The 111,880-nt window shown below is 65.9% G+C and carries 99 protein-coding genes (1 of these 99 only partly in view); 54 read left to right on the top strand and 45 right to left on the bottom strand.

Annotated elements, in window-relative coordinates; genetic code table 11:
* Together ACYJSS_RS19960 and ACYJSS_RS19965 are read left to right on the top strand one after the other, a co-directional pair.
* Positions 1–292, top strand: the final stretch of a protein-coding gene (locus ACYJSS_RS19960; RefSeq protein WP_371921721.1) for a DUF1329 domain-containing protein. Its footprint begins 1,049 nt before the window's first position; only the last 292 of its 1,341 coding nucleotides appear in the window; the start codon falls outside the window, past its left edge; its stop codon occupies positions 290–292.
* Between the two features lie 73 nt (positions 293–365).
* Complete coding sequence (locus ACYJSS_RS19965) at positions 366–1,406, top strand: NADP-dependent oxidoreductase (RefSeq protein ID WP_236205569.1); 1,041 nt, start codon at positions 366–368, stop codon at positions 1,404–1,406.
* A 47-nt stretch (positions 1,407–1,453) separates the two neighbouring features.
* Here the strand turns inward: ACYJSS_RS19965 and ACYJSS_RS19970 are convergent, their stop codons facing one another.
* The gene (locus ACYJSS_RS19970; protein WP_236205568.1) at positions 1,454–1,999 is read right to left on the bottom strand and encodes a thioesterase family protein; all 546 of its coding nucleotides are present in this window, start codon (positions 1,997–1,999) and stop codon (positions 1,454–1,456) included.
* A gap of 108 nt (positions 2,000–2,107) precedes the next feature.
* On the opposite strand from ACYJSS_RS19970, the gene ACYJSS_RS19975 reads away from it, so the two are divergent.
* Together ACYJSS_RS19975 and ACYJSS_RS19980 are read left to right on the top strand one after the other, a co-directional pair.
* A complete protein-coding gene (locus ACYJSS_RS19975) occupies positions 2,108–3,070 on the top strand; it encodes a GlxA family transcriptional regulator (protein ID WP_236205567.1) in 963 nt (320 codons plus the stop codon).
* A gap of 153 nt (positions 3,071–3,223) precedes the next feature.
* Positions 3,224–5,422 carry an OsmC domain/YcaO domain-containing protein gene (locus ACYJSS_RS19980; protein WP_236205566.1) on the top strand — a complete coding sequence of 733 codons (2,199 nt, stop codon included), beginning with the start codon at positions 3,224–3,226 and terminating at the stop codon, positions 5,420–5,422.
* A 139-nt stretch (positions 5,423–5,561) separates the two neighbouring features.
* On the opposite strand, the gene ACYJSS_RS19985 is transcribed toward ACYJSS_RS19980, so the two are convergent.
* From ACYJSS_RS19985 to ACYJSS_RS20000, 4 genes are all read right to left on the bottom strand, one after another.
* A complete protein-coding gene (locus ACYJSS_RS19985) occupies positions 5,562–5,999 on the bottom strand; it encodes an EF-hand domain-containing protein (RefSeq protein ID WP_111263242.1) in 438 nt (145 codons plus the stop codon).
* A gap of 192 nt (positions 6,000–6,191) precedes the next feature.
* Positions 6,192–7,538 (bottom strand): glutamine synthetase family protein, encoded by a 1,347-nt coding sequence (locus ACYJSS_RS19990; RefSeq protein WP_236205605.1) that lies wholly within the window; start codon positions 7,536–7,538, stop codon positions 6,192–6,194.
* Between the two features lie 531 nt (positions 7,539–8,069).
* The gene (locus tag ACYJSS_RS19995; RefSeq protein WP_371921722.1) at positions 8,070–8,456 is read right to left on the bottom strand and encodes a helix-turn-helix domain-containing protein; all 387 of its coding nucleotides are present in this window, start codon (positions 8,454–8,456) and stop codon (positions 8,070–8,072) included.
* A complete protein-coding gene (locus ACYJSS_RS20000; RefSeq protein WP_111263244.1) occupies positions 8,353–8,802 on the bottom strand; it encodes a GNAT family N-acetyltransferase in 450 nt (149 codons plus the stop codon). The genes ACYJSS_RS19995 and ACYJSS_RS20000 overlap by 104 nt, the downstream gene beginning before the upstream one ends.
* A gap of 384 nt (positions 8,803–9,186) precedes the next feature.
* Between ACYJSS_RS20000 and ACYJSS_RS20005 the strand changes: the two genes are divergently transcribed.
* Positions 9,187–9,555, top strand: a complete 369-nt coding sequence (locus ACYJSS_RS20005) for a hypothetical protein (RefSeq protein WP_111263245.1) — start codon at positions 9,187–9,189, stop codon at positions 9,553–9,555.
* Positions 9,556–9,582: 27 nt separating this feature from the next.
* On the opposite strand, the gene ACYJSS_RS20010 is transcribed toward ACYJSS_RS20005, so the two are convergent.
* The 4 genes from ACYJSS_RS20010 to ACYJSS_RS20025 form a co-directional block, all read right to left on the bottom strand.
* Positions 9,583–10,689, bottom strand: coding sequence for a YheT family hydrolase (locus ACYJSS_RS20010; RefSeq protein ID WP_111263246.1), 1,107 nt, complete (start codon positions 10,687–10,689; stop codon positions 9,583–9,585).
* Positions 10,690–10,919: 230 nt separating this feature from the next.
* Positions 10,920–12,083, bottom strand: a complete 1,164-nt coding sequence (locus ACYJSS_RS20015) for an FAD-binding oxidoreductase (RefSeq protein WP_111263247.1) — start codon at positions 12,081–12,083, stop codon at positions 10,920–10,922.
* The gene (locus ACYJSS_RS20020; protein WP_236205565.1) at positions 12,076–13,599 is read right to left on the bottom strand and encodes a phytoene desaturase family protein; all 1,524 of its coding nucleotides are present in this window, start codon (positions 13,597–13,599) and stop codon (positions 12,076–12,078) included. The genes ACYJSS_RS20015 and ACYJSS_RS20020 overlap by 8 nt, the downstream gene beginning before the upstream one ends.
* A 48-nt stretch (positions 13,600–13,647) precedes the next feature.
* Positions 13,648–14,484 carry an enoyl-CoA hydratase-related protein gene (locus ACYJSS_RS20025; protein WP_111263249.1) on the bottom strand — a complete coding sequence of 279 codons (837 nt, stop codon included), beginning with the start codon at positions 14,482–14,484 and terminating at the stop codon, positions 13,648–13,650.
* Positions 14,485–14,605: 121 nt separating this feature from the next.
* Here ACYJSS_RS20025 and ACYJSS_RS20030 point away from each other — a divergent pair, with 121 nt between their 5' ends.
* Together ACYJSS_RS20030 and ACYJSS_RS20035 are read left to right on the top strand one after the other, a co-directional pair.
* Positions 14,606–15,223 (top strand): TetR/AcrR family transcriptional regulator, encoded by a 618-nt coding sequence (locus tag ACYJSS_RS20030; protein ID WP_111260318.1) that lies wholly within the window; start codon positions 14,606–14,608, stop codon positions 15,221–15,223.
* Between the two features lie 159 nt (positions 15,224–15,382).
* A complete protein-coding gene (locus tag ACYJSS_RS20035; RefSeq protein WP_111260317.1) occupies positions 15,383–15,919 on the top strand; it encodes a hypothetical protein in 537 nt (178 codons plus the stop codon).
* A 122-nt stretch (positions 15,920–16,041) separates the two neighbouring features.
* Here the strand turns inward: ACYJSS_RS20035 and ACYJSS_RS20040 are convergent, their stop codons facing one another.
* On the bottom strand, positions 16,042–17,055 hold the full coding sequence (locus ACYJSS_RS20040; protein WP_111260316.1) for an AraC family transcriptional regulator: 1,014 nt from the start codon (positions 17,053–17,055) through the stop codon (positions 16,042–16,044).
* A gap of 145 nt (positions 17,056–17,200) precedes the next feature.
* Here ACYJSS_RS20040 and ACYJSS_RS20045 point away from each other — a divergent pair, with 145 nt between their 5' ends.
* Together ACYJSS_RS20045 and ACYJSS_RS20050 are read left to right on the top strand one after the other, a co-directional pair.
* Positions 17,201–18,235 carry a 2Fe-2S iron-sulfur cluster-binding protein gene (locus ACYJSS_RS20045; protein ID WP_111260315.1) on the top strand — a complete coding sequence of 345 codons (1,035 nt, stop codon included), beginning with the start codon at positions 17,201–17,203 and terminating at the stop codon, positions 18,233–18,235.
* A gap of 23 nt (positions 18,236–18,258) precedes the next feature.
* The gene (locus ACYJSS_RS20050) at positions 18,259–19,431 is read left to right on the top strand and encodes an alkane 1-monooxygenase (protein ID WP_111260314.1); all 1,173 of its coding nucleotides are present in this window, start codon (positions 18,259–18,261) and stop codon (positions 19,429–19,431) included.
* Positions 19,432–19,495: 64 nt separating this feature from the next.
* On the opposite strand, the gene ACYJSS_RS20055 is transcribed toward ACYJSS_RS20050, so the two are convergent.
* Together ACYJSS_RS20055 and arcD are read right to left on the bottom strand one after the other, a co-directional pair.
* Positions 19,496–20,827, bottom strand: a complete 1,332-nt coding sequence (locus ACYJSS_RS20055; protein ID WP_111260313.1) for a BRCT domain-containing protein — start codon at positions 20,825–20,827, stop codon at positions 19,496–19,498.
* A gap of 156 nt (positions 20,828–20,983) precedes the next feature.
* On the bottom strand, positions 20,984–22,411 hold the full coding sequence (gene arcD, locus ACYJSS_RS20060) for an arginine-ornithine antiporter (protein ID WP_111260312.1): 1,428 nt from the start codon (positions 22,409–22,411) through the stop codon (positions 20,984–20,986).
* 240 nt (positions 22,412–22,651) lie between these two features.
* Between arcD and ACYJSS_RS20065 the strand changes: the two genes are divergently transcribed.
* Positions 22,652–23,014, top strand: coding sequence for a DUF5064 family protein (locus tag ACYJSS_RS20065; protein WP_111260311.1), 363 nt, complete (start codon positions 22,652–22,654; stop codon positions 23,012–23,014).
* A 132-nt stretch (positions 23,015–23,146) separates the two neighbouring features.
* The gene (locus tag ACYJSS_RS20070; protein ID WP_111260310.1) at positions 23,147–23,893 is read left to right on the top strand and encodes a substrate-binding periplasmic protein; all 747 of its coding nucleotides are present in this window, start codon (positions 23,147–23,149) and stop codon (positions 23,891–23,893) included.
* A gap of 12 nt (positions 23,894–23,905) precedes the next feature.
* Here the strand turns inward: ACYJSS_RS20070 and ACYJSS_RS20075 are convergent, their stop codons facing one another.
* Positions 23,906–24,346: an anti-virulence regulator CigR family protein gene (locus ACYJSS_RS20075; RefSeq protein ID WP_111260309.1), complete on the bottom strand. Its 441-nt coding sequence runs from the start codon at positions 24,344–24,346 to the stop codon at positions 23,906–23,908.
* Positions 24,347–24,573: 227 nt separating this feature from the next.
* Between ACYJSS_RS20075 and ACYJSS_RS20080 the strand changes: the two genes are divergently transcribed.
* The 4 genes from ACYJSS_RS20080 (at position 24,574) to ACYJSS_RS20095 (ending at position 27,664) form a co-directional block, all read left to right on the top strand.
* Positions 24,574–25,329, top strand: a complete 756-nt coding sequence (locus tag ACYJSS_RS20080) for a bestrophin-like domain (RefSeq protein ID WP_111260308.1) — start codon at positions 24,574–24,576, stop codon at positions 25,327–25,329.
* Positions 25,330–25,609: 280 nt separating this feature from the next.
* On the top strand, positions 25,610–26,299 hold the full coding sequence (locus tag ACYJSS_RS20085) for a GNAT family N-acetyltransferase (protein ID WP_111260307.1): 690 nt from the start codon (positions 25,610–25,612) through the stop codon (positions 26,297–26,299).
* A 97-nt stretch (positions 26,300–26,396) separates the two neighbouring features.
* Positions 26,397–26,876, top strand: a complete 480-nt coding sequence (locus ACYJSS_RS20090; protein ID WP_111260306.1) for a hypothetical protein — start codon at positions 26,397–26,399, stop codon at positions 26,874–26,876.
* A gap of 44 nt (positions 26,877–26,920) precedes the next feature.
* On the top strand, positions 26,921–27,664 hold the full coding sequence (locus tag ACYJSS_RS20095) for a class I SAM-dependent DNA methyltransferase (RefSeq protein ID WP_111260305.1): 744 nt from the start codon (positions 26,921–26,923) through the stop codon (positions 27,662–27,664).
* A 228-nt stretch (positions 27,665–27,892) separates the two neighbouring features.
* On the opposite strand, the gene ACYJSS_RS20100 is transcribed toward ACYJSS_RS20095, so the two are convergent.
* On the bottom strand, positions 27,893–28,645 hold the full coding sequence (locus ACYJSS_RS20100; RefSeq protein ID WP_111260304.1) for an SDR family oxidoreductase: 753 nt from the start codon (positions 28,643–28,645) through the stop codon (positions 27,893–27,895).
* A gap of 97 nt (positions 28,646–28,742) precedes the next feature.
* Here ACYJSS_RS20100 and ACYJSS_RS20105 point away from each other — a divergent pair, with 97 nt between their 5' ends.
* Positions 28,743–29,684 carry a LysR family transcriptional regulator gene (locus ACYJSS_RS20105; RefSeq protein ID WP_111260303.1) on the top strand — a complete coding sequence of 314 codons (942 nt, stop codon included), beginning with the start codon at positions 28,743–28,745 and terminating at the stop codon, positions 29,682–29,684.
* A gap of 70 nt (positions 29,685–29,754) precedes the next feature.
* Here ACYJSS_RS20105 and ACYJSS_RS20110 read toward each other — a convergent pair whose 3' ends face one another.
* Positions 29,755–30,180, bottom strand: a complete 426-nt coding sequence (locus tag ACYJSS_RS20110) for a GNAT family N-acetyltransferase (protein ID WP_111260302.1) — start codon at positions 30,178–30,180, stop codon at positions 29,755–29,757.
* A 409-nt stretch (positions 30,181–30,589) separates the two neighbouring features.
* Between ACYJSS_RS20110 and ACYJSS_RS20115 the strand changes: the two genes are divergently transcribed.
* The 12 genes from ACYJSS_RS20115 to ACYJSS_RS20170 all read left to right on the top strand — a co-directional run bounded on the left by ACYJSS_RS20115 (position 30,590) and on the right by ACYJSS_RS20170 (position 44,339).
* On the top strand, positions 30,590–31,558 hold the full coding sequence (locus ACYJSS_RS20115; RefSeq protein ID WP_111260301.1) for a GlxA family transcriptional regulator: 969 nt from the start codon (positions 30,590–30,592) through the stop codon (positions 31,556–31,558).
* Between the two features lie 103 nt (positions 31,559–31,661).
* Entirely contained in the window at positions 31,662–32,366 is a 705-nt protein-coding gene (locus ACYJSS_RS20120; protein WP_111260300.1) for an NAD(P)H-dependent oxidoreductase, read from the top strand.
* Between the two features lie 157 nt (positions 32,367–32,523).
* On the top strand, positions 32,524–33,120 hold the full coding sequence (locus ACYJSS_RS20125; protein ID WP_111260299.1) for a paraquat-inducible protein A: 597 nt from the start codon (positions 32,524–32,526) through the stop codon (positions 33,118–33,120).
* Entirely contained in the window at positions 33,117–33,761 is a 645-nt protein-coding gene (locus ACYJSS_RS20130) for a paraquat-inducible protein A (RefSeq protein ID WP_111260298.1), read from the top strand. Before ACYJSS_RS20125 ends, ACYJSS_RS20130 begins: the two co-directional genes overlap by 4 nt.
* Entirely contained in the window at positions 33,742–35,391 is a 1,650-nt protein-coding gene (locus tag ACYJSS_RS20135; RefSeq protein ID WP_111260297.1) for a PqiB family protein, read from the top strand. Before ACYJSS_RS20130 ends, ACYJSS_RS20135 begins: the two co-directional genes overlap by 20 nt.
* A 16-nt stretch (positions 35,392–35,407) precedes the next feature.
* Positions 35,408–35,956, top strand: coding sequence for a PqiC family protein (locus ACYJSS_RS20140; protein ID WP_111260296.1), 549 nt, complete (start codon positions 35,408–35,410; stop codon positions 35,954–35,956).
* A gap of 106 nt (positions 35,957–36,062) precedes the next feature.
* Positions 36,063–36,425: a DUF5064 family protein gene (locus tag ACYJSS_RS20145; protein WP_111260295.1), complete on the top strand. Its 363-nt coding sequence runs from the start codon at positions 36,063–36,065 to the stop codon at positions 36,423–36,425.
* A gap of 770 nt (positions 36,426–37,195) precedes the next feature.
* Positions 37,196–37,576, top strand: coding sequence for a DUF3302 domain-containing protein (locus ACYJSS_RS20150; RefSeq protein WP_111260294.1), 381 nt, complete (start codon positions 37,196–37,198; stop codon positions 37,574–37,576).
* Positions 37,577–37,579: 3 nt separating this feature from the next.
* A complete protein-coding gene (locus ACYJSS_RS20155; protein WP_111260293.1) occupies positions 37,580–38,539 on the top strand; it encodes an HlyD family secretion protein in 960 nt (319 codons plus the stop codon).
* 10 nt (positions 38,540–38,549) lie between these two features.
* Complete coding sequence (gene ppk2 / locus ACYJSS_RS20160) at positions 38,550–39,353, top strand: polyphosphate kinase 2 (protein ID WP_111260292.1); 804 nt, start codon at positions 38,550–38,552, stop codon at positions 39,351–39,353.
* Positions 39,354–40,076: 723 nt separating this feature from the next.
* Positions 40,077–41,459, top strand: a complete 1,383-nt coding sequence (gene chrA / locus ACYJSS_RS20165; RefSeq protein WP_111260291.1) for a chromate efflux transporter — start codon at positions 40,077–40,079, stop codon at positions 41,457–41,459.
* 309 nt (positions 41,460–41,768) lie between these two features.
* On the top strand, positions 41,769–44,339 hold the full coding sequence (locus tag ACYJSS_RS20170) for a bifunctional diguanylate cyclase/phosphodiesterase (protein ID WP_236205564.1): 2,571 nt from the start codon (positions 41,769–41,771) through the stop codon (positions 44,337–44,339).
* A 104-nt stretch (positions 44,340–44,443) separates the two neighbouring features.
* Here ACYJSS_RS20170 and ACYJSS_RS20175 read toward each other — a convergent pair whose 3' ends face one another.
* The gene (locus ACYJSS_RS20175) at positions 44,444–46,417 is read right to left on the bottom strand and encodes a BCCT family transporter (RefSeq protein WP_236205563.1); all 1,974 of its coding nucleotides are present in this window, start codon (positions 46,415–46,417) and stop codon (positions 44,444–44,446) included.
* Positions 46,418–46,615: 198 nt separating this feature from the next.
* On the opposite strand from ACYJSS_RS20175, the gene ACYJSS_RS20180 reads away from it, so the two are divergent.
* Complete coding sequence (locus ACYJSS_RS20180; RefSeq protein ID WP_236205562.1) at positions 46,616–47,023, top strand: DUF1330 domain-containing protein; 408 nt, start codon at positions 46,616–46,618, stop codon at positions 47,021–47,023.
* A gap of 25 nt (positions 47,024–47,048) precedes the next feature.
* Here ACYJSS_RS20180 and ACYJSS_RS20185 read toward each other — a convergent pair whose 3' ends face one another.
* Positions 47,049–48,188, bottom strand: a complete 1,140-nt coding sequence (locus ACYJSS_RS20185; protein ID WP_111260287.1) for a mechanosensitive ion channel family protein — start codon at positions 48,186–48,188, stop codon at positions 47,049–47,051.
* A gap of 432 nt (positions 48,189–48,620) precedes the next feature.
* Between ACYJSS_RS20185 and ACYJSS_RS20190 the strand changes: the two genes are divergently transcribed.
* Positions 48,621–49,874, top strand: a complete 1,254-nt coding sequence (locus ACYJSS_RS20190) for a cation:proton antiporter (protein WP_111260286.1) — start codon at positions 48,621–48,623, stop codon at positions 49,872–49,874.
* Between the two features lie 52 nt (positions 49,875–49,926).
* On the opposite strand, the gene ACYJSS_RS20195 is transcribed toward ACYJSS_RS20190, so the two are convergent.
* Positions 49,927–50,745: a LuxR C-terminal-related transcriptional regulator gene (locus ACYJSS_RS20195; RefSeq protein ID WP_236205561.1), complete on the bottom strand. Its 819-nt coding sequence runs from the start codon at positions 50,743–50,745 to the stop codon at positions 49,927–49,929.
* Between the two features lie 80 nt (positions 50,746–50,825).
* Between ACYJSS_RS20195 and ACYJSS_RS20200 the strand changes: the two genes are divergently transcribed.
* The 3 genes from ACYJSS_RS20200 to ACYJSS_RS20210 are packed head-to-tail and all read left to right on the top strand — an operon-like array spanning position 50,826 to position 51,904.
* A complete protein-coding gene (locus tag ACYJSS_RS20200; protein ID WP_111260284.1) occupies positions 50,826–51,071 on the top strand; it encodes a helix-turn-helix domain-containing protein in 246 nt (81 codons plus the stop codon).
* A gap of 19 nt (positions 51,072–51,090) precedes the next feature.
* Positions 51,091–51,360: a helix-turn-helix domain-containing protein gene (locus ACYJSS_RS20205; protein ID WP_236205560.1), complete on the top strand. Its 270-nt coding sequence runs from the start codon at positions 51,091–51,093 to the stop codon at positions 51,358–51,360.
* 40 nt (positions 51,361–51,400) lie between these two features.
* On the top strand, positions 51,401–51,904 hold the full coding sequence (locus ACYJSS_RS20210; RefSeq protein ID WP_236205559.1) for a hypothetical protein: 504 nt from the start codon (positions 51,401–51,403) through the stop codon (positions 51,902–51,904).
* A gap of 321 nt (positions 51,905–52,225) precedes the next feature.
* On the opposite strand, the gene ACYJSS_RS20215 is transcribed toward ACYJSS_RS20210, so the two are convergent.
* The 3 genes from ACYJSS_RS20215 to ACYJSS_RS20225 form a co-directional block, all read right to left on the bottom strand.
* Positions 52,226–53,284 (bottom strand): hypothetical protein, encoded by a 1,059-nt coding sequence (locus ACYJSS_RS20215; RefSeq protein WP_236204700.1) that lies wholly within the window; start codon positions 53,282–53,284, stop codon positions 52,226–52,228.
* A 267-nt stretch (positions 53,285–53,551) separates the two neighbouring features.
* Positions 53,552–54,070, bottom strand: coding sequence for a helix-turn-helix domain-containing protein (locus ACYJSS_RS20220; protein ID WP_236205552.1), 519 nt, complete (start codon positions 54,068–54,070; stop codon positions 53,552–53,554).
* Positions 54,071–54,180: 110 nt separating this feature from the next.
* Complete coding sequence (locus tag ACYJSS_RS20225; protein ID WP_236205551.1) at positions 54,181–54,867, bottom strand: hydrolase; 687 nt, start codon at positions 54,865–54,867, stop codon at positions 54,181–54,183.
* 273 nt (positions 54,868–55,140) lie between these two features.
* On the opposite strand from ACYJSS_RS20225, the gene ACYJSS_RS20230 reads away from it, so the two are divergent.
* A complete protein-coding gene (locus ACYJSS_RS20230; RefSeq protein WP_236205550.1) occupies positions 55,141–55,617 on the top strand; it encodes a Rid family hydrolase in 477 nt (158 codons plus the stop codon).
* Here the strand turns inward: ACYJSS_RS20230 and ACYJSS_RS20235 are convergent.
* Both ACYJSS_RS20235 and ACYJSS_RS20240 read right to left on the bottom strand, forming a co-directional pair.
* Positions 55,614–56,597, bottom strand: a complete 984-nt coding sequence (locus tag ACYJSS_RS20235; protein WP_236205549.1) for a LysR family transcriptional regulator — start codon at positions 56,595–56,597, stop codon at positions 55,614–55,616. The two genes, ACYJSS_RS20230 and ACYJSS_RS20235, sit on opposite strands and share 4 nt — an antisense overlap.
* A gap of 187 nt (positions 56,598–56,784) precedes the next feature.
* Positions 56,785–57,570 carry an MBL fold metallo-hydrolase gene (locus ACYJSS_RS20240; protein ID WP_111260277.1) on the bottom strand — a complete coding sequence of 262 codons (786 nt, stop codon included), beginning with the start codon at positions 57,568–57,570 and terminating at the stop codon, positions 56,785–56,787.
* 90 nt (positions 57,571–57,660) lie between these two features.
* Here ACYJSS_RS20240 and ACYJSS_RS20245 point away from each other — a divergent pair, with 90 nt between their 5' ends.
* On the top strand, positions 57,661–58,626 hold the full coding sequence (locus ACYJSS_RS20245) for a GlxA family transcriptional regulator (RefSeq protein WP_236233999.1): 966 nt from the start codon (positions 57,661–57,663) through the stop codon (positions 58,624–58,626).
* 140 nt (positions 58,627–58,766) lie between these two features.
* On the opposite strand, the gene ACYJSS_RS20250 is transcribed toward ACYJSS_RS20245, so the two are convergent.
* Positions 58,767–59,987 (bottom strand): HD-GYP domain-containing protein, encoded by a 1,221-nt coding sequence (locus ACYJSS_RS20250; RefSeq protein ID WP_236205547.1) that lies wholly within the window; start codon positions 59,985–59,987, stop codon positions 58,767–58,769.
* 439 nt (positions 59,988–60,426) lie between these two features.
* On the opposite strand from ACYJSS_RS20250, the gene ACYJSS_RS20255 reads away from it, so the two are divergent.
* On the top strand, positions 60,427–61,743 hold the full coding sequence (locus tag ACYJSS_RS20255) for a methyl-accepting chemotaxis protein (protein ID WP_111260275.1): 1,317 nt from the start codon (positions 60,427–60,429) through the stop codon (positions 61,741–61,743).
* Positions 61,744–61,832: 89 nt separating this feature from the next.
* Here ACYJSS_RS20255 and ACYJSS_RS20260 read toward each other — a convergent pair whose 3' ends face one another.
* Positions 61,833–62,723 (bottom strand): LysR family transcriptional regulator, encoded by an 891-nt coding sequence (locus ACYJSS_RS20260; RefSeq protein ID WP_111260274.1) that lies wholly within the window; start codon positions 62,721–62,723, stop codon positions 61,833–61,835.
* 102 nt (positions 62,724–62,825) lie between these two features.
* Here ACYJSS_RS20260 and ACYJSS_RS20265 point away from each other — a divergent pair, with 102 nt between their 5' ends.
* Together ACYJSS_RS20265 and ACYJSS_RS20270 are read left to right on the top strand one after the other, a co-directional pair.
* Complete coding sequence (locus tag ACYJSS_RS20265; protein ID WP_236205546.1) at positions 62,826–64,352, top strand: NADH-quinone oxidoreductase subunit L; 1,527 nt, start codon at positions 62,826–62,828, stop codon at positions 64,350–64,352.
* A complete protein-coding gene (locus ACYJSS_RS20270) occupies positions 64,349–66,796 on the top strand; it encodes a YbcC family protein (RefSeq protein WP_236207235.1) in 2,448 nt (815 codons plus the stop codon). Before ACYJSS_RS20265 ends, ACYJSS_RS20270 begins: the two co-directional genes overlap by 4 nt.
* Before the next feature lie 75 nt (positions 66,797–66,871).
* Here the strand turns inward: ACYJSS_RS20270 and ACYJSS_RS20275 are convergent, their stop codons facing one another.
* Positions 66,872–67,660 carry an EAL domain-containing protein gene (locus tag ACYJSS_RS20275; protein WP_111260271.1) on the bottom strand — a complete coding sequence of 263 codons (789 nt, stop codon included), beginning with the start codon at positions 67,658–67,660 and terminating at the stop codon, positions 66,872–66,874.
* Positions 67,661–67,983: 323 nt separating this feature from the next.
* Positions 67,984–69,423, bottom strand: a complete 1,440-nt coding sequence (locus tag ACYJSS_RS20280; protein ID WP_111260270.1) for an HD domain-containing phosphohydrolase — start codon at positions 69,421–69,423, stop codon at positions 67,984–67,986.
* 86 nt (positions 69,424–69,509) lie between these two features.
* On the opposite strand from ACYJSS_RS20280, the gene ACYJSS_RS20285 reads away from it, so the two are divergent.
* Entirely contained in the window at positions 69,510–70,283 is a 774-nt protein-coding gene (locus ACYJSS_RS20285) for an alpha/beta hydrolase (RefSeq protein WP_111260269.1), read from the top strand.
* A 105-nt stretch (positions 70,284–70,388) separates the two neighbouring features.
* Here the strand turns inward: ACYJSS_RS20285 and ACYJSS_RS20290 are convergent, their stop codons facing one another.
* From ACYJSS_RS20290 to ACYJSS_RS20310, 5 genes are all read right to left on the bottom strand, one after another.
* Positions 70,389–71,318 (bottom strand): hypothetical protein, encoded by a 930-nt coding sequence (locus tag ACYJSS_RS20290; protein ID WP_236205544.1) that lies wholly within the window; start codon positions 71,316–71,318, stop codon positions 70,389–70,391.
* A 305-nt stretch (positions 71,319–71,623) separates the two neighbouring features.
* On the bottom strand, positions 71,624–72,886 hold the full coding sequence (locus ACYJSS_RS20295) for a cyanophycinase (protein WP_111260267.1): 1,263 nt from the start codon (positions 72,884–72,886) through the stop codon (positions 71,624–71,626).
* A gap of 305 nt (positions 72,887–73,191) precedes the next feature.
* Positions 73,192–74,487: an OprD family porin gene (locus ACYJSS_RS20300; protein ID WP_111260266.1), complete on the bottom strand. Its 1,296-nt coding sequence runs from the start codon at positions 74,485–74,487 to the stop codon at positions 73,192–73,194.
* 65 nt (positions 74,488–74,552) lie between these two features.
* Complete coding sequence (locus tag ACYJSS_RS20305; RefSeq protein WP_111260265.1) at positions 74,553–74,879, bottom strand: hypothetical protein; 327 nt, start codon at positions 74,877–74,879, stop codon at positions 74,553–74,555.
* Between the two features lie 85 nt (positions 74,880–74,964).
* Complete coding sequence (locus tag ACYJSS_RS20310; protein ID WP_236205543.1) at positions 74,965–76,731, bottom strand: cyanophycinase; 1,767 nt, start codon at positions 76,729–76,731, stop codon at positions 74,965–74,967.
* A gap of 433 nt (positions 76,732–77,164) precedes the next feature.
* Here ACYJSS_RS20310 and ACYJSS_RS20315 point away from each other — a divergent pair, with 433 nt between their 5' ends.
* From ACYJSS_RS20315 to arsH, 7 genes are all read left to right on the top strand, one after another.
* Positions 77,165–77,938, top strand: coding sequence for an ABC transporter substrate-binding protein (locus tag ACYJSS_RS20315; RefSeq protein ID WP_111260263.1), 774 nt, complete (start codon positions 77,165–77,167; stop codon positions 77,936–77,938).
* 69 nt (positions 77,939–78,007) lie between these two features.
* Positions 78,008–79,120 (top strand): succinylglutamate desuccinylase/aspartoacylase family protein, encoded by a 1,113-nt coding sequence (locus tag ACYJSS_RS20320; RefSeq protein WP_111260262.1) that lies wholly within the window; start codon positions 78,008–78,010, stop codon positions 79,118–79,120.
* A 70-nt stretch (positions 79,121–79,190) separates the two neighbouring features.
* Entirely contained in the window at positions 79,191–80,120 is a 930-nt protein-coding gene (locus ACYJSS_RS20325) for a MurR/RpiR family transcriptional regulator (RefSeq protein ID WP_111260261.1), read from the top strand.
* Positions 80,121–80,243: 123 nt separating this feature from the next.
* Positions 80,244–80,585 (top strand): metalloregulator ArsR/SmtB family transcription factor, encoded by a 342-nt coding sequence (locus ACYJSS_RS20330; RefSeq protein WP_111260260.1) that lies wholly within the window; start codon positions 80,244–80,246, stop codon positions 80,583–80,585.
* A 20-nt stretch (positions 80,586–80,605) separates the two neighbouring features.
* The gene (locus ACYJSS_RS20335; protein WP_111260259.1) at positions 80,606–81,889 is read left to right on the top strand and encodes an arsenic transporter; all 1,284 of its coding nucleotides are present in this window, start codon (positions 80,606–80,608) and stop codon (positions 81,887–81,889) included.
* Positions 81,890–81,905: 16 nt separating this feature from the next.
* Positions 81,906–82,373 (top strand): arsenate reductase ArsC, encoded by a 468-nt coding sequence (locus tag ACYJSS_RS20340; protein ID WP_111260258.1) that lies wholly within the window; start codon positions 81,906–81,908, stop codon positions 82,371–82,373.
* A gap of 13 nt (positions 82,374–82,386) precedes the next feature.
* Complete coding sequence (arsH, locus tag ACYJSS_RS20345; protein WP_111260257.1) at positions 82,387–83,085, top strand: arsenical resistance protein ArsH; 699 nt, start codon at positions 82,387–82,389, stop codon at positions 83,083–83,085.
* Here arsH and ACYJSS_RS20350 read toward each other — a convergent pair.
* Both ACYJSS_RS20350 and ACYJSS_RS20355 read right to left on the bottom strand, forming a co-directional pair.
* On the bottom strand, positions 83,053–83,751 hold the full coding sequence (locus tag ACYJSS_RS20350) for a phytanoyl-CoA dioxygenase family protein (RefSeq protein ID WP_111260256.1): 699 nt from the start codon (positions 83,749–83,751) through the stop codon (positions 83,053–83,055). The genes arsH and ACYJSS_RS20350 overlap by 33 nt on opposite strands.
* A gap of 54 nt (positions 83,752–83,805) precedes the next feature.
* A complete protein-coding gene (locus ACYJSS_RS20355) occupies positions 83,806–84,261 on the bottom strand; it encodes a GNAT family N-acetyltransferase (protein WP_111260255.1) in 456 nt (151 codons plus the stop codon).
* A 351-nt stretch (positions 84,262–84,612) separates the two neighbouring features.
* On the opposite strand from ACYJSS_RS20355, the gene ACYJSS_RS20360 reads away from it, so the two are divergent.
* The gene (locus ACYJSS_RS20360) at positions 84,613–93,234 is read left to right on the top strand and encodes a glycoside hydrolase family 94 protein (protein ID WP_111260254.1); all 8,622 of its coding nucleotides are present in this window, start codon (positions 84,613–84,615) and stop codon (positions 93,232–93,234) included.
* A gap of 308 nt (positions 93,235–93,542) precedes the next feature.
* Here the strand turns inward: ACYJSS_RS20360 and ACYJSS_RS20365 are convergent, their stop codons facing one another.
* Positions 93,543–93,773, bottom strand: coding sequence for a hypothetical protein (locus tag ACYJSS_RS20365; protein WP_236205542.1), 231 nt, complete (start codon positions 93,771–93,773; stop codon positions 93,543–93,545).
* A gap of 369 nt (positions 93,774–94,142) precedes the next feature.
* Between ACYJSS_RS20365 and ACYJSS_RS20370 the strand changes: the two genes are divergently transcribed.
* Positions 94,143–94,475: a hypothetical protein gene (locus ACYJSS_RS20370; RefSeq protein WP_111260252.1), complete on the top strand. Its 333-nt coding sequence runs from the start codon at positions 94,143–94,145 to the stop codon at positions 94,473–94,475.
* 120 nt (positions 94,476–94,595) lie between these two features.
* Positions 94,596–94,754: a hypothetical protein gene (locus ACYJSS_RS20375; RefSeq protein WP_158545581.1), complete on the top strand. Its 159-nt coding sequence runs from the start codon at positions 94,596–94,598 to the stop codon at positions 94,752–94,754.
* Positions 94,755–94,766: 12 nt separating this feature from the next.
* Here ACYJSS_RS20375 and ACYJSS_RS20380 read toward each other — a convergent pair whose 3' ends face one another.
* Complete coding sequence (locus ACYJSS_RS20380; protein ID WP_111260250.1) at positions 94,767–95,084, bottom strand: DUF3509 domain-containing protein; 318 nt, start codon at positions 95,082–95,084, stop codon at positions 94,767–94,769.
* 170 nt (positions 95,085–95,254) lie between these two features.
* Here ACYJSS_RS20380 and ACYJSS_RS20385 point away from each other — a divergent pair, with 170 nt between their 5' ends.
* From ACYJSS_RS20385 to ACYJSS_RS20395, 3 genes are all read left to right on the top strand, one after another.
* Entirely contained in the window at positions 95,255–95,983 is a 729-nt protein-coding gene (locus ACYJSS_RS20385) for a Crp/Fnr family transcriptional regulator (RefSeq protein WP_021220183.1), read from the top strand.
* Positions 95,984–96,180: 197 nt separating this feature from the next.
* Positions 96,181–96,783 carry a hypothetical protein gene (locus ACYJSS_RS20390; protein ID WP_111260249.1) on the top strand — a complete coding sequence of 201 codons (603 nt, stop codon included), beginning with the start codon at positions 96,181–96,183 and terminating at the stop codon, positions 96,781–96,783.
* A 28-nt stretch (positions 96,784–96,811) separates the two neighbouring features.
* On the top strand, positions 96,812–97,354 hold the full coding sequence (locus ACYJSS_RS20395; RefSeq protein WP_236205541.1) for a hypothetical protein: 543 nt from the start codon (positions 96,812–96,814) through the stop codon (positions 97,352–97,354).
* A gap of 117 nt (positions 97,355–97,471) precedes the next feature.
* Here ACYJSS_RS20395 and ACYJSS_RS20400 read toward each other — a convergent pair whose 3' ends face one another.
* Together ACYJSS_RS20400 and metE are read right to left on the bottom strand one after the other, a co-directional pair.
* Positions 97,472–99,547: a phosphocholine-specific phospholipase C gene (locus ACYJSS_RS20400; protein WP_111260247.1), complete on the bottom strand. Its 2,076-nt coding sequence runs from the start codon at positions 99,545–99,547 to the stop codon at positions 97,472–97,474.
* Between the two features lie 566 nt (positions 99,548–100,113).
* Positions 100,114–102,417: a 5-methyltetrahydropteroyltriglutamate--homocysteine S-methyltransferase gene (metE, locus tag ACYJSS_RS20405; RefSeq protein WP_236205540.1), complete on the bottom strand. Its 2,304-nt coding sequence runs from the start codon at positions 102,415–102,417 to the stop codon at positions 100,114–100,116.
* Positions 102,418–102,786: 369 nt separating this feature from the next.
* Here metE and ACYJSS_RS20410 point away from each other — a divergent pair, with 369 nt between their 5' ends.
* Positions 102,787–103,959 (top strand): hydroxymethylglutaryl-CoA reductase, encoded by a 1,173-nt coding sequence (locus tag ACYJSS_RS20410; protein ID WP_111260245.1) that lies wholly within the window; start codon positions 102,787–102,789, stop codon positions 103,957–103,959.
* Positions 103,960–104,008: 49 nt separating this feature from the next.
* Here the strand turns inward: ACYJSS_RS20410 and ACYJSS_RS20415 are convergent, their stop codons facing one another.
* From ACYJSS_RS20415 to ACYJSS_RS20430, 4 genes are all read right to left on the bottom strand, one after another.
* On the bottom strand, positions 104,009–105,370 hold the full coding sequence (locus ACYJSS_RS20415) for a CSLREA domain-containing protein (RefSeq protein ID WP_236205539.1): 1,362 nt from the start codon (positions 105,368–105,370) through the stop codon (positions 104,009–104,011).
* Between the two features lie 156 nt (positions 105,371–105,526).
* Entirely contained in the window at positions 105,527–106,291 is a 765-nt protein-coding gene (locus ACYJSS_RS20420) for a CHAD domain-containing protein (protein WP_236205538.1), read from the bottom strand.
* A gap of 139 nt (positions 106,292–106,430) precedes the next feature.
* Positions 106,431–107,297: a DMT family transporter gene (locus ACYJSS_RS20425; protein ID WP_236205537.1), complete on the bottom strand. Its 867-nt coding sequence runs from the start codon at positions 107,295–107,297 to the stop codon at positions 106,431–106,433.
* Positions 107,298–107,438: 141 nt separating this feature from the next.
* Complete coding sequence (locus ACYJSS_RS20430) at positions 107,439–107,654, bottom strand: DUF3079 domain-containing protein (RefSeq protein ID WP_236205536.1); 216 nt, start codon at positions 107,652–107,654, stop codon at positions 107,439–107,441.
* A 566-nt stretch (positions 107,655–108,220) separates the two neighbouring features.
* Here ACYJSS_RS20430 and ACYJSS_RS20435 point away from each other — a divergent pair.
* The gene (locus ACYJSS_RS20435; RefSeq protein ID WP_236205535.1) at positions 108,221–108,667 is read left to right on the top strand and encodes an HIT family protein; all 447 of its coding nucleotides are present in this window, start codon (positions 108,221–108,223) and stop codon (positions 108,665–108,667) included.
* 14 nt (positions 108,668–108,681) lie between these two features.
* Here ACYJSS_RS20435 and ACYJSS_RS20440 read toward each other — a convergent pair whose 3' ends face one another.
* The 3 genes from ACYJSS_RS20440 to ACYJSS_RS20450 form a co-directional block, all read right to left on the bottom strand.
* Positions 108,682–108,999, bottom strand: coding sequence for a DUF7693 family protein (locus ACYJSS_RS20440; protein WP_236205534.1), 318 nt, complete (start codon positions 108,997–108,999; stop codon positions 108,682–108,684).
* Positions 109,000–109,340: 341 nt separating this feature from the next.
* A complete protein-coding gene (locus ACYJSS_RS20445) occupies positions 109,341–109,970 on the bottom strand; it encodes a LysE family translocator (RefSeq protein WP_236205533.1) in 630 nt (209 codons plus the stop codon).
* Between the two features lie 643 nt (positions 109,971–110,613).
* Positions 110,614–111,759 (bottom strand): hypothetical protein, encoded by a 1,146-nt coding sequence (locus tag ACYJSS_RS20450; RefSeq protein WP_236205532.1) that lies wholly within the window; start codon positions 111,757–111,759, stop codon positions 110,614–110,616.
* Positions 111,760–111,880 lie beyond the last annotated feature (121 nt).

Below are 111,880 nucleotides of genomic sequence, written 5' to 3' on the forward strand. Positions count from 1 at the left end.
CCACATCTATGCCAAGCGCGTGTTCTATATCGACGAGGACACCTGGCAGATCGCCCTGGCGGAGCACTACGACAGCCGTGGCGAACTGTGGCGCTTCTCCGAGGGCTTCCACGTGCAGTACGACTACGCCGACACGCCCTGGTACGCCGGTGAGGCGATCTATGATTTCAGCAACAACCGCTACCTGGTGTTCGGCCTGATCTACAACAGCGCGCAACCCATCACCTTCGGCTTCAAGGCGAGCAAATCGGAGTTCACTCCCGCCGCCCTGAGAGCACAGGGCATCCGCTGAACCCGCACCTCCACACTCAACCCTCGAGCCGCGCGCAGGCCGATAGCGCCCGCGCGGCTGAACAGGTGAAACCATGAAAGCCTTCGTCATCGAACGTTATGGAAAGCAGGAGCGCCTCAAGCCTGCGGATGTGCCGGAGCCGACGCTCGGCGAGCACGATGTATTGGTGCAGGTCCACGCCGCCAGCATCAATCCGCTGGACATCAAGCTCAAGAGTGGCGCTCTCAAGCGGGTTGTGCCCCTGCGCCTGCCGCTCGTGCTGGGCAACGACCTGGCCGGCGTGGTGAGCCAGGTCGGCGCCAGGGTCACGGGCTTCAAGCCGGGCGATGAAGTCTATGCACGCACCGACACCGCGCGCATCGGCGCCTTCGCCGACTGCATCGCCGTATCCGAGGCCAACGTCGCCCCGAAGCCGGCCGGCCTGAGCATGGAGCAGGCGGCCTCCCTCCCCCTGGTAGCCCTCACCGCCTGGCAGGCGCTGGTGGAGAAGGCCAACCTGCAGAAAGGCCAGAAGGTATTCGTGCATGCGGGATCAGGCGGGGTCGGGAGCATCGCGATCCAGTTGGCCAGGCACCTGGGCGCCAGCGTGGCGACCACCACCAGCACGGCCAATGTCGCGCTGGTGAAAAGCCTTGGCGCCGACATCGTCATCGACTACCGCAAGGACGACTTCGAGAAGATCCTGCGTGGCTACGATGTGGTCCTGCACAGCCTGGGCACGGATGAGCTGGAGAAATCCTTGAGCGTGCTCAAGCCGGGTGGCCTGCTGATCTCCATCTCGGGCCCGCCGGACCCCGACTTCGCCAGGAGCGCCGGCATGCCCAAGCTGGTGCAGCTGATCATCCGCCTGATCAGCCGGAAGATCCGCAAGCAGGCCAGCCGGCACCAGGTCCGCTACTCGTTCCTGTTCATGCAGCCCAGCGGCAGGCAGCTGCGCAGGCTCGGCGAGCTCATCGGCGAGGGCGCGATCCGGCCGGTGATCGACAAGGTCTTTGCGTTCGAGGATACGGACGAGGCCCTGGCCTACGTCGAGACGGGCCGCGCCAGGGGAAAGGTCGTGGTCAGGGTCCAGCAGCCCGTGCCCGCAGCCACACCGGTGCCCATCGCCCAGTGACGAGGCCGCCGCCCGTGCGATGGCACGGGCGGCGTGCCCAGGTGCAGCTATCGCAGCGGTGCCTCCGCCTCGCGCAGGTACTCGCTCAGGCCGTCGCAACTGGCCGACCAGTCCTGCAGCCACCCTGGCAACGCCGGCGATTCGTCCACGCCCAGTTCACGCGCGAACTCAGCGGGCGCCACGGTGCCCTTGGGGCCGCGGAACAGCCCCCGCATAACCACCACCGCGATCACCCGCTGGTCCTTGACGAAGCGGTGCTCCATGAAGCTCCACTTCTCATCCCAGCCCAGCATCCGCGAGTGGACCTCGAAACGCTCGAACAGCTTCAGCTCGCGGCGGAACTTGCCCCACACATCACCCACGATGGGCAGCGCGCGATGCCGCAACGCCACGCGAAAGGCACCGCTGCGCAATACGTAGTCCATCCGCCCGATGTCGGCCAGGGTGAAATAGCGGCCATTGGTGACATGCCGGTTGAGGTCCAGATCCAGCGGCCATACGCGTAGCCGCACCACGGTGGTGGCGAGCCCGTGTACGGGTTTGCGCCAGGGGCGGCGCAGCAGCATCAACAGAAGGCGAAACCATAGGTTCATCTAGCGAACACCTGTTTGAACGACGAGTGCCGCACTCTAGAGCGCGCGGTTGCGATAAGGTAGGTGCACAAATGACTAATACCATGCGACTTGCGCAAGAGAATCCCCATGCACGTCACGCTCCTGCTCGCCCAGTACAGTTCGCACGCCAGCGCCGCCCTGGCGCTGGAGATACTGGATGCGGCCAATCGCTTCGCCGCCCCCGCCCCCGCGCCATTCACCCTGAGCGTGGCTTCGCTGGACGGGCAGCCGGTGGCCAATGCCTCGGGTCGGACGATGGCGGTGGACGCCGCAATCGATGACGTGGCGCGAACCGACCTGGTGCTGATTCCCGGCTTCCTCTTCAGCCTGCGCGAGGCCCTGCCGGCTTTCGAACGGTATCGCCCCTGGCTGCGCCACCAGCACGGACAGGGCGCGGTCATCGCGTCGATGTGCACGGCCAGCTTCATGCTCGCCGACACCGGGCTGCTCGACGGCATCGAGGCCACCACCCACTGGGCCTTCGCCGACCTGTTGCGCCGTCGCTACCCGGAGGTCCGGCTGGACGAGCGGCGCATCCTCTGCGAGGACGGCCGCCTCATCAGCAGCGCCGGTGCCAGCGCGGCCATGGACCTGCTGCTGCACCTGATCCGCCGCTTCGCCTCGCGCGAGCTGGCCCAGCAGTGCAGCCGCTACCTGCTGATCGACGGCACGCGCAGCGAGCAATCGGTCTATGTCAGCTGGTCGATGCCGCGTGGCCATGGCGACGAGGCGGTGCTGCGCGTGCAGGACTGGATGGAGGCCAACTTCACCGCCCCCCTGGGCATCGACGAACTCGCCGCGCGCTTCGGTTTCGGCGTGCGCAACTTCAAGCGGCGCTTCAAGGAGGCCACCGGCTCCACGCCGCTGGCCTACCTCCAGGCCCTGCGCCTGGAGAGGGCCAAGCAGTTGCTGGAGACCACGCGCCTGGGCTTCGACGAGATCACCAGCCGGGTGGGCTACGAGGACAGCAACTCCTTCCGGCGCCTGTTCAGCCAGCGTGTCGGCATTTCCCCGGCAGCCTTCCGCAAGCGCTTTTTCCGGGCCTCATGACCGCGCCCCGGCCTCCGGGGGTTGACTTCCGTCGGGCGGACGGCTTCCATGCCGTCCCCCTGAAAGGCAGGCATCACGCGCCGCCCGGCGTAAACTGCCCGCCTGGCCACACCGCCCTCCTTCACCGCTCGACTCCTTACGCCGGTATCCCGCATGGAAATCAAGGTCAACTTTCTCGACAACCTCCGCCTCGAAGCCAAGTTCGACGACTTCACGGTGATCGCCGACCAGCCGATCCGCTACAAGGGCGACGGCTCGGCCCCGGGGCCGTTCGACTACTTCCTGGCCTCCTCGGCCCTGTGCGCGGCGTACTTCGTCAAGCTGTACTGCCAGACCCGCGACATCCCCACCGACAATATCCGCCTGTCGCAGAACAACATCGTCGACCCGGAGAACCGCTACGCGCAGATCTTCAAGATCCAGGTGGAGCTGCCGGCCGACATCTCCGAGAAGGACCGCCTGGGCATCCTCCGCTCCATCGACCGCTGCACGGTGAAGAAGGTGGTGCAGCAGGGCCCCGAGTTCATCATCGAAGAGGTGGAGAACCTCGACGCCGACGCCCAGGCCCTGCTGATCCCCACCCTCGACGGCCAGCGCACCTGCATCCCCGGCAAGGACCTGCCGCTGGAAGAGACCATCGCCAACCTCTCCGGCCTGCTCGCCGGGCTGGGCATGAAGATCGAGATCGCCTCCTGGCGCAACATCGTGCCCAACGTCTGGTCGCTGCACATCCGCGACGCCAGCTCGCCGATGTGCTTCACCAACGGCAAGGGATCGACCAAGGAAAGCGCCCTCGCCTCGGCCCTGGGCGAGTTCATCGAGCGGCTGAACTGCAACTTCTTCTACAACGACCAGTTCTGGGGTGAGGACATCGCCAACGCCGACTTCGTCCACTACCCGAACGAGCGCTGGTTCAAGCCCGGCCCGAAGGACGCCCTGCCGGCCGAGATCCTCGACGAACACTGCCTGGCGATCTACAACCCGGACGGCGAGCTGCGCGGCTCGCACCTGTACGACACCAACTCCGGCAACACCGCGCGCGGCATCTGCTCCCTGCCCTTCGTGCGCCAGTCCGACGGCGAGACGGTGTACTTCCCGTCCAACCTGATCGAGAACCTCTACCTCAGCAACGGCATGAGCGCCGGCAACACCCTGGCCGAAGCCCAGGTGCAGTGCCTGTCGGAGATCTTCGAGCGGGCGGTCAAGCGCGAGATCCTCGAAGGCGAGCTGGCCCTGCCGGACGTGCCCCAGGCCGTGCTGGCCAAGTACCCCGGCATCCTGGCCGGCATCCAGGGCCTGGAGGAACAGGGCTTCCCCGTGCTGGTGAAGGACGCCTCCCTGGGCGGTGAATTCCCGGTGATGTGCGTGACCCTGATGAACCCGCGCACCGGCGGCGTGTTCGCCTCCTTCGGCGCCCACCCGAGCTTCGAGGTGGCGCTGGAGCGCAGCCTCACCGAGCTGCTCCAGGGCCGCAGCTTCGAGGGCCTCAACGACCTGCCGCAACCGACCTTCGAAAGCCACGCGCTGACCGAGCCGAACAACTTCGTCGAGCACTTCATCGACTCCAGCGGCGTGGTGTCCTGGCGCTTCTTCAGCGCCAGGGCCGACTTCGAATTCGTCGAGTGGGATTTCTCCGGCCAGGGCGAGGACAGCAACGCCGAGGAGGCCGCCACCCTCTTCGGCATCCTCGAAGACATGGGCAAGGAGGTGTACATGGCGGTCTACGACGACCTCGGTGCCAACGCCTGCCGCATCCTCGTGCCCGGCTACTCGGAGATCTACCCGGTGGAGGACCTGATCTGGGACAACACCAACAAGGCCCTGCTGTTCCGCGCCGACATCCTCAACCTGCACCGCCTGAGCGACCGCGAACTGAAGTCGCTGCTGCGCAACCTGAACAACACCGAGGTCGACGACTACACCGACATCACCACGCTGATCGGCATCGAGTTCGACGACAACACCGTCTGGGGCCAGCTGACCATTCTGGAGCTGAAGCTGCTGATCCACCTGGCGCTGAAGAAATTCGAAGACGCCAAGGAACTGGTGGAAGCCTTCCTCCAGTACAACGACAACACCGTCGAGCGCGGCCTGTTCTACCAGGCCCTGAACGCGGCGCTGGAAGTGACCCTGGACGACGACCTGGACATGGCCGACTACGAGGCCAACTTCCGCCGCATGTTCGGCAACGAGCGCATGGACGCGGTGCTGGGCTCGCTGGACGGCAGCGTGCGCTTCCACGGCCTGACGCCGACCAGCCTGAAACTGGAAGGTCTGGACCGGCACCTGCGCCTGGTGGAGAGCTACAAGAAGCTGCATGCGGCGCGGGCCAGGGCAGCGGCAGCCAACTGACCGGGCAGCCGCAATACGCGAGCCTCGGCTTGCGAGGAGATGGGGTCGGTGGCCCCCGCGTTCGCGGGGGTGACGCGGCAGGAGCCGGCCATGGCCGAGGCGCTCGAAGCGCGTCGCCTGACCTCCCGACGACGCTCACTCAGGGCGTGGGGGCCTCCCCCCGGAAGCGCCGCAGCTCCTCGCGGGTCACCTTGCGGTCACCGTCCGAGTCCGCCAGCAGCATCAGTGCGACCGAGGCGTCCGCATACTCCTGCCCCGTCACCTTGCCGTCGTGGTTGGCATCCCAGTATTCCAGCGTCTTCTGCGCCACCGAGTTCAACACCGGTGCCGGCCAGGCCATGTCCGGACCGCTCTCGGCGACCATGTTCGCGGCGATCTCGTCCACGCCCACCACTCCGTCGCCGTCGCGATCGATGGCCGCGAAAGCCGCCGGCGCCGCGGCCTGCGCCTCCGCCACGGAGATCGCGCCATCACCGTCGGTGTCCTGCGAGCGGAAGATCGCCTCGACTTCGGCCGCCATCCCATGGGGGGTGAACAGCAGCAGGGCGAACAACAGGTACACGAGGGAAGAACGCATGGCGGGCCCATCCTTTGCCGAGGTGGCAGCCGGACGCCACAGGCACCCCGCTGGTGAGCGCTGGAATCTAGAGGCGCCATGGGCGGGGGGTCAATTAGCACACTCGCACTAGCCCAGGGCCGTGCGGGTCAGGAGCCGTTGTCGGGCGCCCGGCCCCTGTCCATCGCCTGGGTGACGCCCTGCCGCCTTCTCCTACAGGTACCAGCGGTATTCGTTCGCCCCGATTTCCTGCATGAAAGCCAGGTGGTCCTGCCGCTTGTTCTCGCAGTAGATATCGACGAACTCCGCCCCCAGTCCCTCGCGCAGTTCCGGCCGGTGCTGCATGGCGCGAGCCGCCTCGATCATGTCCTGCGGGAACGCGAGGCCGCCGACCTGGCTTTCCTCCGGCTCACGCTGGCGCTCCAGGCCGATCTCCATCCCGCAGAGGATGGTCGCCAGCACCAGATAGGGATTGGCGTCGGCACCGGCCAGCCGATGCTCGATGCGCAGGTTACCCGGGTCCGATTCTGGAATCCGCAGGCAGGCGTTACGGTCCTCGTAGCCCCAGCCAGCCCAAACCGCACCGCGGTAGCGGCGCAGGGCGTTGTGGTTCGGCGCGAAGACGGGCATGCAGTGGGGCAGCAGCTCCAGGCAACCGGCTACCGCATGCCGCAATGCCGACTGCCGTCCTGCCGCCAGCAGGTTGTCGCCCGCTTCGTCGTAGAGGCTGACATGTACGTGCATGCCGCTGCCCGCGTGCTGCAGGTAGGGCTTGGCCATGAAGCTGGCGCGGTAGCCATGCTTGAGCGCCACGCCTCGGGTGCTGCGACAGAACAGGGCCGCCCAGTCGGCAGCCCGCAGGCCGTCGGCGAGGTGGCTGAAATTGATCTCGAACTGGCCAGGTCCACGCTCGGCGGTGATGGCCGTGGCGTCGATACCCTGGGCCCGAGCCGTTTCGACCATCTCATCGAGCACGACTGAAAAGCGCGACAGGCGTTCGATGTGCATGTTCGGCTGGTCGTCCGCATCGCCCGTCAGCGGATCGCGAGGGAATTGCGGCAGGCCGTCGCTCAACTGGGCGGCGAACAGATAGAACTCCAGTTCAAAGGCCACCACCGGATGGATGCCCTTGCCCCGCAGGCGCGCCAGGACCCGCGCGAGCACCTCACGGGGCTCGAAGGCGATGGGAGCCTCGGTGCCCTCGGAAGTGATCAGCATCTGCCCCAGCGGCTGCGCTTCCCAGCCAACCCGCTTCAAGGTGCCGGGAACCAGGCGACGCCGGGCGTCGGGGTCGCCATCATTGAAGCAGTACCGGCCGATCTGGAACATCCCGCCCTGCGCCCCCAGCAACACACAGTTCTGCGGCAGCTTGAGGGCACTTCCGGCCGCCACCTTCTCGAGCAGCTCAACGGGATAGCGTTTGCCGTAGAAATGCCCCGGGATATCCAGGGAGATCAGATCGACATGGCGCACCTGCGGGTGCTGCGCACGAAAGGCGCGCACCTCGGCCAGCAGGTCGGGGCAGAGGGAGTCCACGCTTGTTTCTCCTTGGATCCGCATCAGGGGGTCCGGACAGGGTCCCGGGTCACCGGGTCCATCGAACGCCGCAATGCCGCCCAGGCTGAGGGAGCATTCGCCGCCCTCGGTGCCGACACGCTGCATCGGACGGACGCCACTCCAGCGCCCGTCGTCGGGCACGGACTGACGACATCGGCCCCAGCAAGGTTCATCGGCTCACCAGGGGCTGCGGCCTTGCCACGCGGTTCGTGCCAGGGACTCTGAGCGGCGGGGCTGGACGGCCCCTGCCCAGCGCTGCGCGGGTGTGGGTAGGCGTCGACGGGCGTAGCGATCGCCGCCGCCAGGAGGAAGGCAAGGCCCGTGAGCAGGCCTCGAGGCATGGAGTTCAACATGGATCACGTCTTCCCTGGGTAGCCGGGCAGGCCTGCGCAAGGTGCGAGGCTGGGCCCGATGGGTCGCACCGAGAATCCGCCGCTACTGCGTTACGAAGCTAGATGGCCAGGACGGCACGCCATAAAGAATGCGTAGAAACCGCCGCCAGCGGCCGACCCGTCAGGCGCCTGGGGCAACAGGTCAACTTGCATGGCGGGAGGCGGCTCTGAGCACCTCGCCCTGCACCCGCAGGTACTCCGACGGCGCCACGGCTTCCCATTGCCTGAACGCCCGCCTGAAGTTGGCCACGTCGCTGTAGCCGAGCAACTGGGCGATCTCCTCCACCGAGAGCCGCCCGGCCCTGATGCGCTCCAGGGCGAGCGCATCAGGGCCTCCTTGAGTACCTGCCTGAAGCTGCTGCCCTCGGCCAGCAGGCGGCGGTGCATCCGTCCCTGCCCCATCAGCCGGAAGGGAACCGTGCGGATCAGGAGCCGTTATCGGGCGCCCGGCGCCTTTCCGCCGCCTCCGACGGCCTGTACGCCATGCCCACCGAGCGCGGCGCGGTATGAACGAACCCGAACTGCGCATACAGGTCCTGCGCCTGGCCGTCTGCGATGAGGCTGACATAACCGCTCGCCGGAACATGGGCTTGGAGGTACGTCAGGATCTCGCCCATGATGCGTTTCCCCAGGCCCTTGCCCTGGTGCTCCTTGAGGACGGCGATGTCCACAACCTGGAAGAAACAGCCGCCATCACCGATGACCCGCCCCATCCCGACGGGCTGTTCCCCATGCAGGACCTGGACGGCGAAGAGCGTATTGGGCAGCCCCCGGGCCGCAGCTTCATCGGTCTTGCCGCTAAGGCCGGAACCCAGGCGCAGGGCCTGGTAGACCTGGACCGATGGGGTTTTCAGCAGGCAGGCATAGTCAGTCAATCGAGTCACCGTATTCGAGTTTGATAGGGCCGGTTCGGGCGCAGAGGCAAACAGAACCAGCAACTGGATGGCCCGCCGTCGACTTCAGCACGGAGCGTCGAAAAGGGTCCACGTTTCCTGATGACATATCGCCATCCATTCAGCTACTTTCCGTAAGTTAGGCACCGGAGCCAGCCAAAGGAATGCACGATATATGAATGCAGCTACCAGCAGGCCTCACGCCAAACCCAAAGCGCTCGCTGTAATTTCCATATCATGATGCCGCTCATAAGAATGGCATTGCTGGCAACCTACCATCGCCTGGCATTGGTGACATCGCCGGCAGATGAGTTTGCCTGAGACACCCTGACATCCCCCTTCAACCACAACGCCCCGGCGCTCGAAATGATCACGCATATTCCCGCTCTTGAGTTCATGCAACATCTGGCCGGTACGTACAGATCGCTCGATGATGCAGCTCTATTGCAGATAACGCGCTCGGGACACGGCCAGATGATTGAGCTCCGCATGAGGGACAAGGTGCAAATGGCTGGAGTTGTTGGTGCCGCTGGCCAATCTGTTGAGCTGTTTGCTCTGTTCGGTTTCCCTAACGTTATCCACTTGAGCGGGCAACTTAAGTCGAAATCGGATATTGCATTCGAAGCTTCGGATCTTCCGGTAAACCTGCTGCTTTCCCGTGATGGATACACCCTTACTCTCACCATATCTTTCGGCGGCACACCACGCACTCAGCATGTGCTGAAGCGTGTCTAGCTCAAGCTGAACCGGGCCGCGTAGCGGCTAGCGCCGGGCTTGCACGTCCACCGCCCGGAGAAACTCGGCCGCCAGGTGATGCGCCCACGAGCGCGCGGTGAAGCCGGCGAGGTAGGCGCAGTGGCTGCCCCGCCGGGTGACCGCCAGCACGGTCCTGGGCATGCGTGCCATGGCGTGCTGGTGGTCGCGCACGTTGCCCACCACGCACACCGGATCATCCTCGGCGTTGAGCACCAGCAGCGGGATGCTCACCGTCTCCATCACCGTGATCGGGTTGCAGCTCTCCAGGTAGGCCTGCTGGCTGGGGTAGCCCGCGCACTCGTACAGGTGGCGGTGGAACTCATCCAGGCTCTGCGCGCCCTCCAGGGCGGCCAGGCTGGGCAGGTGCGCCAGTGCCTCGCGGTTGGGGGTGACGAACTGGCGCACCAGCTTGCGCGCCATCAGGCGGGTGTAGGGCGCGCGCGAGCGGGCGAAGGCCACGCGGATGTCGTAGCCCGGGCAGTAGGCGAAGGCGCCGCGCAACGGTGTCGCCTCGCCCTCCTCGCCCAGGTAGCGGATCAGCAGCCCCGTGCCGGCGGAAATACCGGCGGCGTAGAGCGGCGAGCGGGGGTAGCGCTCGCCGATCAGGCGCAGCTGTTCGCGCAGGTCCGCCGTGTCGCCCAGGGTGTTGAAGCGCGGGCTGGTCAGCGGCAGCCGGCCGTGGCCACGGCGCTCGCAGAACACCACGCGCCAGCCGGTGAGCCGCTGCAGGTCCCGCACGAAGCCGCGCATGCTGTGGGGCGAGCCGGTGATGGTGTGCAGCACCACCAGGGTCGGCACCTCCGCCGGCAGCTCGGCGCCGAGCCAGTGCAGCGCCGTGGTGCCGCCATCGGCCATGCGCAGGGTGTCGACCCGGTCGTAGGCCAGGCGCGGGGCGAAGGCCTTCTTCAGGCCCAGGCCAAGCAGTTGCAGGTGGCCGTTGAACAGCCAGGGCGTCGCCCAGAAGCGCCGGGTGAGGCGCGGCACCTGGGCGATCAGCGCCTGGTTCTCCGGGTTGGCCTGATAGACCAGCTCCGGCTTGCGCGCCGCCGTACGCAGGTAGTGGGCGCCGAGCCCGACCGCCAGCACGGGCAAGGCGGTGATCCAGATCGACATCGGAACTCCTCAATCAGAAAGAAACCTGCCCGGCATGGGCCCATGCCCGCTCAGGTGCACAGCTGGGCCCGGAGTATCTTGCCGATGGACGGCTTGGGCAATTGCGCGCGGCACCCGATGCGCCTGGGCACCTTGTAGGCGGCCAGCCGCTCGACGCCCTGCGCGCGTCCGGGGCGAACGCCGCGAGGTTGCCGGCGAGCGGCCCGCGATGACGAGCCGCCCGCGCCGCGTTACAGCAGGATTTCGATGTCCCCGGTGGGGAACGCCACGCAGGCATAGATCCAGCCGAAGTCACGGTCGGACTGGCGCAGATGCGCCTCCTGCGGGTTGAACACGTTGCCTGCCACCAGCTTGACCCGGCACAGGCTGCACTCGCCCGAGCGGCAGGCGTTCTCCACGAAGTAGCCGTTGCGCTCCAGGGCATTGAGCAGGGGCTCGCCGACCTGGCTGCGGAAGCTGCCACGGCCGCGCACGGTGACCTGCACCTCATCCTCCAGCGCCACGCCCGCCGGCCAGCCGGCCTGCTCGTGCGGAGTCTTCGGCGCACCGTTGGCCTCGACCCGGATGCGCCGCCGGGCCACGCCCAGCTCGCCGAGCAGTGCCACGCAGCTGTCGTTGAACGGCGTCGGCCCGCAGATGTAGTACATCCGCTCGCCGACCTCGCCCAACAGCGCCTGGAGCGTCTCCAGGGTCAGGCGACCGCTGTGCCCGGCATAGTCTGCCGGCGGGCGCGAGATGACTTCGCTGAGGGTGAAGTTGGCATGGCGCGCGGCCAGTTCGCGCAGCTCCTCGGCGAAGATCACGTCGTCCACATGGCTGTTCACGTAGACCATGTGCAGGCGCTGCGGCGGCTGGCGGTCGAGGATGTTCAGCAGGATGCTGCGGGCCGGCGCCGCGCCCGAGCCACCGGCGAGGAACACCAGGTCGTCGCCATGGAACAGCGGGTTGTGGTGGAAGGTGCCCATCGGCCCGGAGCTGGTCAGGCGCTGCCCCACGCTCACGCCATCGAGCAGGTAGTGGGAGACGAAGCCGCCCTGGGCCCGCTTCACCGTCAGGTCGTAGTGCATGCGCTGCAGCGGCGAGGAGGACATGGCGTAGGGCCGGGCCGTGTGCACGCCGTCGATCTCGACGAACAGGTTGACGTACTGCCCCGCCTGGAATGGCGGCAGCGGCTGGCCGTCGGCCGCCACCAGGCGCAGGGTGCGGGTGCTCGGGGTCTCGTCGATGATCTCGGCCACCTCCAGCGCCAGGCGCTTGGGGTGCAGCTGCACCACGGTGCTGCCCACCTCGCCGCGCACTTCCTGGAAGTCGCTGCCCCCCTCCTCCAGCGCCAGCTTGGCGGCGAAGGCCTCGGCATAGCCGGCGATCGCGTTCAACGGGTTGTGCTCAGGCATGGGCCACCTCTTTCTTCGCCTTCAGGTGCTTGAGTACGGCGCGGGCGGTGGATTCGCCGGCCATGTAGGTGGGCTGGAAACCGCCCATGGAGGTCCAGGCGCCGGCCATGTACAGGCCCGGCGCCGCGTCCAGGCGCTCGCGCAGCAGCGCCGAGTCCTGCGCGCTCTGCTGGAAGCCGTAGATGGCGCCGCCGGGCGTGTTGAGGTAGCGCATCATGGTCAGCGGCGTGGCCACCTCGACCTCTTCGATGTACTGGCGCACCTTCGGGTAGACCTTCTCGATCACCGCGATGAGCTTCTCGGCGAAGGCGTACTTGGTCTGCGCGTAGTCTTCCGGCTTCACCGACTTCCACACATCGCCGTATTGCAGGCAGACCAGCACCACCTGGCTCTTGCCCTCGGGGGCGGCGCTCGGGTCCTCCAGGTTATAGCAGGTGAGCATGCCGCCCAGCGGCGGCTCCAGGCTGCCCATGCGCGCGTGGATCTGCTCCTCGTCGAGGGTCTCGTAGATGAAGCTGGAGGCGGTGGTCACCCCCAGCTCCTGCGGCGTGCAGTCCAGGCCGAGGTAGATGACGAAGGCCGAGGTGCCCATGCGCCGAGACTTGAAGTCCTGCCGCACCTTCGACGGCGGCTGCGGCAGGTCGAGCAGCTCGTTGAAGGTGATCAGCGGGCTGGCGTTGGACACCACCGCGTCGCACCCGACCCGCTCGCCGCCTTCCAGGGTGACACCGCAGACGCGCCCCTCCTCGGTGTGGATCCGCTCCACGGCGCAGTTGAAGCGCACCTCGCCACCCGCTTCGAGGAAGGACCCCACCAGCGCGTTGGACATGGCCTGGGAGCCGCCCTTGATGTGCCAGGGTTTGAACACCGCATAGGCGTAGAGCATGGTCGCCAGGTCGGCGAAGGGCAGCATGCTCGGCGGCACGCCGAGGTAGAGCCAGTAGGTGGCGAGGATGTTCTTCAGCTTGGCGTCTGCGAAGAACTCGTCCAGCACCTCCCGCGCCGGGCGGAAGCCGTACTGCACGTAGTACGGGCACAGCGACTTGAGCATCGCCTCGCTGTTGCTGCGGCTGGCCTGCGGCAGGGTCATGAAGCTTTCCAGGGTGACCTTCTCGCACACCAGCATGAAGCGCTCGATGGCCTCGCTTTCGGCGGGGTACATGCCCTGCAGCAGGCGGCGGATGCCCGACCAGCTGGCCGGCAGGGTGACGTCCAGCTCACCGGGCACCACCAGGCGGTACAAGGCGTGCTCCTGGATGAACTGGACCTTGTCCAGCACCCCGAGCTTGTCGAAGAACGTCCGCATCACGAACGGCTTGTCCTCGGTGCCCAGGCCGCTGAGCTGGTGCAGCGCCACCTCGAACTCGAAGTTGCCGCGCACGAAGGAGGTCGCGCAGCCCCCGGGAATGTTGTGGCGCTCCACCAGCAGGGTGCGGCTGCCGCCCCGCTGCAGCGCAGTGGCGGCGGTCAGCCCGGCGTTGCCGGCGCCGATCACCACGGCGTCGTAATGCGTCATCGATCACCTCGAACTTATCAACGATAAGATTGGGTTGGAAAAAAGGCCTCAGAAGGTTTCCTGCAATTCGAGCAGGTCGGGGAACTGCGCCGGCGTACCCGCCGCCCGCGCCCCCACCGAGCGCAGGATGTCCTGCCCGCTGAGGATGGCGCTCTGCAGCAGGACGGTGTGCTGCAGGGATTCGTAGACGCCGTGGTCACGGCTGTAGAGCATCGCGCGCTTGATCCCGTTGATCGCCACCGGCGGGCGCTCGGCGATCCTGCGGGCGGCGGCGAAGGCCCCCTCCAGCAGCGCCTCGGGCGTGGCGAAGAGCTTGGCCAGCAGGCCCAGGCGGTAGGCTTCGGCGGCGCCCAGGGTGTCCCCGGTCAACGCCAGGTAGCGCGCCACGCCGGCCGGGATCAGCCGTGGCAGGCGCTGCAGCACGCCCAGGTCGGCCATCATGCCGACGTTGGTTTCCTCGATGCGGAAGGTGGCCGCCTCGCTGGCGAAGCACAGGTCACAGGCGGCGATCAGGTCGAAGCCACCGCCGATGCAGGCGCCCTGCACCGCCGCGATCACCGGGAAGCGCGCCTGCTCCAGGGCATTCAGCGCCCCCTGCATGCGCTCCAGGTTGACCTGCAGCAGCTCCCGCTCCTGCGGGCTGCTGGCATGGAATTCCTTGGCCGTGGAAAACATCTGCATGTCCAGGCCGCCGCAGAACGTCTTGCCCTGCGCCGAAATGACCAGCGCCCGCACCTGGCCGGAACGGCTCAGGCGCCCTACCGCTTCCGGCAGCTCGCTCCAGAAGGCCCGCGTCAGGCTGTTGGCCTTGTCGGGGCGATTGAGTTGCAAGTGGGCGACACCGCTGTCGATGCTGAGCGCGAAGCACGCATATCTTGAATCCATGGGATGCACCTCGGGGCTGAATGTTAGCGATGCTAAGATTTAAATCTTAGCACCGTCAAGATATTTCCCGATGCTAAGATCGCCCCGCCCCGAAGCCCCCGGAACAAAGGCCCCGCCCCGCATGAGCAAGACACCCCAGCGCGCCCGCGACACCTACCACGTCGGCAACCTCGCCCCGCAGCTGCTGCAGGCCGCGCGGGAGATGCTCGAGGAAGTGGGGCCGACCAAGCTGTCGCTGCGCGCGGTCTCGGAGCGGGTCGGCGTCAGCTCCACGGCCGCCTACCACCACTACGCCAACCGCGCCGAACTGGTGGGCCAGCTGGCCGCCCAGGGCTTTCGCGAACTGGGCATCGCGCTGCGCCGGGAAGACAAGGGCAATGCCGGCCTGCAGAAGCTGCGCGACGCCAGCCTGGCCTACTTCAGCTTCGCCCGTGCCAACCCCGCGCTGTACCAACTGATGTTCGGCCCGGAGCTGGGCGGTGATGACCTGTCCGTGGATTACCGCGAGGCCCGCGATGACGCCTTCGGCGAGCTCAAGCGCATCATTGCCGAGATCCTCGGGCAGGCCATCGACAGCGCCGAAGTCCGCCGCGCCGCCCTGGCCGGCTGGTCCTACACCCACGGCCTGGCCTCGCTGGTCATCCACGGTGTGCTGCAACTCCCCGACTCCACCAGCGACGCCCGCTTCGTCGATAGCACCCTCAAGGGCTTCGAGCACCTGTTCCAGATCGGGGGATAGGTCGCTGCGGGGCCGAGTGGCACGCAACCGAACGGAGCACCGCATCACGCAAAACAAAGCCGCCGAGTTGGATGCGCTCGGCTGTTTTCCGGCCGTGCCTGTGCTAAAAAAGCCGCCCGGACCATCTGGCCGATCAGCGCTGACAAAGGAGCGACAAGCATGGGCAACTACTCACGGAGCGCAATCGCGTTGGCGCTGCTGCTGGCTGCGGGCACCGCGTTCGCCGAAGAGCCGGCGGAGAGCACCAGCACCCTCAAGGAGTCGGCCAAGGCCGCGGTCTCGACCGCTATCTCCGCCGGCAAGAACCTGCTGGGCGGCGCTTCGGAAGGCGTCACGGAAGGCCGTGAGTCCGCCCAGGGCGCGGACGGTGCCCTCGTCATCTCCCAGCTCGACCAGCTGGACGGCAAGGTCGACGTCAAGCTGCTGAAGGTCGAAGCCGTCGACGACAATCTGAGCGTCCTGTTCGGCTTCAAGAACCTCACCGACAAGCCGGTGCGCCTGATCAACCTCACCCACAACAGCGCCCTGCTGGCCATCGACAAGGACGACTACTCTACCAACCTGGTGCCGATGGAAAACGTCGATGAAGTCACCGTGCCGCCGAAGACCGGCGTACGCCAGAAGTTCCTGTTCCAGGGCCCGGTGGAAGGGCCGAAGTCGGTGCGCCTGTGGGGCCGCGACCACACCACTCAATAGGCCGCCGCCGGAAACACCCCGCCCTGCCCTGCGTGCCCCACTGTCTTGACACATGACGGGGCGCGCCGGCCTCGCTGGACAGAAGCCATCCTCGCGCTCTCGAAGCGCCCCCTGCGCAGCGGCTACGTCGCCTTCACCCGCAAATACTCCGACGGCGCCACGCCTTCCCACTGCCTGAACGCCCGCCGGAAGTTGGCCACGTCGCTGTAGCCGAGCACCTGGGCGATCTCCTCCACCGAGAGCCGCCCGGCCCTGATGTGCTCCAGGGCGAGCGCATGGCGGACCTCCTTGAGCACCTGCTTGAAGCTGGTGCCCTCGGCCAGCAGGCGGCGGTGCAGCGTGCGCGGTGTCATGCACAGAAGACGCGCGGTGACGACCAGGCTCGGGAAGGCGTTCTGCCGCTCCAGGATGAGCCGACGGACCCGGGCCCCGAGGGCGCTCGGTTCCCCCAGCTTCTGTAGTTCGCGCTGGCACATCAGCTCCGCCTCCCGGAAGGCCGCCGGGTCGGCCATGCGCAGCGGCGTATCCAGCAGCGCCGTGCCGAGGGTGAAGGCGGCCCGGGGTTGCGCGTAGCACACGGGGCAGCCGTACATCTGGCTGGCCAGCTCGGCGTAGGCCGGCTCGGGGAACGGGAGGCTGATCCGACTGATCGCCCCGCCGCCCGGGGTGATGGCATCGAAGATGTTCTTCACCGCCAGCATCACCGCCTCGATCACGGTCTGCTCGATCGCCCCGAGCGGATGGGTGGGCACGAAGCGCAGGTGCTCCTGCTGCGCAGCCTCATCCTGTTCGAGCTGCACCCGGACCAGCGTGATGCGCACGGCGAGGTAGCGCTCCAGCAGCTCGACGACCTGGCGCAGCGAGCCGCCCTGCAGGGCGGCGAAACCCAGCGCGCCATGGGTGCCGACGCCCAGCCGCTCGCCGATCAGCAGCCCCAGCGCCGGCTCCCCGCTCAAGCGCAACGCCTGCTGGATGAGTTCGCCGAACAGCTCGACCCGGGGCTGGTAGTGCGGGTCATCCAGTTGTTCGAGCCCGACGCCGCAATGGCCGAGCCACTCGGCGGGCGCCACGCCCATCACCCGCAGTTGCTCGGCGATCTGTCGCAGGTACTGCACGGGAAGCAGGAAGTCAGGCATCGGCGTCTGTGTTTCACGGGCGGATGGGCAGGGGAAAAAGTGTCAATTAATGACCCCCACAATGTCAATTGAGGCCCTCTCCGCCCCGCACGCAACGCCCCTAGGATGCAGCCGTCCCGACCTAACAAGCACAACAGGAGGACGCATGTTCGCATTCCTTTCCAGGCACCGCCCGAGCACGGTGCGGGTCAATGATGTCGAGATCAGGGCGAACCCCAGGGAAACCCTGCTGCACGCCGCGCTGCGCCACGGCATCGACTTCCCCCACAGCTGCCGGGTCGGCGGTTGCGCCACCTGCAAGTGCCGGCTGCTGGCGGGCCGGGTGCGTGAGCTGACCGAGGCCAGCTACATCCTCGACGACGAGGAGCTCGACCAGGGCTACATACTCGCCTGCCAGAGCGTGCCGCTGGGGGACCTGCGCATCGAGGTCGACCTCACACGCCACGCGGCCATGCGCCGGGTGCGCGGCAAGGTCGTCGGCCAGGCGAGGCTCACCCACGACATCACCCGGCTGGTGGTGCAGTTGCAGGACGCGTTGCCCTACAAGGCGGGCCAGTACGCGGCGCTGACGCTCGATGCCCTGCCCGGCCAGCCACGGCTGTTCTCCTTCGCCACGCCCCCGCGCCCGGATGGCCAGGTGGCCTTCTTCATCCGCAAGGTGCCCGGCGGGTCGTTCACCGGCCTGGTCGACGAGCGCTCGCTGCTCGGCCAGGGCCTGAGCCTGGAGGGGCCGCAGGGCGAGTTCCACCTGCACCCCTCGGCAGCGCCGTTGCTGATGGTCGCAGGCGGCAGCGGCCTCGCGCCCCTGCTGGCGATCCTGCAGGACGCCCTGGCCAACACCCCCGGGCGCCCCGCCACCCTGCTGTTCGGCGCGCGCCAGGAGCACGACCTCTACGCCCTGGACGAAATCGCCAGCCTCGCCGCGCAGTGGCCCGCCCCCTTCCGCTTCGTCCCGGTGCTGTCGCAGAGCGCCCCTGATACGCGCTGGAGCGGCGCACGCGGCCTGGTCACCGAGCACATCCCGGCGCTGTTGGAGACGGGCGCGCACGCCTACCTGTGCGGCCCGCCCGGGATGATCGACAGCGCCACCGCCCTGCTTCGCGAGCGGGGGCTGGCGCCCGGCAACATCCACGCCGACCGCTTCACCACGGCCCCGCACCCGGCGGCCGTTGGCGCCTGAACCCTACAACAAGAGAAACCGCCATGAATCCGTTGCACTACCTCAAATTCTTCCTGTTCCACGTCGTCGGGCTGGCCGCCGTGCTGTCGCTGCTCGCCGGCGGCCCCTGGACGACCGCTGGGCTGCTGGCCGTCCTGGCCTTCTACCTGATCGGCGATGCGTTCGCGGGGGATGACACCAGCACCCCGCGCTTCACGTACCCGGCCATCCTCACCGCCCAGCTCTGGCTGGCCCTGCCCCTGCTGGGGCTGATCGTCTTCACGGCGCTGTGGAGCGTCAGCGAGGGTGATCCGCTGGGCTTCGGCGCCGCCCTGGGGCGCCTGAGCGGTCAGGACCTGCTCGCCGCCCGCGACGCCACCGCCATCGGCCATCACCTCTCCGCCTGGCTGCTCACCGGGCTGATGATCGGCATGATCGGCACCATCACCGCCCATGAACTCACCCATCGCACCTGGGACCCGGTCTCCATGCTGATCGGGCGCTGGCTGCTGGCCTTCAGCTTCGACACGGTGTTTTCCATCGAGCACGTCTACGGCCATCACCGCTACGTCTCCACCACCGAAGACCCGGCCACCGCACCCCGTGGGCGCAACGTCTATGTCCATGTGCTCGCCTCGACGCTCAAGGGCAACCTGAGCGCCTGGCGCATCGAACGGCGCCGGCTCGCCCGCAAGGGGCAGAGCCTGTTCGGCTGGCACAACGCGGTGCTGCGGGGGCATGGCATGAGCCTGCTGCTGGTGGCGGCCGCCTTCGGCATCGGCGGCTGGCCGGCGGCGCTGTTCTTCGTGGCCTGCGCGCTATGGGGGAAGGCATTGCTGGAGATCGTCAACTACATGGAGCACTACGGCATGGTCCGCAACCCGGCCACCCCGGTGCAGCCTCGCCACTCCTGGAACACCAACCGGCGCATCAGCTCCTGGGCCATGTTCAACCTGACCCGCCACTCCCATCACCATGCCCAGGGCGAAGTGCCCTACCAGGACCTGCGCCCCTTCCCGGACGCACCGATGATGATCGGCGGCTACCTGACCACCATCCTGGTGGCGATGATCCCGCCGCTGTGGCACCGGCTGATGACGCCCAAGGTGCTGGCCTGGGACCGTGACTTCGCCAGCGAGGAAGAACGCCAGCTGGCGAAGGAGGCGAACCGGCGCAGCAGGATTCCCGCGATGCTGGCGCGGGCGGACGAGGCCTGATCGACGGGTTGTCGGATGCAACGAGCGGCGCCGCCTACCCCGGTGACCGCTCGAACACCCGCGCTCAGATGGCCCGCGTGTACAGGGGCTTGAGGAAACCGTGCCGCGCCAACCCTTGCGCCAGCGCACGGGGTATCACCGCGTACGAGGGCTCGCCAGGGCGCGTGTGGAAGATGAAGTCCCACGCCTCGCTCTCCGAGGCCATGTCGTGCAGCAGCCGCAGGAACGGCTTGGGAAAGGTGTCCTCGGAGAACTTGAACGACGCGCTGTAGGGCCTGCCCTCGAACCGGCAACTGAGCGTGAAGCTGCCCTGGGTGCCCGGCTTGCTCCGGTACTGGATATCCTCCAGCGGCAGCCCCGAGTAGGCGGCGATCCGCGCCAGCGCATGCCCATAGCCCTTCTCGTCGGCCTCGAAGAGGTAGGGCGCGTAGCGGGTGATCTTCGTGTGGTGGTCGCGGAACAGGTGGGAGATGCCCCATGCCGTCTTCGGGTCCAGCGGGCCACGCAGTTCGGCCGGGATGTCCCGCGCATGGCGATACGCCTTGAACTTCGCGGCCAGGCCCGGATGCCACTCCCGCGCGCTTTCGAGCTGCGCCTGGTAGTAGTGCTCGTTGAGGTAGCCGCACCCACGCAGCACGGCGAGCACGTCTTCGAGTACCTCGGCGGGCAGCGAGACGACCGGGGCGTCCTTGTCCGGAAAGCAGTACTGGTAGGCGATGACGGGGCCGTCTTGCTGCTCCTGCTGAGGCGCCTCGCTATCCACCGCAAGCGTCTCGCCACCTGCCAGCACATCCAGCAGCTCGTCCTCATCCATGGTCCTGATGCCAAGGGCTTCGGCCTTGCCGGTCTTGTCGGCCCCCGGCTTGCTGCCCATCACCAGCAGCGTGGTCTTGCCGTTGACGGACTTCTGGATGATGCCGCCCTTCTGGGCGATCAGCGCCTCCAGTTGCGGCCGGGTGTAGTCCCTGAAGGCGCCGGTGACCACCACGTGCCGGCCGACGAAGCCAGAGGTCGGCGAAGGCAGCCAGCGCCACGGGCGCGCGGCATGGTCGTCGAAGTACTCGCACGCGTCATCCATGTAGAAGGTTTCCGCGGTGCTCGAGTCGAAGGCGCTGATCTCGATCTCGGTCGCGCCAAGGAAATGGAAGAACGCCACCAGCACCTCGACCTCCAGGGAGCTGGCCGACTCGAACTCCAGGTGGAACAGCCCGTCGCTCTCGCGCAGGGTGATGGCCGCCGCGAAGATGTCGTCGACATCGTAGAGCGTCTCCTCGACGTCCATCGCCTCCACCGCCGCGTAGTCCTGCGCGTTCACATGGCGCACGAAGGTGCGGATGGCGTCCTGCGCGGCAGCGCCGTCCGCTTTCATGTACAGGTTCAGAGAGAGCGATGACATGGGATTCTTCCGTGAAAGGTCGGCCTGGTGGCGGACGGCGAGCGTGCGGCAAAGCACGGGATAAATCCGCGACGCAGACACGCAAATCACAACGAGCTCCACGTGCTTTCGCGGCGGGCGCCTATCGCCACCCCGCCCTGGAACCCGTCGCTCGCCTCACAACGTCAGCAACCCGCTGTACAGGCCATAGGCCGCCACCCCGGCGCCAAGGATCACGCAGGCGAAGATGCCCCTCTCGATCGAGGTGAACAGCGGTTCGCCCTGCTCGTGCTTGGCCTTGGCGAACAGCAGCACCCCGGGCGCGTAGAGCAGGGCCGAGAGCAGCAGGTACTTCACCCCGCCGGCGTACAGCAGCCAGACCGCGTAGCTCAGCGCGATGCCGCTGACGAACATGTCGCGCGCACGCTCCCCTGCGGCCCCCTCGTAGGTCTCGCCGCGCTGGCTCAGCAGCAGCGCATAGGCGGCGGACCACAGGTAGGGCACCAGGATCATCGACGACGCGAGGTAGATCAGGCTGGTGTAGGTGCCGGCGGAGAACAGCGTGATCAGCAGGAACAGCTGGATCATCCCATTGGTCAGCCACAGGGCGTTGACCGGCACATGCTGGGCGTTTTCCCGGCAGAGGAATGCCGGCATGGTCCGGTCCTTGGCCGTGGCGTAGAGGATTTCCGCGCAGAGCAGCGCCCACGACAGCAGGGCCCCGAGCAGGGAGATGGCCAGCCCGACACTGATCAGCAACGCCCCCCAGGGGCCGACTATGCGCTCCAGCACCGCCGCCAGCGACGGGTTCTGCAACTGCGCCAGTTCTGGCTGGCTCATGATGCCCAGCGACAGCAGGTTGACCAGCACCAGCAGCGCCAGCACGCCGAGGAAACCGATGACGGTGGCGCGCCCCACGTCGGCGCGCTTCTCCGCCCTCGCGGAATACACGCTGGCCCCCTCGATGCCGATGAAGACGAACACCGTCACCAGCATCATGTTGCGCACCTGCTCCATCACGCTGCCGAACTTCGGGTTGCTGCTGCCCCAGATGTCGCGGGTGAAGATTTCGGCCTTGAAGGCGACGGCGGCGATGACGATGAACATCACCAGCGGCACCACCTTGGCCACGGTGGTGAGCTGGTTGATGAACGCCGCTTCCTTGATCCCGCGCATCACCAGAACGTGCACGGACCACAGCAGCAGCGAGGCGCAGCCTATGGCGATCGGCGTATTGCCCTGGCCGAACACCGGGAAGAAATAGCCGAGGGTGCTGAACAGCAGGACGAAGTAGCCGACATTGCCCAGCCAGGCGCTGATCCAGTAGCCCCAGGCCGAAGAGAACCCCATGTAGTCGCCGAACCCGGCCTTGGCGTACGCGTAGACGCCGGAGTTCAATTCCGGCTTGCGGTTGGCCAGGGTCTGGAACACGAAGGCCAGCGTCAGCATGCCCACCGCTGTGATCGACCAGCCGATCAGTATCGCGCCGGCATCGGCCCGCTCGGCCATGTTCTGCGGCAACGAAAATATCCCGCCGCCGATCATCGAACCCACGACCAGGGCGATCAGTGCACTCAAGCGAAGCTTCTGTGCCGGTTGCGTCATTCCCGCGGCTCCCCTGCCAGAGAGGGCCTCACCACGAGGCCGCCACCCAGTGATTCAAACAAGCACAAAAAAGCCGGTTCCGCCTGCCGACGAACGTCCGTGGGCCGGCGATCGCGCGTGCGCACCCGCCGGGAAGCCCGCTTTACAAAGCCCGAAGACAAACTAGCGTTCAATGACCGACGCCCCGCCCGGCGAAACCCGCCCCCAGCCGGCAACCCGCATCTTAAGGAGGAGAACCCCATGGCCACGTTCGAACCCGGTCGCCTGCACATCGAGCGCCATGCACTGAACGAGCACGATGTGAGCTACGACCTGTGCATCGACTACCAAGTCTCCCAGGACCCGAAGGAAGGCAAGGGCATGCTCTTCACCCTGCACGGCAGCATCATGGGCAAGGAGCTCAAGGAAACCTTCTTCCTGCCCAAGGACCTGGCCTACAACTTCGCCAGCAACGTGACCAAGATCGCGGAGAAGTACGGCATTCCCAAGGCCCTGAGCAGCATCGGCTCGATGCACAAGCACTACGACGCGATGTTCGCGGATGTGCGGGAGCAACTGAACGCACAATACGGCGAACCGGTGAAGCCGGAGCATCTGGAATAACCACCCCGCCGGCTGCGCGCATCGTCCCAGCGGCGCGCAGCGTTCGGTCTTATGGTGTATCCGGCCTGATACCGCCGCTATGCTTGCCCCCGATTCCCTCCCCGAACGGCTCCAGTCCACCAGGCAGAACATGTGAAGTCGGTCTTTACTGCAGCGCTGCTCTGCCTGGTGCTCGGCACCACGGCCAGGGCGGAGCGATACCAGGTCGTCACCGAAGAGTGGGCGCCCTACAACTACCTTGAGAACGGCCAGCTGACCGGCATGGCCACGGAGGTCGTGCGGGCCATCATGGCGCGCACCGGGGACGGCTTCGAGATCGCGGTAATGCCCAGCATGCGCGCCGCCCACATGCTGCAGACCCGCCCCGGGACCATCATGTACTCGATGTTCCGCACGCCGGACCGGGAACCGCTGTACAAGTGGGTCGGGCCTATCGTCGAAGAATCGATCCATCCCTACCAGTTGTCCGACACCCCCGTCCCGGTGAGCTCACTGGAGCAACTGATGCATGCGCCACGCCTCACCACCCGCCACGCCGGCCTGGTGCCGAGGGTGCTGGAGTCGCTCGGCTTCACCAACCTCGACAAGAGCGCAGCAGAAAGCCAGCAGCTCTACCGCATGCTGCTGGCCAGGCGAACCGAGTTGATCATCGGCGATACCGATGCGGGCGTGAGCTACTACAGCCGCCAGCTGGGTATCGCGCCGGACACCCTGCGCCGGGTGCCCGTCGAGGTCTATCGCTCATCCCTGTACATCGCCTTCAGCCGCGATTGCGACGACGCGCTGATCGACGCCTGGGCCCGCGCGCTGGAGCAGCTGCGGCGCTCGGGCGAGCTGGAGCGCATACGGCGCCGCTATGAATCGCCCGCCGAGCCTTGAGCGAGGGCGGGGTCAGTCCAGTACCCCGTGCAGCACGTCCTGGATCACGCCCGTGGCGATGGCGATCAGCAACAGATCGGTACCGGCCTGCTGCCACTCGTAGCCCTCGTAATGGGGAAGCCTGCCGAGCAGCCGGCTGTCGAGCTTCCTGGCGATCCCGGGCGGAAGCGGCTTGCCCCGTGCCAGGTTCTTCTGGATGCCCGGCGGCAGCGGGGCGCCGGGGCTCCAGTAGCCACGGTTGTCATCGAGGATGATCCTCACGCCGCCGATATCGACGCTCGGGCCACCCTGCCAGTCATTCCCCCCGCCCTGGCCCTGGTGCCCCTGGCCGCCATGCTGGCCGCCCTTGTCGTGCTTGTTGCCCTTGCCGTTTCCCGGGTCGGCCATCGCGGGGGCCGCGATGATCAGGGCCCCTCCGAGAAGCGCCGCCAGCAATGTAGTGAGCCTGGACATACGAACCCCTCCTGCAGGGACATAACGATCTGCCGAGTCTAGCCCTTGCGCGGCATCCCGCCGACGCCGGCAGCCAGCAGCCGGTGTCGAGAACGGCGAACTCCCGCGGAACCGGGTCGCCAGAACCAAATGCACCGGTACCGTTCGAAAAGCACAGCGGCGTGTTGCTCGCGCAGCTAACGTGGTACTGCCCCAACCTGCCCGCGCGGATAACGAGAACGACGCCTATGGAACCCATCTGGATTGCGCTAGGGACATTCACCTGCCTGCTGGCGGCATCCCTGCTGATGATGCAGCTGTACCCCAAGCTCTCGGCCCGGCACCGCGACGAGGACACCAATACCGTGGTGCGGCTGGTCGCCAACATCTTCGTCGTCATGACCTCACTGGTGTTCGGCCTGATGATCAATTCGGCCAAGAACACCTTCGAGGGCATCGACGCCAGCATGCACGGCTACGCCACGAGCCTGATCATTTTCGACCGTACGCTGAAGAACTATGGCGAGGATGCGCAGAGCACACGCAACCACCTGGCCGCGTATGTCGAGCGCGCCATCGCCAACCCCTACCGGGGCGATGAAGCCCTGCAGCACCGCACGAGCCCCGCCACGCAATTTTTGGACGAGATCGGCGTGGCGCTCGCTGCCATCAAGCCCCACAACCGATACCAGGAAACCCAGCTGAGCGACCTTCGCCAGCAATATCACTCGCTGGTCGAACAGCGCTGGAGAATCGTCGAACAGTCCGAGGGCACGATGCCCCTGCCCCTGATCGGCATGCTGGTCGCCTGGATGACCCTGATCTACGCAAGCTTCGGCTACCGGGCTCCGCGCAACCCGATGGTGGTCAGCATGTTCACCACCTCGGCGATGCTGATCGCAGCCTCGGTCTATCTGGTGCTGGACATGGATATCCCCTTCCACGGCCCCATCCAGATTTCCGACGCACCGCTACGAAGAGCGTTGGCGGAAATCCAGATGTAGAGGCTGGCCCGAACTCGCTCGCCAAGTGGCAGCGGGAAGGCGTGCTCGATCCCGGCGGTCACGTTCTTGCCGCCGCAGTCCTTGCCCGTCGTGATCAGGCAGCGGCCGACCCGGGTGAGTTCGACCCCGCATGAGACGTGATCCTCCCCTCGAGCCCCCCACCGGCTCACATTCATGTGCTCGAAAAACGCTCGGGCGGGGGCGGCGAACACGCACTCCGGCGCTACAATGTCGCCCGCGCCGATTCCCCGGATCGGGCACGCCCGGAGCCCGCTTCACCATGTTCACCCTCGTACACCTGGACACACCGCCGCCCGAGTCCCTGAAGAATCAGGTTCTGCAGATGGTGGTGGACTACTTCAGCGACATCAGCCCGGTGTCGCTGACGCCCAGCAATCCGCTCTATCAGCTGTATCAGTACGTGATCGGCTACGAGGTGCACCTGTACCTGCAGGCCATGGACGCCACCCAGGCCAGCAGCGCACGCCTGGTCCTGGCCCTGGACGATGAAGACCCGTCGCAGGTTCGCGGCTTCGCCCTGTACCTGCCGAGCCAGGACGATGCCGAGGCCGCCACCCTGGCCTACCTCGCCGTCCAGGCCAGCCACCGTCGGAACGGCATCGCCCGGGCCATGCTGCAGCGCGTGATCGAGCAGCGCCCCCATGTCGAAGTGGCCTGCGCGGCCGGCAAGGCGCCGGTCTTCGAGGCGATGGGCTTCCGGGTGCTGGCCGCGCAAGGGCCGCATGTCCTGCTGAACACCCGCGCCCATCGCTCCAACGGCATGGTGGCGGTGCAGAACCTCGCGCCGATATTCGAGTCCAGAGAAGTGCGGCAGATCCACGCCTACCTGGTTCAGCAGCACGGCAAGAAGGCCCTGAGCGAGGCCGAGAGCAAACGCGACCGCCTGCTCGACCAGATGGCCTACCAGGCCGAGATGCTGGTGAAGGAGCGCTTCCCAACGATTCACTGAAGGCCCCAGCCAGCAGGCATGAAGCCAGGGCGCCCGACCCGGGCTGGATGAGCATTGCGCAACACGAACACAGCCACACCACATGAGGAGTCCACTCATGGCATCCGCCGACAAACAGCGAAAACGAGCCCAGCGAGCCAAAGCCAAGGCGAAACAGAACCGCTCGGGGAAACCCAGGACCACCGCCCTGCATCCTCTTCTGGCCGACCCGCTGATCAACGAGCCGTTTCACAGGGTGCTGATCGACCTGGACGCCTTCGATTTCAAGGACATCGAAGCGAATGGTTTCAACCCGGCAGACTACGACGACCTGTTCCGGATGATGAGGTACGGCGAGCGCATCAGCCTGCTGGCGATGTGCGTGGTATTCCTCCAGTACCCGGTGCTGGAACGGGTGCTCGCGGAGCAGACGCCGGATTCGGCGATCAATTTCACCATGGCGCTGCTGACGACCTACCGGGACATCTTCCACGGTGAAGACCCGGATACGGCCCTGGAATGGATGGGCAGCGACGCCTTCCAGAGCGCCTATAACCAGGCCTCGGCCATCCTGCAGGAGAGGAATTCGCGCCGCTGAAGTACCATGCCGCGCCGACACTCCATCGACCCCTCTGGCCGCCTATGTCCTCCAACGCGCTGTACACCGACCTGTCCCATTACTACGACCTGATGTGCGCCGACATCGACTACCGCGCACAGAGCGACAGCGTGCGACGACTGCAGCAGCTGTTCGGCAACCCGGGTCGCAGGCACCTGGACCTCGCCTGCGGCACCGGCCCGCACGTGCGCCACTTCCTCGACTTCGGCTACCGCAGCGCCGGCCTGGACATCAACCAGCCGATGCTGGATATCGCCCAGGCGCGCTGCCCCGAGGCCGCGTTCAGCCGGCAGGACATGGCCAGCTTCCGGGTGGACGAACCCCAGGACCTGATCACCTGCTTCCTCTACTCCATCCACTACAACCCGGATCTGCAGCAGTTGCGGGCGTGCCTGGCCAGCGTCCATGACGCGCTCGCGGAAGACGGCGTGTTCTGCTTCAACACGGTGGACAAGGCCCAGATCGACAACCGCTCCTTCGTGCGCCACACCGTGGAGCACGAGGGCAGCCTGTTCACCTTCGGTTCCGGCTGGTATTACGCGGGGGAAGGCGACCGCCAGGCACTGCGCCTCGGCATCGAGAAGACCACGGCCGGCGTGACCCAGGCCTGGCAGGACGAGCACCCCATGGTCGCCCTGAGCTTCGCCGAGCTGCAGCAGCTGTTGCAGCCGCAGTTCGAGGTGCACCTGTTCGAGCATGACTACGAACGCATCACCCCCTGGAATGGCACCTCCGGCAACGCCCTGTTCGTCTGCGTGAAGCGCTGAGCCGCGCCATGCTTGCGAATGCCTTCAAAACCACCAGCCGGCTTGCCATCGCGCTGTCACTCGCGGGCCTGGCCGGCTGTGCCTCCGATGGTGGGTCGGGCGAGGCCGCCGCCGTCGGCGCCCTGCTCCTGCCATGCCCGCCAATGTCGACCCCAGCCTGGTAAACGCCGCCGTCGGCTCAGTCCGGGAGTATCCGCAAGCTCCGCTCCTGGATTGATGCCGGGCCATTCAGACCAGCCTGGCACCGCCGTCGATGTTCAAGGTCGCGCCATTCATGAAGCCGTTGCTCATCAGAAAGACCGTAGCAGCGCCCGCCTCCACCGCGGTGCCGAGGCGGTGCAGCGGCAACGTCTGTTCCAGCGCCGCGACGAAGGCATCGCGCCCCTCGCCCAGCGCCTTGCCGAAGAGCGGGGTGTCGATCGGGCCGGGCGACAGGGTGTTGACCCGGATCGGCGCCAGTTCCAGCGCAAGACCACGCGCCAGCGCCTCCATGGCGGCGGAGGCGGCGGCCAGCACGGCTGTGCCGTGGGCGTTGGGGCGCTCCGACAGCATTCCGGAAATGAAGGTGATGGAGCCGTCTTTCGCCAGGCGCTCACCCAGGGCGCGAATGGCGTGCACCGACGCCCACATGCGCTCATCGAACGCCCGGCGCAGCTGGTCGAGCTCGGCATTCAGCACCTTGCCCACTGCATAGGAGCCCGCGAGCAAGACCAGGTGGTCGACTTTCGGGATATCCGCCAGCGCGGCCTGGACGGCATCGCCATCGGTCACGTCCGCTGCGCGCCAGGCGTCCAGGCCGTTGTCGCGGGCGGCCCGTTCGGCACGGGTGGCATCGGAGCCGATCACGGTGACGTGGGCACCCTGGGCCTTGGCCTGGATGGCGGCGGCCAGGCCGATGCCGGAGGTGCCGCCGAAGATCACCACGGTGCGGCCATTCAGATCGGTGGGCAAAGCGTGATCGAGAGCGAGAGGGAAAGTCATGGGTCATCTCCTGAAACGCCGAAGTGGCGTCGATGGGAGAAGGCTAATGGCGGGACCTCGCATTGATAATCAGGCCGCATGTCGCTTTACTTATGCCATGAAGGAATCAATTGGCCTGGACCGCCTGACCGGTCTCATCGCATTCGCCCGCGCGGCCTCCCTGGGCAGCTTCACCGCTGCGGCCCGGGACCTGGCCGTGTCCCCATCGGCCATCAGCAAGAGCGTGCAGCGCCTGGAGCAGCACTTCGAGCTGAAGCTGTTCAGCCGGACGACCCGCTCGCTCACCCTGACGCCGGAGGGGCAGGACCTGTACGAGCGGGCGCTGCGCCTGCTGCGCGAGGTGGAAGACATCGAGCAGGCCGCCGTCGCCACGCGCGCCGAACCCTCCGGCCTGTTGAAGATCACCGCCCCGCCGCCCATCGGCCTGAACATCCTCGCGCCAGCCATCCCACGGTTTCGCGAGCGCTACCCCAGGCTCACCATCGACCTGCGCCTGGGCGACCCCTACGCGGACATCATCGAGCAGGGCATCGACGTCGCGGTGCGCGTGGGCAACCTGGCGGATTCACGGCTGATCTCGAAGAGCCTGGGGCCTCACCGGATCGCCGCGTTCGCCTCACCGGCCTACCTGGCCAGGCACGGTACGCCGCGGCAACTCAGCGACCTGGCCCACCATGACTGCGTGAACTTCCGCTACCAGAGTTCCGGCCAGGCACTGCGCTGGCCGTTCAGCGTGGATGGGAAAGTGGTCGAGGTGGAGCCGGACCCGGCCATCGTCATCGATGCCAGCGACGCGGTGGCCGCCGTGCTCGCGGCCGGTGGCGGGATCGGCATCTCGCCGACCTATGTCGCGGCCCCCTACGTCGCTCGCGGTGAGCTGACGCCGCTCTTCCCCGAGTACGTGGTCGACCGTTCCGCCATCACCGCGCTGTGGCCGGAAAGCCGCCGGGGCAGCCCCAACGTCAAGGCGTTCGTGGGGTTCATCGCCGAGCTTTTCTCGGCCCCCACGGCCTGGGACGAGATCGTGCGAGGGGCTTGAGCGGCCGACACGGCAGCTGCCAGGACGGCGCCGTCGCCCTGCGTGCCGTCACACCGAGGGCACCCGCCCATCAATCCAGCCGCTTCTGGAAGTAGAAACGCCGGTGCCCCGGCGGGAAGTCCTCGACCTGCCCGAACGCGGTGTAGCCGTGGCGCTTGTAGAACTCCGGCGCCTGGAAATCGAAGGTGTCCAGCCAGATGCCGACACAGCCCTTCTCGCGCGCCGCGCGTTCGGCCATTTCCATCAATTGCGATCCCGTGCCCTGCCCCCGCGCCTGCTCGGGGATGGCCAGCAGCTCGATGTACAGCCAGCGGTAGAAGATCTCCCCGTAGAGCCCGCCGATCACCTCGTCGGTCCGCTCGTCACGCACCAGCAGTGCCAGCGTTTCGCGCTGCGGGTCGCCGGCCTTGGCCCGGTTGTGCGCCCGCAAGGGCTTGAGGATGGCGGCGCGGTCGTCCTCGCTCGGGGTCGCCGTCACGTCGATACGGGTGTTCATGCGCCAGTCCCTAGACATTGAGATGGGTGGAAACAGACCGGCCCTTCCTCGAACCGGCAGGCCACTATGTCGATGCCGGGCGCACGAGTAAATAAATCCACGCGCCGTACCAGCGCTCTTGTGGGAGCGAATTCATTCGCGATTACTCCCAGCCGACCACCGCAGGCCCCATCGCCCACCTTCGCGCATGCCGCCCATGTAGGGTGGACGACGCTTCACCCGTCCACCATGCGCGGTTCCACCGTGGCACGGCACAGCATGGGTTTCGCACAGCTCCACCCATCCTACGGAGAGCACACCCGCGCAGTGGCTCGGCGGGCCGCACTGGTGAGATGGGATGGGCCGAAGCTTTTGCGTGCGCCCCCACGCAGGTGTAAAAAGACGCCACTTCCATGCGGATAACGCCAACATGCCCGTTGCGGCCATCTACCTCTACGACCAGTGCTACGCCTCCAGCGTCAGCGGTTTCGCCGATGTCATGCAGGTGGCCAATGCGCACCTCGCCGCACAGGGCTCGGCGGAGCAGTACAGCTGGTCGTTCATCTCCGCTGCGCGGCAGGTCACGGCGAGCAACGGGTTGCCGCTGAAGTCACGGCGGGCCGAGGCGGACGAGCGTTTCGACATCGTCTACATCCCCGCCTGCCACTACCCGGGCTACCACGGCTTCCGCGCCCTGCTCGACCAGCAACGCCCGCAGTGGCTGGTGCACCAGTGGGAGATGGGTGCCGAGCTGATCGCCACCTGCACCGGCACCTTCCTGCTGGCCGACACGGGCCTGCTCGACGGTCGGGTCGCGACCACCACCTGGTGGCTGGAGGAGCAGTTCCGCTCCTGGTTCCCGGCGGTGGACCTGCAGATGGCGCCCATCCTCACCCAGGCCGACCGGCTGTTCTGCGCCGGGGCGCTGTCGTCCTACCACCTGCAGTCGATCCAGACCGTCGAGCGCCATTCCGGGGCGGCCCTGGCGGCGCGCTGCGCGAAGAGCCTGCTGATCGACGTCAGCCAGACACTGCAGACCCCCTTCCTGCCGCTTCTGGCGCACCGCTCCCACGAGGACGCGCTGGTGCGCCGGGCCCAGGACCACCTGGAACGGCACCTGGCCGAGCCCGTCCGCCTGGCGGACCTGGCGCAGCGCCTGGCGGTGAGCGAGCGCACGTTGATACGGCGCTTCCAGCAGGCCGTGGAGACGACGCCCCTGGCCTACCTGCAGAACCTGCGCATCGAGGCCGCCAGGGCGCTGCTGGAAACCGGCAACCAGCGCGTGGAAGACATCGCCCAGGCCGTGGGCTACCAGGACGGCAGCTCGTTCGTGCGCCTGTTCCGCGAGCGCATCGGCCTGACGCCAGCGGCCTATCGGCGCAAATTCCGCTTCGACTGACAGGAACCCGTTGTCGGCATCCGCATATCCGGCGTCATCTTTGCCTCTGTGACGGCGGCGCCCGGCCCCCTACCCTGGCGCCCAGTCCAACCGAGGTGCCTTTATGAACGTCCTGATCGTGCACGCCCATCCCGAACCCGCGTCCTTCTGCTCGGCGCTCTGCCGGGCGGCGGCCGAGCACTTCCGTGGCCTCGACGCCAGCGTGGAGGTCTCCGACCTCCATGCCATGGGCTTCGACCCGGTGGCGAGCGAGCGGGACTTCACCGAGCGGGCCGATGCCGACTACCTGGTCTATGCCCTGGAGCAGCGCAACGCGGTGAAGCACGGCCTTCTGCAACCGGACATCCAGGCGGAGATCGACAAGGTCCGGCGCTGCGACCTGCTGATCCTCAGCTTCCCGGTCTACTGGTATTCCATGCCCGCCCTCCTCAAGGGCTGGATCGACCGCGTGTTCGTCTCCGGCCTGTTCTACGGCGGGCGGCGGATCTTCGACCAGGGCGGCATGCGCGGCAAGCGCGCGCTGGTCTGCGCCACCCTGGGCGGGCGCGAACGGATGTTCTCCGCCGAAGGCATCCACGACGATTTGCGCGAGCTCTTCCGCCCGCTGCTCAAGGGCACCCTGGGCTATACCGGCTTCGATGTGCTGGAGCCCTTCTTCGCCTACCACGTGCCCTACCTGGACGATGCGGCGCGCGGCGCCATCCTCGGCGACTGGCGCCAACGGCTGGCCGGCATCGACGGGCAAGCGCCGCTGGAGATGCCCGTCACAGGCGACTACGACGCCCACTTCGAAGCGCGCATCCGCTGAGGCCCCGACTCGCGGCCCCACTGCGCTTTCTGCACCTTCGCACTCGCAATCGGGATTCTTTGATCCACACTTCTGTCGGTGTCGTTCCGCTTTGACGCTGCCCGTCTTCGCCCCGGAGAGGCGGGCGGCAAGGCTTCGGTACACGATAGAGAGGCGTATGGCGAATCACGACGAGTTGATCATCTGTGAGCACTGCGACTGCGTGTTCGAGAAGCTCACGCTGGCCCGGCACCAGACGGCGCACTGCTCGCGATGCGGCGGCGTGCTGCAGCGCTACAACGGCCTGACCATCGAGCAACGCCTGGCGCTGAGCCTCACCGCCCTGGTGCTCTGGGTGTTCGCCAACTTCTATCCGGTCATGAGCATCAGCCTGAAGGGCCTCAAGAGCAGCGCCACGCTGTGGGATTCGGTGCTGGCACTGAGCCAGGGGCCCATCACCTTCATCGCCCTGGTGGCGGCCATCTCCATCATCATCGCGCCGCTCTTCCAGTTGCTGTTGCTGTGCTGGGTGCTCGCCTTCGGCCTGCGCCAGCGCCGCGCGCCGGGCTTCCGCCTGTGCATGCGCTGGCTGGAGTCCCTGCGCCCCTGGAGCATGCTCGAGGTCTGCCTGCTGGGCGCGCTGGTGGCGGTGTTCAAGCTGGCCGGCATGCTCGAGGTCATCCCCCACGTCGGCCTGTTCGCCCTGGCCGTGCTCGCCCTGCTGCTGATCCGCATCGCCGGGCGCGACGTGCGCGAACTCTGGGGGCTGCCATGAGCACGCCGCCGCTGGCCAGCGAGCTCGCCCTGTGCCTCTGCCACAGCTGCGGCAAGGCCTGCGACATCACCCGCCACGCCCACCAGTGCGAGCGCTGCGGAGCGCCACTGCATGCGCGCAAGACCAATTCCCTTAGCCGCACCTGGGCCTTCCTGCTCGCCTCGCTGGTGTTCTACGTCCCCGCCAACCTGCTGCCGGTGATGAACACCAGCCTGTTCGGCAACGGCACCGACAGCACCATCATGAGCGGCGTGCTGGAGTTCTGGCAGCACGGCGCCTGGGACATCGCGCTGATCATCTTCATCGCCAGCATCGCGGTGCCGGGGCTCAAGTTCGTGGTGCTCACCCTGCTGCTGGTCACCGTCCAGCGCCGCTCCTCCTGGGCGCGCCGGGAGCGCTCCGGCCTGTACCGCCTGGTCGAGCTGATCGGCTACTGGTCGATGCTCGACGTGATCGTGGTCGCCCTGGTGGCGGCGCTGGTGAAGTTCCAGTCCCTGGGCGAGATCGAACCGCGCGCGGGGATTCTTTTCTTCGGCCTGGTGGTGGTATTCACGATGCTCGCCGCGATGAGCTTCGACCCCCGGCTGATCTGGGATACACCCGATGACGAGGAGGTCAGGGATGAGCGCGGAAACCCGTGAGACAGGCCCCGGCCGGCCCCTGGTGAAGACCCGCCGCTTCAGTGTTTCACTGGTCTGGATCGTGCCCATGGTCGCGGTGCTGGTGGGCCTGTCGCTGGTGGTGCACAGCTGGATGCAGCGCGGGCCGACCATCACCGTCACCTTCAAGACCGGCAGCGGCCTCACGGCCAACAAGACCGAGGTCAAGTACCGCAACGTGGTGATCGGCCATGTCTCCGAGGTGGCGCTGAGCAAGGACCAGAAAAGCGTCGACGCCACCCTCGAACTGGCCAAGGAGGCGGAAAGCTTCACCCGCGAGGACTCGCAGTTCTGGGTGGTGCGGCCACGCATCGGCGCGGGCGGCGTATCGGGCATCGACACCCTGCTCTCCGGCGACTACATCGGTGCCGACACCGGCCAGGCCACCCGCCGCGCCAAGGTGTTCGTCGGCCTGGAGAACCCGCCGCCGATCACCTATGGCGAGCCCGGCCGGCGCTTCACCCTGCATGCCCCGGACCTGGGCTCGCTGGACATCGGCTCGCCCCTGTACTTCCGCAAGATCCCCGTCGGCCAGGTGGTGGCCTACAACCTGGACGAAGACGGCAAGGGGGTGAGCATCGAAGTGTTCGTGCATGCGCCCAACGACAGGTTCGTCACCGAGAACACCCGCTTCTGGAACGCCAGCGGCATCGACGTGAACCTCGGCGCCAACGGCGTCGCGGTGAAGACCGAATCGCTGTCGTCGCTGCTGGTCGGCGGCATCGCCTTCCGCGCCCCCGACTACAGCCCCAACGACCGGCCCGCTGCCGAGAACAGGGCCTACGAGCTGTTCGACGACCAGCAGGCCGCCCTCGCCCCGCCCAGCGGCAAGGCGCAGTACCTGCGCCTGCGCTTCGACCAGTCGCTGCGCGGCCTGAAGGTGGGCGCCCCGGTGGAATTCCTCGGCGTCGAGATCGGCAAGGTGGTCACGGTCAACCTGGACTACGACGCGCAGAAGCACAGCTTCCCGGTGGACGTCGGCATCGTCATCTATCCGCAGCTGCTCGGCCAGGCGCACATCAAGCTGCTCCAGGCAGTGCAGCACGACCCCAGCGACGAGGCCGGCGGCGCCCGCCTCATGGGCACCTTCATCGACAAGGGGCTACGCGCCCAGGCCCGCACCGGCAACCTGCTGACCGGGCAGCTGTACATTTCCCTCGACTTCTATCCCAAGGCGCCGAAGGTGGCCTTCGACCCCAGCGCCCGTCCGGTGAGCATCCCCACCCTCCCCGGCAGCTTCGAGAAGGTGCAGGAACAGTTGCAGGCCGTGGTCGACAAGCTCAGCAAGCTGCCGGTGGAGCGGATCGCCAACAACCTCGACAACAACCTGGTGGAGCTGCGCAAGGTGCTCGCGCAGTTCAACGGCAAGACGCTGCCCGGCGTGCAGACCACCCTCGAAGACGTCAGCAAGACGCTGCGGTCGGCCAGCTCCACGCTCGCCGAGGACTCGCCGCAACGCGAGCAGCTGACGCAGACCCTCGACGAGCTGGAGCGCATGTCGCGCTCGCTGCGCGAACTCTCCGACTACCTGGGACGGCACCCCGAATCGCTGATCCGCGGGCGGCCCGAGAACGCCACCCCCGGCGGCCTGTCGGCACCGCCGAGCCAATGAACACAGGAGCGAACCCATGACCGACCCGATCAAGCTCGTGCTCAGCGCCGGCCTGCTGCTGCTCGCCGCCTGCCGCAGCGACCCGATCAACTTCCACACCCTGACCCCTCTTCGGGCCGGCGATGGCCGGCCGGCGGGGGCGGACATCCAGATCGAAGGCATCAGCGTGCCCCCACAGGTGGACCGCCCGCAGATCGTCATCCGCCAGGGCGACAGCGGCCTGGTGATCCTGGAGACCGAATGGTGGGGGGCGAGCCTCGTGGACGAGATGAGCAGCGCCCTGGAGAACCAGCTCGCCAACAGCAGCCTGCCGCGCCGGGCTTCGGTGCGCCTGGACGTGCAGCGCTTCGACTCCTTGCCCGGCCGCTACGCGCTGCTCGACGTGCGCTGGCGCCTGCGCCCCGCAGACGCCGGCGACAAGGCCCTGGTGAGCTGCCGCAGCACCCTGCAGACGCCTGCCGGCGCCAGCATCGACGCCCTCGTCATCGCCCACCAGAAGAACATCGAGCGCCTGGCCGAAGCCATCGTCCGGACGGCCGGCAGCGACAAGGGGCAATGCCCGTAGAAGGCCCTGGCCAGGGCAGGCAGAAGCCGGTTCCAGGCCCTGGCGAGTCTGTTCTATTCTTGGCGCTGGCTCAGCGATTCCACGCGATTGAGGAAGGAGAAACGTCATGGCGACATTCGAACCCGGCCACCTGCACATCGAGCGTCACGCGCTGAACGAGCACGACGTCAGCTACAACCTGTGCATCGACTACGAAGTCTCCCAGGACCCGAAGGAAGGCAAGGGCATGCTCTTCACCCTGCACGGCAGCATCATGGGCAAGGAGCTCAAGGAGACCTTCTTCCTGCCCAAGGACCTGGCCTACAACTTCGCCAGCAACGTGACCAAGATCGCGGAGAAGTACGGCATACCCAAGGCCCTGAGCGGCATCGGCTCGATGCACAAGCACTACGACGCCATGTTCGAGGACGTGCGCGCGCAACTGAACATGAAATCCGGCGACCCGGTGAACCCCGAGCATCTGGAATGACCCGTCGGTAGCCCGGGCTACGGTGCCAGGGGCTGGGCTCGTGCAGGGTGTGCCGCGCGCACCCGTGCTCGGTGCTCCAGGCAAGGCAGGGGAAGGCTGAAACGCCCACGGCATGGGTTTCGCTTCGCTCTACGCCATCCTACGAAGCCCGTCGGTAGCCCGGGCTACGGTGCCAGGGGCTGGGCTCGTGCAGGGTTGCCGCGCGCACCGCTGCTCGGTGTTTCCGGCAAGGCCGGGGACGGCTGAAACGCCCACGGCATGGGTTTCGCTTCGCTCTACGCCATCCTACGAAGCCCGTCGGTAGCCCGGGCTACGGTGCCAGGGGCTGGGCTCGTGCAGGGTGTGCCGCGCGCACCGCTGCTCGGTGCTTCAGGCAAGGCAGGGGACGGCTGAAACGCCCACGGCATGGGTTTCGCTTCGCTCTACGCCATCCTACGAAGCCCGTCGGTAGCCCGGGCTACGGTGCCAGGGGCTGGGCTCGTGCAGGGTGTGCCGCGCGCACCCGTGCTCGGTGCTCCAGGCAAGGCAGGGGACGGCTGAAACGCCCACGGCATGGGTTTCGCTTCGCTCTACGCCATCCTACGAAGCCCGTAGCCCGGACTTCAGTCCGGGCTGCGTAATTGCGCGCGCAAAGGGGGTGGAAATCGCCGCGCCGCAAGGCCGCGATCCACCGCCACGAACACCGCCGCCCGAGGCGACATACGGGCGAAGCGCCGCTCCGTTTTGCCTGCTAGCGTCCTTAGTTGCACACAGGTGCCAAGGAGGCCGGAATGCTCGACTACGTCGCGCTGGGAATACTCATTTTCGTGGGTATCGTGCTGTTCTACGGTGTCATCGCGATTCACGACATCCCCTATGAAATCGCCGTGCACCGCAAGCATCCGCAACAGGATGCCATTCACGTCGCAGGCTGGATCAGCCTGTTCACCCTCCACGCCATCTGGCCGTTCCTGTGGATCTGGGCAACGCTCTACCGCGAGGATCGCGGCTGGGGCTTCTCCGCCACGCCGAAGCCGACGCCCGTGGACGACGCCCGCCTGCAGGAGCTGGAACGTGAGCTGGGCGAGCTGAAGCTGCGCCTGGCCGCCCTGGAGGCTCCCCCCGCCGTACCAGCCGAAGCGCCCGTGGAACTGCCAAGGCAGGAGGGTTGAGCCATGGACCTGTTGCTCATCCTCACCTACACCGCGATCTGCGTGGCGATCTTCAAGCTGTTCCGCATCCCGCTGAACAAGTGGACCGTGCCGACGGCGGTGCTGGGCGGCATCGTCCTGATCGGCACGCTGATCTTCCTGATGAACTACAACCACCCCTACTCCGAGGTCTCGCGCAGCTACTTCGTCAGCACGCCGATCGTGCCCGCCGTGAGCGGCCAGGTGATCGAGGTGCCGGTGCAGGGCAACCGCATCCTGGAGAAGGGCGACGTGCTGTTCCGCATCGACCCGACGCCCTTCGAGAACCGGGTCAAGTCGCTCAAGGCCCAGCTCGTCTCGGCCAAGGCCGACCAGTTCCGCGCCAGCGAACTGGCGCGGCGCAACGTCGGCAACCTGCGTGACGTCGACACCACCCGGGCGCGCATGGACGACCTCCAGGCCCAGCTCAACATCGCCCAGTTCGAACTGGACAACACCACCGTCCGCGCGCCGAGCAAGGGCTACGTCACCCAGGTGTCGCTGCGCCCGGGCATCTACGCGGTGAAGATGCCGCTGCGCCCGGCCATGGTCTTCGTGCCCCTGGAAGACCACTCCTACGTGGCCTGGATGCGGCAGAACAGCCAGCTGCGCCTGTCCCTGGGCGACGAGGCGGAAATCGCCTTCGACGGCATCCCCGGCGAGGTCTTCGCGGCACGCGTGAAGATGGTCATGCCGGTGATCGCCGAAGGCCAGGTGCAGCCCAGCGGCAACCTGATCGGCTTCACCGGCTCACCCCCACCGGGCCGCGTGCCGGTGGTGCTGGAGGTGACCGACCCCGACTTCGAGCAGTACCGCAGCCTGATGCCGGGGGGCGCCTACGGGCAGGCGGCGCTGTACTCCGAGCATTTCCACCACGTCGCCATCATGCGCAAGATCCTCCTGCGCATGGCCGCGTGGATGAACTACATCTTCCCCTTCCACTGAGAGCACGGACATGGCCAAGAAGAACCGACAGGTCGCCGAGAGGCTGGAGCGCAAGGTCTACGAGAAGGAGCTGAAACGCCTGCACATCGAACTGGTCAAGCTGCAGCAGTGGGTGGTGGCCAAGGGGCTGAAGGTCTGCGTGATCTTCGAAGGCCGCGACGGTGCCGGCAAGGGCGGCACCATCAAGGCGATCACCGAGCGGGTCAGCCCTCGGGTGTTCCGGGTGGTGGCGCTGCCGGCCCCCACCGAGCGGGAGAAGACCCAGATGTACGGCCAGCGCTACCTGCACCACATGCCTGCGGCCGGTGAGGTGGTGATCTTCGACCGCAGCTGGTACAACCGCGCCGGCGTCGAGCGGGTCATGGGCTTCTGCACCGAGGAGCAGGCCACCAAGTTCCTGTCCGTGGTGCCGCTGTTCGAGAGGATGATCGTCGAGTCCGGCATCCTCCTCATCAAGTACTGGCTCGAAGTCAGCGCCGAGGAACAGCAAAGGCGCCTGGAAGCGCGCATCCACGACGGCCGCAAGGTGTGGAAGCTCTCGCCCATGGACATCAAGTCCTTCCGCCGCTGGGACGACTACACCCGCGCCCGCGACGAGATGTTCGCCGCCACCGACTCCTCCTGGGCGCCCTGGTACATGGCGCGCTCCGAAGACAAGCGGCGCGTGCGCCTGAACATCATCAGCCACCTGCTGGCGCAAGTGCCCTACCAGGACATCACCAGGGAGCAGAAGGTCGAGCTGCCCAAGCGCGGCAAGATCGGCCGCTACAAATCCGTGCCCTACCCCTTCCGCATGGTGGACGAGCGCTTCTGACCGGCTCCGGGGTGAGCCGTACCATCGCCACGAAAAGCGCGGCGCCGTTCCGTGGAAGAATTCACTTGCGAAATGCCGGCACGCAGGCGGACGGCGCTCCACCCGCCCCACCCTTCGCAGCACGCCGTGGCACCGCTGGTGGAGGTGAAAAGCGACCTCCACTCTACGCAGCGGTCATGCCCAGCGGTGGCACGGCGCTTTGCGTGGGAGCGAATTCACTCGCGAAATGCCCGGTACACAGGTGGACGGCCCTCCCCCGTCCACCCTTCGCAGCACGCCGTGGCACCGCTGGTGGAGGTGAGAAGCGACCTCCACCCTACGCAGCGGTCATGCCCAGCGGTGGCATGGACGGGTCGCCACATGCCTCACGTGGAACCTCGGCCGCCCTGCCGTAGCGGAGGGACACGGGTTCTCGCCGGGGCACCGTCGATCCCGACGCAACCAGGTTGAGGTGGGCAACGATCGAGGGATTGTCCGTTTCCCACGATTTCCTGAAACAGTATTAGCGTAGAGTTCATCACCCACTGCGCATTCAGCTCCGTATGGACAACTGGCTATCCGTGCTCATCGCCTTGCCTGAAGCCAACGCCACGCAACCGAAGCCCGGGCAGCGCGCATGCGTTGCCCGGGCGGCACGAACCCTTCCCAATGACGACCCCCTGCTGACAGCTGCCTGCCTCTTCGACCGGCTACTGGCGGCATTCGCAAAAGACGAGCCCCCCAATGGATGAGACGACCCTGCCGCCTGCTGAACAGCATCCAGCCCGCACCGAGCCCGTCAGCCTGTTCCAGGCCTTTCTGTTCTGGCTCAAGCTCGGTTTCATCAGCTTCGGCGGCCCGGCCGGGCAGATTTCGATCATGCACCAGGAGCTGGTGGAGCGCCGGCGGTGGATCTCCGAGCGCCGCTTCCTGCATGCCTTGAACTACTGCATGTTGCTGCCCGGCCCGGAGGCCCAGCAGTTGGCGACCTACATCGGCTGGCTGATGCACCGCACCTGGGGCGGTGTGATCGCGGGGGCGCTCTTCGTGCTGCCCTCGCTGTTCATCCTGATCGCGCTCTCGTGGGTCTACATCGCCTTCGGCGACGTTCCGGTGGTGGCCGGGTTGTTCTACGGGATCAAGCCGGCCGTCACTGCGATCGTGGTCCAGGCCGCCCACCGCATCGGCTCCCGCGCCTTGAAGAACAACTGGCTGTGGGCGATAGCCGCCGCCTCGTTCGTGGCCATATTCGCCCTCAACCTGCCGTTCCCGCTGATCGTGCTCGGAGCCGCCGTCATCGGTTACTTCGGCGGGCGCCTCGCCCCGGAGGTCTTCAGCGTCGGCGGTGGCCATGGCGCGGCCCGACAGTCCTACGGCCCGGCGCTGATCGATGACGACACCCCCACGCCGGACCATGCGCGTTTCCGCTGGCCACGCCTGGCCTCGCTGGCGGCGATAGGCGCGGCCCTCTGGGTGGTGCCCATGGGGCTGCTGACTGCGCTGTTCGGCTGGGACGGCACGCTGACGCAAATGGGCTGGTTCTTCACCAAGGCGGCGCTGCTGACCTTTGGCGGCGCCTATGCCGTGCTGCCCTATGTCTACCAGGGCGCGGTCGGCCATTACGGCTGGCTCACCCCCACGCAGATGATCGATGGCCTGGCCCTGGGTGAAACGACGCCGGGCCCCCTGATAATGGTCGTGGCGTTCGTCGGCTTCGTGGGGGGCTACGTGCAGCAGGTGTTCGGCGCCGAGCATGCCTTCCTCGCCGGCGCGGTCGCCGCCAGCCTGGTCACCTGGTTCACCTTCCTGCCCTCCTTCCTGTTCATTCTCGCGGGTGGGCCCCTGGTGGAATCGACTCACAACGAGCTGAAGTTCACGGCGCCCCTCACGGCCATCACGGCCGCGGTGGTCGGGGTGATCCTCAACCTGGCGCTGTTCTTCGGTTATCACGTGCTGTGGCCGCAGGGGTTCGCGGGGCCTTTCGACTGGCCCTCGGCGCTGATCGCGCTGGCCGCCGCCCTCGCCCTCTTCCATTTCAAGCGCGGCGTCATCCAGGTGCTGCTGGCCTGTGCGCTGGCCGGATTGACGGTGTACCTGCTGCAAGGATCGCCAGCACCAGCCGCCTGACCGGCCCCGGCGGAGGCGAGGCGTGAACACGCGCATCGCCTCTCTTCCGAGCCAGACCCGAACCTCGCCCTGTGCCGTGCAGGAAGGCGTGCCGCAGTGCACCTCATGCCGCCCGGGGTCGCACCGGTACGGCCTCGCCGCGCAAACCCCTGCAACTTTCCGCCCTGCGCAGGTCCGTTGTTCCAGGCCGCTGCCGCATGGCACCCCGGGCGGCCTTGCGCACACTCCCCGGCATTTTCCCCGCGCTCACATAAACTGAAATGGTTTGGGCCGCGCCGTGCCGCGCGGCTCTCCACCCGTGAGGACTTGATGACAGACGCAACCCCGAGCACGGACAGGCCATTACCCAACCGCTCCAGCGTGGCGTTGACGCGGGCTTCCCTTCTGAAGTTCTTCGGTCTGCTCACCAGCGCCTTCCTGCTCGCTGCCTATCTGCTCATCTACCTGGGGCATGACCTGGACAAGACCGAGGAGATAGAGAGCGCGTTCTACACCGAGAAGGCCCTTCAATCGCTGGAGAAGTCGCTGCGTTCGACACTCCGGGACTACGCGTTCTGGGGGGATGCCTATCGCAACCTGCACCAGCAGGTGAACACCGAATGGGCTTATGCCCGGCAGAACCTGGGGCCGACCCTGTACGACGACTTCGGGCTGCAAGGGGTGTTCGTCGTGGATGGCGCCGGTCACACCCTGTACGCCGTGATCAATGGCCGACAGCAACGCACGGACGCCTCGCTTTGGTTCAAGCGCTCCCTGGGGCCACTCCTCGAACAGGCCCGCCTTGGAGCGGAGTCGGAAACCCCCGTGACGGCATTCGTGGATATCGACGGGCAGCCCGCCGTGGTCGCGGCAGCGGCCATCACGCCGGGAGCGGACCCGTCCATACGGCCGGATACCGGGCCGTCTTCGGTATTGATCTTCGTCCGCATCCTGGACCCGGCCTCCCTGGAACAACTGGGCAAGGAGTACGGCGTCGAGGGGCTGCGCACTGCAAACCCGGCCGACCTGAACGACAAGACGATTCTCGCCCTGGGCGAGCGCGGGGCCGCCGGCAGCCTCCATTGGAACGCGGAAAGACCCGGCCGGCGCCTGCTGGCGCTGGGCTTGCCGCTGCTGGGCGTCATCGCGTTGCTGGTTTGCCTGATGGCCTGGGCGTTGTTGCGCCGAACCACGGTCGGCGCCATGGCGCTAGATGCGAGCTATGCCTCCCTGCAGCGCAGCCAGGACGCCCTGGCGATAAGCGAGGCGCGTTTTCGCGACATCGTGGAAACCAGCTCCGACTGGATATGGGAAATCGACAGCCAGGGGCGCTTCACCTTCCTTTCCGAGCGCTTCGAGGCGGTCACCGGGCTGGACCGGGATGCCTGGATCGGCCAACCGATCGACGCGCTGCTGTCGCCCGAGAACGGCACCCTGTCCCAGTGGCTGAGCCGCACCAGCCTCCCTGCCGACAACAGCATCCTCTGCCGCTTCCTCGGCTGCGGCGGCCAGGAGCGGGTCACCCGTATTTCGGCGCGCGCCATCGACGACCGGGGCTTTCGAGGCACCGCAACCGATGTGACCGGAGAGCTCGAAGCGCGGCGGAGAATCGAGTTCCTGTCGCGCCATGACGCCCTCACGGGGCTCGCCAACCGTGCGCGGCTCAGGGAGTTCCTCGACGGCAAGCTGAAAGCCAGGCCGACGCGCGAGCAGCCGCTGGTGATGCTTTTCGTCGGGCTGGACCGTTTCAAGTCGGTCAACGACCTGCTCGGCCACGCGGCGGGGGACCAGGTGCTCAATGAGATTTCGGATCGCCTGGCCGATTGCGTCCGGCACAAGGACCTGGTCGCCAGGATCGGGGGCGACGAGTTCGTCCTGCTGCTCTCGCATATCGGTTCGCAGGCCAACGTCGAAGCCCTGTGCCAGCGCGTGCTCGACTCCATCAAGCGGCCCATCAGCATCAACCAGCAGCCCACCTACGTAAGTGCCAGCATCGGCATCGCCATGGCGCCCAATGATGCGGCGGAAGCCAGCGAGCTGCTGCGCTATGCAGACATCGCCCTGTACGAAGCCAAGGCGGCGGGCCGTGGCACCTGGCGGTTCTACTCGGGCGAGATGAACGCCAGGATCATCGAGCGCCGGCGCCTGGAAACCGACCTGCGCAACGCCATCACGCAGGGGGAGCTGAGGCTGCACGTCCAGCCGCGCTACCGCCTCGCCGACGGGCAGATGACGGGGGCCGAGGCCCTGGTCCGCTGGCAGCACCCCCAGCTCGGGCTGGTGCCGCCGAGCACCTTCATCCCCATTGCGGAGCAGACCGGGCTGATCATCGCGCTGAGTGACTGGGTGATCGCCACCGCCTGCCACCAGGCCGCGCGATGGCCGGCCCAGCTGTTCCTGTCATTGAATCTTTCACCCCTCGAATTCAAGGGCGACGGCCTGGCCGAGCGGATCGGCAAGGCGCTCGCCGACTCGGCCATCAGCCCCTCCCGGCTCGAACTGGAAATCACCGAAAGCGTCATGCTCGACGATGCCGGAGGAGCGCTGGAGATGATGCACAGGCTCAAGGCACTGGGGGTGCGCCTGGCGATGGACGACTTCGGAACGGGGTATTCGTCCTTGAGCTACCTGCGCAGCTTCCCCTTCGACGGCCTGAAGATCGACCGGAGCTTCCTCAACCGCACCCACGTCAGCGAGGAGGACAAGGCGATCATCCGGGCGATCGTGGAGCTGGGGCACGCCTTGTCGCTGACCGTGACCGCAGAGGGGATCGAGACCGCCGAGCATCTCGACATGCTCAAGGCGATGTCATGCGAGGAAGGCCAGGGCTATTTCCTCGGCAAGCCCATGGATATCGATGGCTTCAATGCGTTGCTGGGGGAGAAGCCGTCGCGAGGGTGAGCGCTCAACTCACCGCGCCGAGCGAATGCGAGGCTGTCGCGCGGGCGGCCATTGCACCAGCCGCCTGCAGGCTTCCTCGCCTTCGCTCTCTTGCCGCAGCGTCCTCAACTCACCACGTGCAGGTAGTGCAGATGCCTTTCGTACTGGTCGAGGATGTCCCCGATCACATCGTCCCGGCTCCAGCCCATCACGTCATAGTCCTGGCCGCCCTGGCGAAGGTGCACCTCGGCACGGAAATACTTGCGCGCCTCGGTGCCATCTTCGGTATCGCGCATGACGAAACTCGGCGTGGTGAACGCACGCGGCCGGACCTCGTAGAGAAAGCGACCCTCGCCGGCAAGGGACAGCTCGAGTGAGACACGGCCGTCATCGCGTTCATTCACGGCGACCTCGTAGCCTTGCTTGCGCAACTCCGCCGCGACCTCCTCACAGGCGGGCTTGACCACCTCGGCGATGAAGCGGGACACATGGGCACGACGCGGCATCAGGGCGATGTTGCGCAGGCGTCGCTGCCAGCCGCCGTGAGGGTGACGCGCATGACGCGCGGCGGGCAGGGCCTGGTTGCGCAGCCCTCGGCGGGTGGCGTCCAGATGCAGCGCCTTGAACAGCCCCCAGATGGACAGCAGGAGGATCACCGCGAAGGGCAAGGCACTGGCGATGGTCGCCGTCTGCAAGGCCTTGAGCCCATTGGCCAGCAACAGGGTGATGGCGACCACGCCGATGCTGACCGACCAGAAGATGCGTTGCCAGAGCGGGGAATGCGAGTGCCCCGAGGAGGCGAGCATGTCCACGACCAGCGCCCCGGAGTCGGCAGAGGTCACGAAGAACACGATCACCATCAGCACCGCCACCATGGAGATCACCCCCGAGAACGGGAAGTGCTCGAGGAAGGCGAACAGCGCCAGCGAGCTGTCCTTGTCGACCACCCTGGCCAGCTCACCGAACCCCTCGTTGAGGATCATGTGTATGGCCGTATCGCCGAAGATGGTCATCCACAGCAGCGTGAAAGCGGCGGGCACGAAGAGCACGCCACAGACGAACTCACGGATCGTCCTGCCGCGTGAAATGCGTGCGATGAACAGGCCCACGAACGGCGACCAGGACAGCCACCATCCCCAATAGAGCAGTGTCCAGCCGCCGATCCAGTCGGTGGGCTCGTAGGCGTAGAGGTTGAAGGTCTTGTTGACGATGTCGGAGAGGTAGGAGCCGGTGTTCTGCACATAGGCCTGCAGCAGGAAGACCGTCGGCCCGAGCAGCAGGACGAACACCATCAGGATCACGGCGAGGCTCAGGTTGAGCTCGGACAGAATGCGGATGCCCTTGTTCAGGCCGCTGGCGACCGAGAGGGTGGCCAGGGAACAGGTGGCCGCGATCAGCATCACCTGGATGGTCGGGTTGATCGGCAGGCCGAAAAGGTGATGGAAGCCGCTATTGATCTGCAGCACCCCATACCCCAGGGATGTCGCCACGCCGAACACCGTACCCAGAATGGCGAAGACATCCACCGCATGACCGATTGGGCCATGGATGCGTTCGCCGATCAGCGGGTAGAGCGCTGAACGCAGGGTCAACGGCAGCCCGTGGCGGAAGCTGAAATAAGCCAGGATCAAGGCGACCATGGCGTAGATCGCCCACGCATGGAGCCCCCAGTGGAAGAAGGTGATCTTCATCGCCTCCCGCGCGGCGGCGACCGTTCCGGACTCCCCTACGGGCGGGGTGATGAAGTGCATGACCGGCTCGGCCACGCCGAAGAACATCAGGCCGATGCCCATGCCGGCGGAAAACAGCATGGCGAACCAACTGCTGCTTCTGTACTCCGGCTCACTGTGATCGGGCCCCAGCTTGATATCGCCGTAGCGGCTGATGGCAATGAACACGACGCTGATGAGCACCAGCGCCACCGCGAGTATGTAGAACCAACTGGCGTTGACGATGATCCAGCGCTGCACGTCGTCGAACACGGCTTGCGCATGCTCCTGGAACAGAGCGGCATAGATCACCAGCAGTGAAACGAGGACGGCGCTGCTGTAGAACACCGGGGGGTTGAGGGTGATCTTGGGCTTCGTGGGATCACTCATTGCACGTGCATCCTTGTGGGCAACATGGTTTTGGACTCGGGTGGATCGTTGCGGCATCAAGGTAGACCGCTCTCGTCGATGTTTTGCTTTAGCTTCCAGAATTCAGAAGGCGCACTGCCGACATTCACCCGTTGCATGAGCCTTGACCTGCAGCAGACGGGAGCGCCATCGTCCCCGCTCGCCCACAGGAGAGATGTCATGCCCAGCCTGAATCCAAGCAAAGCCCAGCTCGAGCACTTCGATGAGGCGGTGCCCTCGGGCACACCTGTACTGATGCTCAACCTCCTGCGTTTCAGGGTGCAGGCCGACTACCCGGCGAACGACCATCCCGCCTGCAGTGGCCGTGAATCCTATGCCCGGTACTCTCGCATCGCTTTGAAAAAAGTCGCCGCGGCCGGCGGCGCGGTCCAGGTTCTCGCGGCCGTCCACGCGGCGCTCATCGCTCCGGAAGAAGAGCAGTGGGATGAGATCATTCTCGTGCGGTACCCCTCGAAAGAGGCATTCTTGGGCATGCTCGCCGACCCCGAATACCGGGCCGCAACCGTGCATCGCACTGCTGCCCTGGTTGATTCACGACTCATCGCAAGCGTCGAGCGCCTCCCCTGAACGGTGAAGGCGCCAGTGGAGCCACTCAAACCGGTGGCGCCTCCGCTGCGTGTGAAGTGCTCCTCGGGGGGCGCAGGTGGAGCGACATGTCCTCCGGCAACGAAGCCACATAGAGCGTCTGGGATGGGAAAGCGAAGCTGACGCCCAGTTCGGCGAACTCTTCCATCAACCCCAGGTTGATGGCCTGCTGAACGTCCATGTAGGTGTTGTAGCCGGGGTCCTGCACGATGTAGACCGCCTCGAACTCCAGCGCACTGTCGCCGAAGCCTTTGAAGTGCGCCCGATCGAACCGGGTATTGGCCTGGGCGCGGATGACCTTTTCCATTCTCCTGGGCACTTCCCTCGCCTGCGCGGTGGAGCAGTCGTAGGTGAGCCCGATGGAGAAGACGATCCTCCGCTCCTGCAGCCGCTTGTAGTTCTGGATGGTGCTGCCGATCATCTCGGCGTTCGCCATCACGATCTGCTCACCGCCCAGGCTACGGATGCGAGTGGTCTTGAGGCCCACATGCTCGACCGTCCCCGAGAGCGAGCCGACCACGATGAAGTCACCGACTTCGAAGGGCTTGTCCACTGCAATGGACAGCGAGGCGAACACATCCGCCAGGATGTTCTGGACCGCCAGCGCAATCGCGATACCACCCACACCCAGGCTGGCGACGAAAGCGGTGATGTTGACGCCGATATTCGACAGCATCGCCAGGATGACGACCACCCAGAGCAGGACCTTGGCGCCCCACAGGCTGAGCGTTGCCAGTGCGCTGCCCTGAAACAGATCACTGGAGGTCGTGCGTTTGAAATAGCGTCGGACTGCCAGGGCAATGGCGCGATTGGCCCATAAGCCAATCTGCAGCGCAGCCACCGCGAACCAGAGGTTGCCGACCCGGCTCAGCCAGCGCTCCGGCAAGTCGAGAAACCCGACACCGATCAATAATGACGCGAGCAACAGCAAGGTATTACTGGTGCCGGAGAGTACTAGAACGGCGATATTGCTGAACGGCGCATGGGGTGTTTCGTCAGATCTGCGAATACTCTTGAGCGCATAGGCGATGACACTTCTCAACAGCACGAAACTGACAATCGAAGCACACGCAGCCACTATCCAATTTGTCAGCGAAATGCCGAGAAACTGATACTCGGCAATGAAGTCCAATAACTCTTGCTGCATCCGGTTCTCCCAGTTCGGGTAGGTGCTTAAACCGGGCACACCGTAACGCCATGTCGGATAAAAATGCAAAACCAATGGCTCTACCCTTCCAGCCGAATCGTTCAACTTGGACTTGATAAATCCTTACCATTCAATAGGTTATGGCAACTTTGCCGACAGACACGAATATCAACATTGGCGGCCACAAGACACTTGATCGGTGGATATCCAATCGTTCGATAACGTCCAGCCACCGGTCATCGGGCTGACTCGACGGCTCACCGGATTCATTGAACGAACCGCTTCACATGCACGAACTCGCCACATTGAAAATCTCGGCCGATGCTGTACGCTCCCCGGCGCCTTGAGTGTGACCAACAATGAAGCGGGCGGCGCCAATAACACGTGTCGGTCGACAAGTCACGTAATCGTCGTGGAGATATACGCCCCCCCATGCTTGACATATCCGCTGTATTTCTTTGCATCACCGCTTTGCTCGCCTATCTCAATCGCCGCTATGTGGGGCTCCCTCCCGCTATCGGAGTCATGGGGATCGCGCTGGGCCTGTCATTGTTGAACATGGCCGCCGATGCACTCGGCTTTCACGCGTTTCATGCACTGGAACAGTCATTCGTGGAGTCGATCGATTTCTCCGAGCTGCTCATGCAGGGCATGCTCTCGCTGCTGCTATTTGCCGGCGCCCTGCATGTCGACCTGTCCGAGCTGCGCTCGTACAGATGGCAAGTCGCTTCGCTGGCCGTCGTCGGCACGACGCTGTCCACGCTGTTCATCGGTTTCACGCTCTGGGGCCTGCTGTCACTGATCGACCTGCAACTGCCACTGTCCTACTGCCTCGTCTTCGGAGCCTTGATCTCGCCCACCGACCCGATCGCCGTGATGGGCATCCTGAAATCAGCGGGAGCGCCCAAGAGCGTGGAGTTGGTGATATCGGGGGAATCCCTGTTCAACGATGGCGTGAGCGTCGTGCTGTTCTCGCTGATCCTGGCCATGGTGCTCAGCGGGCAGGCGCCCACGGTCACTGGCGCAGCCCATCTGCTGGCGCTGGAGGCCGGCGGTGGAGCGCTATTGGGGGCAGTGGTCGGCTACGTCATCTATCGCATGCTCAAGAGCATCGACAGCTACCAGGAAGAAGTCCTCATCACCCTGGCAGCGGTGCTCGGAGGCTACGCCCTGGCCACCCACCTGCATGTATCCGGGCCACTGGCGATGGTGGTGATGGGCTTGATCATCGGCAACCATGGGCGCACCTACGCCATGTCCGAGCAGACCCAGAAGAACGTCGACATGTTCTGGGAGCTCATCGATGAAATCCTCAATGCGGTGCTGTTCGTCCTGATCGGGCTGGAAGTGATCCTGATCCAGTTTTCCCAATCGCTCTTCATCACCGGCCTGGCGGCCGTCGTTCTCACCCTGGCTGCGCGGCTGCTGACCGTCGGGCTGCCAATCGCCGTGCTGGGCAATCGCTTCCGCTTACCGCAGGGTTCCTGGAGCGTGCTGACATGGGGGGGCTTGAGGGGCGGCATATCCGTAGCACTGGCGCTATCGCTACCGGCCGGGGAAAGTCGGGATGTGATTGTCAGCCTTACCTACCTGGTGGTGATCTTCTCGATCCTCGTCCAGGGACTGACCATCGGCAAGCTGATCAAGCGGGTGATCCCGTGCAGCGCCCCCAGCGCATCGACATAGCCTGGCGAGACGTCCCTGATGCACGCCGGCGGCCTGGTTTACACCCCGGCAATCAACGGCGTGCACGCCTCGGCCGGCTGAACATCCGCGCGCCCATCAGCTCACGCACGAACAACCCGAACAGCTCCGCCTGGGTGCCGATCTCCAGCTTGTCGTAAAGGTTGCGCCGGTGGACCTTCACCGTGCCCCGGGTGATGCGCAGCTGCTGGGCGATCTCGCTGCTGGAATAGCCCTGCAACAGCAGCTGCACCACCTTGCACTCGCGCGGCGTCAGCAGCTCCTGCGCAAACAGGCTGAACACCTCGCGCACATGGTCGCTGGGCTGCAACGCATCCACCGGCGGCTGGCCCCGCGCCTCACAGGCCAGGCGCACCACCTCCTGTACCACCGGCGTCGCGATGCCCAGCAGCTCCAGCTCCTCCTCGCCGAACGCCGCCCCGCCCTGCCCGCGCATCAACGACAACACCGCGCGGCAACCCGGCGTCGGCGTGGTGAAGAAGCCCAGCTCCTCGCTCAGCTCAAGGCGGTGGTAGTAGAGCTGGAAGTAGTGGTTGTCCCGAAAGCTCCCCGGCGCCAGCGTGCGCATGCTGTAGAGGCCATCCGGCCGCTCGAAGGTGCAGGCGAGGAAGAACGGATCGAACAGGTACGAACCGCCACGGTAGTCGTCGATGAAGGTGGCCTGCAGCTCGGCAGGCAAGGTGTGGAACAGCGGCAAGGGCGCATCGCTGCCTTCGAAGAGGAACAGCGAGACGTGATCGACCGGAGCGGTGCGCTGCAGCCAGTCGGTCAAAGCCTGCAGCTGGGGTTCGCCTGGGGGCTGGGTGAGGACGGTGGTGATGTCTTGGGTCCATGTTTTCAGGTCGCTGTGCATTCCCGGCAGTCCTTTCTTCAAGACGTAATGGGTCATAAATACCGTGGCCCTATAGACATCCTAGCCAGCAGATTCTCGCCATGGCAAGAATCTCCGCAGATCACGATAAAGAAGGCAGTCTCCTACGACTGGGCGAAGCCGTGCGCACTCGCAGGAAGACCCTCAATCTCTCACAAGAAGCGCTCGCCGATGCCGCCGGAATCGACCGCTCGCACATGGGCAAGATCGAACGCGGCGAACGTAACGTTACATTCCTCAACATCGTCCGAATCGCCGGTGCAATGGCGTGCAATCCTTCCGACCTGCTTATCGAGGCGGGTCTCTGAGCAAGGCCACACAGCAGGCATGGAACTCAAGCTCGCACTCGGGCAAGCCATCAAGGACCTGAGGATCAGCAAGAAGCTCTCACAGGAAACGATAGGCGCTAGCCAGGCCTACATCAGCGATCTGGAGCGCGGTATCAAGAGCCCCTCGGTGATCAAGCTGGTTGAGTTTGCCGAGAACATGGGCGTGCATCCGCTAACGATCCTGGCCAAGAGCTATCTGCTGGCATATCCCGAGCTGAGCACTGAAGAACTGCTTGAGCGAGTGCGCAGGGAGCTTGAGGAAGGATGAAAGCCCGCCCTTGGTGAGCCTTGCAGCGATAAGGATCGTTATGCACCACAGCCCCGAATCCACCCCACCACGCCGTTCGCTCACGCATCGACGCGCCCATCGCCTGACGACCCCAACCGCAGCATTGCTGTTGCTCACTGCCCTCCCCGCCCTGTGCGGCCCAGAACCCTCCTTCTCCGGGCACTGGTACCTGGACCTGCGCACACCGCAACAGCGAGAGGCGAAGGCCGAATGCGGCGGCACAGGCTTCGACCTGGTCCAACAGGGCAACGGCATAACCGGCACCCACTACTTCGCCACGGCCGACTGCGGTCGGGTCAACGAAGGTGGGGAAGTCAAAGGAGTGGCTGCGGGATCAGAAGCCATTCTTCATGTCACCAGCGGCCGGAATGGAGCGGTCACAAGAGGCAGGGCCACCCTGCAAGGCGACCGCCTCGAATGGCAGGCAGAGAACGAGTTGGAAGCGGCCGTGCCAGAGGGTGACGCCAGCCTCATCCTGGGCAAAGGGGTTCTCGAAAGATTGCCTGGTTCGGATGCGAAGTAGTGGGAGTGTGGATCTGCCCGTGGGTGTGGCTGCTTTCGGCCAGAAGCAGCCTTAATGACGTAGAGCTTGTGCGGAGAGACGGCTGAATACGCTGGTTCACTGTGCAGTTCAATCTTCTCGACACTAACAACCGGCCAGGGGGCCGACTGGTTTGGCAGCACCTCCAGACTAGCCATGAGCGAGTCGAGTCTTGAGCAGACTGGCATTCAGTGGCGATGGCCCTGGCCATCAGCTGGTAGGCACTTCACGATACCGATGGCTGCATAACGACAAGCCCTTCTAAGTGGGGGCTTTAGTTCTACTGGTGATATGAACTAGCCTCTATGAACCAGAAGCTGGCTTTTGTTTGTTTGGTGGAGTTGGCGTTATCGGAGATGGCTTAGCTTCGGATTCAGGTGCTGTCAGCGGCTTCGCTTGCTCTTCGCCAACAGCCTCTTTAATCAAGTCATTGACTAAAGTATGGTCTAAAAGACGATCACTTTTCAGAGCATAAAATTTCGCGGAGGCAGACTCATCAGCAAAAATTTTCTTGCATCGAGTATCGATTTCCGTCGGCACGGCCACACCGTACTGTTTTGCTGTCTGATATGCATCCAAACACACGTAGAAATTATCATTCTGACCCAGTATCTGATCCGTAATACTCTTCACAGTGGCCGTCACTGCTGACACGGTATTTTGATCAGCCCCTCCGCCCTGGATAGTTTGCGCATCCGTCGCTGTTGCAGCAGCGACAATAGCCTTTTCTGCCTTAGCTATTGCAGCGTCATAGCTTTCAATCTCTTTCTTAAGAGCAATCGTTTCTGGTTTATCCTTGTCAGCAGCTGGGACAGCTTTTAGGTTTGCTTCGGCTGCATCCTTAAGTTTTTTATTGAGATCAATAAGCTCCTTATTTGGCCCGATGGATGCACTTCCTGAAAGCTTAACGGATGGTGTCTTCAGCACCCCGGTTAGCTGCTCAATTGCCATCAGCGCCACGGTGTTCCGCTGATTCCGAGTAAGCATCATCTGATATGCTGGCGCGGATATCCCCTCGTTCGCGAACCCCTGGCATATCGCAAACAATTGGTCTCGCAATAACTGAATTGTGTGAGTGCGAAGTCCTATATTTGCGCCGGCCTCTGAATACGCTGCAGCGATAGTAGCTACCTCTTGCTTCTCCACATTCATAGATGCTGCCAAGGTCTTTAAGGCATCCGGACTTGGCTCCGCACACATAACCTTTATCTTTCTAGCATTATCAGCGTTGTTGAGTGGCCTCTCCGAGTAGATCAATAGGCGCTCCTCTGCCTCAAGCGCTCTTGCGTTCTTGTGAGTTGCACAGCCGGCAGCTGTTACAGCGAGTAGAACAACGAGGGAAATACGCGTAGGCGTGTTCATGCGGGCTCTTCCTTAAGTTGATTTGGACTGTTCCAGGGAACGGCCGAGTCCCTTCGTGGTGAGCATAGAAGGCAAAAAGCCACCATGCAAAGCTGCGCGATCAGCAATGTCCTAACTCAGTCTTCCGGACGCTCGGGTATTCCCCGCAGCCGCCTCGTCGCGTGCTCATTCGCTCCTGAGCCGTCCCTTTGCCAACGGCTACTATTGGCCGCATGCTGCCCTTTGATACCGGCCAGGAGCGATCTATTGCTCGCTCGAAATCGAACGTCATGCAACCTGAAGCGATGACTGCTGGCCACGCTGCCAGCGCTTGGGGGAGATGCCGGTCAGCTTGCGAAATGTCCGGGTGAAATGGGACTGGTCGGAGAACCCGCACTCGAAGGCGACTTCGCACATGGACATCGAACCTTCGGCGATCAGGAGCTGGGCCCGCTCGATACGTGACTTGAGCGTCCATTCCTGTGGCGACATGCCGGTGGTTTTCTTGAAGGCGCGGGAGAAATGGCTCCTGGACATGGAGCATTGCGAGGCGACCTCGGCGATGGACAGCTTGCCCTGGCACGTGGACGCCAGGATCCGTTTGGCCTTGCGCTCCTGCCAGGGCGCCAGCGCAACCCTGTCCCGAATGACCGCCACGTGATCCTCGTAGCGGACGACCAGGTGCTGGCAAAGACGCATGCCCAACTGGTGCAGGAACTGGGGTTCAGGCCGCGCACTGTCTTGCAGCGCTGCCTGGAACGCCATTGCGAGTTGGTAGGTTTCCTGATCGAGCACGGCCATGTTCATCACTTTCTCCTGGTAACGCGCGCAGCCGTGCCCACCACCGAGAGGGTATCGGCTTGCGTCTTGATCATTCGGCTGGAAGGGCCGCCCCCGAGAACCGGGGGCGCCCAGGCTTAGAGGGGAGCGGCGACCGGGGCCAGGGTCGGACCGTGCGCCACGCGCTCAGGCGCCTTGTGAACCATGGTGTACGCGTAGTCGACGCCCATGCCGTAGGCGCCGGAGTGTTCCTTGACCAGGTTCATGACGGCGTCGTAGCTGTCGCGATTCTTCCAGTCGCGCTGCCATTCCAGCAGCACCTGCTGCCAGGTCATCGGCACCACGCCAGCCTGGATCATGCGCTGCATGGCGTAGTCGTGCGCTTCCTTGGTCGTGCCGCCGGAAGCGTCGGCGACCATGTAGATCTCGTAGTCGGCATCGTGCATGGCGGAGAGTGCGAAGGTGGTGTTGCACACCTCGGTCCACAGGCCGGCGACGATGATTTTCTTGCGCCCGTTCTTCTTCAAGGCATCACGGACCTTCTGGTCGTCCCAGGAATTCATCGAGGTGCGCTCGAGCAGCGGCGCATCGGGAAACACCGCGAGCAGCTCGGGGTAGGTATGGCCGGAGAAGCTCTCGGTCTCCACCGTGGTGATGGTGGTGGGGACGTCGAAGATCTTCGCGGCCTTGGCCAGGGCCACCGTGTTGTTCTTCAGGGTTTGCCGGTCGATGCTCTGGACACCGAAGGCCATCTGGGGCTGGTGGTCGATGAAGATCAGTTGGCTGTTCTGGGGCGTCAGGACTTCGGTTTTCGGGTTGTTCATCGTCGTTACCTGTCGATGGTGTGGAGGGTCTTGGTGGGGTTTCCGGCGGCTGCATTCGCGTCGTGATCACCTGGCAATCCAGGTGTCTTTCGGAGCGGCTGCGGCCTGAACACGAATCCAAGTTATCCGATCGACCGGCACTTCGTTTGTGCATTTTTGCGCTTACGATGGCGCAAAAATGCGCCGTCGAGCGCGCATCGGCGCTGCTAGCATCTGCCCTCCACCCACCGAACCGACGCGATCCAGGCGTCCGATCCGAGCAAGGAGAATGCAATGGCAGCTTCACGTCCCGATGGCCAGAAAACCGCGTACTGGGGTGTTCCCTGGGAAGAGGGATATGGCTACCCACAAGCGCGACAGGTGGGGAACGAGATCTATGTATCCGGCCAGTTCAACCACGATGAAGACGGCAACCTGGTTGCCCCCGCTCCGCTGGACAGCAAGGGCAAGCCACGTGATTTCTCCGCGATGGGAGAGCAGATGCGCACCGCCTACGACAACATCGCCAAGTTGCTCGCCCTCTATGGGGCCACGCTTGAGGACGTGGTCGAAGAGACGCTGTACGTGCTGGACATGGATGCGGCATTCGCCGTGGTGGGCAGTGTTCGCAAGGCTGCCTATGGCACCGAACGCCCGCAGTGCGCGAGCAATATCATTGGCGTGTCCCGGTTGGCGCAGCGTCCGCAACTCATCGAAATCGCCTGCAAGGCCGTCATCGGTGCGCGAGCCGAGCAAGCGGCCCGGAACTAATCGGCCGGGTGGACGAGTTGCCCCTCGATGAGGGGCTTCTGGTTCGCCACTGCCGCGGCGCAGAACGTCATGAACGCCTTGACTCGCCAGGACTTCCGGATGTCCTGGTGAGTGAGCAGCCAGAGTTCATCATTGAGTTCGGACACCACGGGGCCGACGCGCCTCAACCCCGGGGTGATATCGCCCAGCATGCAGGGCAAGAACCCCAAGCCGAGCCCCGCCGCGATGGCAGCGCTCGCTGCAGCGACAGAGTCGGTGCGGTAGGAGATGCAGTGCGCATCCACTCGGTTATCGACGTAGCTGGTGGCTTTCAGGCCGCTAAGGCCACCGGAATACGACACCCACGACTGGCCTTCAGTGAAAAGCGCAGGAGCAGGCGCGCTTCTCAGGTTGCCGTACGGGGCCCAGGCGATCGTCGCGAGTTTGCGCCCCACCAGGCTTTCCGAGGGTTTCTTGGTCGCTCTAACCGCGATATCCGACTCGTCCCGGGCAAGGCTCAGCGTTTGGTTACCCACCAGGACCTCGATCGTTATCCCTTCGTTGACCGCCCTGAAGTCCGCGATGATCGGGGTGAGGAAGTACAGGAGCAACGAGTCGCTGGTGGTGATCCGCAGCTTGCCCAGCAGTCCGTGCTCCGCACGTGATATGCGCCGGGCGACGCTGACGATATCGAGCTCGACGCGTTCGGCCAGGGCTCGCAACTCGGCACCTTCGGTGGTGAGCATGTAACCCGAGCGGCGGTGATCGAACAGAGCGATCCCCAGTGCTTTCTCGAGCTGGGCCACTCGGCGTGAGACGGTGGATACGTTGATCCCGAGCTTCTTGGCAGTGAGGGCGCGGTTACCGCAGTCGCTGAGGGTTTTGATGATCCGAAGATCGTCCCATGAAAGCTGGTTTACAGCTTCGCTCAGGTCCCACTTGGCACTGCCTTGCGTACCCTGCCCCGATGAAACGCCTCTAGGTGATTTCACGCCAAACATTCCAGATCTCGTGTGCGCGCATCATACGAAAAGGCCTTTGGGAGAACCATGGCGAGGCTGCGGCGGTGCCGTTGGCGGTCTAAGCACCCTCCTCCGCCCCTTAACCGTTGTATCGAGGTCGCCCTGTTCGGTTCACACCTTCGCGCTGAATTGCAGGCCTGCAAGAACCGCTTCCAGAGCCGGACACTTAACCAGGTGCTCCGGGATGCAGGACCTGGCCATCCACAGGTATCAACAGCCGATGGGCGACACCGGCATCGATCGCCGCACGCGTCAGCTCCCGGCGCGTAACGGGGCAATGGTTGATCGCTTCCAGATGGTTCGCGATGACAGTCCCCCTGCCTAGCCGCGTGAAGTCGAGTACATCGTCCAGCCCCATGATGATGTCGCCCCCCACGTCGAAGCGCGCCCCGCCGGCAGGCACCACGCTCACCTGCGGCTGATGCCGCTGCACGAAGTCACGCACGCCGGGGGTCAGAATCGTATCGCCTGCCAGGTACAGGCTGGGCTCGCCGGGCAGCTCAATCAGATAGCCGACGCCGTGCTCCATCAACCGTCCAACCAGGCCCTCGCCATGGGTGCAGCGCACCGTGCGGATCACGCCACCCAGGAAGGGCTTCGGCTCCTCATGGCCATCCGGCAGGGGCTGCACGTTCAAGCCCAGCCTCGCCAGGTAGGCCGCATCATGCGGTGTGCATATGACCGGGATCTGTCGCTCTCTCAACCAACGCGAGCCGGCCCTGTCCAGGTGATCGAAATGGCCCTTCTGGCAATGGGTGATCAGGCAATGAGTCACCGATTCCAGAACCTCCGAAGTCCCCTCTGGCAAATCGACAATCGGGTTCCTCTGCCGCCCCGCGAACACGCGCAGGGAAGGCAGCGCGCCCTTAGGTGCCAGCATGGGATCGACCAGGACACGGTGGTCGCCCAGTTCGAGAATGATCGTAGCGTTGCGGATCTGTCTGATGTTCATCACGAGCCCTCCTCAGGTGTGGGCTCATGGTGCCGGGCTCGTGCATCGCCCATAATGGCGGAACCTGACATAAAGGATTCATTATCCGCCATGACCACGTTGCGAATCGGCCTCCTGCTCTTCCCCGGCTGTATGCCCGCAGGGCTTCTGGCCTTCGCCGACATGCTGCACGCCGCCAACCGGAGGACCGGACACGCGCTGTTCGAAACGCACTTGGTTGCCGAGCAAAGCGGACCGATCGATTGCGCCCACGGCCTGCAGTTGACGGCCAGCTACGGCGTGGCAGAACTGGCACTGGACGCGGTCCTGATTCCGGGTTTCTGGGCGGAGTCGCCACAGCAGGTCGAGTCCAGCCTGGAGGGCAACGCCTCGCTGCTGGCTGGCCTGGCGAGACTTGGCAAGCGGTGCCGTGTATGGAGCTACTGCACCGGAGTCTGCCTGGCGGCCGCCAGTGGACGCCTGGACGGGCAACCCGCCACGGCGACTTGGTGGCTGGCGGATGCGTTGCTGCAGCGCTACCCCAGGGTGCGGTGGCAGTACGAGCAGAACTGCGTCTTCACCGAACGCACGGGTACCGCCAGTGGCGTCAACGGCTACTTGCCCCTGGCCCAGGCGCTGATCGAGCGACATGTCAATGCAACGGCCTTCGAGGACCTCAATCGGCTGATGGTGCTGCCGCGTCCAACCCGATCTCACGATGCCTTCAAGGCCTTGAGCCTCATCGAACAACCCAGCCAGCTGCTGCGCAGGCTGCATGCCCTGGTGCAGGAGATGCCTGCCGAACGGATCACCGTCCAGGCCCTGGCGCATGAGTTGGGAATGAGCGAGCGGACCCTGGCACGCAAGGTCAGGGATGAAACAGGCAGCGCAGTGGCCAGCTACGCCCGCCGCATCAAGTTGAGCCAGGTAAGCGAGCGCCTGACACTGACCTCTGCCCCACTCAAGACCCTCAGTGGCGAACTCGGCTTCAGCAGCGATTCGAATCTTCGACGAATGTTCAAGGAGCTGACTGGCTTGACCCCGGCGCAATACCGGCAACGATTCGGCCGCGTCTAGCGCAGCCGGCGCCCAGGAGGCGCCCCCCTGTCCTCGGGGTGCTCGTGAGGGTTGCTGGTGCTCCGCATGGGTGACTCAATGGCTGCGGCCCCAAGACCTGGGGCACGCTCCATGACCCGCCCCTGTGGCAGCTCAGGGCCTCAGAGATTCCCCGGAACCAGTAGCCCCTTGCGTCGATACGCCCCGATATCGATGCCGAAGGCCCCGCTGCTATGCACTTCCCGCACTCGACAGGCCCTGCCGACCGCGACATCGGCGAGGTCCAGTATTCTTTCCTTGCAGGGCTCTTTCTCAGCGTTGCGGACGATCAGAACCCTTGGCTTGAGCTTGTTGCCTGCGGCGCAGCCGATGATGATGCCAACCTCCCCGGTGCTTAGCTCGGCAATCTCCCCGGGGGGGTAGATGCCGACCATGCGTATGAAACACCCGACAATCGCTTCATCGAAATGGCTGTTGGCCGCCTCGAGCAGGATGCGCAGTGTTTCCAGGCTGGATTTGCCCTTGCTGTAGACACGATCACTGTTGATGGCGTCGTAGCTGTCGGCCACCGCGACGATCTTGGCGAAGTAGGGAATCCTGGCGGCATCCAGTCCACGCGGGTAGCCTTTTCCGTCCATCCGCTCATGGTGCGAGTAGGCGACATCGACGGTCGCAGGGGTGATCTGCTGATTGCTCATCAGGAGCTTCCGTCCTTCGGACGCATGGCTCTGCATGATCCGCAGCTCTTCGGCGGTCAGCGCCCCAGGCTTGTTGAGTATTTCGTTCGGCACCTTCAACTTGCCCACGTCATGGAGCATGCCGCAAACACCGATCTGCTCGAGCTGGTAGGCCGGCATACCAAGTTCACGCCCCAATGCGATCGACAGGATGGAAACTCTCAGCGAATGCTCGGCCGTGTAATCGTCGCTGTTCTTGATACGCGCCAGCCACAGCATCGCTGCAGGATTTCGCAGAATACTTTCTACGCATTCCTTGATCACAGCCTTGACTGCGACGACATCCAGCTCCGCCCCCAGTTTCACTGCATTGAGGATACGTAACGACTCCTCGCGCGCCGCATCCCAAACGGGCGAGGCGCGCTCCAGTTCCTGGGAAAAGTCGACCTTGCCGATGGTGGGCGAGAGGGGAGCTGCAAGGTTCTCCGCGAGCTGGCCATGCACACCCAGCGAACGCCGGGCGTCGACCCAGACGTAATCGCAAACCTCCTGCAACAAGCGGATTTCCTGTTGCTGACGGATTCGAAACCCTTGAAATAGAAAATTGGTATCCGTCCAGGGGCGATCCAGCTCCGCCACATACATGCCGATAGTCAGCTGTGCGACTTCGACTTTTATGCGGTCGTTCGTCGCGCTATCAGCCATGAGGGGCACTCCAAAGACTGCAATGAGCAATATCAATTAGCCATCAAACAAGCCGCTCAGAGCCAATTATTTTTGGCTATGGCGCGACTTCACCAGATAAGTGTCAGCGAGGGGCACGGGACTTCATCGAGCCCAAAAAAAGCCCGAGATCCGCGCAGAGGCACCGCAAAGAGTGGATGCAGGCGGCCAGCCAGGGCGGGCCATCCAACACCGGACGCGAACCAGCAGCGGACCATGGCCAACCTGGACGAGGTGAAACGACGGGTCGCTTCTGGGCCCCCTGCAGCCACTCACAGGTTCCCCCGGCACTCATCGGCCCCCGACTGCCCGGGCTGCCTCCACGGCGCGATTTTCATCACGGGCCTCACCCTTGATGGCCCTCGGACGATATCCTGCGAAGAATAGTCCTTCGCCCCTCAACCGTTGCATCGAGGTCACCATGTTCGGTTCACACCTTCGCGCTGAATTGCAGGCCTACAAGAATCGCTTCCAGAACATCGACCAGAAACTGGCGGCGATACGCAGCAGCATGGCGATGATCGACTTCACACCGGCCGGCGAGATCCTGGACGCGAACCAGGCGTTCCTGAACGTCGTGGGTTATCGCCTCGAAGAAGTGGTAGGCCAGCACCACCGGCTGTTTTGCCCTGCGAGCCTGGTGAACAGCCCGGAGTACCGCCAGTTCTGGAGCCGACTCGCGAAAGGCGAGAGCTTCAGCGACCGTTTCATGCGGCTGACCAAGGACGGCCGCGAGATCTGGCTCGAAGCCACCTACATGCCCGTCCACAACGGCGAGGGCCAGGTGGTGAGCGTCATCAAGGTCGCAGCCGACATCACCCGGCAGATCCAGGCGGAGAACAAGCAGATCAGCATGCTCACCGCCCTCGACCGCTCGATGGCCGTGATCGAGTTCAACCTGAACGGGGAAGTGCTGGAAGCAAACGAAAACTTCCTGGCCACCATGGGGTATCGGGCAGAAGAAATCCGTGGCAAGCACCACCGCATGTTTTGCGAGCCTGCCGAGGTCAACAGCGACGGCTATCGCCGTTTCTGGCAACGCTTGAATCAGGGCGAATACATCCACGAAGTCTTCAAGCGCGTGGCCAAAAATGGCCGCGTCGTATGGCTCAGAGCCACCTATAACCCGCTTTATGATGCGGCCGGCAAACTCTATGGAATCGTCAAGTTCGCCAGCGACATCACCGCGCAGGTCGAGCGCCGGAACGCCGAGTCGGCCGCAGCGCAACTGGCCTATGAGATCGCCCAGGAAACGGACGAGGGCTCGGTAAGGGGGGCTGCGACGGTGGATGAGACCATGCAGGTGGTTCGCGGGATATCCGAGGAACTGGACCAGGTCTCCGAGCAGATCAGCGCACTCAGCACCCAGTCGGAACGCATCGGCAGCATCGTCCAGGTCATCAGGGGCATCGCCGACCAGACCAACCTGCTCGCCCTCAATGCCGCGATCGAGGCGGCGAGAGCCGGTGAACTCGGCCGAGGTTTCGCGGTGGTGGCGGATGAGGTTCGCAACCTGGCGTCGCGGACCAGCCAGGCGACCCTGGAAATCAACGAGGTGGTGCAGCTGAACCAGAACCTGACCCAGAGCGTCGTGACGAGCATGCAGGGCAGCCAGGAAAAAGTGAGGAAGGGTGTCGCCCTGGCAGGAGAGGCCGGAGAGGTCATGCTGGAGATCCGCGCAGAGGCGCAGCGGGTGGTGAGCGCGGTCGGCCAGCTACGGGAGACGGTTCAGAACTAGGCCTGGGACCCTGGCCCCCGCGCGGCAACGGCCCGCCTCCGGCCAGATGCGCCCCACCCCGCCCCTGCCCGTGCGCGCCGCCCGCGCCCTCATTTCACGTCGCGTGCCCTCGGCTCGCCGAACATCTCGTCGAGGATATTGAGGTTGAACTGGCGCTGCAGGGTGACGGCGTAGAAGCGTTCGGCGATGTCGGGGACTTCGGCGTACAGCTCCAGTGCGCCGCTGCGCAGTTCGTCCTGCACCACCACGGCAGGCAGCAACGCAATGTCGCCGGAATCCCGCGCCAGCAGGCGCAGCATGGCCATGTCGTCGACCTCCGCGCAGATGTCCGGCTGCACGCCGTGGCTGTTGCAGTAGACCTCGAACTGGCTGCGCACATCGCTGCTGCGGCCGGGCACGATCAGGCGGGCCTGCTGCAGGTCGCGGCGCAGGTCGAAGGGGTGGACATCCCCGCGCGGCGGGCCGATCAGGCACACGGCCTGGCGATCGAGCAGGCGGCACTGCCAGGTGCGCTGGCTATCGGCACTGACCGCCTTGTTGGTCAGCACCACATCCAGCTTGTGCAGGGCCAGGCGCTCCAGCAGCTCGTCCACGCTGCCCGACTCCAGCGTGATGCGCAGGCCTTCGCGGCCGAGGAAGGGGCGCAGCAGGTTTTCCTGGAAGTTCCGCGACAAGGTGGCGACAGCACCGATGCGCAACGTCTGGCTGGCCTGCCGGGTGTTCTGCAGGGTGGTCTGCAGCTCGCTGCCGAGGGCGAAGATGGTATCGGCGTAATCCAGCACCAACTGGCCCGCCTCGGTAAGCCGCAGGCTGCGGCCGGAGCGGATGAACAGCACATGGCCGAGCTGGTCTTCCAGCACACGGATCTGCGTGGAGAGGGCCGATTGCGATACGTGCAGCGCGTCGGCGGCCCGGGTCAGGTTGCCTTCCTTGGCCACGGCCCAGAAGTAATGCAGGTGATGGAAATTCAGTCGGCGCATTTTCGTTCTTCTAAAGTGAACGATCAGTTCTTATCAATCTATTTTTAATAGTTCAAGCACTCTCCGACACTGGCGCCATCCAGTGTTTGCGGAGCGTGCACCATGCCCACCCTGTCTCTTTCCCTGGCCCAGCTGTTGCCCTGGGTCTACGCCCTGGCCCTGCTGCCGGCCGCCTGCATCGGCTCGCCACGCAGGGTCTGGTGGCCGGCCCGCGCAGCGGGCTACCTGGGGCTCACCCTGGTCGCTGGCGCCTGGCTGCAGGCCGCCCTGGACGGGCGAGACAACGACAGGCTGGGTCTTGCGATGGCCGGCCTGGTCGGCCTGCTGGCCATGGTGATCACCGACTATTCGCACCGCTACCTGGACGGCGAGCCGGGGCAACGCCGTTATGTGCTGGCCCTGCTTGGCACCCTGGCTGCCGTGGCGACGGTGGTGACCAGCACCGACCTGTTCCTGCTGGTCGGGGCCTGGATCCTGTCCAGCCTGTGCCTGCACCAGCTGCTCACCTTCTACCGCGACCGCCCGCAGGCCGTCGTGGTGGCTCACAAGAAGTTCCTGGCCAGCCGACTGGCCGATGCCTGCATGCTGCTGGCCACGGTGCTGCTGGTGCGCGCCAGTGGTGACAGCCAGATCGCCGCCATCCTGCAGATGGTCGACGCACGCCTGCAGGCCAGCGGCCAGCCCGGCTGGGATCTGCAACTTGCAGCCCTGCTGCTGGCCCTGGCGGTGATCCTCAAGTCCGCCCAGTTGCCGGTCCACGGCTGGCTGATCCAGGTGATGGAGGCGCCGACACCGGTCTCGGCGCTGCTGCATGCCGGGCTGGTCAACCTGGGCGGGTTCCTGTTGCTGCGCTTCGCCCCGCTGCTGTCCGCAGCCACTCCGGCGCAAAGCCTCCTGGTGCTGGTCGGCGGCCTCACCGCGGTGATCGCCGCCCTGGTGATGATGACCCGCATCAGCATCAAGGTCCGCCTGGCCTGGTCGACCTGTGCGCAGATGGGGCTGATGCTCCTGGAGTGCGGCCTTGGCCTGTACGAGCTGGCCCTGGTGCACCTGCTGGCCCACTCGCTGTACAAGGCCCACGCCTTCCTGGCGGCCGGCGAGACCGTCGCCCAGGCCCGCCACCATGCCCTGCATCCGCAGACGCCCGCGCCCGGGTTGGCCCGGCTGGTGCTCGCCCTGTTGCTGGCGGGCGCGGCGCTGGCCCTGCTGCACGTGCTCTGGACGTGGGCGCTGCCTGGCCATGCGCTGCCACTGGTGGCCCTCGCGCTCCTGGCAATCGGCCTGGCGCCCTGGTGCCTGCGCCGAGGCCAGCTGCCCTATGGACTGGCCATGTTCACCCTGCTGCTGGGCGCCTACCTGCTCTGGCACCAGGCAGCCGGATGGATCCTCCAGCAGCCCCTCGCCGAAGCGCCGCTGCCGCTGAGCTGGCTGGCCGTGCTGCTGTTCCTCGGCCTCTATCTGCTGCAGGCCGTGATTCTCGCCCACCCCCAGGGCGCCGTGGCGCAACGCCTCTACTCCCTGGCCTTCGCCGGCTTCTACCTGGACGAGCATTTCACCCGCCTGACCTTCCGCCTGTGGCCCGTACGCCCGCCGCAGCACCTTCCCTCACCTTATGGAGAACGCCCATGACCGCGCTCGAACCCATCGCCGGCCTCGAACCGGACGCCCTGCACGAGGTCGCTCGCCAGGCCTGCGCCCGGATCGCACCCACCTGGCCGCTGGATCGGATGATCGCGGTCAGCCCGCTGTGGGAGCGTCGGGACCAGGACTGGCCGACCGTCGCCAGGCAGCTCTGGCAGCGCGCCGGCATCCGCTTGACCCTCAGCGCCGCCGACTATCGCCAGGCGTGGCGGGACGGTGGTATCGCCGCGCGCCATCTGCACCTGGCACTGGCCGAGCACGGTGCGGCGGGAACGGCCGCACAGCTGCTGCAGGCACTGGACGCCGCCGAGGAGACCGATCGGGGATTGCCGCTTCTGGAAGACCTGACCGAGCCGGGCATCCCCCTGCCGGGCTGGCCTGTGCTGATCACCCAGCAGATCGGTCAATGCTGCGCCGCCTGGTTCGACCACGAGCAGGCGGACTGGCGCCCGGGCGAGGGAACCGGGCTCTACCAGGCCTGGCGCACCAGCATGCTGGCAGACAGGGGTTTGAGCGTGCTCAGCGCGTGCCGCGACCTGCACCAGCGCATCGTCGAGCTGCCGGAACACCCCCGGGCGGCCCTGGAGGCGGCAGTGCGGCGGCTCGGCTTGACGCCGGGCGACTGGGCACCCTGGTTCGACTGCCTGCTGCTGCGCTCCCTGGGATGGGCGTCCTGGTGCGCCTACCGGCGCTGGCAGGCCCATCTGCAAGGCGAAGACGACCAGACGATGCTCGAGCTGCTCGCCATCCGGGCGGCCTGGGAGTCGCTGGTGGATGACCGTCGGCGTGACGGCGACAGTCGCTGGCAGCGCTGGCGTTCGGCCTGGCAGGAGCGCCTGCTGCAGCCGCCTTCGGCCACCTGGCAGGCTCTGCAGGTGTGGCAGCGGGCCGACGAACTGGCGTGGCAGGAGCGACTGCAGCAGGCGCTGTGCCGGGACACGCCCGCCGAACGGCCGCAGCTGCCGGTGGCCAAGCTGTTCTTCTGCATCGACGTGCGCTCCGAACCGCTGCGGCGCGCGCTCGAACACGCCTGTCCGGAGCTGGAAACCGGCGGCTTCGCCGGTTTCTTCGGCCTGCCGATCGCCTACACCCCGCTGGGCACCCATGCCACGCGCCCGCAGCTGCCGGGCCTGCTCGCCCCACAACTGCAGGCCAGCGACGGCAGTGGCGACGCCATCCGCGATCGGCAACTGGCGCAGGAGCGCCGGGGCCGCCTGGCGCGCCAGGGGAGCTGGCGCCTGTTCGAGCGGCTGCCGGCGTCTACCTTCACCCTGGTCGAGAGCCTGGGCCTGGGCTACGCCGGAGCGCTGCTGGGGCGGACCTACGGCCTGGCCGGCGGCGCAGCCCAGCCGGAGCGCAGCGCCTGGCGCCGCGTCGAATGGCAATGCCTGGAGCCCCGCCTGCTGGACGTGACGCTGCAACAGAAGGTGGAGCTGGCCGAGCGCATCCTCAAAGCCCTGGGCCTCGCGGGGCCGGTGCCGCCGCTACTGGTGCTGCTCGGCCACGGCAGCCAGAGTGCCAACAACCCCCAGGCCGCCGGGCTCGACTGCGGCGCATGCTGTGGCCAGAGCGGCGAGATCAACGCGCGCCTGCTGGCCACGCTGCTCAACGACACCGAGGTCCGGACGGGCCTGCGCGAGCGCGGGCTCGACCTGCCGGGGCACTGCCATGTCCTGGCCGGCCTGCACAACACCACGACCGATGAGGTGCAGGTCTTCGGCCTCGAGACGCTTGCGCCGGCGCTGCAGCCCAGCTGGCTGCGCCTGCGCGCGGCGCTGGACAGCGCCACCACGGAAGTACGCCGGCAACGGGCCATGAAACTGGGGCTGGCCCCGTTGCGCGAGCAGCCTGGCAAGCTGCTCGGACGGCTGCGCCGGCGCGCCCGTGACTGGGCGCAGACCCGCCCCGAGTGGGGCCTGGCCGGCAATGCCGCGTTCATCGCCGCGCCCCGTTCGCGCACCCGTGGCGTGGACCTGCAGGGCCGCGCCTTCCTCCATGACTATGACTGGCGGCAGGACGGGGACGGCAGGATGCTGGAGCTGATCATGACCGCGCCCATGGTGGTGGCGCACTGGATCAACCTGCAGTACTTCACCTCGACCACCGACAACCTGCGCTTCGGCAGCGGCAACAAGCTGCTGCACAACGTGGTCGGCGGGCATATCGGCGTGTTCGAGGGCAACGGCGGCGACCTGCGCATCGGCCTGGCCCGGCAGTCGCTGCACGACGGCCGGCAATGGATGCATCGTCCGCTGCGCCTGCACGTGGTGATCGAGGCGCCGCAGGGCATGATCGACCGGGTCATCGCCACGCAGGCGGTGGTGCGCGACCTGGTGCAGCACGGCTGGCTGCACCTGCTGCGCATCGACGGCGAGCCCGCGTGCCTGGAGCGGCGCACGTCCGAAGGCTGGCAGGCGCTACCGACGGCCTGAGCGACCCGCCAACCCCGGCGCAGCGCCCGACGCAGGAGCCGCCCGCATCGTCAGGCGGCTGCTGTGGCGATCGATCTAGTTCCCGGCCTGCAGCGGAAGGACAGCCTCGGGCAGTCGTGCGATTTCGGGCCGGGCGAAGAGGTAGCCCTGCATGAGCTCTATGCCCAGAGCGAGCAGCGCATCGCTCTCCTCGCGCGTTTCGATGCCCTCGGCCACGACCACTATGTCCAGGCGTTTGGCGACCAGCACGATGCCTTCGACTATCGCGGCCCTCACCGGGTCCCGATCGATATTCCGGGTGAGCGCCATATCGATCTTCAGCACCTGCGGCTGGAACATCGCCAGCAGGTTCAACCCCGAGTAACCCGAGCCGAAATCGTCGATGGATGTGGTGAAGCCGCGGCGCTCGTATTCCTCGAAAATCGCCTTCAGATGCAGGGGGTCGTCGACACGCTCACCCTCGGTCACTTCGAACATCAGCCTCTCTGGCGGGAACTCGAACAGCCTGGCGGCCTCCAGGGTGGCTCGGATGCAGGTCTCGGCCCTGTACACGGCATTTGGCAGGAAATTGATGCTGAGCTTGCAGTCCGCAATGCCCAGCAGCCCCAGCGCCGTGGCCTTCTCGATGGCCTTGACCCGGCAGGCCTGGTCGAAGCGGTAGCGGTTGGCATCATCGACGCGACTCAGGATGCTTGCCGCGGACTCGCCGTTCACGCCGCGAACCAGGGCTTCATAAGCGAAGGCCTTGCGGGTTCTGACGTTGACTATCGGCTGGAAGGCCATCGTGAAATCGAACCCCAGCCCTTCCAGGTTGCGGCACTCCGCACAGCCGACCGATTCGAATCGCGCGAAATCCTGCGGCATGGTGGAACCTCCATTCTTAGCGAGCGCCAGGTGCAAACGTGATGCCTGGGCAGATTGACAAGGCCGCATAGACGTTAGCAGCACGCCCGCTACGTATTGTGAAAACTCGACAGCGTCCTGCCTCGGGGCACGGATCGCAGCCCGCTTCGGTATATCGGCACTCAGGAACGAGGGCCCATTATTTCACCCTCTCCAGGCGCCCGCATCTGGGATTGCACGAGCTTGCGCTGAGCCATTCCCGCCCCGGCCAACCGGCGCAGGCCGCAGGCGCGCCTAGTGCCTTCATCGCCCTGCCCGCGCGGGCGTCCGGCTCACGGCGGCCTTCAGGCGATCAACCCCAGCGTCAGCCCTTTCAGCGTCGCCGCCGCCCGGGTGGAGCATCCCAGCTTGCGGAAGATGCTTTCCATGTGCGTGCGCACGGTACTCGGGCTGATCGCCAGGTTGCGCGCCACCTCCTTGTTGCTGGCGCCCTGGCTGATCTCGAGAAGAATCCGGCATTCACGCGGAGTCAGCAGTGCGCCTCTAGGCTGGGTGAAGGTGCGTTCGCCACGGGCGGCGGCGATCACGGCATCGCAGACTTCCTCATCGAACAGGCCACGGCGGGCATCCTGCTTGAGCAGCCTGGCGGCATCGGCCTCGCCGTGCGCGGCGCGCCAGGGCCTGGTACCGCGCAATGCCACCCACGCGACGGCAGTGGCCAGCAGGCGGTTCTCGACGCACAGCGCTTCCGCCCGTGCCCCCCGGTAGTAGCCGCTGCCGTCGAGACGTTCGTAGGCATGGGCAGCGATCTCGCCCGGCGTGTTCAGTTCGCGGATGGACCGGGTCGCCTTTTGCGTCCAGTACGGCACCAGGTGCACACGCTCGGCAGCGCCGTAAGGCAACGGCCCGGTGGTATTCCAGATGTGGTTGGAAACGGCCGCCCGGCCCAGGCCATGGATAAGCGCGGCCCTGCCGATTTCCGCCCGCGCGGGCTCGGCCACCCCCCACAAGCGGGCGGCCTCCGTGGCGACATGCGCCACCTGCCGCGAATGCCCTGCCAGCCACGGCAGCTTGAGATCGATCACGTCGCCCACCAGGCTCAGGCACACGGGGCGTTCGCTGTCGGCATCACCCGGCTCATCGGTCGCGCCGTCCAGCCCGGCCAACCACTGCCCGGCATCTTTCACCAGCAGGCTTGCGAGGTCGGCCGGGTAACGTCGGTCCGCCTGCTCGCCGATCCACGTCAGCGCCGCCTCCACGCCGTGGGCGCGGCTGAGAATATCCAGGTCCCCGGCAAGCACCACCAGGTAGGCCGCCTCCGGGATGTGTTCATGGGTCAGCCCCATCGGCCTGCCGCTGCCATCGAAGGTTTCGAAGACCCGGCTCAGCGCGGTCTGCACGGCGGCGCCCAGCTCCAGCGTTCTGGCGATTTCGCTGGCCACTTCGCAATGCACCACGGCGAGCGGTGCCGCCTTGTGCACGGCGTTCATGTCGTCGGCGTTGAGCGTGCCGTCCAGCATCGCGCGGCGGCCGTCCACATCGTCACCCAGAAGGTGGGCAAACCCGTCGGCGTTGGCCGTGCAGCCCGACCAGCGCAGCAAGGCCACCTGCTCGACCACCTTCACCTGCCCGGGGTCGGCCCGCCTCGCCTGCGCCAGCTGCCCGGCCAGTCGCGCCACGCGCAGGGAGTGCCCCAGCGGCTGGCCCATGCTGAGGTCACCGACCTGGGCGATGGCCGCCAGTGCTGCGTTCAGGGAAACCTCGTATCGCGGCGCGCTATCCATGAAAACTCCCCGGCTCGGATAAATGACCGATATCGGCCTTGCAGGCCCATCAGCAAACTGAAGCTCCCTACACAGGAGCCACCCCAATGAAAACAATCAACACTCGCATCGCCACCCTCGCCCTCGCCCTGGCCACCACCCTGGGTGCGAGCATCAGCCACGCCGAGAGTACCCCGCCTTCGGTGGTGATCGTACACGGCGCCTTCGCCGACGGTTCGGACTGGGCCAAGGTGGTTCCGCTGCTACAGGCCAAGGGCATCGCGGTGACCGTCGTGCAGAACCCCCTCACCTCCCTGGCCGATGACGTCGCCGCCACTCGACGCGCACTGCGCAACCAGCCGGGCAAGGTGGTGCTGGTCGGCCACTCGTGGGGCGGTACCGTGATCAGCGAAGCGGGTGACCAGAACAATGTCGGCGCACTGGTATACGTGGCCGCGTTCGCACCCGAGGCCGGGCAGATCAGCGGTGAACAGGGCAAGGGCGCGCCGACACCGCCCGGCATCAGCCAGATCAAGCCCGATGCCAACGGCTTTCTCTACCTGACGCCGGAGGGCATGGCCAAGGACTTCGCCCAGGACCTGCCGGCTGAGCAGACGGCCGTGATGACCGCGACACAAGGGCCGATTCGCGCTTCCGCATTCGAGGAAAAGACCACGGTCGCGGCCTGGAAGACCAAGCCCTCCTGGTACGTACTGGCCAGCGAAGACCGCATGATCCACCCCGATGTACAGCGCTCGTCCGCCAAGCGCATCGGCGCCCGGCTGACCGAGCTGCACAGCAGCCATGTGCCGCAACAGTCGCAACCGGCCGATGTCGCCGCGGTCATTCTCAAGGCGGTGGACAGCGTCGCCGGCCAGTGATCGGCGCAGCTAGAACCTGGGCGCCCATACGGGCGAAGGGGGCTATCGGGCTGCGGGAACGCAGCCCGGTTGCCCGACCCGTATGCCTGGACACGGGGCCACCCACTAGAATTCGGCGATGTAGAACGGCGCCTCCCCCATGTACGCGTTCAGGTCGATGCGCCCCCGCTCATTCCTGGCTTGGCGCCACATCGTGCCGAGCGGCTCGAGCAATGGCCCGGCGTCCAGCAGCTGCCGAATCTCGGCACAGTAGGCAGCACGCTCGGCGTCGACGCCTGACTCCGGGTACCGCGCCACCAGAACCAGGAAGCAGTTCAAGTAGAACTGAATCGACTCCTGCTCCCGGATTTCGCCCATATGGGCTTCGTCCATGCTCATGAACCAGCGCGAACCCATGTAGTTGTAAAGGCTGTAGGTGTTGCTAGGCAGGGTGCCATCCAGCCATTTGCAACGGTCGTAGTAATAGATATGGCCGAAGTGGAAGCGAGGATCGAATAGTTTCTTGCCATCGTATTGCAGGTGTTCAGTGCCGGGTGTTTGCCCACTGAGGAAGTGATAGAGCTTCTTCTCAAGGCCGCCCATGAACCCCAGCGGCGGAACGACATCGGAACCGGCAAAGGGCTCGCTACCGTCGAAGTGGCTGGCCCCGGCCTTCTGGACCAGGATCTGATACGAGTCGGCAAGACTCCTCGCGATGACATGCCCGCCCAGATTGCCCCTGCTGGCTTCAGCCCAGGACTCGCCATCACCGGTCGGCTCGATGCTCACGTCGGTTCTCCAGGCTCTGGGGCCCGCGAGAAAGCGCTCGGTAATCCTCAACCATCCTTCAAGGCTTTGATCCTGAGCCAGCCAAAGACGGTAGACCAGGGGCATCGGATCCTCTTCATAGGGGCGCATGACCGGCTCTTTGCCCTTCATGAAATAGGCTTCGAAGGTTTTCAGAGGAACTCGGCACTGGGCGTACTGCAGGCGAAATTTTATGTCGGCCCAGGCGGCCTTGCGCTCTTCGAGTTGTTGGCGTTTCAGATCGTCCATGAAGGGTCCTTCGGGATTCGGTGGGATGAGCGGCGCGACGTAGTGTGGTGGGGCGCTTGATGCAAAGCAACCGGCGCCAGCGTCTACGCGAAATGGAATTTCCGAAGGGCAGTCGCTGCGAAGCTTTTCAGGGGCACCTCCTTGCCAAACCCATGCCCTTCACAACACTCGAAGCGTCCTCGGCTCTTTCTGCAACGCATCCCTGAACGGCGTTCCCGAGGCAGTGGAACCTCTTCGCGCTGTCGTAATCGAGCAGCCGAACAGGCATTGCACGAGAGCCCCTGGGCGGCTCTCGTGCCGGAGGATCAGTTGGGAAGCATGTCCACCAGGAGGCGCAGGTAGGACGTCATGGTCTGGCCACCCAGGGTGCCCTTGTAGCCCTGGCTGTCGAACTGGGTGCTCTTGACCAGGTTGACGCGGTAGCGTGGGTTGGTTTCATAGGTGCGCCCCAGCGTGCTGGTCGAACGGCTGTTGAAGAGATCGGCACTGACGGTGACGAACTCGCGCGGCTTGCGCCGGCCGTTGGCGCCACTGTTGTTGGGGCTGCTGAAGATGTCGCCGGTGGCCGTCATCGCGCTGCTGTACTGCTCGCGGCCGCGCAGGCTGGTCTTGCCGCTGGCGATCACGTACTGGCCGGTCTGCGGGCGGTACTTGTCGCCGCTGGTCAGGTAGCTGGCCAGCACATCGTACAGGGCCCAGCTGCTGCCACCGCCGAGTTCGGCATTGCGCAGGTCGAAGACGAATACGCCCCCGGTGCCGATGACCTCCATCTCCACCTGGCCGAGGCTGGCGTTGTTCTGCACCAGCAGGCCGGTGTTCTCGTCGACGCCGAAGGCGAAGGGGACGCCGGTGTAGTCGGCCAGGCGCACGATGCGGCCCTGGCGGCCGCGCTCGCTGAAGTGGGTATCGAGCAGGCCGTAGTCGAAGAAGCCGAAGCCGCCGTCCGGGTCATAGGAGAGGTCATCGCCGGACGGGGTCGTGTAGGGGCCGTAGCGCAGCGCTTCATAGCTCTCCCCGCCCGTGACCATCGGGCCGTCGACCATGATCGCCGTGCCGGCACTGGTGCCGGCCAGCACGGCACCGGCGGCATACCGGCTGCGGATGGCCGCCAGCGCCGGCGAATCGCCGCGACTGGCCGTCTGCAGGGTCTGGACCAGGCGCGACTGGTCGCCACCGCCGAAGAAGAAGCCGGTCATGCCGTTGATCTGGCTGATCACGGTCGGGTTGGCATTGTTGGCGATAGTGTCCAGGTCGATGGGTATCCACTCCGCCTTCACGGCGCCATAGCTCTTCAGCAGATTGGCGTAGTAGAGGCCGTTCGCCTTGGCGTTGGCGGCATTCGCCGTCCCGGCATCCGGGTCCTGGCTTTCCGGGATGGAGGCGGCGGTGATGACGCCGATCCTGGCCTGGCCGCTGCCGCCGGCCAGCTGGATGAAGCGTTGGTAGATGGCGCTGTTGTCGTCCTTGAGGCCCCCGCCGACCAGCAGCAGCGCGCCGGCCGCATGACCCAGCCCTGGAACCAGCGCGACCAGCAGGACGACGTGGCGACACAATTTACTCAGTCTCATCTTCAGTTCTCCGTGGCTGCAGTCAGCTGCAGCGTCGTTGTGGATGTTGTGCAACGGGTACTGCGAAAACGGCGGATCGATGGGCGCAGAAGCCTGGGAAGCGCGGGTGCCCGGAGCCGCATGCGGGCCCGACCGCAGGCAGGGCATTCCCATGAGCGACGCCCGTGGAAAAAAAGGCGCCGGGCAGGCGCCCCAAGGCCAAAGGAGCAATCGAGCGGACCTTGCAATCGAAGCGGCCGGCATCCGTGCCCGAGGGACGGCGGCCGGCGCCCTGGAAACGGCCCGCGAGCGCGCGGGCCACAGCGTCAGAGGATGCTCAGCGGGTAGTCGACGATCACGCGGAACTCATGCAGATCCCCCTCGCCCTGGTCCTCGTTGGCGTAGTGGAAGGCCTGGCGCAGGCGCACCGAGAGATCCTTGGCCGGCCCGTCCTGGACGACGTACTTGATGTCGATGTCGGTCTCGCTGTGTTCGCCGTCCTCGCCGTAGAAGCCGGCGTAGCCGCCGTTCGCATCCGCATCGGTGCCGTCGATGTCGGTGCCCTTGACGTAGGTGACCTTGGTGGTCAGGCCCGGCACGCCGAGGCCGGCCCAGTCGTAGCCGTAGCCGATGCGCCAGGACCGCTCGTTGGGCGCGTTGAAATCGGAGAACTGCATGGAGTTGGAGAGGAAGATCGAATCGCCTCCCACATAGTCGAACGGGGTGTCGCCGTCGACGCGCTGGTAGGCCAGCAGGATGGAGTGCGAACCCAGCGCGTAGGTGGCCGCCAGGCTGTACGTGGTGTTGCTGATGTCGCCCTGCAGGGCATCGCCCGTATCGCCGGTGCGGTACAGGTTGAAATCGACGTTCAGGCTCTGCCCTTCGCTGATGCCCAGGGTGTAGTTGAGGTTGCCGTAGTACTGGTTCCAGGTGTCTTCGAAGCGCGAGGCATACAACGCCACGGACAGGTCATCGCTGACGGCGTAGGAGCCGCCGGCGAAGTCGATGGTCTTGCCGACCTCACCACTGCCGTAGTTGAGGTACAGCTCTTCGTCGCTGTTGGTCGAGTTGCGGTTGTTGTAGGCGGTGAAGTGACCGGCCTCCAGGGCCAGGCCCTCGATCTCGCCGCTGGCGATATGGAAACCCGTCGCGGTTTCCGGCAGCAGGCGGCTGTGCGCCGTGGCGAACACCGGCGCCTCGGTGCGCATCTCGCCGTACTTGAGGGTCGTCTTCGAGATCCGCAGCTTCGCCGCCCCGCCGGCCTCGCCGTACTCATCCTGCGCGCGCCCCTCGTCGCTGATCGGCAGCAGGCCCGTGCCGGCCCGACCACGGCCGCTGTCGAGCTTGATCCCCAGGTAGCCATAGGCATCGACCCCGAAGCCGACGGGCCCCTGGGTGAAGCCCGAGGCGAACTCGGCCATCACGCCATGGGCCCACTCCTCGCGGTAGCTCTGGCTACCGGGCTGGTTCTTGAAATCGCGGTTGAAGTAGTAGTTGCGATTGAGCAGCTTCAGCGCGCTGTCGTCGACGAAGCCCTTGGACTCGGCCTGGCCGGCAACGGCCAGCTGACTCCCGGCCGCAGCGACCGCCAGTGCGAGACAACTCAGTTTCACGAGGTTCATGCCTTACTCCGTTCTTGGTGTTGTTGTGGTGGCTGGGCCCTCGGGCCCTTTCTGGTTTTGCCCGGTCAGGCGAAGAGCTCCGCCGTCAGCACGTCCGGGCGCCGGCCCTGGCTGATCACCGCCTCCAGGCACAGGGTCGACTCGCCATCGGGCCAGCAGACGAAGTAACCCGCGGCCTTCCTCGGGCTCTTCAGCCTGAATTTCCACTCGCGTTCGGAGAGCTCGCCGACATCCCGCAGGCGTTGCTGCAGCTCGATCACCGCGAAGAAACCGTCACGGGTCTCGACACGCTCCAGCACGCGGGCCCCGGCGTCGTGGAGGACCTGGCCGGCGATCTCGTGGTCGTGCAGCAGCTTGTCCAGGGCGAACAGCTCCAGGTTGTTCAATTGCATCGGTGCCTCTCGTTTGGGATTTCACGGGCAAAGGCTGTCCGTCCGCCCCGTCACGACGGGGCGAAGCAGGTTTGGGAACAGGGGGTCAGGAAGGTTTGGCGAGCCCTATCAGGCGGGCCAGGGTGCGGGCAGCCTCTTCGCGGCTGACCGTCGCCTGCGGGCGGAACCGACCGGACTCGGCAGCCATCCAGCCCTCGCCCACCAGCAGTTCGGCAGCCTCGGCGACGGCAGGATCGACTCCGCCCAGGTCCGTCAGCGGCGAGCGGCTTTGCAGGCGCGTCCCGGCGAAGCCCTCGACCAGCGCCTTGCAGGCCAGGGCCCATTCCGCGCGGGTCACCTCGCGTTCGCCATCGAAGCGTTCCCCGGCCGGCAACCAGCCGTTGGACACCACGACCTCGATCTGCTCGCGAAGCGGATGGTTGCGCTTGACGTCACTGAGCGTCGGCAACCGGTCCGGGACGGGTTCGGCGGCCAGCGTCATCTGCAAGGCGTTGGCCAGCTCGAAGCGGGTCAGTGCACGCTTGGGTTCGAAGTGGTTCGTCGCATCGCTGGTCATCAGGCCACGGAAGCTCACCGCGCGAACCGCATCCGGCCAACGGCTGCTGACGGCGTCCTGCGGGCCGCTGCGCGCCGGGTCGCCGAGGAAGGCATCCACCGGGGCGATGTCCAGGCGCACGTTCTGCACCGTGTAGCGGGTCAGCGAATCCTGGAAGCCGCTGTGGGCCAGGAAGCCCGGAGCCTCGCTGAACTCGAAGCGATAGCCGTAGTGGTAGCCGTTGGCCGGGTTGTAGCGGGTCATCAACCCCACCTGGCGGGTGGCGGTGTTGTCGGCCAGGCCGTAGAGCACCGCTCGCGACATGGCGGAAACCGCGGAAAGGTCCGTGATCAGTTGGTTGCCCACCAGGTATTCGTTGCCCGCCACTATGGCTTCCTGGCCCTCGGCCGGTTGCACCTTGCCGGTCGCCAGGTCGTAGCGGTCGCCGTTGCCGAGCATGGCCAGCCGTACGTTCTGCAAGCGCGTGCCGTACAGGCCGAACTCCTTGCGCGCCTGGCTGGCGTCCATCACCGTGAGGTAGCCCTCGCCCAGCACCTGCAACTCGCCGCCGGGCTGCACCCAGATGGCGGTATTGGTATCCAGGCCGAATCCCCTGGCCGGCTGCTGGCCGACCAGGTAGCTGGCCATGCGCGCGGCGCGCCCGGTGCTGGTCTCTTCGATGCGGTCGAAGTGCTGGTCGATGATGCCGGCCTTGAACAGCCCTGCCCCCTTGAGCAGCGCGGTGCCGCGCTGGTCGGCCCTGGCTGCCACGCCGAAATCCAGCGTGTCCATGACCACGCCGTAGGCGGTCGGCATGGTGCTGCCGAGAATGCTCGCCCCGGCACTGGTGCCGGCCACCACGCCGCCCTTGTCGAACACGCCACGCACCGCCTTGAGCGTCAGCGACTCGCTGCCATCGGCGTTGTACAGCGCACGGGCGATACGCGCCTGATCACCACCGACGAACCAGACGGCGCTGGCTTCGCCCAGGGGCTCGAGCACCGCCGGGTCGTTCATGGTCCTCTGGTAGTTCTGCTTGTCGATACCCACGATGGTGATGCGTTCGGCCGGTACCCCGAGCGCCTGCAGCTCGGCCTGGAAGCGTTTGCTGGAGCCCAGGCTGCCGCTGGCCGTGGGCATGATCGCTATGCGTGCCCGCTCGACACCGCCGGCCAGCTCGATGAGCTTCTGGTAAACCGCGGTGTTGCTGGCACGCAACATGCCGCCTACCGCCAGCAGGTGGCCTTCGGCTCGGCTCGGCGCGCAATGGCCGGCGAGGATCAGGGCGGCAAGCAGCACGCCCGGCTTGGTCAGCATTCTCATTTCTTGTTGCTCTTCTGAGGATAGGTGCGGACCTTTCGAATGAATCAAAGAAATTCACCGAAAGCAATTTGTGAAATGTTTTATATCAACAAAAAGTCAACCACAACCCCTCTCATCGCCCTCGAATCCGTCCAGACGGCCAGCTTTTAAAACAGAAATCCCATTGGAAAGCGCCTTCCAGGGAAGATGCGCGGGATGAAATTATTTTTTCAGCAAAAACACGCATTGACACGAATAATTCTTCTAATTAGCTTTGCTGACACAAAACGCGTCACTCATCGCAAGCACCACGCAACGAGCCAGGCCACCTCGCCGAGGGGCGCCGGGGCCCGCCCCAGCCAGGGCCGGGCTCCGGCGTTCGTCGCACCGCGAAGCCTCAATCCCGCCGCACCGGCGGGACCCAACCATCCGCAACTGGAGTCATAAGATGAACAAGATCGCTCTGCTCGGCGCCCTGGCGCTCTCCGCCTGCGCATCCCTGGCACACGCCCAGGACACCCTGCGCATCGGTATCGAGGCTGCCTACCCGCCCTTCGCCTTCAAGACACCGGACGGCCAGATCAGCGGATTCGACTACGACATCGGCAATGCCCTGTGTGCCGAAATGCAGGTCAAGTGCGAGTGGGTCGAGCAGGCCTTCGACGGCCTCATCCCTTCGCTCAAGGTGCGCAAGGTCGACGCCGTGCTGTCCTCCATGTCGATCACCCCGGATCGCCTGAAGGCCGTGGACTTCACCAAGAAGTACTACCACACCCCCGGCAAGCTGGTGATGAAGGCCGGCACCGAGGTCAAGGACCCGCTGGTGGACCTCAAGGGCAAGCGGGTCGGCGTGCAGCGCGCGTCGACCTACGATCGCTACGCGAGCGACAAATTCGCGGACGCGGGCATCGAAGTGGTGCGCTACGGCTCGCAGAACGAAGCCTTCCTCGACCTGGCCTCCGGCCGCATCGATGCCTCCCTGGCCGACGTGGTGAACATCGGCGAGGGCTTCCTCAAGACGCCGGAAGGCAAGGATTTCGCCCTGGTCGGCCCCGACTTCAACGACCCCAAGTACTTCGGCAACGGAGCCGGCATCGCCGTGCGCAAGGGCGATAAGGCCACGGCCGAGAAGTTCAGCAACGCCATCGCCGCCCTCCGCGAGAACGGCAAGTACAAGGAGGTTCAGGACAAGTACTTCGCCTACGACATCTACGGCCAGTAAGAGCCTGCTCCGCAGGGGTGTCCGGCACGACCGGGTGCCCCTTTTTTCTGCCCAGACATCAGGTTTCCCATGCATCGGATCGAGCATTCACTTCCCTGGAGCACACCCGGAACGGAGCGCCGCCTGACCCTCTTCGCGTTCGGCCAGGGCCCGCGCAAGGCTTACATCCAGGCGGCGCTGCACGCCGACGAACTGCCCGGCATGCGGGTCGCGGCGGAGCTGCGCGGGCGCCTTGCCGAGCTCGAGGAGGCCGGGCGACTGCTGGGCCGCGTGGAACTGGTCCCCGTGGCCAACCCCATCGGGCTGGCCCAGGTCATACAGGGCACCCACCAGGGGCGCTTCGACTTCGCCAGCGGGCGCAACTTCAACCGCGACTTCCCCGACCTGGCTTCGCTCGTCATCCCCACCCTCGAGCGGCACCTCGGCCAGGACGCCGACCACAACGCCCGGCTGCTGCGTGAAGCCATGGCCGATGCGCTCGGGCAGCTCCCGCCGCCCGCGTCCCCCCTGGAGGGCTTGCAACGCCTGCTGCTGCGCCACGCCTGCACGGCCGACCTGGTGCTCGACCTGCACTGCGACTTCGAGTCGGTGCTGTTGCTGTACGCCCTGCCTCAGGTGTGGCCTGCGCTGCGCGGCCTGGCGGCGCACCTGCGCGCCCGGGTCGCCCTGCTGGCAGAAGACTCCGGCGGCTTCTCGTTCGACGAAGCCTGCGCCGGCCCCTGGCTGAAACTGGCGGCCGCCTTTCCCGGACACCCGATTCCCCAGGCGTGCGTGGCCGCGACACTGGAGCTGGGCGGCATGGCCGATACCGAGCCTGATCGCGCCAGGCACAGCGCCGAGGCCATCCTGGCCTTCCTGGCCCGGGAGGGCTTCATCGACGGCGAATGGCCCGAGGAGCCCGAGCAGGACTGCCTCGCCCTGCCCTTCGCCGGCGCCGAATATGCCTATGCCCCGCACACCGGCGTCGTCAGCTACCTGCAGCCGCTGGGAGCACGGGTTTGCCCGGGTGACCCGCTGTTCGAAGTCATCGACCCCCTTTCCGGCCAGCGAAGCGTGGTACGGGCGAGCACCACCGGCATCCTCTATGCGCGGGAACGCCTGCGCTTCGCCCAGCCCGGGCTCTGGCTGGCCAAGGTGGCCGGCGCCTCCCCCATCCGCAGCGGCCGCCTGCTGAGCGACTAGGGCTGCCTGGGATCCGCCGCCATCGGATACACTCGCCCACCCGCCCTCCAGACCGAACTCAGCGACCGCCATGACTCCAGCTCCGAACGATCTGACTGTCTACACCTCGCCGATGATGCGAAAGCTGGCATCGGCCTCGCCGGACCTGCAACCGTCGCTGCGCAAGGTGGCGGACTTCATCCTTCGCCACCCGCTCAAGGCGGCGACGCTGACCATCGAGGAGCTGGCGCAGGAAACCTCGACCTCGGCGGCGGCAGTCAATCGCCTGGCCCGCGCACTCAAGCTGCCCGGCTTCACCGCCCTGAAGGCCGCCCTGGTGAGCACGCTGCAGGACCTGGTCTCCCCCGTGGACAAGTTGCGCAACGAGCTGGCACAGCGCCCGGACGGCGCCTTCGGCCTGCATGAACAGATCCAGGTCGCCAGTGGCAACCTGGGGTCGGCGGCGAGCAGCAACAGCCCCAGCACCTTCGAGGCCTTCGTCGACTGCCTGACCCAGGCCCGCCGCATCTACATCCTCGGGTTCGGCAACAGCGCCTACATGGCCGGCCTGGCCGCGGCGAACCTGATGCCCTATTGCGCCGACGCGGTGGCCATCAGCATGGAAGGCGGCAACGAGAATGCGGCCTACCGCCTCGCGGCGATCACCGAGCACGACGTGCTGCTGGCCATCTCGCTGCCACGCTATTCGCTGGACACCATCCACCTCGCGCGTTTCGCCAACGAGCGAGGGGCGCGGGTACTGGCCATCACCGACTCGCCGGCATCCCCCCTGGTACGGCTGGCCGAGCAGGTGCTCTTCGCGCCCGCCGACCACCCGGTATTGATCAGCTCCAACACCGTGGTGCTGGCCCTGATCGAAAGCCTCGTCGCCGCCGTCATGACCCGCAACAAGGAAGCGGTGAAACTCGCCGCCGAGCTCACCGAGAGCGTGCTGTCCTACCTGCACGTGCAGGCCGAACAACCCCGCCCGCGCCGAGCGATCCGCAAGCGCAAGGAGTGATCGCGGCGCGCCGCGACCGGTCGCCCCTCGCACGGCCGGGCGGGCGATGCCCATGAAACCTGGGGTTTCCAGCACATATGGATTTCCGTATATTCGAAAATCCATATGCAATAGGAAGCTGCCGTGCTGACCCCGCCCGAGCTGTTCAAGTGCCTGGCCGACGAGACCCGCGCACGCGCCACATTGCTGATCACCGCCCACGGAGAGCTGTGCGTCTGCGAGCTGATGTGCGCGCTGGACGAAAGCCAGCCCAAGGTATCCCGTCACCTGGCCCTGCTGCGTAGCAGCGGCCTGTTGCTCGACCGCCGCCAGGGGCAATGGGTCTATTACCGGCTCAACCCGGCGCTGCCGGCCTGGGCCGCTGAGGTACTCGAGGCCACCCTGCAAGCCAATGCCGACTGGCTGGCGAGCAACACCGCCCGCCTTTGCGACATGGATGGACGCCCTGTCCGCACCTGCTGCTGACCCCGCCTGGAAGAGCCCCCATGCTGATTGCCGCTGCCGTTTTCCTGCTCACCCTGGTCCTGGTCATCTGGCAACCCAGGGGGCTTGGCGTTGGCTGGAGTGCTGCGCTGGGCGCCCTCCTCGCCCTCGTCGCCGGGGCGGTATCGCTGCAGGACATCCCCACCGTCTGGGCCATCGTGTGGAACGCCACCGCGACCTTCATCGCGGTCATCATCATCAGCCTGTTGCTCGACGAGGCCGGCTTCTTCGAGTGGGCCGCGCTGCACGTGGCCCGCTGGGCGGGTGGCAGCGGCCATCGCCTGTTCGCTTTCTGCGTATTGCTGGGCGCCGCCGTATCCGCACTGTTCGCCAACGACGGGGCTGCGCTGATCCTCACCCCCATCGTCATCTCGATGCTGCTGGCGCTGCGCTTCAGCGCCGCGACGACGCTGGCCTTCGTCATGGCGGCCGGGTTCATCGCCGATACCGCCAGCCTCCCCCTGGTGGTGTCGAACCTGGTGAACATCGTCTCGGCGGACTACTTCGGCCTGGGCTTCGCCGAGTACGCCTCGGTGATGGTGCCGGTCAACCTGGTCAGCGTCGCGGCGACACTGCTGGTCCTCTACCTGTTCTACCGCCGAGACATCCCGGGACGCTTCGCCCCCGAGGGCCTGAAGGCACCCGTCGAGGCGATCCGCGACCGTCCGACCTTCGTCGTCGGCTGGTGGGTGCTGCTGTTGCTGCTGGTGGGCCTGTTCGCCCTCGAGCCGCTGGGCATCCCCATCAGCGTGGTAGCGGCCATCTGCGCGGCCATCCTCTTCGCCGTGGCGGCCAGGGGACACGTCATTTCCACGCGCCGGGTGCTGCGGGAAGCCCCCTGGCAGGTCGTGGTCTTCTCGCTGGGCATGTACCTGGTGGTCTACGGCCTGAAGAACGCCGGCCTGACCGACGCCCTCACCCAGGTTCTGAACCGCCTCGCCGAGCAGGGCCCATGGGCCGCGGCCCTGGGCACCGGGCTGCTGTCGGCGGCCCTGTCATCGGTCATGAACAACATGCCCAGCGTGCTGATCGGCGCCCTCTCCATCCAGGCCAGCGAAGCCAGCGGCATCGTGCGCGAGGCGATGATCTACGCGAACGTCATCGGCTGCGACCTGGGCCCGAAGATCACCCCCATCGGCAGCCTGGCCACCCTGCTCTGGCTGCACGTACTGGAGCGCAAGGGCATCCGCATCACCTGGGGGTACTACTTCAGGGTCGGCATCCTGCTGACCTTGCCGGTCCTGTTGATCACTCTCTCGGCCCTGGCCCTGCGCCTGGCCATCTGAACGAATGGAGCACCGCATGCGAGTCCTCTTCATGTGCACGGCCAACAGCTGCCGCAGCATCCTTTCCGAAGCCCTGTTCAACCACCTGGCGCCCGAGGGTTTCGAGGCCGTCAGCGCCGGGAGCTTCCCCAAGGGCCAGGTGCTGCCACGCAGCCTCACGACCCTCCAGCAGGCCGGCATCGCCATCGACGGGCTGAGCAGCAAGGGCAACGATGCCTTCGAGAACGATCCGCCGGACATCGTCATCACCGTCTGCGACAAGGCGGCGGGTGAAGCCTGCCCGGTGTACTTCGGCCCGGCGCTGAAAACCCATTGGGGCCTGGAAGACCCCTCCGAGGTGCACGGTGACGAAGAGCAGGTGGCGGCCTTCCGGGCCACGCTGGCACGCATCGACGCGCGCTGCCGCGCCTTCTTCGCCTTGCCCTTCGGGCAACTGGGGCGCGAGGCGCTCAAGCGTGAGCTGGACAGGATCGGCACCCTTTGAGCGAGCGCGAGCGATGAAAGACCCCCTACCGAATCTCGATCCGACCCTGTTCGACGCACCACCACCGGCCCATGAGGCCAGCCTGCACAAGCCGCGCATCCTGCTGCTCTACGGCTCGACGAGGGAGCGTTCCTTCAGCCGCCTGCTGACCGAAGAAGCGGCGCGACTGCTGGAGCACTTCGGCGCGGAAACACGCCTGTTCAATCCCTCCGGCCTGCCGCTACCGGACGATGCGCCGGTGGAGCATCCCAAGGTCCAGGAGCTGCGTGACCTGATCCTCTGGTCGGAGGGCCAGGTGTGGTGTTCGCCCGAGCGTCACGGTGCGGTATCGGCCGTGTTCAAGGCCCAGATCGACTGGGTTCCCCTGGCCCTGGGTGCCATTCGGCCCACACAGGGCAAGACGCTGGCAGTGATGCAGGTCTGCGGCGGCTCGCAGTCGTTCAATGCCGTCAACCAGCTGCGCATCCTGGGTCGCTGGATGCGCATGTTCACCATCCCCAACCAGTCCTCGGTGCCGAAGGCCTACATGGAGTTCGACGACGCCGGCCGCATGAAGCCGTCCGCCTACTACGATCGCGTCGTCGATGTGATGGAGGAGCTGGTGCGGTTCACGCGGCTACTGAGGGATCATCCCGAGCTGGTGGATCGCTATTCGGAGCGCAAGGAGGCCGCGCAAGCGCTATCCGAACGGGTCGACCTGGGTTCGATCTGATCCTGCCGCCGGCGGCTCGAACCACTCCACCGCCTCCATCCGGACACCCCGCAGGCCCGCCGTCTGCAGGTGCGACGCATGCAGCGCCCCGGCGTAGTAGGCGATGAGGACGGAGCGGCGGCGCGTGCCGAGCAGGTTCAGGCTGCCCGCATGCACCAGGTCGACGTCGAACACGAGGATGTCCCCCGCTGTGCCGGAAAGCGGCACGGAGCGGGACTCGTCGCTGAAGTCGAACGGCATCTCGCCCGGCGCCGGTCGGTGGCTGGCGGGCACGATGCGGGTGGCGCCGTTGCCGGGGCCGTAGTCGTCGAGGAAGACCAGGGCGTTGGCGATGTCGCCCGGGCGGTACGTGGAGAGGTCACGGTGCAACGGCTGGTGGCCGCCGCCCGCCAGCGGCTCGCGGCCTTCCGCCTGGGCGAGGAAGAAGCGCTCGCCGATCAACTCGCCCACCACCGCCAGCAGCGACGGCAGGCGGCACACCGCCCGCACCCTCGGATCATGGTCCAGCAGCGAGTGGCGCCAGTCCCTGCCGCGCGGTACGGGCCATTGGTCCGAGGGCTTCACGCCGGCATCGAAGGTGGCGCGCAGCGCATCCAGCCACTCGGCGGGGACCGCCTGGCGCAGCAGTGCATAGCCGTCGCGATGGAGTTGTTCCGGATTGCTCATGGTGCTGTCGATGTCCTTATCGTGGGTATGTCCCGCAAGCCGCTGACCCTGCGATCAGGCGCCCTGGGCGCGCGGGCGGAACTTGACGAAGACCAGCTCGGGGTCGCCCTCGTCCAGGTTGTCGATATGGCCGCTGGGAACGAAGCCCAGCTTGGCGAGCAGGCCGCGCATCGGCGCGTTGGAGGCGTTGGTGGAGGTGAACATCTTGGCGCCGGTGCCCTGCCCCTCCAGCGCGCCGATCAGGGCGGAGGCGATGCCGCGACGCCGCGCCGACTCCCTCACCACCAGCCGCGGGATGAAGTCCTGCTCGAAGAAGGCGTCGTTGATCACCCCGTAGCCGAGCAGCGCCGATGCAGCGTCCGCCTCGGTGGCGACCCAGCACTGGCCGGCGGCCACGGCGGTGGCGATGAAGTGCCTACGGCCCTGTTCCGGGCAGGCGATGGGGTCCAGCGCGCAGAGGGCGGCGATGTCCCCATCCAGGGCGGGTCGTATGTGCGGTCGGTTGGCCATGTGTCGAGCGGAAGCCGTGGTTGCGGAGCCGCCAGTGTAAGCGCCGGCTCACTCTGTTCGCAGCAGTTGAATTCGTTTCGCCAGCTGTGCCAGCCGTCATCACTTCGGCGCCACCTTCTTCGGACGATGCCGCACCGCACAGGAGACCGGCGCGCAGCCAGCCTCTCTGCCCACAACGCCGCACACGGCTATGTTCGCTAACGAACAGACGACACGGACGCCGCCCGATAGGCTCGTCAACCTTCAAAATTGCCCTCGGGCAACACGCCGCTTCATCGAGCCATCTACCCCGGCTCACCGCCACCACGCCTGCTGCGCTCGATAGGCAGGCGCGTCGTGCAAGGGACCCATATGGATAGCATTCGTACCCGCGCCTGGCTGGCGCGCCTGCATTTTCGCTACGCACAGTGGCGTACCTCACGACGCAAATTCGAGTATGAGCCCATCCTCCGCGCGGAACTGTTCAGCAGCGAGCAGATGGCCGCATACGGCGCCTGGCTGGCCCAGCACCACCATGTAGGCCGGCATCCGGTCCGCGATACGTTGCTGGCACGCCTGGCGCAGAACGAGATCACCCTGACCAGCAGTTGCCTGGCCCTCAACAGCGCTCCCGGGCCGAACCAGAACGTCACACCGGCAGCGGAATGGCTGCTGGACAACTTCTACCTGGTCGAAGAGCACATCCGCACCGCCAAGAGCCATCTGCCAAGAGGCTACAGTCGTGAGCTGCCACGCCTGGCAAGCGGCCCGTCGGCGGGCCTGCCCAGGGTCTACGACATCGCGCTGGAAACCATCTCCCATGGGGATGGCCGGGTCGACGGCGAGAGCCTGAGCCGCTTCGTCGCGGCCTATCAGAGCGTCACGCCCCTGACCCTGGGCGAGCTATGGGCGATCCCCATAATGCTGCGCCTGGCGCTGATCGAGAACCTGCGGCGCGTCGCCTCGCGGGTGATGGTCAACTGGGACGAGCACATCCTGGCCAACGACTGGGCCGACCGCCTTATCGAAACCGCCGAACGGGACGCCAAGAGCGTGGTGCTGACAGTGGCGGACATGGCGCGCTCCGCCCCTCCGCTCACCGCGTCCTTCGTCGCTGAGCTGACAAGACGCCTGCAGGGGCAGAGCGCCGCACTGGTCCTGCCCATGACGTGGATCGAGCAGGCACTTGCCGAAGGAGGCCTCAGCATCGAGCGCCTGGTGCGCCTGGACGCCCAGCAGCAGGCTGCCGAGCAGGTCTCGATCGGCAACAGCATCGGCAGCCTGCGCCTGCTCTCGGCTACCGACTGGCGTGAATTCGTCGAAAACCTGAGCCAGGTCGAACAGGTGCTACGCACAGATCCGGCGGGCATCTACCCGCTCATGGACTTCGCCAGCCGCGACCGCTATCGACACGAGGTCGAACGCCTGGCCAGGACCTGTGCCCGCAGCGAAGAGGACGTCGCCGAAGCCGCTGTCCTGCTCAGCGTCGCCAACCCGGAGACGGCCCCGACCGGGCACGTGGGTTACTACCTGATCGACCATGGCCTCGCCGAACTGGAACGGAGCATCGCGGCGCGCATCCCAATGGCCCAGCGCTGGCAGCGCCTGCTGCGAAGCGCACCCCTGGCGTTCTTCCTGACGCCCGCCCTGCTCCTCACGCTGGCGTTTGCCTGGCCATTCATCGACGCCTCGCGGCGCGATGGCGTCCCGACCTACCTGCTGGTACCGCTCGCCATCGGCGCGCTGCTGATGACCAGCCGACTGGCCATCGGCCTGGTGAACTGGCTGGTGACCCTGACCGTCGTACCCAACCCCTTGCCACGCCTGGACTACAGCAAGGGCATCCCGAGGGATGCCTGCACCCTGGTCGTGATACCCACCTTGATCGCCCATGCCGGAGACGTCGAGGAACTGGCCGAAGGCCTGGAAGTCCGCTATCTCGCGAACCGGGACGGCAACCTGTACTTCGCGCTGCTCACTGATTTCCTGGACGCCCCCACCGAGGTGATCGACGCGGACGCTGGCCTGCTGGGCATGGCGCAGCTGCAGATCAAAGCGCTCAACGCGAAGTACCCGAACAGCGAGGGAGATCGTTTCTTCCTGCTCCACCGGCCACGGCAATGGAACCCGTCCGATCGGACCTGGATGGGGTATGAGCGAAAGCGCGGTAAGCTCGCGGAACTCAATGCGCTGCTCCGAGGACGAGGTCGGGAGCGCTTCGCGCTGATAGTCGGTGACATCGACGCGCTGCCGGCGGTCCGCTACGTAATCACCCTGGATACCGACACCCAGCTGCCACGCGATGTCGCCCGCCAGCTCGTCGGCGCCATGGAGCACCCGCTCAACCGTGCGACCTTCGACCCGCGCCTGGGACATATCAGCAGCGGCTACGCCATTCTCCAGCCACGCATCGGCATCAGCCTGCCGAGCACGGCAAGGTCGGCCTATGCCCGCCTTTTCGGCAGCGATGCCGGTGTGGACCCTTACACGCGTGTCGTGTCGGATGTCTACCAGGACCTGTTCCAGCACGGCTCCTTCATTGGCAAAGGCATCTATTGCATCGATGCGTTCGAGCAAGCCCTTGAAGGTTGCTTCCCGGAAAACTGCATCCTCAGCCACGACCTGATCGAAGGATGCTACGCGCGCTCAGGCCTGCTCAGTGACGTGCAACTCTACGAAGAGCACCCCGCCCGCTACAGCGCCGACGTCAAGCGCCGTCACCGCTGGATTCGCGGTGACTGGCAACTGCTGCCCTGGGCGCTGCCCTGGACGCCCTGCCCCGAAGGCGGCACCGAACGCAACCGCCTGAGCGTCCTCGCACGCTGGAAGATCCTCGACAACCTGCGGCGCAGCCTGGAGCAGGTGGCGCTCCTGGGCATGCTCGCCTGGGGCTGGCTGGTGTCCTCCCAGCCCTACATCTGGACCTCTGCACTGGTACTGCTGGTGCTCGCCCAACCGCTGCTGAACACATTGCTGGAGCTACTGCGCAAAACCCCCGAGATTCCGCTTCGCGAACACCTGTCGGCGGCCTTTCGAACCTCCGGCATGCACTTCACCCGTGCACTGCTGAACCTAGCATGGCTGCCTCACGAAGCGCTCTATAGCCTCGATGCGATCATCCGGACCCTGTGGCGCATGGTGGTCAGCAGGAGGCACCTGCTGGAGTGGAACGCCTCCCGGGAGGTGGAGCGAAGCACCGGCAACGCGTTCCTCGGCCTTTATCGCAGCCTGTGGATCGCCCCACTGCTGGCGCTGTCGTTGCTGGCTCTGCTGCTGCCCAACCCCGACGTGCTGGTACTGGCCAGCCCCTTCCTGACCATCTGGCTGGTCAGCCCGGCCCTGGCCTGGTGGCTCAGTCGCCCCGCGGCGATCGCACATTTCTCCTGCTCCACCGACGACCTGCGTTTCCTGCATGTGCTGGCGCGCAAGACCTGGGCCTTCTTCGAGCAATATGTCGGCCCGGAGGACAACTGGTTGCCACCGGACAATATCCAGGAGCAGCCACGTGCCGCCATCGCTCATCGGACCTCACCCACCAACATGGGCATGGCGCTGCTATCCCATCTGGCCGCCCATGACTTCGGCTACCTGAGCGGTGGCTGCCTCCTGGATCGCCTGGAGCGGATGCTGGCCAGCATGGCCGGGCTGGAGCGCCATCGCGGCCACTTCTACAACTGGTACGACACCCGCACCCTCCAGCCCTTGCCGCCGCGCTACGTTTCCACCGTCGACAGCGGCAACCTTGCCGGACTGCTGCTGACCCTGCGTCCCGGTCTCATGGCACTGGCTGATGAACGACTGCTGGATCGGCGCGTGGCCGGTGGCCTGATGGACGGCATCGACACCGTTCTCGACGCGCTCCTCGCAACCGACCTTGATACCCGTGCGCTGATCGATCTGCGCGGCGAGGCCGAGGCGATGAGCGTGCAGAGCGGACTCGCGGACATTCCCCGGATGATCGGGCTGCTGCAGAGAACGGCAGATACCACCCGCCTCCTGTCACCAGGGGACACGACGGACGCAGCATTCTGGATCGACCAGTTGCATGGGCAGTGCATGGACCAGCAGCAGGAGCTGCAGCGTTTCCAGCTGCCGGAGCCCCTCCAGGCGAGCGATGCGGAACACAGCACCTGGCGCCGGATGGCCCAACTGGACGCCCGCCTCTGGAGCCCCGAACACCAGGACAGGGTGCAGGCGGTGCGCACGCTCGCCGCCGGGCGTGTGCAGGCCCTGGAGCGGCTTGCGGAAATGGCGGCCGCACTGGCGGACATGGATTTCACCTTCCTCTACGACACACGCCGAGACCTTTTCGTGATCGGCTACAACGTCGATGAACGTCGGCTCGACACCGCCTTCTATGACCTGCTCGCTTCCGAGATGCGCCTGACCAACTTCGTCGTCATCGCCCAGGGCCAGTTGCCGCAAGAGGGTTGGTTCACCCTTGGCCGGCTGCTCACCAGCAATGGTGGAGTACCGGTGCTTCTGTCCTGGTCCGGCTCGATGTTCGAGTACCTGATGCCCCTGCTGGTGATGCCCGGCTACGAAGGCACGCTGCTCGACCAGAGCTGCCGCGCGGCGGTGGCCAGGCAGATCGAACATGGCAATCAGAACGGCATTCCCTGGGGGGTTTCCGAATCGGGCTACAACACCCTCGACGCACAGTTCAACTACCAGTACCGCGCCTTCGGGGTACCGGGGCTGGGCCTCAAGCGCGGCCTCGGCGAAGACAGGGTGGTAGCCCCCTACGCCAGTGTCCTGGCCCTGATGGTGGCGCCCGAAGCCGCCTGCCGTAACCTCCAGCGCCTGGCATCGCTGGGCCTCGCGGGCCGCTTCGGACTCTATGAGGCGGTGGACTTCACAGAGGCGCGCCTGCCCCGTGGGCAGTCCTCGGCCATCGTCCGCTCCTTCATGGCCCACCACCAGGGCATGAGCCTGCTGGCACTCACCTGCCTGCTACTCGACCGCCCGATGCAGCGCCGCTTCGAGTCCGTGCCGCAGTTCCAGGCCACCCTGCTTCTGCTGCAGGAGCGTGTCCCCAAGAGCGCGGTCCAGTACATCCACGCCACCAACGCGCCGGCTGACGAAGCCACGCGCCAAAACGAAACCAAGCTGCGCGTCTACGCTGATCCAGGCCGCAAACGCCCCGCCGTGCAGCTGCTCTCCAACGGTCGCTACCACGTGATGCTGAGCAACGCCGGTGGCGGTTACAGCAAACGGCGCGACCTGGCGATCACCCGCTGGCAGGAAGACTTCACCCGGGATGGCTACGGCATGTTCTGCTACCTGCGGGATGTCGCCAGCGGCGCCTACTGGTCGGCTGCGCACCAGCCGACCCTGCGCCACCCGGAATTCCATGAAGCCATCTTCACCGACGCACGAGCTGAATTCCGTGTTCGCGAATGCGACTTCGACAGCCACATGGAGATCGTCGTATCCCCGGAGGACGACATCGAGCTCAGGCGCCTGCACCTCACCAACCGCAGCCGCACGAGACGGAGCCTGGAGCTGACCAGCTATAGCGAGGTGGTGCTGGCACCTGCACTCAGTGACGCGATGCACCCGGCCTTCAGCAACCTCTTCGTGCAGACCGAGCTGCTGCGTCCGCTACAGGCCATCGTCTGCACCCGCCGCCCCCGCGCCAGCGACGAGGCGGTGCCCTGGATGTGCCACCTCCTGGCAGCGCACGGCGTGGACATCGACAGCATTTCCTACGAGACGGACCGCGCCCGTTTCATCGGCAGGGGACGCACGGTGGTAGCTCCGGCGGCCCTGGCCGAAGGCACGGAACAGCTCTCCGGCACCGCCGGCCCGGTACTGGACCCCATCGTGGCCATCCGCTGCCGCATCACCCTGGACCCCAACCAGACAGCCACCATCGACCTGGTGACCGGCATCGCGGACAGTCGCGAAGACTGCCTGCACCTGATCGAGAAATACCGCGACCGCCATCTGGCCGATCGCGTCTTCGACCTCGCCTGGACCCACAGCCAGGTGCTGTTGCGCCAGCTCAACGCGACAATGGCGGATGCCCGCCTGTTCGAGCAGATGGCGGCTGGCATCCTCTATGCGAATGCCGCACTGCGCACCGACCAGGCGACGCTGGTTGCCAACCGGCGCAACCAGTCAGGGCTATGGGGTCAAGGCATATCCGGCGACCTACCTATCGTTCTGCTGCAGATCGCCGCTCCTGCCAGCATCGAACTGGCCAGGCAGATGGTGCAGGCCCACACCTACTGGCGGCAGAAAGGCCTGGCGGTGGATCTCGTGATCTGGAACGAGGACCAGGCCGGCTACCGCCAGCACCTTCAGGACCTGATCATGGGGCTGGTCACCTCCGGCAGCGAGGCCAACCTGGTGGACCGCCCCGGCGGTATCTTCGTGCGCCCTGCACAACAGCTCTCAGGCGAGGACCGAACCCTGATCCTCGCCGTGGCACGCCTGGTGATCAACGACAGCAAGGGCAGCCTCGCCGAGCAGGTCCAAAGGCGCCGGGCCGAACCATCGCTGGGCCGCTTCGAGCCATCCGCCGCAGCCCCGCAACCACGTGCACTGCCGCAAGACCTGCCGCGCCCACCGCAACGGGTGCTGACCAACGCTTACGGCGGCTTCAGTGCCGACGGATGCGAATACATCATCGACGTGCAACGCGACCGCCCCACCCCGGCGCCCTGGGTCAACGTACTGGCGAACCCGAAGCTCGGTAGCGTCGTCTCCGAAAGCGGCAGCGCATACACCTGGGGTGAGAACGCCCACGAATACCGGCTCACGCCCTGGCACAACGACCCGGTCAGCGACCCCAGCGGCGAAGCCCTCTACCTGCGCGACGAAGACAGCGGTCACTACTGGTCGCCAACCCCCCTGCCCTGCCCGGGCCGCGGCGCATATCGAATTCGCCACGGCTTCGGCTACAGCGTCTTCGAGCACGAGGAGAACGGCATCAACACCGAGCTGTGGGTCTACGTCGCCCTGGAGGCACCGATCAAGTTCTCCCGGCTCAAGGTACGCAACAGCTCCGGCCGGCCCCGCCGGCTTACGGTGACCAGCTACGTGGAATGGGTGCTCGGCGACCTGCGCAGCAGATCGGCCATGCACCTGGTCACCGAAGCTGACCCCTTCAGCGGTGCGCTGCTAGCGCGCAACGCCTACTCCATCGACTTCTCCAGCCGAGTGGCCTTCCTCGACACCGATGCCGAGAACCCGGGATTCACCGGCGACCGCACCGAGTTCATCGGACGCAACGGCAACCTGGCATCGCCGGCCGCGTTGGAACGTGGACGCCTGTCCGGCCGCACCGGCGCAGGCATGGACCCTTGTGGCGCATTCCAGGTGCCCTTGGTACTGGACGAGGGTGAAAGCCGCGAGATCGTCTTTCGGCTGGGCTTCGAGAACGATGCCAAGGCGGCCAACCTTCTGCTGCTCAAGCATCGGGGCACCCTGGCCGCCATCAGTGAACTGGACAAGGTGCGCAGGTACTGGCGGGACACCCTGGGCGCCGTCCGTATCGAGACGCCCGATCCATCCATCGACTTCATGGCCAACGGCTGGCTGATGTACCAGGTCATCGCCAGCCGCTTCATGGCACGCAGCGGCTACTACCAGTCTGGCGGTGCCATCGGCTTCCGCGACCAGCTGCAGGACTGCATGGCGATGGTCCATGCCGACCCGGGCTCCGCGCGCCGTCACCTGCTGCTCTGCGCCGCGCACCAGTTTCCCGAAGGCGACGTGCAGCACTGGTGGCATCCACCGCAGAACAGGGGCGTGCGCACGGGCTGCTCGGACGATTTCCTCTGGCTGCCGCTGGCCACAAGCCGCTATGTCCAGGTCACCGGGGACGTCACTGTGCTGCACGAAAAGGTCGGCTATATCGAAGGTCGTCGGCTGAACGCGGGCGAAGAGTCCTACTACGATCTGCCGGGCCACTCGCCTCTGGAGGAAAGCCTGTACCAGCACTGCGTGCGAGCCATAGAGAACAGCCTGCCGCGCGGTGAACGCGGACTGCCCCTGATGGGTTGCGGTGACTGGAACGACGGCATGAACCGGGTGGGCGAGCAGGGACAGGGGGAAAGCGTTTGGCTGGGCTTCTTCGGCCATGAAGTCCTGCTGCGATTTGCCGAGATGGCCCACCTGCAAGATGACACCTCGTTCGCCCAACGCTGTACCGAACAGGCGCAACTGCTGAGTGCCAGCCTGGAAGAACATGGCTGGGACGGAGGCTGGTATCGACGTGCCTATTTCGACAACGGACAAGCGCTGGGATCGTTCCGCAACGAGGAGTGCCGGATCGACTCCATCGCCCAGAGCTGGGCGGTGCTTTCCGGCGTCGCGCCGGACGACCGTGCCCGCCGCGCCATGGCCGCACTGGACGAGCATCTGGTTCGCCGAGATATCGGCATCGTGCTACTGCTGGACCCACCGTTCGATCACAGCTCGCTGGACCCCGGCTACATCAAGGGCTATGTGCCAGGCGTCAGGGAAAACGGCGGCCAGTACTCGCATGCCGCCGTCTGGGCAAGCATGGCCTTCGCCCGGCTCGGCGACAGCAAGCGGGCCTGGGAGCTGCTGCACATGATCAACCCGGCCGGCCAGCACGGCACCGCGCGGATCGAAACCTACAAGGTGGAGCCCTACGTAATGGCGGCGGACGTCTACGGCGCTGCGCCCCATGCAGGCCGTGGTGGCTGGAGCTGGTACACGGGTTCGGCCGGGTGGATGTACCGCTTGATCGTCGAGTCCCTGCTGGGCCTGCAGCGCAACGGCACCACACTGCGCATCCAGCCGCTGCTGCCCGCGCATTGGCCGGGCTATACCCTGCACTACCGATTCGGAGCAACGCGTTATCGGATCGAGGTCCGTCCGGCCGGCAGCGGCAGCGGTTCACTGAGCCTGGATGGGCAGGTGCAGGCCGATGCGACCCTGGTGCTACGGGACGACGGCGGCGAGCACCAGGTCGTGGCGCTGTACCGAGCAGCCTCGGCAAGCCTTGAGCAGGCCTGACCGGGGCGGAGCTCAGGGGGCCGGCGGCCCCACGAAAGGCACGATGCAGGGCTCGGGAGGGTGCTTCCGGGCGACTGCGGGGGGATCGGATGGGTCCGGGAAGGAATAGCGCTCGGCGCGTGAATAGATAGGCCGTTGCGGAGCCCGCTCTGCCGCGATCTCAGGATGGGAAAAGAGGATATCGAGCAGGGGATCGTTGTGGCATGGAATCTTCATGGGGCCCTCGAAGGCAACCCGGCTCTGCAGGATCTTGTTCCGGGGCCTTGAGCTTAGCCAGGCTCGCATGCGACTTCGGTGCGTTGGCGCGCTTAACGGGCAACCCGGCGTCGCAGGCAGGCGCTGTCGAAATCATCCAGCACATGGGACGCGTGGATCAGGTCCCTGCCGGAGGCGTACAACGACGCATGGCGCCGCTGCCCCGAGCAGGGGGCCAACAGGTGGATGATGGTCGGGGTGTCGTCCGGGACGCTCTCGCGCCGTATCAACCGGATCACATTGCCGCTTTCCCGGTCGATGACGAAGTAGAAAGGAAGCCGCATGCCCTGTAGCCCACGGCCGCTCATGGCTGCGGCCCCTGGTGTAACGGCTCGCCCGCAGGCCCATGGATATCCCTCTCGTCGGTTTCCAGACAACGCCTGAGCAGCAACTGTCCTGCGGTGACCTGAAGCGGGAAGCGCCTTGCCACAGGCTTGCCGGGCCGACGGACCAGATTGGGATCGGAATGTCTTTTCATCTCTACCTCACAAGGCTTCGCAGGTGCGCTCGCTCCTGGCGAGCATCGCAGATGCTCCCGTCGGCCTCGGTGCGTTAGGGCGCTTAGGGCCGATATAAGTGCTCCAACGCACCGACACCCATGGGCGAAGTCTGCAATTGTACGGACTACCCTCAACCCAGACCCGGGAAGCACCATGACCGTTTCGATTGCAAGTGCCACGCCCCCACCGGGCCACATACCCGAAACCGCTCAGGAACGGGCGATACGTGCACGACGGACCCAAGAACTGCAGCAGTTCCTGATCGCCATCGACGCCATCATCAGAAAACGCTGCGAGCTTTCCCCGGAAGAACGCAGCAGCGCTGCGAGTGAACTGCAGGCCCGTTACGAAGCGGCACGCAACGCCATGGATGCGTTGCAGGCATCACTCGCCCGCCGCGCCATCCGCACCCTGCAGCCGAGAGCCTGTCAGACGACCGGTGCGGAGCTCCTGAAGGCCTGCAGGCCGGAGCGACGCTACGAGTAGAGTCCCCACGCCCACGGTACCGACCTGTCTCGCCCCATCCGGATCGTTTCCCACGTTCAAATGAACGCTCCGCCACCACGGCGGACGGAGGGATTCATGCACACGCCAGAGGAAGACCGCATGGACGCGCTCGAATCGAACCCCGTCGATCCGCCGGAACGGCGCAAATCGACACAGGACAAACGCCAGTTCCTTGAAGCACTGCGCGCCGAAATCGCCCTGTACGACAGGCAGCTGTCCTTGCCCCTGGATACTCCCGGCAAGCCTGACAGGCGCTAGCCTGTCGCCCCCTCACTGAGGCCTTGCCATGAACGGTTTCTTGCCAAGGCGCAGCGGCATGCCGCTGTAGGTGGGCAACTCAATGCCGGCCCGGTGGCCATCCGTAGCCAGCCAGAGCTCCCCCCCTTTCCTCAACTTGAGATCCAGCTGAATCTGCTTGACCAGGGCGTCAAGCTGGTCAGCATCGGCCAATGCACCGGCGGCAACTACTCTCAGGTAGCGATTGCCCGCCCGCTCGAGGCACACCACCAGGCTACCGCCCGGTCGCGCGCTCATCGTCACACTGTGTTCGGGAAAGGAGTTGGCGAGATAGGTGGTAATAGGTTTCATGGGCCCCCCTGGGAGCGACGGATCTGTCCGCAGCCCCGTAGGTTGCACGAGCCATCCCCTGGCGTCTGTACGCCAGCGCACCCATGGAGACCAGGAAGGCACCGTACGTGGACGCGTAAGTGGAGTAGTGTGGGCCACCTGGGGCCTCCACTTCCCCCTAGGCGACCACTATGACCCGCATACCCAAGCCCCAGCAGAACCACCTGCTGTCCGCATTGCCGGACGACGCGCGCAAGCGTCTGCAGCCCCACCTTGAGCTCGTCGAGTTCCCGCTTGGCAAGGTGCTCTACGAATCAGGCGACGCCATGCGCCATGTGTTCTTCCCCATCGACGCCATCGTTTCCCTGCTCTACGTCATGGAGAACGGCGCATCGGCAGAGATCTCGGTGGCAGGCAACGAAGGGATGATCGGTATCGCAGTGTTCATGGGCGGCGAAAGCACGCCCAGCCGCGCCATCGTGCAGAGCGCCGGCTACGCCTACCGGTTGCCGGGGCAACGTCTGAAGGACGAATGCAACCGCCATGGCGAGATGCTGCAACTGATGCTGCGCTACACCCAGGCGCTGATCACCCAGATGGCCCAGACCGCCGTCTGCAACCGCCATCATTCCATCGACCAGCAGCTGTGCCGCTGGCTGCTGCTGTCGCTGGACCGGCTGTCCGGAAACTCGCTGAACATGACCCAGGAACTGATCGCCAATATGCTCGGGGTGCGTCGCGAAGGCGTTACCGAGGCTGCTGGAAATCTGCAACGCCAGGGCGTGATCGAATACAGCCGTGGCCACATCAGGGTGCTGGACAGGGCCAGGCTCGAAGCGTTGAGCTGCGAGTGCTACGCGGTGGTGCGCAAAGAGACCGAGCGTCTCCTGCCCTACCTGCCTTCCCAGGACACTGCCTGAACGGTAGTGATCAAGCCTCGCCCCCCCACCGCCACCAGAATCCCGACTCGATTAGCAACGTGAGCCCCGTAACGCCAGCCGAGGAGCGCGCAGGGTAATCTGCGCCGATATCCACCCCGCCATCCACCACAGGGCAGACCAGGGACGAAATGAGATTCTCCGATGAGGTTGCGGCCGCCTTTCCGGCCGCCAATCCGATGCCCAGCCTGTTGCGCCAGGCCATCGAACGGATGGAAGCGCACGGCTGCGTCCGTACGCTCCGCAGCGGTACCCGCTACATGACCCTGCACCCGGAGCCCGAATTCAGCGACATCTCCACCACCTCCATCCACGTACCGGACCCGACCGACACCCGCGCCTGGACCAACAGCGACGCCCCGGCGGTGAACGAGCGGCTGGTGATCTTCCTCAGGACGGGCGGAGACGGCTCCTGGGCAGGCCTCTGGCTGGACGATGCCGGCGAGCAGCGCATCGTCCACCTGGGCTCGGGCTCCGGCTCGGTGATGCTCTGCGTGCTGACACAGACCATCGAAGACCTGCTGCGCCTGCTCGCCATCGGCTACGACGAACTCTGCTGGCCGGAGCAGTTCGGTGTGACGCCCCAGCAGATCAAGGACGCCGACTACGAAGACGCCGACTACCCGCCGCCCCCACGCCTGTTCCGCGAGCACGTCGAGCGCACGCTGGGACTGAGCATCCCCGTGCGCGCGAAGGAGATCGTGCACAGCACCGCGAGCATGGACGACGATGAATCGAGCGACCCCTTCTGGAACTGGCTGAAGCGGGTTCGAGGGGATTGATCACACCACCATGGCAAAGGAATTGCGGATGGACAGGTTTAAACGGAAGCGCCTGGCAGCCTGTGCTGTGTTGCTGGGCCTGCTTTCACCGGTGGCGCTAGGAGATACCGAGGAAAGCGTGGCGGCATACGTTCGCCTTCAGGAACAACGCATCGCCGAGGAGATCGAGAACATCCCGTCACTGGTGGAGCGATACGCCAGCACCCTCGGCTGCAGCTATGCGATGGCCCCCAAGAACGTCGTGCCCTACACCCTCGACCGGAGGGCTCACGTGGCGCTGTATGCCTTGGACCTGGGGTGCAGTGGCGGCTCGCAGATGCAGGCAACGCAGATAGCGGTCGTGGTCTATGGGAGCTACGACAAGCTCTATATCAGCCCTGAGCATTCCCGAATCGCGAATAGGCCCCCAAGAATCGTCGAGCGGCTTTATCTGGAGGACGGCGCACTGCGCTACGAAGGCAGGAAACTCAGAGGCGAAGATGCGCTGTGCTGCCCGAGCGGGATCGTTCGCGGCACGCTGAAATTCGATGGGAGCATGTGGACGTTCGTGAACGACGCCGAGCCTCGATAGGACCGCTCCGAATAGGCCCGCTGCCCAGTCTCGAATGCCCACCGCAGCGACTCCCGATCGCAGGAACCCCGTAACCGCCCCCCGACCTGGCCCGCCAAAGCGGGCCAGGCCTCCCCCTCAGAAGGTCAACGACCCGAGCCCCATGCCCGGGTCACTGAAGCCTGGGCGGCCGTCTTCCATGCGCCCGCTGAAGCGGCGCAGGAAGCCCTCCACGCCTTGCGCGCGGACGCTGAAGTCGTACCAGTTGCCGCTGCTGCGCAGCGAGTAGCGCACTTCCCTGCGCTGGCCCGGCGGGACGGTGAGGGTCTGGCTTTCGCCACGGAAGTAGAGGTTGTCCTTGATCGTCAGCTTCAGCGGCTGGCGGCCACGGTTGATCAGTTGCACTTGCAGCCTGCCGAGCAGCGGCTGGTAGTCGACGCGCACTTCCGGCAGCGGTGCCTTGCGGTCCGCCGCGTCGCGGCGCAGGTTGCCGCGGAACACGCGCAGGAAGCCGTTCGGGCCGTGCACTTCCAGGTGGTAGTCGCCGCTGGCGTTGCCCGGGAAGCTGTCGTGCAGGCGGCGGTGCGCGCCGACGGTGTAGCGCTTGGGCGCGCTGACGCTGTCCAGCAGGTTGAACACCTGGAACACCGCACCCGCCTTGCCGGTGTTGGCGAAGGTGAGGCTGAGGGCTTCCTCGCCTGCGCGGTAGCGCGCGTGCACGCCCAGTTCATAAGGCAACGCCCGGGCGCGGCGGATGCCCATTTCCTGCACGGGCATGGCGGCCACGGCCGGCGGCTTGGGTTTCGGCAGCTTGATCTGGCTGGCGACGATGGCGTCGGCCTGGCTGGTGTCCGGCAGCCCCGGGAACGATCCGTTGGGGTTGGCGAAATCGAACGCCGAGGTCAGGTCGCCGCACACGGCGCGGCGCCAGGGGCTGATGTTGGGCTCCATGACGCCGAAGCGCTGTTCGAGCAGGCGGATCACCGAGGTGTGGTCGAACACCTGGGAGTTGACCCAGCCACCCTTGCTCCAGGGCGAGATCACGTACATGGGCACGCGCGGGCCGAGGCCGTAGGGCTGGTTGCGGTAGCGGGTGTCGCCCTGGGTGTGCCATTCGAGGGTGGCGTCGGCGGTGGTCTTGCCGTGCAGCGTGCCGTCGGCATTCAGGCTCGGCGCGGCAGGGGGTGCCATGTGGTCGAAGAAGCCGTCGTTCTCGTCGAACATCACCAGCAGTGCGGTCTTGCTCCACACCTCGGGGTTGGCGGTGAGCGCATCCAGCACCCAGGCGGTGTACTCGGCGCCCCAGATCGGGCTCGACGGGCCGGGGTGCTCGGAGTACTTGGCCGGCGCCACGATCCACGACACCTGCGGCAGGGTGTTGGCGAGCACGTCGCGCTTCAGCGCATCGAGCTTCCAGGTGCTCAGGCCGTTGACGATCAGGGGCGAATCCGGCGCGGCCGCGCGGTACTGGCGGAAGCCGATCAGCGGGTTGTCGGAGAAGTTGTCCGCCATGTCCTGGTACACGCGCCAGCTGATGCCGGCGGCCTGCAGGCGTTCCGGGTAGGTGGTCCAGGTGTAGCCCTGCTCCACCGGGCCTTCGCTGTCGTGGTCGTTGGTGGTCACCGGGCCGCCGTGCTGGCCGAGCGGGTCGTTGGTGCCGGTCCAGAGGAACAGGCGGTTGGGGTTGGTGCCGCCCTGGAACGAGCAGTGGTAGGCATCGCAGACGGTGAAGGCATTGGCCAGGGCGAACTGGAAGGCGATGTCCTGTTCCTTGTAGTAGCCCAGGGAGCGCTCGGTCTTGGCCGGCAGCCACTTGTCCATGCGCCCTTCGTTCCAGGCCTGCTGGGCGTCGGGCCAGGTGTGCGGGGTGCCGTCCACGCGCTGGGCGCTGGTGGTGAGGGTGTCGAAGTGGTACGGCAGGACCTCGCCCTTGCTGCCCTTCTGGTGCCACACGCGCTGGCCGTCGGGCAGCGGAATGGCCATGCGGTCGCCGAAGCCGCGCACGCCCTTGAGGGTGCCGAAGTAATGGTCGAACGAACGGTTCTCCTGCATCAGGATCACCACGTGCTCGATGTCCTTGAGGTTGCCGTGGCGGCGGTGCGCGGGGATCGCCAGCGCCGCCTGGATGCTGGCCGGCAGCAGGCTGCTGGCGACGGTGGCACCGACCGTGCCGGCCGCCAGCTGGATGAAGCTTCTTCTGCTTTTCGAAATCATCGGGGAACTCACCAGGTCGTATGAGTGGCAAAAGGCTGCTGAGCGCTTCCATGACGCTGGCAGCGAGATGTTCGAACACAGGCGACGCTAGTAATGGAAAAAGACGCTTTGGTTTCAACACGCCTTGCAACAACAATTCATGCCAACCCGATCACGCTTCCAGGCCATGTTTTTGGTCTAGGCCAGCTTTCGCTTGACAGACCCGGCCGATTGGTAAGGCCCAGGATAGAGCGGTTGCTGACATCGCCGTGCCAGTACGCGCCGTCGATTCCGAGTGGTACAGACCAACCCTCGGATAAGCGCGTGGCCACCGCTCGGTGTGGCGGCGGTCGCAGGGGGACGCCGCCGCCCCCATCCACCATCGGTGCCCGGCCGGGCACCGATCGGTGGAGGAAAAAAGCGACCTCCACCCTACGCGGAGCAACGCATCCTGCGCCGGCCCGGCATCGCGCCGTAGGGCCTGGCTGCGCTCGGAACCAACCTGGGGCTCATCGCCATGCCCCGGGTGCACCGTGTAATGCAAAACGGGACGCATGGCGTCCCGTTGGTTGGCTGCTCGCCTGGGCTCAGGCCAGTTCGCGGCGCAGTTGCCGTGCCGCAGCGACCATGTTGACCAGGGCCGCTTCGGTCTCCGGCCAGGCGCGGGTCTTGAGGCCGCAGTCCGGGTTGACCCAGAGCCGCTCGACCGGCACGCGCCGGGCGGCCTTGCGCAGCAACTTGATGATCTCGTCCGTGGTGGGCACGCGCGGCGAGTGGATGTCGTAGACGCCCGGGCCGATCTCGTTCGGGTAGGCGAATGCCTCGAAGGCATCCAGCAATTCCATGTCCGAGCGCGAGGTCTCGATGGTGATCACGTCCGCGTCCATGGCGGCGATGGATTCGATCACGTCGTTGAACTCGCTGTAGCACATGTGGGTGTGGATCTGCGTCTCGTCGCGCACGCCGCTGGCGGTGAGACGGAAGGCCTCGGTCGCCCAGTCCAGGTAGTGCTGCCACTGCGACTTGCGCAGCGGCAGGCCCTCGCGGAAAGCAGCTTCGTCGATCTGCACCACCTTGATGCCGGCGGCCTCCAGGTCGACCACCTCGTCGCGGATCGCCAGGGCCAGCTGGCGGGCCTGTACCTCGCGGCTCACGTCCTCGCGGGGGAAGGACCACATCAGCATGGTCACCGGGCCGGTCAGCATGCCCTTCATCACCTTCTGCGTCAGGCCCTGGGCGTAGCGGATCCACTCCACGGTCATCGGCTTCGGACGGCTGAGGTCGCCGACTATCACCGCCGGCTTCACGCAGCGGGAGCCGTAGCTCTGCACCCAGCCGAAGCGGGTGAAGGCGTAGCCGTCCAGCTGTTCGGCGAAGTACTCGACCATGTCGTTGCGCTCGGCCTCGCCGTGCACCAGCACGTCCAGCCCCAGCCTCTCCTGCACTTCCACCGCGTGGCGGATCTCGCTGTGCATGGCCTCGGTGTACTCGGCCAGGGACAGCTTGCCCTGCTTGTACGACTGGCGTGCCAGGCGGATGGCGGAGGTCTGCGGGAAGGAGCCGATGGTGGTGGTCGGGAAAGCCGGCAGATCCAGCAGCGTGCGCTGCTGGGCGATGCGCTTGGCGAAGCGCGAGGCACGCCGGGCATCGTCCGGGCGCAGGGCGGCGACGCGGGCCTGCACGGCGGGCTTGTGGATGCGCGGCGAAGCGGCGCGGCTGGCCTGTACCAGGCGGCTGGCTTCGCGGGCGGCGAGCACCTCGGGCGCTTCCGGCTCATCCAGGGCACGGGCCAGCACGGCGACCTCACCGCACTTCTGCACGGCGAAGGCCAGCCAGCTCTTCAGTTCGGCATCCAGCTTGTCTTCACGCTCCAGGTCCACCGGGCTGTGCAGCAGCGAGCAGGACGGCGCGACCCAGAGGCGATCGCCCAGGCGCTCGTGGGCGTGCTGCAGCACCTCCAGGGCCTTCTCCAGGTCACAGCGCCAGACGTTGCGGCCGTTGACCACGCCCAGGGAGAGGATCTTGTACGCCGGCAGGCGGTCGAGGATGGTCGGGTACTGCTCGGGAGCGCGCACCAGGTCGATGTGCAGGCCATCCACCGGCAGGCCGGCGGCCAGGCCGAGGTTGTCTTCCAGGCCGCCGAAGTAGGTGGCGACCAGTTTCTTCAGCGGCTCGCGCTGCAGCAGGTTGTAGACGCGCTCGAAGGCGTTCTTCCAGTCCTGGGGCAGGTCCAGCACCAGGATCGGCTCGTCGATCTGCACCCACTCCACGCCCTTGGCGGCAAGGCGCTGGAAGATCTGGCCGTAAAGCGGCAACAGGCGCTCGACCAGTTCCAGCTTGTCGAAATCCCCGCCCTTGGCCTTGCCCAGCCACAGGTAGCTCAGCGGGCCGATCACCACGGGCTTGACCTCGTGGCCCAGCCCCCTGGCTTCGTCCACTTCCTCGAACAGCTGCTCCCAGCTCAGCTCGAACTGTTGGTCGGCGGTGAACTCGGGGACCAGGTAGTGGTAGTTGGTGTCGAACCACTTGGTCATCTCCTGCGCATGGGCGCCGCCGCAGCAGCTCTCGCCATGGCCAGTGGCCACGGAACCACGCGCCATGGCGAACAGGGTGTGCAGGCTGGGCTTGGCGTCGCCGTGACGGAAACGCTCGGGGATGACGCCGAAGGTCAGCGAGTGGGTCAGTACCTGGTCGTACCAGGCGAAGTCGCCCACCGGCAGCAGTGCGATGCCGGCGTCCTTCTGCAGCTGCCAGTGCGCCGCGCGCAGTTCGCGGCCAACGGCGCGCAGGCCGGCCTCATCCAGTTCGCCCTTCCAGAAGGCTTCCTGGGCTTTCTTCAGCTCGCGGTCGCGACCGATCCGTGGGAAGCCAAGCGTGTGTGCCAAGGCCATGGGTGTTCCTCCATCGAAAATGTATGGGGGAATTCTCGGTGCATGGCACACATGAGACAAACTCAATTAATTCTTCATGAACTCAAGTTTCACTCATGTTGTTTCGTGGCGGGAAAACCACCTATCCAAGGTGCAGCCCTGGTCCCCGCTCACCCCCTGCCGCCGCGCCTCGGCCGCCATTCTGTGCCGATCCGGCGCCTCCATCGCCTGCTGGAAGATCAGGTCCTGCCCCCGGTCGGCCTTCGAAGATTGACGCGTTGGATCATCCGATTGGCGTGGTCGGTCATGTCGGCGACGCTGCCCGTGGGCACACTCGGGGGTCATGGATCTTCACCTAGGCTGAATCACCCGACCCCGCAGGAGAGCACGATGTCCAGAGGCGCCCCCATTCCCCGCAACCCCGAGAACGACTACACCCGCGAGCAGGCCACGCTACGCCGTGACTTCATCAAGGAGCAGACCGGTGCCGCGCTGGACACGGTCGGCCAGTACGCCATCGACCCGGCCGTCACCCAGGGCAATATCGAGAACTTCATCGGCGTGGTGCAGATGCCCCTGGGGCTGGCCGGCCCGCTCCGCATAGAGGGCGAGCATGCGCGCGGCGACTTCTACATCCCCATGGCCACCACCGAAGGCACGCTGCTGGCCAGCTACAGCCGAGGCATGCGCGCCATCAGTGCTTCCGGCGGGGTGAAGACCACGGTGGTCAAGCACTCCATGCAGCGGGCACCGGTGTTCTTCTTCGAGGATGCGCTGCAGGCCCGCGAGTTCGGCGTCTGGCTGGTGCGCGAGTTCGAGGCGATCAAGGCGGCGAGCGAAACCACCACCCGCAACGGCAAGCTGTTCGAGATCGAGCAGTACCCGGTGGCCAACATGCTCTACACCCGTTTCTGCTACACCACCGGCGATGCCGCCGGGCAGAACATGACCAGCAAGGCCACCTACGCCGCCTGCGAATGGATCAAGGCCAACCACCCGTTGCGGCCGCGATACATCCTTTCCGGCGCTATCGACACCGACAAGAAGCACTCGGCCATGAACATGATCCAGACCCGGGGCAAGCGGGTGATCGCCGAGTTCACCCTCAAGCGCGAGGTGGCCCACGAGTTGCTGCGCGTCGACCCCGCCAACCTCTACCGCTACCGGCAGATCGCCGCCGTGGGCGCCTTCCAGGCCGGCTCGGCCTACAGCGGCGCGCACTCGGCCAACGGGCTGGCGGCGATGTACATCGCCACCGGGCAGGACGCGGCCAACGTGGCCGAATCCCACGGCGGCATCACCTACGGGCAGTTGCTGGAGAACGGCGACTACTACTGGTCGGTGACCCTGCCCGCAGTGATCTGCGCCACCCATGGCGGCGGCACCAACCTGCCGACCCAGCGGGAATGCCTGGAGCTGCTGGGCTGCCACGGCGCCGGCAAGGCGGACAAGCTGGCGGAAATCATCGCGGCCGTGGTGCTGGCGGGGGACGTATCCCTGACCTCGGCGATCCTGGCCGGCGACTGGGTCAGCAGCCACGAGGCGCTGGGGCGCAACCGCTGAGGGTGCAGGCCCGGCTGGCGGGCCGGGCCTGCCCGCCTCTGCCACGGGCTCAGGGATAGGCCCGCTCGAACGCGCCGAGGTCGCAATTGACCAGGCCGTCGCCATCGCCATCACGCTGCCGGTCGAGGCCACGCTGGTCATGGCTGGCGCAATTGCCGACACCGGCGTCGATGGCGGCACTGGTGCGCCTGAGCGGGTGCACCAGGGCGCCGTTGTTGTCCTGCAGCGGGAACAGGTGGCGGGTGAAGGTCATCTCGTCGGCGATGTAGGTTTGCGCGATGCAGTTGCCGGCGTCCGTGCCAAGCAGCAGGCCGCGCGCGCGCAAATCCACCGCGCCCGGCTGGTTGCGGCAGTTGCGTACGTCCTCGAACTCGCTGGAGCGGTTGCCGGCGATCAGGCTGTTGCGCAGCAGCAGATCACCCCGGTTGGTCAGCCCCCAGCCGTCGTTGCCGGCGATGGTGACGTGGACCAGCTCGGCGCGGGACTGCGCGGACAGCTCCGTGAGCCAGGGGTGGCCATTCTCGAAGGCGCCACGCTCGATGCTGCGGTTGCCGGAGAGGGTGCTGTTGGCCAGGCGCATCCACCCGGCGTTGGCGATGGCCGAACCAAAGCCGCTGCGCAGCACCTGGTTGCCCTGGAAGGTGGTGCGGGCGATGTCCGCCGTGCCCTGGTTGTAGAGCGCGCCGCCCATGCCCATCTCGCTGTAGTCCGATGCCCAGTTGGCGGTGAACAGGCTGTCGCGGACGGTGATCGCGCCCTCGTTGTAGAGCGCTCCGCCGAGGCCCGCGCCCTGGGCCTCCTCACCGGCGTTGCGGTTGTCGCGGAAGGTCGTGCGCTGCACCTCGAGCACGCCGAAGTTGGCGATGGCCCCGCCGTTGCCGGCCAGCGCTGCCGGATAGGGCATGTAGACGGCGACGCGGTTGCCGACCAGTTCCACCTGGTACAGGTACAGCTGGCCACGGTTGAGCACGGCGCCGCCGTCGTAGATCTGGCGGCCGCCGGTGAGGGTCAGCCCGCGCAGCCGTACCTGCGCGCCGGCGTGTACATGAAGCAGGCGGTCCAGGCCCTGGCCGTCGAGGCGGGTCACGCCCACGCCCTTGCCGATCAGGCTCACCCGGCCATGGACATCGAAGTCGCCGATGGCGTTGGCATCTTCCTCCACCGGCCAGTTCAGGCCGGGGTCGGGGTTGGCCTTGTGCAACAGGTAGTCGCCGGCCTCCAGGCGGATGACGCTCTCCCCCGGCGCGGCGTTGGCGGCCGAGACGGCCTCGCGCAGCGAGCAGTGGGCCGGCGTGCACTGGCCATCGTCCTCGTCGGCAAAGGTGCTGACCCGCAGGTCCAGCGCATCGGCGGCCAGGGGCGAGGCCAGGGAAAAGGTGAGCAGCAGGGTTCGGTGGCAATGGCCTGGCATGGGAAATTCCTCGTTCAGGAATCAGCGCTCGACAGCCCGGCTGAGGCCAACATCACTGTGGATTCAGGACTACTGCGGCGGGTGCCGCTAGCAACTGACCCGCCGAACCCACGGAAGATTCCTGAAGACTGTTCCTGCGCCTGCCGAACGCCCCGCTCAATGCGCCTGCAATCGCTCCAGCAGGTTCTGCAGTTCCGCCTCCGCCGCCTTGAGCGAGGCGTCCATGGCGATCTCCCAGGGGCGGCGCAAGGGCTCGAGGTCGCGCTCGGCGTCGACCTTCAGGCACCACTGGAAGTGGTCGTGCCAATCCCCCAGGGCGCCTTGCACGGCCTTGAGAGAGGCCGCGGCCTTGGGCGAAATCGGCGACAGGCTCGGGTAGGCCTCGTGGGCATAGCGCATGCGCTTGACCAGGATGCGCAGTGCGTGGCGGTCATAGGCAGGGTCCTGCAGGGCGGCGACCAGCAGGTCGCGCTGCTTCTTCAGGCGCTTGCGGATGAAGTCGCGCAGCGCTCGCAACTCGCCCGCCCGCTGGGCATCGCGGAACAGCTCCGGCCAGTCGTCCAGGCAGGTCATCAACCGGCGCATGGTGGGGCTGTCCTCGACCATCCGGTAGCCCTGCTCCAGGCGCTGGCGCCGTGGCTGCGCCAGGTCGGGCAGCCCCTGCCGCTGCAGCTCGATGATCATCACCTCCAGATCGCGGATCGGTGTGGTCAGCCGCCCCACTTCGGCTGCTGCGGCGTCCAGCTCGCGCACCGACTCCAGGTTGCGGATGGGCCGCAGCAGGCTGCGCAGCCGGCGCAGGCCGATGCGCAGGTCGTGCAGCGCCTCGTCATCCGTGCGACAGAGCAGGCGCACGCAGCTGTGGTGAATCCCCAGTTCTATTCGAAGCACTTGCGCAACGATCGAGTCGACGAAGGACATCGGGCACTCCAGGGTGAGTAATCAGTGGCCGGCGTGGAGCCGGGCCTAGCATAAGGGCGTTGGCACAACGCCAGGAACACGGGATTCGTCACGCCATTTTTCCTACCGGCGCGGGCATGCTGCGCCCCCTGCATGACGGTCATGCCTTCACGTGCAGCACCATGGCGCCGAGCAGCACCAGCGTCACCCCGACGACCTGGATCGTCGACAGGCGCTCCTCGAGGAACAGGTAGCCGAGGATCGCCGCGACACCGCCCGACAGGGTGCTGATCACCGTGACCACCGCCACCGAACCCGCCATCGCCCCGAGCGCGAACGCCGAGAAACCGCCCAGGTTCATCAGGCTGGTACCGGCCAGCGCGAAGGCCTGGCGCGGGCCGGGCACCTTCAGGCTGTCGCGGCTTCTCAGCATCAGCGTCAGCAGCACGCCTATACCCACCAGGTAGCCCAACCAGAGCATGCCGACCGTCCCCAGCCGGGGCAGCGTGAAATGGCCCTGCAGCCAGAGGCTGGTGCCGTAGAGCAACGCCCCGAGCAAAGCGTAGGCGACGGAACGGCGGGGCTCGATATGCCGCGGGATATCCGCGCCCTTCTGGATGCTGGAGAGAATCACCCCGAGCACGCACAGGCTGATGCACGCCAGTTGCAACAGGCTGAGCCGCTCGCCGCTGGCCCAGGACAGCAGCGTGGTGACCACGCCATAGGAGGTGATCAGCGGCGCGATGATCGTCGCCTTGCCGATGGAGAAGGCCTTCGACAACGCCAGCGCGCCAGAGACGGTGAACATGGCCGCCAGCACACCCATGCCCCAGTCCCCGGGCGCTGCGCTGGCGAGCCTGTCGAAGAACGCAGGGACGGCCGCCAGCAACAGGCTCATCAGCACCAGGCCCAGGGCCTGGCTGAAGAACACCGCCCGCTTCACCCCGACGGCCCGGGCATTGAGCCCCACCATCAGATCCGTACCACCCCAGAGCAGGGCGGCGAGCAAGCCCATGAACACGTCCATGTCCGGCCTCCGCCATCGCATCCATCGAAGAAAAGACCTCGACTATGCCTCGGCGGGTAAGCGGCCAGCCAGTATCAGTTCGGCTGTTTCTGCCCATGGCAGTTCATCGACAGCGCCGGTGGCGGCAGATGCCCCGGCGGCTCATCGCGGCATTTCTCCCGGCTGGACGTCAGGGCCCATCACCGGCTCGATGCCCCAGTCGCCCTGCTCGTGCCAACCCTCCCCGAAGGTCTCGATGGGGTGCATGGTGCGGTCGGCACCATTGCCGCACGCCAGGTCACTCGCCGCGCAGTAGCGGTCGCACCCCCAGCAGATGCGCTCGGGGTGCCGGGGATTCACGGGAAAGGGCTTGGCCATGTGGACGCTCGGTTTGGTCTGGGAATGCCTCACGTTACCGCGCACGCGCCGCAGCGCCTTGATCGCGATCAAGAGCACCAGGCACCCGCCCTCCTGCGCTGGCCATCACCACCAGCCATGGGCGCACCACCGTCCCGTGAAACATCGCCCGCGGTTGTTGCAGCGGCCACAGGCAGATCGCTACCATGCGAATAATTCTCAATCACCAACCTGAGTTCCCGACCGGGAAACAAGGCATGTCTGCGGCAGTCCCCTTTCCAGCACGCTATCCACGCGCCCTACAGCGACCATCACGGCTGGCTGTTCACCTGGCTGCGCCAGAAGCTCGGCGCACGCTACAAGGGCAGCACTGCCGCCCTACACCCTGCTCGAGGCCATGGCCAGCTACGGCATCGGCGACAACTGGGGCGTGACGGTCAACGCCAACAACCTGGCCAACAAGAAGTCCAGCTACTGCGAGTTGGCCACCTGCCGCTACGGCGGCGAAAGCCCCGCACCGCCCTTGACCCGCCGGCTCGGCCCTGCACCGCCGGCGTTACATTCCAACGCCCCAGCAAGGAGCTGCCATGTCCCTGATCTCGCAACGTGTTGAACTCGCGCGCAACGGCGCCAACGACAAGGTTATCTGCCGCATGGCCTCGGGTTGGGCCGTGATGGGGGACGTGCAGTTCCTGCCGGGCTACTGCCTGCTCCTGCCCGATCCCGTGGTGCCGAGCCTGAACGACCTGCACGGCGACGCCAGGACGGCCTACCTGCTCGACATGGCCCGCCTCGGCGACGCGGCGCTCCAGGCAACCGGTGCGCTGCGCATGAACTACGAGATCCTCGGTAACTCAGAGCCGGAACTGCACTGCCACATCTTCCCGCGTTACGACGCGGAGCCTGAAGGCAGGCGCCGGATGCCGGTATGGTTCTACGACTGGAAAGCCGCCCCGCCCTATGACGAAGCCGTGCACGGCGCGCTGCGCATGCGCATCGCCCGGTTGCTGGAGGAATCCGCCCCGGGCGTGTGAGTGGCCCATACGGCTCAGAGCGCCTGCAGCAACCTCTCCAGTTGCCCCCGCTCCCACTGGCTCAACAACTGCGTGGGATCGGTGCCGAACCGCGCCCAGCGCTCATGATCGCCGCGCCGGCCCTCGGGTGAGGTGCACTCGCTGCAGTGGTCGAGATGGCCGAGCTCGTTGTACAGCACCAACCGCCAGCCCTCGACATCCAGCGCCACGGCGCCGGAGCCTTCCCCGCTCCAGCCCCGCTGCCCGGCCTTGCGCAGGAGACGCACGCCAAGGGCGATGTCCTTGAGCAACTGGTAGACCTCACGGGCGGTGAGGAAGCGGTCGTTCGTCATGGGTTCACTCGTCGTTTGGTCCAGGGAAAGAGGTCATGGCCGGAGACAGTGCAGTCCGAATGGCCGTGAACCGTCCATGAAGCACGGAGCCACTTTGGGTGGGAGCGGTTCCACCGCGAAGGTTCCGGCGCCGTGTGCCGAGCACGAATGAATCCGCCCGCGAATAGGTGGCGCTGCGCGGAGCCTGGCGACGGAAGCCCGCTGCACAGGTGATCCGAGCCACCGCTCAAGGCACCAGCGGTGCCACCTCGGGCGCCGAATGGCAGAGGGATGGGGCGTCGTCCGCCCTGCCCGTCCGACTCACGAGGATGCCTGCGCAAACCACCTGGCCCTGCGACGCCTCAGCGCGCAAGCATCCTCTGCAACCCCAGCGCCACCAGGGCTGTGCCGGCGCTGCCGTTGATGCCCCGTTCTATACGCAGGTAGGACGCACGCAGGGCCGCGGAACCGAACACCCGGGCGAGCCCGATGTGCCAGCCGAACGACAGTGCGCCGATCAGCGCGACGGTGACCGGGTAGAACCACAGCGGCGCGCCGACCGGGAAGATGGCCGCGAAGGCACTGGTCCAGAAGGCCGCGCCCTTGGGGTTGGTCACGCAGGTCAGCAGGCCCGTGCGATAGGCCGCCAGCCGCGAACCGTTCAGCTCCGGCTGCTGCACATCCGTACGCCGTGGCACGGGACGGAAGGCGGACCACACCAGGCGGCCGCCGTACCAGACCAGGTAGGCAGCGCCCAGCAGGCGCACACCGGACTCCAGCCAGGGATGCTGCGACAGAAGGGTCGCCAGCCCGGCGATCGACACCACCACCCAGAACACCGAGCCGGTGGTGATCCCGAAGGCGACGTAGCGCGCATCCCGGTGCCGCTGGCTCAGGGCCATCTGGCTGAGGATGAAGAAGTTCGGCCCGGGGCTGGCGAGCACGGCCAGGTAGATGCCGCTGATCAGCAGCAGCGAATAGGCGTAGGTCATGGTCAGGGCTTCCGAGGGCTGGGGCGTTCTCGAACCCTACCAATGGCCCCCAAAGGGCCGATAGATACAGACGGCCCCGATTTTCGACATACAGGCTGCGTAGGACGGCGTAGAGCGAAGCGAAACCCATCAGGCGGCGCTACAGGCATCCCCCCAAACCGAACCCCGCCCCGTTGGGCCTCGCTGCGCTCGGCGCCAACCTACGACCCGGCCACGAACGCCTAGGGCACCACGCCTTCCCATTGCCTGCAACCCTTACAGCATGGGTTTCGCAAGGCTCTACCCATCCTACGCAACCGGAGTCGCCTCCCATTCCGTGTCCACACGACACAGGGATGATTCGCAGGATGGTGTAGAGCGAAGCGAAACCCATCAGGCGGCGCTACAGGCATCCCCCCAAATCGACCCCCGCCCCGTTGGGCCTCGCTGCGCTCGGCGCCAACCTACGACCCGGCCACGAACGCCGAGGGCATCACGCCTTCCCATTGCCTGAAACCCTGACAGCATGGGTTTCGCACGGCTCTACCCATCCTACGCAACCGTGGTCGCCTCCAATTCCGTGTCCACACGAGCCTTTGTAGGTCGGGTGTAACCCATGGGGCGACGGAACCAGGCGTCCCGAAATGTCCCGCGCCACCCCCCGCTAGAAAGCGGACTCCACCTGCCGATCGAGGTAGCACTCGAACCCCTTCGCCCACACCTTGAAGCGCACGCGGATGCCCTCGTGCAGCCAGTGCAGCGTGTACACATTGGGGTGGTCGTCCCGGTAGGTGGCGGCCACATCGAGCGTATTCAGGTGCTGGCGCGCAGCCTCGAGATCGACCGTCGCATCGCCCACGGTGTAGATCTCGAAGGCCTCGCGGCTGCCGTCCGAGAGCGCGACATAGTGGCCGAAGCCGTCGAAGGAATAGGCGTCGATCCCCTTCAGCAGGGCGAACAGCTCCGTCAGCTCCACATCCAGCAGCGAGGTGGCGCCCAACCGTTGCACGAAGGCATCCGGCTGGCCCTGCAGCTCCTGCAGGTAGCCGCTGATGAGCGGCGCGAACGGCCCCTCCATGAACGCCTTGTTGCGGCCACTGAATTTGACCTTGCGGGCCTTGGCCGGGGCGATGCTGCCGAGCTGGAGCTTGGTGGGCCGGCGGGCGAACGCCACCGTCTCGCCCTCGTACTCGCCCAGTTCGAAGGTGGCGGAGAAGGTGCAGGTCTTCTCGTGATCGTCGGCGGTCATCGCCGTCAGCCCGGACGCGCCCTTGTAGAGAAACAGGCGCCCGTCCTCGGCCTGCATGCGCATCACGCAGAAGCGTTCGAACTGCGATTCCTTCCACGCGTGGCTGAGCAGCGTGGCCTTGACCGTCACCCGCCCCTCGGGCAGGAACAGCTCGGCGCCCGCCTTCAGGGGCGGCTTGGGCATGAGCGCGGCACTGGCCTCGAAGGCCTTCTGCGACACCCGCTTCAGGCCGATGAAATGATGCCGCTGGCCGCCTTCGTCCCGCGACTCACTGAGCACCGTGCGGGTCGCGCCCAGGTGCACCAGGCCCGGGACCAGCCAGAGCGGCGGGTCGATGCGCCCGGCATAACCCGTCACCAGCAGCGTCGAATCCTCGCGCCCAAGGCGCTCGATATCGATGACCTGCTGCGGATCGTGAGCACCGACGGGCGCCAATGAAGCAAGGCTGGCGGTCAGTTCGTGGCCGTGGGCTTCGGCGGCAGCGCTCAAGGCCTGCAGCACCTGCTGCGCCTGCGCCTCATCGCTGAACTGCACACGCAGGGTGATGGCGGTTTCGGACATGGGTGGCAGTGCCTCCTTGCGGCTGCGGGCGGGGGTTGCCCGGGAAGGCACCCACGATACCGCGCCACCGGAACACCTGACTCGGCTGCAATAGCACATTGCCAACCCCGGCACAGAAACT

This window comes from Pseudomonas sp. No.21 (assembly GCF_054558415.1).

What these genes read in the sequence shown, in the direction of transcription:
- ACYJSS_RS20365 (WP_236205542.1), bottom strand. Translation starts at nt 93,773, where the DNA reads ATGCGGCTTCCTTTCTACTTCGTCATCGACCGGGAAAGCGGCAATGTG.
- ACYJSS_RS20380 (WP_111260250.1), bottom strand. Translation starts at nt 95,084, where the DNA reads ATGAAACCTATTACCACCTATCTCGCCAACTCCTTTCCCGAACACAGT.
- ACYJSS_RS20440 (WP_236205534.1), bottom strand. Translation starts at nt 108,999, where the DNA reads ATGACGAACGACCGCTTCCTCACCGCCCGTGAGGTCTACCAGTTGCTC.
- ACYJSS_RS20005 (WP_111263245.1), top strand. Translation starts at nt 9,187, where the DNA reads ATGATCACGCATATTCCCGCTCTTGAGTTCATGCAACATCTGGCCGGT.
- ACYJSS_RS20095 (WP_111260305.1), top strand. Translation starts at nt 26,921, where the DNA reads ATGTCCTCCAACGCGCTGTACACCGACCTGTCCCATTACTACGACCTG.
- ACYJSS_RS20355 (WP_111260255.1), bottom strand. Translation starts at nt 84,261, where the DNA reads ATGGCCAACCGACCGCACATACGACCCGCCCTGGATGGGGACATCGCC.
- ACYJSS_RS20050 (WP_111260314.1), top strand. Translation starts at nt 18,259, where the DNA reads ATGAATCCGTTGCACTACCTCAAATTCTTCCTGTTCCACGTCGTCGGG.
- ACYJSS_RS20010 (WP_111263246.1), bottom strand. Translation starts at nt 10,689, where the DNA reads ATGTCGATCTGGATCACCGCCTTGCCCGTGCTGGCGGTCGGGCTCGGC.
- ACYJSS_RS20305 (WP_111260265.1), bottom strand. Translation starts at nt 74,879, where the DNA reads ATGCAATTGAACAACCTGGAGCTGTTCGCCCTGGACAAGCTGCTGCAC.
- ACYJSS_RS19965 (WP_236205569.1), top strand. Translation starts at nt 366, where the DNA reads ATGAAAGCCTTCGTCATCGAACGTTATGGAAAGCAGGAGCGCCTCAAG.
- ACYJSS_RS20370 (WP_111260252.1), top strand. Translation starts at nt 94,143, where the DNA reads ATGACCGTTTCGATTGCAAGTGCCACGCCCCCACCGGGCCACATACCC.
- ACYJSS_RS20270 (WP_236207235.1), top strand. Translation starts at nt 64,349, where the DNA reads ATGACCGCGCTCGAACCCATCGCCGGCCTCGAACCGGACGCCCTGCAC.
- ACYJSS_RS20390 (WP_111260249.1), top strand. Translation starts at nt 96,181, where the DNA reads ATGCCCAGCCTGTTGCGCCAGGCCATCGAACGGATGGAAGCGCACGGC.
- ACYJSS_RS19980 (WP_236205566.1), top strand. Translation starts at nt 3,224, where the DNA reads ATGGAAATCAAGGTCAACTTTCTCGACAACCTCCGCCTCGAAGCCAAG.
- ACYJSS_RS20205 (WP_236205560.1), top strand. Translation starts at nt 51,091, where the DNA reads ATGGAACTCAAGCTCGCACTCGGGCAAGCCATCAAGGACCTGAGGATC.
- ACYJSS_RS20280 (WP_111260270.1), bottom strand. Translation starts at nt 69,423, where the DNA reads ATGGATAGCGCGCCGCGATACGAGGTTTCCCTGAACGCAGCACTGGCG.
- ACYJSS_RS19970 (WP_236205568.1), bottom strand. Translation starts at nt 1,999, where the DNA reads ATGAACCTATGGTTTCGCCTTCTGTTGATGCTGCTGCGCCGCCCCTGG.
- ACYJSS_RS20395 (WP_236205541.1), top strand. Translation starts at nt 96,812, where the DNA reads ATGGACAGGTTTAAACGGAAGCGCCTGGCAGCCTGTGCTGTGTTGCTG.
- ACYJSS_RS20215 (WP_236204700.1), bottom strand. Translation starts at nt 53,284, where the DNA reads ATGAACACGCCTACGCGTATTTCCCTCGTTGTTCTACTCGCTGTAACA.
- ACYJSS_RS20250 (WP_236205547.1), bottom strand. Translation starts at nt 59,987, where the DNA reads ATGGCTGATAGCGCGACGAACGACCGCATAAAAGTCGAAGTCGCACAG.
- ACYJSS_RS20290 (WP_236205544.1), bottom strand. Translation starts at nt 71,318, where the DNA reads ATGGACGATCTGAAACGCCAACAACTCGAAGAGCGCAAGGCCGCCTGG.
- ACYJSS_RS20255 (WP_111260275.1), top strand. Translation starts at nt 60,427, where the DNA reads ATGTTCGGTTCACACCTTCGCGCTGAATTGCAGGCCTACAAGAATCGC.
- ACYJSS_RS20115 (WP_111260301.1), top strand. Translation starts at nt 30,590, where the DNA reads ATGCCCGTTGCGGCCATCTACCTCTACGACCAGTGCTACGCCTCCAGC.
- ACYJSS_RS20325 (WP_111260261.1), top strand. Translation starts at nt 79,191, where the DNA reads ATGACTCCAGCTCCGAACGATCTGACTGTCTACACCTCGCCGATGATG.
- ACYJSS_RS20030 (WP_111260318.1), top strand. Translation starts at nt 14,606, where the DNA reads ATGAGCAAGACACCCCAGCGCGCCCGCGACACCTACCACGTCGGCAAC.
- ACYJSS_RS20180 (WP_236205562.1), top strand. Translation starts at nt 46,616, where the DNA reads ATGCCCAGCCTGAATCCAAGCAAAGCCCAGCTCGAGCACTTCGATGAG.
- ACYJSS_RS20150 (WP_111260294.1), top strand. Translation starts at nt 37,196, where the DNA reads ATGCTCGACTACGTCGCGCTGGGAATACTCATTTTCGTGGGTATCGTG.
- ACYJSS_RS19990 (WP_236205605.1), bottom strand. Translation starts at nt 7,538, where the DNA reads ATGCGGATCCAAGGAGAAACAAGCGTGGACTCCCTCTGCCCCGACCTG.
- ACYJSS_RS20410 (WP_111260245.1), top strand. Translation starts at nt 102,787, where the DNA reads ATGTCCAGAGGCGCCCCCATTCCCCGCAACCCCGAGAACGACTACACC.
- ACYJSS_RS20445 (WP_236205533.1), bottom strand. Translation starts at nt 109,970, where the DNA reads ATGACCTACGCCTATTCGCTGCTGCTGATCAGCGGCATCTACCTGGCC.
- ACYJSS_RS20055 (WP_111260313.1), bottom strand. Translation starts at nt 20,827, where the DNA reads ATGTCATCGCTCTCTCTGAACCTGTACATGAAAGCGGACGGCGCTGCC.
- ACYJSS_RS20450 (WP_236205532.1), bottom strand. Translation starts at nt 111,759, where the DNA reads ATGTCCGAAACCGCCATCACCCTGCGTGTGCAGTTCAGCGATGAGGCG.
- ACYJSS_RS20435 (WP_236205535.1), top strand. Translation starts at nt 108,221, where the DNA reads ATGTCCCTGATCTCGCAACGTGTTGAACTCGCGCGCAACGGCGCCAAC.
- ACYJSS_RS20130 (WP_111260298.1), top strand. Translation starts at nt 33,117, where the DNA reads ATGAGCACGCCGCCGCTGGCCAGCGAGCTCGCCCTGTGCCTCTGCCAC.
- ACYJSS_RS20425 (WP_236205537.1), bottom strand. Translation starts at nt 107,297, where the DNA reads ATGGACGTGTTCATGGGCTTGCTCGCCGCCCTGCTCTGGGGTGGTACG.
- ppk2 (WP_111260292.1), top strand. Translation starts at nt 38,550, where the DNA reads ATGGCCAAGAAGAACCGACAGGTCGCCGAGAGGCTGGAGCGCAAGGTC.
- ACYJSS_RS20240 (WP_111260277.1), bottom strand. Translation starts at nt 57,570, where the DNA reads ATGAACATCAGACAGATCCGCAACGCTACGATCATTCTCGAACTGGGC.
- ACYJSS_RS20110 (WP_111260302.1), bottom strand. Translation starts at nt 30,180, where the DNA reads ATGAACACCCGTATCGACGTGACGGCGACCCCGAGCGAGGACGACCGC.
- ACYJSS_RS20020 (WP_236205565.1), bottom strand. Translation starts at nt 13,599, where the DNA reads ATGACGCATTACGACGCCGTGGTGATCGGCGCCGGCAACGCCGGGCTG.
- ACYJSS_RS20350 (WP_111260256.1), bottom strand. Translation starts at nt 83,751, where the DNA reads ATGAGCAATCCGGAACAACTCCATCGCGACGGCTATGCACTGCTGCGC.
- ACYJSS_RS20210 (WP_236205559.1), top strand. Translation starts at nt 51,401, where the DNA reads ATGCACCACAGCCCCGAATCCACCCCACCACGCCGTTCGCTCACGCAT.
- ACYJSS_RS20385 (WP_021220183.1), top strand. Translation starts at nt 95,255, where the DNA reads ATGACCCGCATACCCAAGCCCCAGCAGAACCACCTGCTGTCCGCATTG.
- ACYJSS_RS19995 (WP_371921722.1), bottom strand. Translation starts at nt 8,456, where the DNA reads ATGCGCAGTTCGGGTTCGTTCATACCGCGCCGCGCTCGGTGGGCATGG.
- ACYJSS_RS20230 (WP_236205550.1), top strand. Translation starts at nt 55,141, where the DNA reads ATGGCAGCTTCACGTCCCGATGGCCAGAAAACCGCGTACTGGGGTGTT.
- ACYJSS_RS20170 (WP_236205564.1), top strand. Translation starts at nt 41,769, where the DNA reads ATGACAGACGCAACCCCGAGCACGGACAGGCCATTACCCAACCGCTCC.
- ACYJSS_RS20090 (WP_111260306.1), top strand. Translation starts at nt 26,397, where the DNA reads ATGGCATCCGCCGACAAACAGCGAAAACGAGCCCAGCGAGCCAAAGCC.
- ACYJSS_RS20035 (WP_111260317.1), top strand. Translation starts at nt 15,383, where the DNA reads ATGGGCAACTACTCACGGAGCGCAATCGCGTTGGCGCTGCTGCTGGCT.
- ACYJSS_RS20310 (WP_236205543.1), bottom strand. Translation starts at nt 76,731, where the DNA reads ATGCTGACCAAGCCGGGCGTGCTGCTTGCCGCCCTGATCCTCGCCGGC.
- ACYJSS_RS20075 (WP_111260309.1), bottom strand. Translation starts at nt 24,346, where the DNA reads ATGTCCAGGCTCACTACATTGCTGGCGGCGCTTCTCGGAGGGGCCCTG.
- ACYJSS_RS20040 (WP_111260316.1), bottom strand. Translation starts at nt 17,055, where the DNA reads ATGCCTGACTTCCTGCTTCCCGTGCAGTACCTGCGACAGATCGCCGAG.
- ACYJSS_RS20275 (WP_111260271.1), bottom strand. Translation starts at nt 67,660, where the DNA reads ATGCCGCAGGATTTCGCGCGATTCGAATCGGTCGGCTGTGCGGAGTGC.
- ACYJSS_RS20080 (WP_111260308.1), top strand. Translation starts at nt 24,574, where the DNA reads ATGGAACCCATCTGGATTGCGCTAGGGACATTCACCTGCCTGCTGGCG.
- ACYJSS_RS19985 (WP_111263242.1), bottom strand. Translation starts at nt 5,999, where the DNA reads ATGCGTTCTTCCCTCGTGTACCTGTTGTTCGCCCTGCTGCTGTTCACC.
- ACYJSS_RS20320 (WP_111260262.1), top strand. Translation starts at nt 78,008, where the DNA reads ATGCATCGGATCGAGCATTCACTTCCCTGGAGCACACCCGGAACGGAG.
- ACYJSS_RS20360 (WP_111260254.1), top strand. Translation starts at nt 84,613, where the DNA reads ATGGATAGCATTCGTACCCGCGCCTGGCTGGCGCGCCTGCATTTTCGC.
- ACYJSS_RS20340 (WP_111260258.1), top strand. Translation starts at nt 81,906, where the DNA reads ATGCGAGTCCTCTTCATGTGCACGGCCAACAGCTGCCGCAGCATCCTT.
- ACYJSS_RS20085 (WP_111260307.1), top strand. Translation starts at nt 25,610, where the DNA reads ATGTTCACCCTCGTACACCTGGACACACCGCCGCCCGAGTCCCTGAAG.
- ACYJSS_RS20120 (WP_111260300.1), top strand. Translation starts at nt 31,662, where the DNA reads ATGAACGTCCTGATCGTGCACGCCCATCCCGAACCCGCGTCCTTCTGC.
- ACYJSS_RS20315 (WP_111260263.1), top strand. Translation starts at nt 77,165, where the DNA reads ATGAACAAGATCGCTCTGCTCGGCGCCCTGGCGCTCTCCGCCTGCGCA.
- ACYJSS_RS20375 (WP_158545581.1), top strand. Translation starts at nt 94,596, where the DNA reads ATGGACGCGCTCGAATCGAACCCCGTCGATCCGCCGGAACGGCGCAAA.
- ACYJSS_RS20140 (WP_111260296.1), top strand. Translation starts at nt 35,408, where the DNA reads ATGACCGACCCGATCAAGCTCGTGCTCAGCGCCGGCCTGCTGCTGCTC.
- ACYJSS_RS20220 (WP_236205552.1), bottom strand. Translation starts at nt 54,070, where the DNA reads ATGAACATGGCCGTGCTCGATCAGGAAACCTACCAACTCGCAATGGCG.
- ACYJSS_RS20135 (WP_111260297.1), top strand. Translation starts at nt 33,742, where the DNA reads ATGAGCGCGGAAACCCGTGAGACAGGCCCCGGCCGGCCCCTGGTGAAG.
- ACYJSS_RS20260 (WP_111260274.1), bottom strand. Translation starts at nt 62,723, where the DNA reads ATGCGCCGACTGAATTTCCATCACCTGCATTACTTCTGGGCCGTGGCC.
- ACYJSS_RS20045 (WP_111260315.1), top strand. Translation starts at nt 17,201, where the DNA reads ATGTTCGCATTCCTTTCCAGGCACCGCCCGAGCACGGTGCGGGTCAAT.
- ACYJSS_RS20295 (WP_111260267.1), bottom strand. Translation starts at nt 72,886, where the DNA reads ATGAGACTGAGTAAATTGTGTCGCCACGTCGTCCTGCTGGTCGCGCTG.
- ACYJSS_RS20190 (WP_111260286.1), top strand. Translation starts at nt 48,621, where the DNA reads ATGCTTGACATATCCGCTGTATTTCTTTGCATCACCGCTTTGCTCGCC.
- ACYJSS_RS20400 (WP_111260247.1), bottom strand. Translation starts at nt 99,547, where the DNA reads ATGATTTCGAAAAGCAGAAGAAGCTTCATCCAGCTGGCGGCCGGCACG.
- ACYJSS_RS20430 (WP_236205536.1), bottom strand. Translation starts at nt 107,654, where the DNA reads ATGGCCAAGCCCTTTCCCGTGAATCCCCGGCACCCCGAGCGCATCTGC.
- ACYJSS_RS20125 (WP_111260299.1), top strand. Translation starts at nt 32,524, where the DNA reads ATGGCGAATCACGACGAGTTGATCATCTGTGAGCACTGCGACTGCGTG.
- ACYJSS_RS20420 (WP_236205538.1), bottom strand. Translation starts at nt 106,291, where the DNA reads ATGTCCTTCGTCGACTCGATCGTTGCGCAAGTGCTTCGAATAGAACTG.
- ACYJSS_RS20300 (WP_111260266.1), bottom strand. Translation starts at nt 74,487, where the DNA reads ATGAACCTCGTGAAACTGAGTTGTCTCGCACTGGCGGTCGCTGCGGCC.
- ACYJSS_RS20025 (WP_111263249.1), bottom strand. Translation starts at nt 14,484, where the DNA reads ATGGATTCAAGATATGCGTGCTTCGCGCTCAGCATCGACAGCGGTGTC.
- ACYJSS_RS20100 (WP_111260304.1), bottom strand. Translation starts at nt 28,645, where the DNA reads ATGACTTTCCCTCTCGCTCTCGATCACGCTTTGCCCACCGATCTGAAT.
- ACYJSS_RS20145 (WP_111260295.1), top strand. Translation starts at nt 36,063, where the DNA reads ATGGCGACATTCGAACCCGGCCACCTGCACATCGAGCGTCACGCGCTG.
- ACYJSS_RS20415 (WP_236205539.1), bottom strand. Translation starts at nt 105,370, where the DNA reads ATGCCAGGCCATTGCCACCGAACCCTGCTGCTCACCTTTTCCCTGGCC.
- arcD (WP_111260312.1), bottom strand. Translation starts at nt 22,411, where the DNA reads ATGACGCAACCGGCACAGAAGCTTCGCTTGAGTGCACTGATCGCCCTG.
- ACYJSS_RS20335 (WP_111260259.1), top strand. Translation starts at nt 80,606, where the DNA reads ATGCTGATTGCCGCTGCCGTTTTCCTGCTCACCCTGGTCCTGGTCATC.
- ACYJSS_RS20285 (WP_111260269.1), top strand. Translation starts at nt 69,510, where the DNA reads ATGAAAACAATCAACACTCGCATCGCCACCCTCGCCCTCGCCCTGGCC.
- ACYJSS_RS20265 (WP_236205546.1), top strand. Translation starts at nt 62,826, where the DNA reads ATGCCCACCCTGTCTCTTTCCCTGGCCCAGCTGTTGCCCTGGGTCTAC.
- ACYJSS_RS20195 (WP_236205561.1), bottom strand. Translation starts at nt 50,745, where the DNA reads ATGCACAGCGACCTGAAAACATGGACCCAAGACATCACCACCGTCCTC.
- ACYJSS_RS20065 (WP_111260311.1), top strand. Translation starts at nt 22,652, where the DNA reads ATGGCCACGTTCGAACCCGGTCGCCTGCACATCGAGCGCCATGCACTG.
- ACYJSS_RS19975 (WP_236205567.1), top strand. Translation starts at nt 2,108, where the DNA reads ATGCACGTCACGCTCCTGCTCGCCCAGTACAGTTCGCACGCCAGCGCC.
- ACYJSS_RS20235 (WP_236205549.1), bottom strand. Translation starts at nt 56,597, where the DNA reads ATGTTTGGCGTGAAATCACCTAGAGGCGTTTCATCGGGGCAGGGTACG.
- metE (WP_236205540.1), bottom strand. Translation starts at nt 102,417, where the DNA reads ATGGCCTTGGCACACACGCTTGGCTTCCCACGGATCGGTCGCGACCGC.
- arsH (WP_111260257.1), top strand. Translation starts at nt 82,387, where the DNA reads ATGAAAGACCCCCTACCGAATCTCGATCCGACCCTGTTCGACGCACCA.
- ACYJSS_RS20175 (WP_236205563.1), bottom strand. Translation starts at nt 46,417, where the DNA reads ATGAGTGATCCCACGAAGCCCAAGATCACCCTCAACCCCCCGGTGTTC.
- ACYJSS_RS20015 (WP_111263247.1), bottom strand. Translation starts at nt 12,083, where the DNA reads ATGCCTGAGCACAACCCGTTGAACGCGATCGCCGGCTATGCCGAGGCC.
- ACYJSS_RS20245 (WP_236233999.1), top strand. Translation starts at nt 57,661, where the DNA reads ATGACCACGTTGCGAATCGGCCTCCTGCTCTTCCCCGGCTGTATGCCC.
- chrA (WP_111260291.1), top strand. Translation starts at nt 40,077, where the DNA reads ATGGATGAGACGACCCTGCCGCCTGCTGAACAGCATCCAGCCCGCACC.
- ACYJSS_RS20105 (WP_111260303.1), top strand. Translation starts at nt 28,743, where the DNA reads ATGAAGGAATCAATTGGCCTGGACCGCCTGACCGGTCTCATCGCATTC.
- ACYJSS_RS20185 (WP_111260287.1), bottom strand. Translation starts at nt 48,188, where the DNA reads ATGCAGCAAGAGTTATTGGACTTCATTGCCGAGTATCAGTTTCTCGGC.
- ACYJSS_RS20155 (WP_111260293.1), top strand. Translation starts at nt 37,580, where the DNA reads ATGGACCTGTTGCTCATCCTCACCTACACCGCGATCTGCGTGGCGATC.
- ACYJSS_RS20200 (WP_111260284.1), top strand. Translation starts at nt 50,826, where the DNA reads ATGGCAAGAATCTCCGCAGATCACGATAAAGAAGGCAGTCTCCTACGA.
- ACYJSS_RS20225 (WP_236205551.1), bottom strand. Translation starts at nt 54,867, where the DNA reads ATGAACAACCCGAAAACCGAAGTCCTGACGCCCCAGAACAGCCAACTG.